Source organism: Ruegeria sp. CDSC025 (assembly GCF_059610805.1).
On record NZ_JBXWOJ010000012.1, the window covers coordinates 1 to 113318 of the forward strand.

Annotated in this window: 111 protein-coding genes, 2 pseudogenes and 1 riboswitch (1 of these 114 running past the window's edge); of the genes and pseudogenes, 72 read left to right on the plus strand and 41 right to left on the minus strand. The window is 57.3% G+C overall.

The features are described from left to right. Together AC2FH8_RS15640 and AC2FH8_RS15645 are read right to left on the minus strand one after the other, a co-directional pair. A pseudogene (locus AC2FH8_RS15640) lies at positions 1–211 on the minus strand (hypothetical protein); the annotation flags it as partial. Positions 212–265: 54 nt separating this feature from the next. Continuing rightward, complete coding sequence (locus tag AC2FH8_RS15645) at positions 266–979, minus strand: uroporphyrinogen-III synthase (protein WP_496690182.1); 714 nt, start codon at positions 977–979, stop codon at positions 266–268. Positions 980–1076: 97 nt separating this feature from the next. On the opposite strand from AC2FH8_RS15645, the gene tsaD reads away from it, so the two are divergent. The 4 genes from tsaD to AC2FH8_RS15665 are packed head-to-tail and all read left to right on the plus strand — an operon-like array spanning position 1077 to position 3826. Further along, a complete protein-coding gene (tsaD, locus tag AC2FH8_RS15650) occupies positions 1077–2174 on the plus strand; it encodes a tRNA (adenosine(37)-N6)-threonylcarbamoyltransferase complex transferase subunit TsaD (RefSeq protein WP_496690183.1) in 1098 nt (365 codons plus the stop codon). Further along, positions 2171–3133, plus strand: coding sequence for an NAD(P)H-dependent glycerol-3-phosphate dehydrogenase (locus tag AC2FH8_RS15655; RefSeq protein WP_496690184.1), 963 nt, complete (start codon positions 2171–2173; stop codon positions 3131–3133). The genes tsaD and AC2FH8_RS15655 overlap by 4 nt, the downstream gene beginning before the upstream one ends. 1 nt (position 3134) lies before the next feature. Beyond that, positions 3135–3404, plus strand: a complete 270-nt coding sequence (locus AC2FH8_RS15660; RefSeq protein ID WP_142637484.1) for a YciI family protein — start codon at positions 3135–3137, stop codon at positions 3402–3404. Then, on the plus strand, positions 3404–3826 hold the full coding sequence (locus AC2FH8_RS15665; protein WP_496690185.1) for an EVE domain-containing protein: 423 nt from the start codon (positions 3404–3406) through the stop codon (positions 3824–3826). Before AC2FH8_RS15660 ends, AC2FH8_RS15665 begins: the two co-directional genes overlap by 1 nt. Before the next feature lie 204 nt (positions 3827–4030). Here the strand turns inward: AC2FH8_RS15665 and AC2FH8_RS15670 are convergent, their stop codons facing one another. The 4 genes from AC2FH8_RS15670 to AC2FH8_RS15685 all read right to left on the minus strand — a co-directional run bounded on the left by AC2FH8_RS15670 (position 4031) and on the right by AC2FH8_RS15685 (position 7214). After that, positions 4031–4372, minus strand: coding sequence for a DUF2853 family protein (locus AC2FH8_RS15670; RefSeq protein WP_281973371.1), 342 nt, complete (start codon positions 4370–4372; stop codon positions 4031–4033). 271 nt (positions 4373–4643) lie between these two features. Beyond that, entirely contained in the window at positions 4644–5393 is a 750-nt protein-coding gene (locus tag AC2FH8_RS15675) for an extensin-like domain-containing protein (RefSeq protein WP_282022138.1), read from the minus strand. Positions 5394–5406: 13 nt separating this feature from the next. Beyond that, positions 5407–6795 carry an adenosylhomocysteinase gene (gene ahcY, locus AC2FH8_RS15680; RefSeq protein ID WP_496690240.1) on the minus strand — a complete coding sequence of 463 codons (1389 nt, stop codon included), beginning with the start codon at positions 6793–6795 and terminating at the stop codon, positions 5407–5409. A 101-nt stretch (positions 6796–6896) separates the two neighbouring features. Continuing rightward, entirely contained in the window at positions 6897–7214 is a 318-nt protein-coding gene (locus AC2FH8_RS15685) for a hypothetical protein (RefSeq protein ID WP_496690186.1), read from the minus strand. A gap of 204 nt (positions 7215–7418) precedes the next feature. Here AC2FH8_RS15685 and AC2FH8_RS15690 point away from each other — a divergent pair, with 204 nt between their 5' ends. Next, positions 7419–8018 (plus strand): HD domain-containing protein, encoded by a 600-nt coding sequence (locus AC2FH8_RS15690; RefSeq protein ID WP_271950659.1) that lies wholly within the window; start codon positions 7419–7421, stop codon positions 8016–8018. A gap of 6 nt (positions 8019–8024) precedes the next feature. Here AC2FH8_RS15690 and AC2FH8_RS15695 read toward each other — a convergent pair whose 3' ends face one another. The 3 genes from AC2FH8_RS15695 to AC2FH8_RS15705 all read right to left on the minus strand — a co-directional run bounded on the left by AC2FH8_RS15695 (position 8025) and on the right by AC2FH8_RS15705 (position 10720). Next, positions 8025–9263, minus strand: coding sequence for a CapA family protein (locus tag AC2FH8_RS15695; RefSeq protein ID WP_496690187.1), 1239 nt, complete (start codon positions 9261–9263; stop codon positions 8025–8027). A 195-nt stretch (positions 9264–9458) separates the two neighbouring features. Further along, the gene (locus AC2FH8_RS15700; RefSeq protein WP_142637470.1) at positions 9459–10013 is read right to left on the minus strand and encodes an ActR/PrrA/RegA family redox response regulator transcription factor; all 555 of its coding nucleotides are present in this window, start codon (positions 10011–10013) and stop codon (positions 9459–9461) included. 86 nt (positions 10014–10099) lie between these two features. Continuing rightward, the gene (locus tag AC2FH8_RS15705; protein ID WP_142637468.1) at positions 10100–10720 is read right to left on the minus strand and encodes an SCO family protein; all 621 of its coding nucleotides are present in this window, start codon (positions 10718–10720) and stop codon (positions 10100–10102) included. A gap of 92 nt (positions 10721–10812) precedes the next feature. On the opposite strand from AC2FH8_RS15705, the gene regB reads away from it, so the two are divergent. From regB to trxA, 8 genes are all read left to right on the plus strand, one after another. Next, complete coding sequence (regB, locus tag AC2FH8_RS15710; RefSeq protein ID WP_496690188.1) at positions 10813–12207, plus strand: sensor histidine kinase RegB; 1395 nt, start codon at positions 10813–10815, stop codon at positions 12205–12207. Between the two features lie 63 nt (positions 12208–12270). Continuing rightward, complete coding sequence (locus AC2FH8_RS15715) at positions 12271–13776, plus strand: PAS-domain containing protein (RefSeq protein WP_496690189.1); 1506 nt, start codon at positions 12271–12273, stop codon at positions 13774–13776. Positions 13777–13817: 41 nt separating this feature from the next. Continuing rightward, on the plus strand, positions 13818–14291 hold the full coding sequence (gene tsaE / locus AC2FH8_RS15720; RefSeq protein WP_496690190.1) for a tRNA (adenosine(37)-N6)-threonylcarbamoyltransferase complex ATPase subunit type 1 TsaE: 474 nt from the start codon (positions 13818–13820) through the stop codon (positions 14289–14291). Then, positions 14288–15292 carry an aminoglycoside phosphotransferase family protein gene (locus AC2FH8_RS15725; RefSeq protein ID WP_496690191.1) on the plus strand — a complete coding sequence of 335 codons (1005 nt, stop codon included), beginning with the start codon at positions 14288–14290 and terminating at the stop codon, positions 15290–15292. The genes tsaE and AC2FH8_RS15725 overlap by 4 nt, the downstream gene beginning before the upstream one ends. Further along, complete coding sequence (locus AC2FH8_RS15730) at positions 15289–15975, plus strand: nucleotidyltransferase family protein (protein ID WP_496690192.1); 687 nt, start codon at positions 15289–15291, stop codon at positions 15973–15975. Before AC2FH8_RS15725 ends, AC2FH8_RS15730 begins: the two co-directional genes overlap by 4 nt. Beyond that, a complete protein-coding gene (gene addB / locus AC2FH8_RS15735) occupies positions 15968–18895 on the plus strand; it encodes a double-strand break repair protein AddB (RefSeq protein ID WP_496690241.1) in 2928 nt (975 codons plus the stop codon). Before AC2FH8_RS15730 ends, addB begins: the two co-directional genes overlap by 8 nt. After that, entirely contained in the window at positions 18892–22251 is a 3360-nt protein-coding gene (addA, locus tag AC2FH8_RS15740) for a double-strand break repair helicase AddA (RefSeq protein WP_496690193.1), read from the plus strand. The genes addB and addA overlap by 4 nt, the downstream gene beginning before the upstream one ends. Positions 22252–22311: 60 nt before the next feature. After that, on the plus strand, positions 22312–22632 hold the full coding sequence (gene trxA / locus AC2FH8_RS15745; RefSeq protein ID WP_142637451.1) for a thioredoxin: 321 nt from the start codon (positions 22312–22314) through the stop codon (positions 22630–22632). 166 nt (positions 22633–22798) lie between these two features. Here the strand turns inward: trxA and AC2FH8_RS15750 are convergent, their stop codons facing one another. Further along, positions 22799–22993: a DUF1127 domain-containing protein gene (locus AC2FH8_RS15750; RefSeq protein ID WP_142637449.1), complete on the minus strand. Its 195-nt coding sequence runs from the start codon at positions 22991–22993 to the stop codon at positions 22799–22801. 198 nt (positions 22994–23191) lie between these two features. Here AC2FH8_RS15750 and hslV point away from each other — a divergent pair, with 198 nt between their 5' ends. Beyond that, positions 23192–23743, plus strand: a complete 552-nt coding sequence (gene hslV, locus AC2FH8_RS15755) for an ATP-dependent protease subunit HslV (RefSeq protein WP_142637447.1) — start codon at positions 23192–23194, stop codon at positions 23741–23743. Between the two features lie 14 nt (positions 23744–23757). On the opposite strand, the gene AC2FH8_RS15760 is transcribed toward hslV, so the two are convergent. Next, the gene (locus tag AC2FH8_RS15760) at positions 23758–24999 is read right to left on the minus strand and encodes an MFS transporter (protein ID WP_496690194.1); all 1242 of its coding nucleotides are present in this window, start codon (positions 24997–24999) and stop codon (positions 23758–23760) included. Between the two features lie 180 nt (positions 25000–25179). Here AC2FH8_RS15760 and hslU point away from each other — a divergent pair, with 180 nt between their 5' ends. The 3 genes from hslU to AC2FH8_RS15775 all read left to right on the plus strand — a co-directional run bounded on the left by hslU (position 25180) and on the right by AC2FH8_RS15775 (position 28896). Beyond that, complete coding sequence (hslU, locus tag AC2FH8_RS15765; protein ID WP_142637444.1) at positions 25180–26487, plus strand: ATP-dependent protease ATPase subunit HslU; 1308 nt, start codon at positions 25180–25182, stop codon at positions 26485–26487. Positions 26488–26584: 97 nt separating this feature from the next. After that, positions 26585–27679, plus strand: a complete 1095-nt coding sequence (locus tag AC2FH8_RS15770; protein WP_142637442.1) for an alpha/beta hydrolase — start codon at positions 26585–26587, stop codon at positions 27677–27679. After that, entirely contained in the window at positions 27679–28896 is a 1218-nt protein-coding gene (locus AC2FH8_RS15775) for an MFS transporter (RefSeq protein ID WP_496690195.1), read from the plus strand. Before AC2FH8_RS15770 ends, AC2FH8_RS15775 begins: the two co-directional genes overlap by 1 nt. On the opposite strand, the gene AC2FH8_RS15780 is transcribed toward AC2FH8_RS15775, so the two are convergent. The 3 genes from AC2FH8_RS15780 to AC2FH8_RS15790 are packed head-to-tail and all read right to left on the minus strand — an operon-like array spanning position 28893 to position 31170. Continuing rightward, positions 28893–29480, minus strand: a complete 588-nt coding sequence (locus tag AC2FH8_RS15780) for a Smr/MutS family protein (RefSeq protein WP_496690196.1) — start codon at positions 29478–29480, stop codon at positions 28893–28895. The two genes, AC2FH8_RS15775 and AC2FH8_RS15780, sit on opposite strands and share 4 nt — an antisense overlap. Further along, entirely contained in the window at positions 29480–30514 is a 1035-nt protein-coding gene (mltA, locus tag AC2FH8_RS15785) for a murein transglycosylase A (protein ID WP_496690197.1), read from the minus strand. The genes AC2FH8_RS15780 and mltA overlap by 1 nt, the downstream gene beginning before the upstream one ends. After that, entirely contained in the window at positions 30511–31170 is a 660-nt protein-coding gene (locus AC2FH8_RS15790; RefSeq protein ID WP_142637434.1) for a Tim44/TimA family putative adaptor protein, read from the minus strand. The genes mltA and AC2FH8_RS15790 overlap by 4 nt, the downstream gene beginning before the upstream one ends. A 108-nt stretch (positions 31171–31278) precedes the next feature. Here AC2FH8_RS15790 and AC2FH8_RS15795 point away from each other — a divergent pair, with 108 nt between their 5' ends. Together AC2FH8_RS15795 and secB are read left to right on the plus strand one after the other, a co-directional pair. After that, positions 31279–31779 (plus strand): FxsA family protein, encoded by a 501-nt coding sequence (locus AC2FH8_RS15795; protein WP_496690198.1) that lies wholly within the window; start codon positions 31279–31281, stop codon positions 31777–31779. A 54-nt stretch (positions 31780–31833) separates the two neighbouring features. Continuing rightward, positions 31834–32331, plus strand: coding sequence for a protein-export chaperone SecB (gene secB, locus AC2FH8_RS15800; RefSeq protein ID WP_142637430.1), 498 nt, complete (start codon positions 31834–31836; stop codon positions 32329–32331). Between the two features lie 26 nt (positions 32332–32357). On the opposite strand, the gene dnaQ is transcribed toward secB, so the two are convergent. Genes dnaQ through AC2FH8_RS15820 form a run of 4 tightly spaced genes read right to left on the minus strand, consistent with a single transcriptional unit; the run spans position 32358 to position 35092 of the window. Then, entirely contained in the window at positions 32358–33080 is a 723-nt protein-coding gene (dnaQ, locus tag AC2FH8_RS15805; RefSeq protein ID WP_271950625.1) for a DNA polymerase III subunit epsilon, read from the minus strand. After that, positions 33073–33666, minus strand: coding sequence for a dephospho-CoA kinase (gene coaE / locus AC2FH8_RS15810; protein ID WP_496690199.1), 594 nt, complete (start codon positions 33664–33666; stop codon positions 33073–33075). The genes dnaQ and coaE overlap by 8 nt, the downstream gene beginning before the upstream one ends. Further along, positions 33663–34496 (minus strand): shikimate dehydrogenase, encoded by an 834-nt coding sequence (locus AC2FH8_RS15815; protein WP_496690200.1) that lies wholly within the window; start codon positions 34494–34496, stop codon positions 33663–33665. Before AC2FH8_RS15815 ends, coaE begins: the two co-directional genes overlap by 4 nt. Further along, positions 34493–35092, minus strand: a complete 600-nt coding sequence (locus AC2FH8_RS15820; RefSeq protein WP_142637605.1) for a Maf family protein — start codon at positions 35090–35092, stop codon at positions 34493–34495. Before AC2FH8_RS15820 ends, AC2FH8_RS15815 begins: the two co-directional genes overlap by 4 nt. Positions 35093–35496: 404 nt before the next feature. Between AC2FH8_RS15820 and AC2FH8_RS15825 the strand changes: the two genes are divergently transcribed. From AC2FH8_RS15825 to AC2FH8_RS15855, 7 genes are all read left to right on the plus strand, one after another. Next, positions 35497–35946: a CopD family protein gene (locus tag AC2FH8_RS15825; protein ID WP_496690201.1), complete on the plus strand. Its 450-nt coding sequence runs from the start codon at positions 35497–35499 to the stop codon at positions 35944–35946. A 124-nt stretch (positions 35947–36070) separates the two neighbouring features. Next, positions 36071–37342 (plus strand): transcription termination factor Rho, encoded by a 1272-nt coding sequence (rho, locus tag AC2FH8_RS15830; RefSeq protein WP_142637421.1) that lies wholly within the window; start codon positions 36071–36073, stop codon positions 37340–37342. A gap of 31 nt (positions 37343–37373) precedes the next feature. Then, a complete protein-coding gene (gene mnmE / locus AC2FH8_RS15835; RefSeq protein ID WP_496690202.1) occupies positions 37374–38660 on the plus strand; it encodes a tRNA uridine-5-carboxymethylaminomethyl(34) synthesis GTPase MnmE in 1287 nt (428 codons plus the stop codon). Positions 38661–38672: 12 nt separating this feature from the next. Further along, positions 38673–40541: a tRNA uridine-5-carboxymethylaminomethyl(34) synthesis enzyme MnmG gene (mnmG, locus tag AC2FH8_RS15840; protein ID WP_496690203.1), complete on the plus strand. Its 1869-nt coding sequence runs from the start codon at positions 38673–38675 to the stop codon at positions 40539–40541. Then, positions 40538–41152, plus strand: coding sequence for a 16S rRNA (guanine(527)-N(7))-methyltransferase RsmG (gene rsmG, locus AC2FH8_RS15845; protein ID WP_142637416.1), 615 nt, complete (start codon positions 40538–40540; stop codon positions 41150–41152). Before mnmG ends, rsmG begins: the two co-directional genes overlap by 4 nt. Continuing rightward, entirely contained in the window at positions 41145–41948 is an 804-nt protein-coding gene (locus tag AC2FH8_RS15850) for a ParA family protein (protein WP_142637414.1), read from the plus strand. Before rsmG ends, AC2FH8_RS15850 begins: the two co-directional genes overlap by 8 nt. 19 nt (positions 41949–41967) lie before the next feature. Beyond that, positions 41968–42864: a ParB/RepB/Spo0J family partition protein gene (locus AC2FH8_RS15855; RefSeq protein ID WP_142637412.1), complete on the plus strand. Its 897-nt coding sequence runs from the start codon at positions 41968–41970 to the stop codon at positions 42862–42864. Here the strand turns inward: AC2FH8_RS15855 and AC2FH8_RS15860 are convergent. The 4 genes from AC2FH8_RS15860 to rph are packed head-to-tail and all read right to left on the minus strand — an operon-like array spanning position 42854 to position 45679. Next, on the minus strand, positions 42854–43207 hold the full coding sequence (locus tag AC2FH8_RS15860; protein WP_142637410.1) for a YbaN family protein: 354 nt from the start codon (positions 43205–43207) through the stop codon (positions 42854–42856). The genes AC2FH8_RS15855 and AC2FH8_RS15860 overlap by 11 nt on opposite strands. Positions 43208–43210: 3 nt before the next feature. Next, positions 43211–44365 carry a radical SAM family heme chaperone HemW gene (gene hemW / locus AC2FH8_RS15865; RefSeq protein WP_496690204.1) on the minus strand — a complete coding sequence of 385 codons (1155 nt, stop codon included), beginning with the start codon at positions 44363–44365 and terminating at the stop codon, positions 43211–43213. Further along, the gene (gene rdgB / locus AC2FH8_RS15870; RefSeq protein WP_496690205.1) at positions 44355–44969 is read right to left on the minus strand and encodes an RdgB/HAM1 family non-canonical purine NTP pyrophosphatase; all 615 of its coding nucleotides are present in this window, start codon (positions 44967–44969) and stop codon (positions 44355–44357) included. The genes hemW and rdgB overlap by 11 nt, the downstream gene beginning before the upstream one ends. Next, entirely contained in the window at positions 44966–45679 is a 714-nt protein-coding gene (gene rph / locus AC2FH8_RS15875; RefSeq protein ID WP_496690206.1) for a ribonuclease PH, read from the minus strand. The genes rdgB and rph overlap by 4 nt, the downstream gene beginning before the upstream one ends. A gap of 112 nt (positions 45680–45791) precedes the next feature. Here rph and hrcA point away from each other — a divergent pair, with 112 nt between their 5' ends. Both hrcA and AC2FH8_RS15885 read left to right on the plus strand, forming a co-directional pair. After that, the gene (gene hrcA / locus AC2FH8_RS15880; RefSeq protein WP_496690208.1) at positions 45792–46856 is read left to right on the plus strand and encodes a heat-inducible transcriptional repressor HrcA; all 1065 of its coding nucleotides are present in this window, start codon (positions 45792–45794) and stop codon (positions 46854–46856) included. Positions 46857–46866: 10 nt separating this feature from the next. Next, the gene (locus AC2FH8_RS15885) at positions 46867–47430 is read left to right on the plus strand and encodes a nucleotide exchange factor GrpE (protein ID WP_142637400.1); all 564 of its coding nucleotides are present in this window, start codon (positions 46867–46869) and stop codon (positions 47428–47430) included. Between the two features lie 32 nt (positions 47431–47462). Here the strand turns inward: AC2FH8_RS15885 and mutS are convergent, their stop codons facing one another. Continuing rightward, a complete protein-coding gene (mutS, locus tag AC2FH8_RS15890; protein ID WP_496690242.1) occupies positions 47463–50075 on the minus strand; it encodes a DNA mismatch repair protein MutS in 2613 nt (870 codons plus the stop codon). A gap of 160 nt (positions 50076–50235) precedes the next feature. Between mutS and AC2FH8_RS15895 the strand changes: the two genes are divergently transcribed. Together AC2FH8_RS15895 and AC2FH8_RS15900 are read left to right on the plus strand one after the other, a co-directional pair. Continuing rightward, complete coding sequence (locus AC2FH8_RS15895) at positions 50236–52491, plus strand: NADP-dependent malic enzyme (RefSeq protein ID WP_496690210.1); 2256 nt, start codon at positions 50236–50238, stop codon at positions 52489–52491. 3 nt (positions 52492–52494) lie between these two features. Next, positions 52495–53364, plus strand: a complete 870-nt coding sequence (locus AC2FH8_RS15900; protein WP_496690211.1) for a ribokinase — start codon at positions 52495–52497, stop codon at positions 53362–53364. Here the strand turns inward: AC2FH8_RS15900 and msrA are convergent. The 3 genes from msrA to AC2FH8_RS15915 form a co-directional block, all read right to left on the minus strand. Then, positions 53361–54032 (minus strand): peptide-methionine (S)-S-oxide reductase MsrA, encoded by a 672-nt coding sequence (gene msrA / locus AC2FH8_RS15905; protein WP_496690212.1) that lies wholly within the window; start codon positions 54030–54032, stop codon positions 53361–53363. The genes AC2FH8_RS15900 and msrA overlap by 4 nt on opposite strands. Positions 54033–54128: 96 nt before the next feature. Then, on the minus strand, positions 54129–54410 hold the full coding sequence (locus AC2FH8_RS15910; protein WP_142637392.1) for an SCP2 sterol-binding domain-containing protein: 282 nt from the start codon (positions 54408–54410) through the stop codon (positions 54129–54131). 147 nt (positions 54411–54557) lie between these two features. Then, complete coding sequence (locus AC2FH8_RS15915; RefSeq protein WP_142637390.1) at positions 54558–55784, minus strand: argininosuccinate synthase; 1227 nt, start codon at positions 55782–55784, stop codon at positions 54558–54560. Positions 55785–55961: 177 nt separating this feature from the next. On the opposite strand from AC2FH8_RS15915, the gene AC2FH8_RS15920 reads away from it, so the two are divergent. Together AC2FH8_RS15920 and ilvA are read left to right on the plus strand one after the other, a co-directional pair. Then, the gene (locus tag AC2FH8_RS15920; RefSeq protein ID WP_281973390.1) at positions 55962–56687 is read left to right on the plus strand and encodes a hypothetical protein; all 726 of its coding nucleotides are present in this window, start codon (positions 55962–55964) and stop codon (positions 56685–56687) included. Between the two features lie 57 nt (positions 56688–56744). Next, on the plus strand, positions 56745–57971 hold the full coding sequence (gene ilvA / locus AC2FH8_RS15925) for a threonine ammonia-lyase IlvA (RefSeq protein ID WP_496690213.1): 1227 nt from the start codon (positions 56745–56747) through the stop codon (positions 57969–57971). A gap of 125 nt (positions 57972–58096) precedes the next feature. Here the strand turns inward: ilvA and AC2FH8_RS15930 are convergent, their stop codons facing one another. Beyond that, positions 58097–58426: an Hpt domain-containing protein gene (locus AC2FH8_RS15930; protein ID WP_496690214.1), complete on the minus strand. Its 330-nt coding sequence runs from the start codon at positions 58424–58426 to the stop codon at positions 58097–58099. A gap of 150 nt (positions 58427–58576) precedes the next feature. On the opposite strand from AC2FH8_RS15930, the gene AC2FH8_RS15935 reads away from it, so the two are divergent. After that, positions 58577–59848, plus strand: coding sequence for a PP2C family protein-serine/threonine phosphatase (locus tag AC2FH8_RS15935; RefSeq protein ID WP_496690215.1), 1272 nt, complete (start codon positions 58577–58579; stop codon positions 59846–59848). Here the strand turns inward: AC2FH8_RS15935 and AC2FH8_RS15940 are convergent. After that, a complete protein-coding gene (locus tag AC2FH8_RS15940; RefSeq protein WP_271950593.1) occupies positions 59845–60288 on the minus strand; it encodes an NUDIX hydrolase in 444 nt (147 codons plus the stop codon). The two genes, AC2FH8_RS15935 and AC2FH8_RS15940, sit on opposite strands and share 4 nt — an antisense overlap. A 76-nt stretch (positions 60289–60364) precedes the next feature. Between AC2FH8_RS15940 and hslO the strand changes: the two genes are divergently transcribed. The 8 genes from hslO (at position 60365) to AC2FH8_RS15980 (ending at position 69591) form a co-directional block, all read left to right on the plus strand. Continuing rightward, positions 60365–61342, plus strand: a complete 978-nt coding sequence (hslO, locus tag AC2FH8_RS15945; protein ID WP_142637378.1) for an Hsp33 family molecular chaperone HslO — start codon at positions 60365–60367, stop codon at positions 61340–61342. Beyond that, positions 61326–61931 carry a CoA pyrophosphatase gene (locus AC2FH8_RS15950; protein WP_496690243.1) on the plus strand — a complete coding sequence of 202 codons (606 nt, stop codon included), beginning with the start codon at positions 61326–61328 and terminating at the stop codon, positions 61929–61931. The genes hslO and AC2FH8_RS15950 overlap by 17 nt, the downstream gene beginning before the upstream one ends. Next, the gene (locus tag AC2FH8_RS15955) at positions 61931–63082 is read left to right on the plus strand and encodes a CCA tRNA nucleotidyltransferase (RefSeq protein WP_496690244.1); all 1152 of its coding nucleotides are present in this window, start codon (positions 61931–61933) and stop codon (positions 63080–63082) included. The genes AC2FH8_RS15950 and AC2FH8_RS15955 overlap by 1 nt, the downstream gene beginning before the upstream one ends. Positions 63083–63272: 190 nt before the next feature. Beyond that, complete coding sequence (locus AC2FH8_RS15960) at positions 63273–65111, plus strand: ABC transporter ATP-binding protein (RefSeq protein ID WP_496690216.1); 1839 nt, start codon at positions 63273–63275, stop codon at positions 65109–65111. Beyond that, positions 65108–66940 carry an ABC transporter ATP-binding protein gene (locus AC2FH8_RS15965; protein WP_496690217.1) on the plus strand — a complete coding sequence of 611 codons (1833 nt, stop codon included), beginning with the start codon at positions 65108–65110 and terminating at the stop codon, positions 66938–66940. Before AC2FH8_RS15960 ends, AC2FH8_RS15965 begins: the two co-directional genes overlap by 4 nt. A gap of 38 nt (positions 66941–66978) precedes the next feature. Next, complete coding sequence (locus AC2FH8_RS15970; RefSeq protein ID WP_496690218.1) at positions 66979–68208, plus strand: class I SAM-dependent RNA methyltransferase; 1230 nt, start codon at positions 66979–66981, stop codon at positions 68206–68208. Between the two features lie 20 nt (positions 68209–68228). Continuing rightward, the gene (locus tag AC2FH8_RS15975) at positions 68229–69014 is read left to right on the plus strand and encodes an ion transporter (protein WP_271950705.1); all 786 of its coding nucleotides are present in this window, start codon (positions 68229–68231) and stop codon (positions 69012–69014) included. Between the two features lie 58 nt (positions 69015–69072). After that, positions 69073–69591 (plus strand): L,D-transpeptidase family protein, encoded by a 519-nt coding sequence (locus AC2FH8_RS15980; RefSeq protein ID WP_142637369.1) that lies wholly within the window; start codon positions 69073–69075, stop codon positions 69589–69591. On the opposite strand, the gene AC2FH8_RS15985 is transcribed toward AC2FH8_RS15980, so the two are convergent. From AC2FH8_RS15985 to cysQ, 7 genes are all read right to left on the minus strand, one after another. Further along, entirely contained in the window at positions 69575–71020 is a 1446-nt protein-coding gene (locus AC2FH8_RS15985; RefSeq protein WP_496690219.1) for a nodulation protein NodH, read from the minus strand. The genes AC2FH8_RS15980 and AC2FH8_RS15985 overlap by 17 nt on opposite strands. Positions 71021–71026: 6 nt before the next feature. Next, positions 71027–72727 carry a DUF5927 domain-containing protein gene (locus AC2FH8_RS15990; protein WP_496690220.1) on the minus strand — a complete coding sequence of 567 codons (1701 nt, stop codon included), beginning with the start codon at positions 72725–72727 and terminating at the stop codon, positions 71027–71029. Then, the gene (locus AC2FH8_RS15995) at positions 72724–73710 is read right to left on the minus strand and encodes a glycosyltransferase family 2 protein (protein ID WP_496690221.1); all 987 of its coding nucleotides are present in this window, start codon (positions 73708–73710) and stop codon (positions 72724–72726) included. The genes AC2FH8_RS15990 and AC2FH8_RS15995 overlap by 4 nt, the downstream gene beginning before the upstream one ends. Before the next feature lie 146 nt (positions 73711–73856). Continuing rightward, on the minus strand, positions 73857–74951 hold the full coding sequence (locus tag AC2FH8_RS16000; protein WP_496690222.1) for a glycosyltransferase family 2 protein: 1095 nt from the start codon (positions 74949–74951) through the stop codon (positions 73857–73859). After that, a complete protein-coding gene (galE, locus tag AC2FH8_RS16005; protein ID WP_496690223.1) occupies positions 74911–75894 on the minus strand; it encodes a UDP-glucose 4-epimerase GalE in 984 nt (327 codons plus the stop codon). Before galE ends, AC2FH8_RS16000 begins: the two co-directional genes overlap by 41 nt. Positions 75895–75942: 48 nt before the next feature. Then, positions 75943–76743 (minus strand): 3-deoxy-manno-octulosonate cytidylyltransferase family protein, encoded by an 801-nt coding sequence (locus tag AC2FH8_RS16010; protein ID WP_281973403.1) that lies wholly within the window; start codon positions 76741–76743, stop codon positions 75943–75945. Next, positions 76743–77540 carry a 3'(2'),5'-bisphosphate nucleotidase CysQ gene (gene cysQ / locus AC2FH8_RS16015; protein ID WP_281995827.1) on the minus strand — a complete coding sequence of 266 codons (798 nt, stop codon included), beginning with the start codon at positions 77538–77540 and terminating at the stop codon, positions 76743–76745. The genes AC2FH8_RS16010 and cysQ overlap by 1 nt, the downstream gene beginning before the upstream one ends. A gap of 122 nt (positions 77541–77662) precedes the next feature. Here cysQ and AC2FH8_RS16020 point away from each other — a divergent pair, with 122 nt between their 5' ends. Next, complete coding sequence (locus tag AC2FH8_RS16020) at positions 77663–78484, plus strand: ABC transporter permease (RefSeq protein ID WP_142637353.1); 822 nt, start codon at positions 77663–77665, stop codon at positions 78482–78484. On the opposite strand, the gene AC2FH8_RS16025 is transcribed toward AC2FH8_RS16020, so the two are convergent. Next, the gene (locus AC2FH8_RS16025; protein ID WP_281995828.1) at positions 78481–79083 is read right to left on the minus strand and encodes an alpha-ketoglutarate-dependent dioxygenase AlkB family protein; all 603 of its coding nucleotides are present in this window, start codon (positions 79081–79083) and stop codon (positions 78481–78483) included. The two genes, AC2FH8_RS16020 and AC2FH8_RS16025, sit on opposite strands and share 4 nt — an antisense overlap. Before the next feature lie 211 nt (positions 79084–79294). On the opposite strand from AC2FH8_RS16025, the gene dnaK reads away from it, so the two are divergent. The 13 genes from dnaK to radC all read left to right on the plus strand — a co-directional run bounded on the left by dnaK (position 79295) and on the right by radC (position 90895). Further along, positions 79295–81202: a molecular chaperone DnaK gene (gene dnaK / locus AC2FH8_RS16030; protein ID WP_271950564.1), complete on the plus strand. Its 1908-nt coding sequence runs from the start codon at positions 79295–79297 to the stop codon at positions 81200–81202. Between the two features lie 74 nt (positions 81203–81276). Beyond that, positions 81277–82425: a molecular chaperone DnaJ gene (gene dnaJ / locus AC2FH8_RS16035; protein WP_142637347.1), complete on the plus strand. Its 1149-nt coding sequence runs from the start codon at positions 81277–81279 to the stop codon at positions 82423–82425. Positions 82426–82590: 165 nt separating this feature from the next. Next, a riboswitch (TPP riboswitch) is annotated at positions 82591–82697 on the plus strand. A 47-nt stretch (positions 82698–82744) separates the two neighbouring features. Next, on the plus strand, positions 82745–83548 hold the full coding sequence (gene thiD / locus AC2FH8_RS16040) for a bifunctional hydroxymethylpyrimidine kinase/phosphomethylpyrimidine kinase (protein WP_281995829.1): 804 nt from the start codon (positions 82745–82747) through the stop codon (positions 83546–83548). Beyond that, the gene (locus tag AC2FH8_RS16045) at positions 83545–84522 is read left to right on the plus strand and encodes an FAD-dependent oxidoreductase (protein WP_281995830.1); all 978 of its coding nucleotides are present in this window, start codon (positions 83545–83547) and stop codon (positions 84520–84522) included. The genes thiD and AC2FH8_RS16045 overlap by 4 nt, the downstream gene beginning before the upstream one ends. Then, positions 84506–84700, plus strand: coding sequence for a sulfur carrier protein ThiS (gene thiS / locus AC2FH8_RS16050; RefSeq protein WP_142637341.1), 195 nt, complete (start codon positions 84506–84508; stop codon positions 84698–84700). The genes AC2FH8_RS16045 and thiS overlap by 17 nt, the downstream gene beginning before the upstream one ends. Positions 84701–84702: 2 nt before the next feature. Further along, positions 84703–85467, plus strand: a complete 765-nt coding sequence (locus AC2FH8_RS16055; protein WP_142637339.1) for a thiazole synthase — start codon at positions 84703–84705, stop codon at positions 85465–85467. After that, positions 85464–86060, plus strand: a complete 597-nt coding sequence (locus tag AC2FH8_RS16060) for a thiamine phosphate synthase (RefSeq protein WP_496690224.1) — start codon at positions 85464–85466, stop codon at positions 86058–86060. The genes AC2FH8_RS16055 and AC2FH8_RS16060 overlap by 4 nt, the downstream gene beginning before the upstream one ends. Further along, positions 86057–87022 carry a ThiF family adenylyltransferase gene (locus AC2FH8_RS16065; RefSeq protein ID WP_496690225.1) on the plus strand — a complete coding sequence of 322 codons (966 nt, stop codon included), beginning with the start codon at positions 86057–86059 and terminating at the stop codon, positions 87020–87022. The genes AC2FH8_RS16060 and AC2FH8_RS16065 overlap by 4 nt, the downstream gene beginning before the upstream one ends. 19 nt (positions 87023–87041) lie before the next feature. Next, entirely contained in the window at positions 87042–87977 is a 936-nt protein-coding gene (locus AC2FH8_RS16070; protein WP_496690226.1) for an ABC transporter substrate-binding protein, read from the plus strand. Further along, complete coding sequence (gene tenA / locus AC2FH8_RS16075) at positions 87974–88648, plus strand: thiaminase II (RefSeq protein ID WP_496690227.1); 675 nt, start codon at positions 87974–87976, stop codon at positions 88646–88648. The genes AC2FH8_RS16070 and tenA overlap by 4 nt, the downstream gene beginning before the upstream one ends. Then, positions 88645–89373 carry an ABC transporter ATP-binding protein gene (locus AC2FH8_RS16080; protein WP_281995836.1) on the plus strand — a complete coding sequence of 243 codons (729 nt, stop codon included), beginning with the start codon at positions 88645–88647 and terminating at the stop codon, positions 89371–89373. Before tenA ends, AC2FH8_RS16080 begins: the two co-directional genes overlap by 4 nt. After that, the gene (locus AC2FH8_RS16085) at positions 89370–90104 is read left to right on the plus strand and encodes an ABC transporter permease (protein WP_271950546.1); all 735 of its coding nucleotides are present in this window, start codon (positions 89370–89372) and stop codon (positions 90102–90104) included. The genes AC2FH8_RS16080 and AC2FH8_RS16085 overlap by 4 nt, the downstream gene beginning before the upstream one ends. A 35-nt stretch (positions 90105–90139) precedes the next feature. Further along, complete coding sequence (gene radC, locus AC2FH8_RS16090; protein ID WP_271950544.1) at positions 90140–90895, plus strand: RadC family protein; 756 nt, start codon at positions 90140–90142, stop codon at positions 90893–90895. A gap of 3 nt (positions 90896–90898) precedes the next feature. Here the strand turns inward: radC and AC2FH8_RS16095 are convergent, their stop codons facing one another. From AC2FH8_RS16095 to secA, 3 genes are all read right to left on the minus strand, one after another. Continuing rightward, positions 90899–92455 carry a phosphate ABC transporter substrate-binding/OmpA family protein gene (locus AC2FH8_RS16095; protein ID WP_496690228.1) on the minus strand — a complete coding sequence of 519 codons (1557 nt, stop codon included), beginning with the start codon at positions 92453–92455 and terminating at the stop codon, positions 90899–90901. A 25-nt stretch (positions 92456–92480) separates the two neighbouring features. Then, positions 92481–93407 carry a hypothetical protein gene (locus AC2FH8_RS16100; protein ID WP_142637323.1) on the minus strand — a complete coding sequence of 309 codons (927 nt, stop codon included), beginning with the start codon at positions 93405–93407 and terminating at the stop codon, positions 92481–92483. A gap of 100 nt (positions 93408–93507) precedes the next feature. Beyond that, complete coding sequence (gene secA, locus AC2FH8_RS16105) at positions 93508–96225, minus strand: preprotein translocase subunit SecA (RefSeq protein WP_496690229.1); 2718 nt, start codon at positions 96223–96225, stop codon at positions 93508–93510. 176 nt (positions 96226–96401) lie between these two features. Here secA and AC2FH8_RS16110 point away from each other — a divergent pair, with 176 nt between their 5' ends. The 6 genes from AC2FH8_RS16110 (at position 96402) to AC2FH8_RS16135 (ending at position 100353) form a co-directional block, all read left to right on the plus strand. Further along, positions 96402–97250: a peptidylprolyl isomerase gene (locus AC2FH8_RS16110; protein ID WP_142637319.1), complete on the plus strand. Its 849-nt coding sequence runs from the start codon at positions 96402–96404 to the stop codon at positions 97248–97250. A gap of 4 nt (positions 97251–97254) precedes the next feature. Next, on the plus strand, positions 97255–98481 hold the full coding sequence (gene argJ / locus AC2FH8_RS16115; RefSeq protein ID WP_496690230.1) for a bifunctional glutamate N-acetyltransferase/amino-acid acetyltransferase ArgJ: 1227 nt from the start codon (positions 97255–97257) through the stop codon (positions 98479–98481). Continuing rightward, the gene (locus tag AC2FH8_RS16120; RefSeq protein ID WP_142637315.1) at positions 98478–98876 is read left to right on the plus strand and encodes a (deoxy)nucleoside triphosphate pyrophosphohydrolase; all 399 of its coding nucleotides are present in this window, start codon (positions 98478–98480) and stop codon (positions 98874–98876) included. The genes argJ and AC2FH8_RS16120 overlap by 4 nt, the downstream gene beginning before the upstream one ends. Positions 98877–99164: 288 nt before the next feature. After that, positions 99165–99611, plus strand: a complete 447-nt coding sequence (locus AC2FH8_RS16125) for an Arm DNA-binding domain-containing protein (protein WP_496690231.1) — start codon at positions 99165–99167, stop codon at positions 99609–99611. 224 nt (positions 99612–99835) lie between these two features. After that, a complete protein-coding gene (locus tag AC2FH8_RS16130; protein ID WP_496690232.1) occupies positions 99836–100087 on the plus strand; it encodes a hypothetical protein in 252 nt (83 codons plus the stop codon). 8 nt (positions 100088–100095) lie between these two features. Continuing rightward, positions 100096–100353, plus strand: a complete 258-nt coding sequence (locus AC2FH8_RS16135; protein WP_496690233.1) for a hypothetical protein — start codon at positions 100096–100098, stop codon at positions 100351–100353. A 196-nt stretch (positions 100354–100549) separates the two neighbouring features. Here the strand turns inward: AC2FH8_RS16135 and AC2FH8_RS16140 are convergent, their stop codons facing one another. Further along, positions 100550–101086: an Lrp/AsnC family transcriptional regulator gene (locus AC2FH8_RS16140; RefSeq protein ID WP_282027507.1), complete on the minus strand. Its 537-nt coding sequence runs from the start codon at positions 101084–101086 to the stop codon at positions 100550–100552. A 434-nt stretch (positions 101087–101520) separates the two neighbouring features. On the opposite strand from AC2FH8_RS16140, the gene AC2FH8_RS16145 reads away from it, so the two are divergent. The 5 genes from AC2FH8_RS16145 (at position 101521) to AC2FH8_RS16165 (ending at position 106035) form a co-directional block, all read left to right on the plus strand. Beyond that, positions 101521–102612 (plus strand): aromatic ring-hydroxylating oxygenase subunit alpha, encoded by a 1092-nt coding sequence (locus AC2FH8_RS16145; RefSeq protein ID WP_142637313.1) that lies wholly within the window; start codon positions 101521–101523, stop codon positions 102610–102612. A gap of 19 nt (positions 102613–102631) precedes the next feature. Further along, on the plus strand, positions 102632–103066 hold the full coding sequence (gloA, locus tag AC2FH8_RS16150; RefSeq protein WP_085823161.1) for a lactoylglutathione lyase: 435 nt from the start codon (positions 102632–102634) through the stop codon (positions 103064–103066). Positions 103067–103070: 4 nt separating this feature from the next. Continuing rightward, on the plus strand, positions 103071–103469 hold the full coding sequence (locus AC2FH8_RS16155; RefSeq protein WP_496690234.1) for an AraC family ligand binding domain-containing protein: 399 nt from the start codon (positions 103071–103073) through the stop codon (positions 103467–103469). Positions 103470–103572: 103 nt separating this feature from the next. Next, the gene (locus AC2FH8_RS16160) at positions 103573–105012 is read left to right on the plus strand and encodes a glutamine synthetase family protein (protein ID WP_496690235.1); all 1440 of its coding nucleotides are present in this window, start codon (positions 103573–103575) and stop codon (positions 105010–105012) included. A gap of 9 nt (positions 105013–105021) precedes the next feature. Further along, complete coding sequence (locus AC2FH8_RS16165) at positions 105022–106035, plus strand: alpha/beta fold hydrolase (RefSeq protein WP_496690236.1); 1014 nt, start codon at positions 105022–105024, stop codon at positions 106033–106035. Positions 106036–106649: 614 nt separating this feature from the next. Here AC2FH8_RS16165 and AC2FH8_RS16170 read toward each other — a convergent pair. Further along, complete coding sequence (locus AC2FH8_RS16170; RefSeq protein WP_142640345.1) at positions 106650–107660, minus strand: LacI family DNA-binding transcriptional regulator; 1011 nt, start codon at positions 107658–107660, stop codon at positions 106650–106652. Between the two features lie 211 nt (positions 107661–107871). Here AC2FH8_RS16170 and AC2FH8_RS16175 point away from each other — a divergent pair, with 211 nt between their 5' ends. From AC2FH8_RS16175 to AC2FH8_RS16200, 6 genes and pseudogenes are all read left to right on the plus strand, one after another. Beyond that, a complete protein-coding gene (locus tag AC2FH8_RS16175) occupies positions 107872–109140 on the plus strand; it encodes an ABC transporter substrate-binding protein (RefSeq protein ID WP_496690237.1) in 1269 nt (422 codons plus the stop codon). Between the two features lie 77 nt (positions 109141–109217). Next, positions 109218–110063: a carbohydrate ABC transporter permease gene (locus AC2FH8_RS16180; protein ID WP_142640343.1), complete on the plus strand. Its 846-nt coding sequence runs from the start codon at positions 109218–109220 to the stop codon at positions 110061–110063. Beyond that, complete coding sequence (locus AC2FH8_RS16185; RefSeq protein ID WP_221929508.1) at positions 110060–110896, plus strand: carbohydrate ABC transporter permease; 837 nt, start codon at positions 110060–110062, stop codon at positions 110894–110896. Before AC2FH8_RS16180 ends, AC2FH8_RS16185 begins: the two co-directional genes overlap by 4 nt. A 23-nt stretch (positions 110897–110919) precedes the next feature. Continuing rightward, the gene (locus AC2FH8_RS16190) at positions 110920–111960 is read left to right on the plus strand and encodes an ABC transporter ATP-binding protein (protein WP_281996149.1); all 1041 of its coding nucleotides are present in this window, start codon (positions 110920–110922) and stop codon (positions 111958–111960) included. Positions 111961–111972: 12 nt separating this feature from the next. Beyond that, on the plus strand, positions 111973–113250 hold the full coding sequence (locus tag AC2FH8_RS16195) for an MGH1-like glycoside hydrolase domain-containing protein (RefSeq protein ID WP_142640341.1): 1278 nt from the start codon (positions 111973–111975) through the stop codon (positions 113248–113250). Next, a pseudogene (locus tag AC2FH8_RS16200) lies at positions 113247–113318 on the plus strand (D-lyxose/D-mannose family sugar isomerase); it runs 614 nt beyond the window's last position. The gene AC2FH8_RS16195 and the pseudogene AC2FH8_RS16200 overlap by 4 nt, the downstream one beginning before the upstream one ends.

Below are 113318 nucleotides of genomic sequence, written 5' to 3' on the forward strand. Positions count from 1 at the left end.
CTTCGGCTTCGGCTTCGGCTTCGGCTTCGGCTTCGGCTTCGGCTTCGGCTTCGGCTTCGGCTTCGGCTTCGGCTTCGGCTTCGAAAGGCGTTTCGTCTACGGGGTCAGCATCGTCAACAGGTGCCTCATCCGGGGTCTGGACAATGTCCTCGACTGCGTCAGCCTTGGGGTCATCTTCCGGCTTTTGATCGGTTTTCTTCTTACCAGCCACCGCAATGTTCCCCTTTTCGAATCCAAAACAACCTGAACAACTAACCAGACTAAGTTAATCTGTGGCCTCGCCGCCCTCAACCCGCATCGCATGTTTCACAAGCTTTTTAACGGCTTTCCGCATTTTCTTCGGTGTCGGCTCTTTGGCAATCTTCAGGCGGACATAATCCAAGGAATAAAGGGGTTCAGCCGAGGCCTCGCTGATTGCAGCCAGCCAAAGTGGTGCCGAACCCACCCAGATGTCGGCAAATTGTCGCGCTGTTCTGGGTGAAAATATGGGGACAATCACCGGTTCATTGCCCTCAGCAAGGGCGCCTGCCCGATCTGTGAGCGGTAACAGGTGCTGTTTATAGACAGGCTGTTCACGCACAGCCAGACCGGATTCGGTCAACCGTTCAGCAATGTTACCCCGGCTGTGTTCCCCCCGAAGATGAAGCAGCGGGCTTTGGGGCCGGTGCTTTAGCAGGTTTGCAATCAGCTCTTCGGCGGTAGCACCCACCATCCGGGCATCCCAGCCCGCGCCTTTGGCCGTTCCGGTGGTAACAGGACCGACACAAAAGGCCGGCATCTTTCGAGATACATCTAAAGACGTCGCCGCATTAACGGCGTTGGCCGAAGTAAAGATCAGCCCCTTTGCTTCATCCGCATGCACTTGCACCGCCAAAGGTTTGATTTCCAGAATCGGCGAATGGATAACCTCTACCCGGCTTCTGATGCGGGTTGGCAACTGCGCGACGAACCTTTCAGACGCAGCGCGCGGGCGGGTCATCAACAAATACAACAGTTGGCGCCTTCGGCCTTGGGATTGTTTGCATCCGCGCAGGGTGATACCCCGCTTGGCAACCAAGGTGTAACGGATCAGGCCAATGGTGCAAACACTTACTGTCCTCGGGTTGGAAAGCAGCTGTGATGACACGGCCGCCGCAGTCGTGCGCCAATCCGATGATACAGCCGCCGAGGTGCTGTCCTCGGTTGTCTATGGCCAGACCGAATTGCACAGCGCATTTGGTGGCGTGGTGCCTGAGATTGCCGCCCGCGCCCATGCTGAAAAGCTGGATATCTGTGTGATGCAAGCGTTAGAGGCCGCAGGTTTGGGCCTTGCCGACATGGACGCTATTGCCGTAACCGCCGGTCCCGGCCTGATTGGGGGGGTTATGTCAGGCGTCATGTGCGCCAAAGGGATCAGTGCCGCCACGGGCCTGCCATTGATCGGAGTCAACCATCTGGCCGGTCACGCGCTGACGCCACGCCTGACGGACGGGATCGCGTTTCCCTACCTGATGCTGCTGGTTTCGGGCGGGCACTGCCAATATCTGATTGCCCATGGGCCCGAGCAGTTCACCCGTCTCGGCGGCACCATCGACGATGCCCCGGGAGAGGCCTTTGACAAGACAGCCCGCCTGCTGGGCCTACCGCAACCCGGTGGCCCCTCGGTCGAGGTCGAAGCCCGCACGGGCGATCCCAAGCGGTTCCGGTTTCCGCGGCCACTGCTGGACCGTCCGGGCTGCGATTTGTCCTTTTCCGGGCTCAAGACCGCGCTGATGCGAATGCGCGACCAGATCGTGGCTGAAAAAGGTGGCCTGACGCGACAGGACCGCGCCGATCTTTGCGCCGGGTTCCAACGGGCCATCGTGGACACTTTGGCCGAGAAAACCCGCCGCGCAATCGACCTTTACCTATTGGAAGGCCCTGCGGAGGCGGTTGTGTCTGTTGCGGGCGGCGTTGCGGCAAATACGGCCATTCGTACCGTGTTAGAGTCTATCTGCGTCGAAAAAGGTGCCCGATTTACCGCCCCTCCGTTAGCCCTGTGCACCGACAATGCCGCCATGATCGCCTATGCCGGAATTGAACGTTTCCGCACTGGTGCCCGCGATGATCTGACCCTGACCGCGCGTCCGCGTTGGCCTCTGGATGAAACCAGCCCGGCCATGTTGGGCAGCGGCAAAAAAGGAGCCAAAGCATGAGCGTGTCGGTTCTGGGGTCCGGAGCGTTTGGAACAGCTCTGGCGATTTCGCTGGCCGGGAAAGGCCCCGTCACGCTATGGGCTCGGGATCCGGAACAGGCCCAGATGATGCAGAACCATCGCGTAAACAGCGCGCGCCTGCCGAATGCACCTTTGCCCAAGGCGATTACGGTTACTTCGGACGCTGATCTGGCGGCAGAAAGCGAAATCATCCTCCTGTCCGTGCCGATGCAGAAATTGCGGAGCGCGTTGTGTGCGCATTCCGCTACCCTCAGAGATAAAACGCTGGTCGCCTGCTGCAAAGGGATAGAGCTGACCTCGGGCCTTGGGCCGGTTTCCGTTATCCGTGAAACCGTCCCAGAGGCGCGCGCTGCGCTGTTGACCGGGCCAAGCTTTGCGAACGACATCGCGCGCGGCCTTCCCACCGCATTGACCCTCGCTTGTGCGGATGATGCGATTGGCCGTGACCTGCAGCATGAATTGAGCACCACAAATCTGCGCCTCTATCGCACCGCGGATACTATCGGCGCCGAACTTGGTGGGGCCTTGAAAAACGTCATGGCCATCGGGTGCGGGGCCTGCATTGGCGAAGGCATGGGCGAAAGCGCCCGTGCCGCCCTTATGACGCGGGGCTTTGCCGAGATGCAGCGCTTTGCGCTGATGCGCGGGGCCCGCCCTGAAACATTGATGGGCCTGTCGGGTATGGGTGATCTGGTACTGACCTGCTATTCCGAACTGTCCCGGAACTATCGATTTGGCCTGTCGCTTGGGCGCCAGGATGCTTTTGACACAAACACAACCGTCGAAGGTGTTGCCACGGCCAAGGCTTTGGCCAAAATTGCCAAGGCCGAAGACCTGGACATGCCCATAAGCACAATCGTTTCAGAAATAAGCACCGGAAAATGCAGCGTTGGTGAAGCCATGCGCTGGCTGCTGAACCGACCCCTGAAGGAGGAATAACATGCTGATCGCCCTTATCGCCAAGGATAAACCCGACGCGCTGCAAACCCGGCTGGATAACCGTTCCGCCCATCTGGCCTATATCGAAGAAACCGGTGTTGTTGCCCAGGCCGGACCCCTTCTGGAAGGCGATGCGATGATCGGATCACTGATCATCCTCGAGGTCGAGGATATGACGGCGGCGCAAAACTGGGCCGACAATGATCCCTATGCCAATGCAGGACTGTTCCAGTCAGTTGATCTGATCGTCTGGAAAAAGGTGGTCGGCTGATGGCTTATTGGCTGTTCAAATCCGAACCCTCGACCTGGAGTTGGGACCAGCAAGTCGCCAAGGGCGCAGAGGGCGAAGAATGGGATGGGGTGCGCAACTATCAGGCACGCAATTTCATGCGGCAGATGGCCGTGAGCGACCGTGGTTTTTTCTATCATTCGCAAAAAGACAAGGCGATTGTCGGCATTGTTGAGGTTTGCGCCGAAGCCCATCCAGACAGCACCACCGAGGATGAGCGTTGGGAATGTGTGGATATCAAAGCCGTGCGCCCGTTCACCATCCCGGTCACGCTGGATCAGATCAAAGTGGATGAACGTCTGGATGAGATGGTTCTGGTCAAGAATTCCCGCCTGTCCGTACAACCGGTCAGCGATGCCGAGTGGCAGGTGATCTGCGATCTGGGGCAAACGAAGTCGGATTGATTAAAGGGAAGGTCCTGACAGATGCAGAACCTTCCCTACCCCGCGTGCTCCCGACTCACCACACGCGTATAGAATTTCGGTTCTGACCGTCCTGATCACAAACTGACACTAGCCCATTTGGCCGGCTTGGCACAAACAACAAGTACCTAAAATTGGAAACGCCCGCCACAGATCGGGCGGGCGCTGATTGGTCGAAACCCGGATTTAGCTATAGACCGACTCTTTGCCGAAATGCTTGGTCAGCATATAGTAAACGACAGCACGATACTTGTTGCGCTCGGACATGCCATAGGTTTCCAGCGCCTTGTTGATCGCTTCCATCAGCTCGGGGCCGTCGGAAAGGCCCAGTTTCTTGACCAGGAAGTTGTTTTTGACGGTCTCAAGCTCACCTGACTGAGTGGCTGCCACGGTCGACGCGTCGGCGTCATAAATCGCCGGACCACATCCGATTGTGACCTTGGTCAAAAGGTCCATGTCGGCGTCCATCCCGCATTTGTTTTTCAGATCATCTGCGTATTTGGCGATCAGTTCGTCGCGTTTTCCCATGAATAATTCTCCCGTTGAGCAGCTTTGGCTGCGATTTTCAATGCGCCTATGAACAGGTGTCGGAAGGTTAGTCAGTTGTTCTGTTTACACAAAGGGAAAATTTCAGGTCATTCCCCGTAAGCGAAATTATGGCAGCACAGATAGACTCCGCGTACCACAATGCCTGATTCTGGCCTTCTGTAAGGGTCAGGTGGTTTGGATTCAGGGCGTAGCGGGAAAATGTTGAAACCAGTGCAGCGTGCCGACATGGCACCTGCTAACCGACCGGTGGTTATCTGCAATATCCCCAACCCGGTCCCTGAAGATGGAAGTGGTTCGCATGCAGCCGGTTGTAGTTTGGCCCAAGTACCACCCGAAACCATTCGCATGCACCCCGGCCAATCCGGTGTAGAAAATCTGCTTCGGGTCCGGGTGTTGTCCAGTCCGACAGCAGGCTCAGGCTTCGCCCATCTGCCAACTCGACCCCGACAATATCGATGGCATCAGCGGTGGCATGACTGCTCCAACCGCTGTCCTTTCCCTGCGCGGTGCGCATTCGCCGGCAGTTATAGCTGCCCAGGTGGCGCAAGCTGCGCACCCTGCTGCCCAACATCTCGCGCGCGGCGGGTTGGACCACATGGTGTTCCCACATGGCCAATCGCAGAGCCGTGGCACAACGGGTCTCGACGCCATTGACGCTGGCCGTGGTTAAGCCCGAGAGAACCCCGCGCCCGGCTATTCCGCATTTCTCGTCGACAATCAGATCCTCGACCAGGGAAAAGCTTACCCCCGCCCCGGCCAATGCGGCCCTGCACTGCGTTTCATCGGCCAAAGCTCGTCGCATTTGCACAGGTGTGACCGGCGTGACCCGAGCCGTAATGGTCAGATCTCGCAAAGGGTTCCAGTGGTCCGGAACCGGTGATTGCGGGTGGGACAAAAGCCAGTAGCCACCCCCACCCATCAAAACCACCAAGGCGAGTGCTGAGAAAACGAAAGACGCCGCCAGATGCAATATCCGACGGCGTCCAGAAGGTTTGGTCATGCCTGACCCGCAATCAATAGCGGTAATGTTCAGGCTTATAGGGGCCTTCCGGATTCACACCGATATACGATGCCTGTTCGCTGTCCATCTGCGTCAGCTTCACGCCGATACGGTCCAGATGCAGGCGTGCAACCTTCTCGTCCAGATGTTTAGGCAGGATGTAGACCTTGTTTTCGTACTGATCGCCTTTGGTGAACAGCTCAATCTGGGCCAACACCTGATTGGTGAACGAAGCCGACATCACAAAAGACGGATGACCGGTGGCGTTGCCCAGGTTCAACAGGCGGCCTTCGGACAGCAGGATCAGACGATTGCCCGAAGGCATCTCGATCATGTCCACCTGTTCCTTGATGTTGGTCCATTTGTGGTTCTTCAGGCTAGCCACCTGAATCTCGTTGTCAAAGTGACCAATGTTGCCGACGATGGCCATGTCCTTCATCGCGCGCATATGCTCGATGCGGATCACGTCCTTGTTGCCGGTCGTGGTGATGAAGATATCCGCACTGTCAACTTCGTCTTCCAGCAGCGTAACCTCGAACCCGTCCATCGCGGCCTGCAGGGCGCAGATCGGATCGACCTCGGTGACCTTCACGCGGGCACCAGCACCACGCAAGCTGGCGGCCGAGCCTTTGCCCACGTCACCATAGCCACAGACCACGGCAACTTTACCAGCCATCATAGTGTCGGTGGCGCGGCGGATACCGTCGACCAGCGATTCCTTACAGCCATATTTGTTGTCGAACTTCGACTTGGTGACACTGTCATTGACGTTGATCGCGGGGAAAGGCAGTTGGCCTTCCCTGACCAGCTGGTACAGACGGTTCACGCCGGTCGTGGTTTCCTCGGACACGCCTTGGATCTGGTCGCGCATTTTGGTGAACCAACCGGGGGACGCGGCCATACGTTTGGCGATCTGCGCCTTGATGGCCTCTTCCTCTTCCGAGCCCGGTACGGGGATAATGTCTTCGCCCGCTTCGGCGCGGGCGCCCAGCAGGATATACAGCGTCGCATCGCCGCCATCGTCCAGGATCATGTTGGGGCCGTCGGTGAACAGGAAGGATTTGTCCAGATAATCCCAATGCTCTTCCAGCGTCTGGCCCTTGATGGCGAACACCGGGATACCGGCTTGGGCAATCGCCGCCGCCGCGTGGTCCTGGGTTGAGAAGATGTTGCACGACGCCCAGCGCACATCCGCGCCCAGCGCCACAAGTGTTTCGATCAGAACGGCTGTCTGGATGGTCATGTGCAGCGACCCGACAATACGCGCGCCCTTCAGGGGCTTTGCGTTACCGTATTCCGCGCGCAGGGCCATCAGGCCCGGCATCTCGGTCTCTGCAATATCCAGTTCTTTGCGGCCAAACCCGGCCAGCGAAATGTCTTTGACGATATAGTCCCCGGCCATCAGGTGCTCCATTCCGGTATAATTCAATCCGGGTTGCCCTAGCATCCCTTTCGGGACGTGGCAACGCAGATGGCCGGAAACGGGGTTTTAAGCCGCCAAAATCAACTTGGTATGCCCTCTACCTTGATTTTGGGGATCGCTTGGAAAAAGTCGGTCCCAACGGCGACAATGCAACTGATGCCGTTCGGACGTGTCACCAAAACGGTATAGCTACCCGTTTCCTGAGAGGTCCAGACCTCCATCACCGATTGCGAGCCACGGGATTTTTGCAATCCACCAAAGGCCAGTTCCTCGGAATAATTGTCCTGTAGCGTTGAAATCAGTTGATCACGCAGTCCACAGCTTTGCTGGGCAAAGGCAGGCGGTGCAGTGGCAGCCATACCAAAGGCCAGAGCAATTCCTAACAAACGCTTGAACATAGCAAGCTCCTTTCGATACGAGTTACGTCCGAGAGGGGCACACCGGGAGGAGCATGCGCCCCCCTCGGTACAAATGTCGGTATCACCGCGCGCTTGTTCAAAGCACGATTGCTCAAGAAAAAGTTGGCAGCTGGTGATCTTGACAGGTACAGCTTACCACAAAAATGCGAATTTAATGTGTCCCACTTCACAAGGCATGGCAGAATGGCAACACAACCCCGCGCATGGCAAAGAATGCTGTCCGGGCGCAGGCTGGACCTGCTGGACCCGACACCGGTGGATATCGAGATTGAGGATATCGCGCATGGGCTGGCCTTTGTGGCCCGCTGGAACGGGCAGACACATGGCGATTTCGCCTATTCGGTGGCCGAGCATTCGCTGTTGGTCGAAGAGCTTTTTGGTCGTATTGCCCCCAAGGCACCGGTCAAATGGCGGCTGGCGGCCCTGTTACACGATGCGCCGGAATACGTGATCGGAGATATGATCTCTCCGGTCAAATCCGCTGTCGGTCCCGACTATGGCGCACTGGATGATCGGCTGGCTGCGGCGATCCACATCCGGTTTGGCCTGCCCGCTGCGGTGCCTAAAACGGTTAAACGGCAAATCAAAAAGGCCGACAAGATCAGCGCCTGGATGGAAGCCACCCAGATCGCGGGCTTTTCCGAGGCCGAGGCGACAAAATTCTTCGGCCGCCCGGACAGGGTTATTATGGAAGGGCTGCAGATCAAATTGCGGCCACCCGTTGAAGTAAGATGTGCCTATACGCATAGACATTCGGCATTGATGGCCGAGATTGGGCCCTGACCACTATCAGCCTTCTGATCGCGCCACCTTCTGAAAGACGTTACCGTCCATCTCATGGGCATGCCAACGCACTGGCGTCGCCTTCAGATTTGTTATTTCGGCCTTGCCCTCAGTCTTCTGTACTTCAATCTGCATAATCGTACTGCTGGCAATGTCTCTATCGGCGAAACCCCACAGCAGACTTCCTAGGGAATAGGCGATTGGCACCGTCCGATCTCCGGTCTGTGTGCGATACAGCTGAATTGGCTGAGGGACATGGGGGTGGTGGCAGACGATAAGATCAGCTCCGAATTCGGCCAAGTCCTGTGCGGCCTCTTGCTGCGCTCGGCGCGGGAACAGCTCGAACTCATGACCCCAATGAATAATCCCAATAACCAGATCACAGCCAGCCGCTTTTGCGTTCGAGATCTGTGTCTTTAGAAGGGTGGTGTCCGGCGCTTGATGTTTTGAAGTCAGCTTGGCGATATTGATGCTCTGCTTTTGACCTTCAGGAAGCGCGTGGCCGTTGGTACCAAAAGCGCAGGACGCAAATCCGAACTTTATCCCTTTTCGTTCGATCGTTTTGACGGCTGTGGCTTCTGCCAAACTCTCATTCACACCGATTTGCATGATATTTCTGTTACTTAAGACGTTCAAAGTCGTCTCAAGCCCCTCAACACCCATGTCGAGAATATGGTTGTTTGCAAGGTTCAAAACATCAATGAACCTTTCGTTATGGCTGGTCAAAGCATCGAACTGTTCTTCCGACGCACATTCGATCGGCGGGCCAGCGTCCCCGATCACTTCGTCAATCAAGGGCTGTGTCGTTACAGGTGACTCGTAGTTGGCGACCAAAATATCATCCTGAAACAAAAGATCTTCAATCTCAGCATATACTTGATCTTTTGCGACACTGGCCCTGTGGGTTCTTAGAATGTCCCCGGCAAAGCTCAGAGTGACCGAATTTGATGTGTCACTGATGTCAGCGGTTGAAAGTTGTACGGCCGTTTTAGTCATAAAGCCGGACTGATCCAGCTCCGCTTCAGGCTGCTGAATCGGGTTCTTACTTTTATAGACCCAGTACAGGTTGTCCAAAATGTTCATTTCGGAAAGCTCACCCGCAGCGCCCTTTCGTGGTCGCGCCCAAAACCCAAATCTCTCTGCTGCCCAGGTGACAACAGAGACAATGGCTTTAAGGGCAGGGTTGGAAATACGGAGGCTTTCGTATGGCGTATTAGGGAGCGGCGACACTTCGATACATCTCAACTATTTGTTCGGAAAATATAATTATTGAACTTAACGACAACACAAATTGGTTAACAGACACTAAATTAAAGTCTTCAGGGGTGGCGGTCCATCAGCCGCGACAAAGCATATGTTTGATAGCCGCCTGTCGAGACTCAATTCGGTTTTCCGGCTTCATGAGTTCTGGCCTGGTATGCGCAAGCTAAACTCACGATCTCATCGCGGGCTGCGCTTCGCCAAGATCCGTTGCAATGTCCGGCGGTGCATGTTCAGGCGTCGCGCGGTTTCACTGACGTTGCGATCACACAGCTCATAGACCCGCTGGATATGCTCCCAGCGCACGCGATCCGCGCTCATTGGGTTTTCCGGCGGCGGGGGCAGTTCGTCGCCCTTGGCCAGTAATGCGTTGGTGATGTCGGTGGCGTCGGCGGGCTTCGACAAATAGTCGGTGGCACCAATCTTGACTGCGGCCACAGCGGTGGCAATAGCGCCGTACCCGGTCAGAACCACAACCCGGCTGTCGGGGCGCTTTTCGCGCAGCACTTCGACCACATCCAGGCCGTTGCCATCCTCCAACCGCAGGTCAACAACCGCATATGCAGGTGGACGGGCTGTGGAAATGGCGCGGCCAGCGGCGACAGAGCCCGCGGTTTCAACCTCGAACCCGCGTTTTTCCATGGCCTTGGCCAGACGTCTCAGAAACGGTTCGTCATCATCCACCAATAACAGCGATTTATCCGGGCCGATGTCGAGGTCAGAGCTGTCCGCCATATTCTATTCTTTCCGCTAATTCACGCCGTTGGCTTAAACATGAGTAATAGCAGCGCCATTGCAAAGGTCAAACAGACCGTTGCGTTCTAGATCTTGTCCAGAAAGCAGCCCACCTTGTCAGCCATCTGCTCGGCTGTGTCATTGCGATCGAAAAATTCGATAAACCCGTCCTGGGGTGTGACCAGATAAGTAAAGGTCGAGTGATCAACCAGATAGTACTCATCACTTTTGTCATGGGCCTTATAATAGGTCTTATAGGCCTTGCTGGCGGCCTTGACCTGCTCGGGCGTGCCGGTCAGGGCGATGGTCTTACCACCAAGGTTAAAGGCGTAATCGGCCATAACTTCGGGTGTATCGCGATCCGGGTCGATCGAGATAAACAGCGGCGTCACCGATTGCCCGCGTTCGGCCAGAATATCCACCGCTTCGGCATTGCGGGACATGTCAAAGGGGCAAACATCCGGACAGAAGGTATAGCCGAAGTAGACCAGCGTAGGTTCGGTTATCACCTGTTTGTCGGTCACAGTCTCGCCCTTGCCGTTGATCAGTTCGAAGGGCCCGCCAATGGTGGCCGTGCCCCCTGCGATCTGGCTGGACCGGCACTGCGCGAATTTGTCGTCCGAGCCTGCGCCGCGCGTCAGCAGCCACATGGCCCCCAGACCTACGGCCAAAACAACTGTTGCAAGGATAGCGTATAGACGGACCATGGCATCTTACCTGACGATAGAGGAGTTGTTGATCGTTCCGGCCGGGACACCTATCAAGATGAACAGCCGATGCAACAGGACATAATGGACCAATGGCAGATTCCAACATCACTTTTTGGCCTGGTCAGGAACGCAGCTGGATTCGCCTGCGGACGCTGATCCTGCTGCGCTGGGTGGCTATCTTTGGCCAGATCACCGCAATCACCGTGGCGCAACAGACCTATGATGTGCAGTTGGATGTGACGCTGTGCTATCTGGCCATCGGCATTTCGGTCATGGGCAACTTGACGGCAATTCTTGTCTTTCCACGCAACAAACGCCTGTCCGAGTTCGAAAACTTTCTGATGGTGTTGTTCGATTTGTTGCAGCTGACCATCCTGCTGTACCTTACCGGAGGCCTCAATAATCCGTTCGCCTTGCTGTTGGTGGGTCCTGTGACGATCTCTGCCAATGTCATGAGCACCCGGTCAACGCTGATCATCGGTACGGTGGCCATCATTCTGACCACGCTGCTAGCCGAATTTCACCTTCCCCTGCACACGGATGGCGGTGTGGATCTTGAGATCCCCGGTATCCTTCTGTTCGGAAACTGGGCTGCCATCGTTATCGCGATCGTTTTCCTGGGGGCCTATTCCCACCGCGTAAGCTCTGAGGTGCAGTCGATGTCTCAAGCGCTGTCGGCCACGCATATGGCCCTCGCACGTGAACAGAAACTGACCGATCTTGGTGGAGTTGTCGCCGCCGCCGCGCACGAACTTGGAACACCTCTGGCAACAATCAAACTGACCAGTGCCGAACTGATCGAAGAGCTGGACGACCGCCCTGACCTGAAAGAAGACGCCGCCTTGATCCGCGAACAGGCCAATCGTTGCCGCGACATTCTGCGCGACATGGGGCGGGCTGGCAAAGACGACCTCCACCTGAGACAGGCCCCCCTGTCCACTGTCATCCATGAGGCCGCCGAGCCACATATCAACCGCGGCAAGCAGGTACACTTTGCCGAAGGTCCGGTCGGGGATGGCGATGTTCAACAGCCTTCGATCCTGCGTAAACCTGAGATCATCCACGGAATGCGCAACCTCATCCAGAATGCTGTGGATTTCGCGCGCAGCAACGTCTGGGTCGAAGCGGAATGGACAGCCGAAAGGATTACGATCAACATCATGGATGACGGCCGCGGGTATCCTTCGCAAATGATTGGCCGGATCGGGGATCCGTTCATGCGCCGACGGCGGGCAGAATCGGAAAAGCGGGCCCGGCCGGAATATGAAGGTATGGGCCTGGGCCTGTTCATCGCAAAAACCCTGCTGGAACGCAGCGGTGCGCATTTGGATTTCGCCAATGGCTCTGATCCATATCAGACCTTGTCGGACAATCCCGAACGTATAGGGGCCATCGTCCGGGTATCTTGGCCGCGAAAACTTGTGGATGCACAGACCGGCGACACCCCCGTTCCTTCAGGTGTAAATCAGCATATCCAAGTCTGAGTTAAGACCCCGTTAACCATTTCCACCCATAGCTATACCCGTGAATTCACCGCGGGAGAGCACATGGTCGACTGGATCATATTGGCCGTCATCAGTGTGGTGTCTGCCAGTCTGGCGGTTCAATGGCTTTTGCCCCGTCGTCAGCAGACAAGTGACAATTTCGGCCTGTCCGAGCCGGCCTCGTTGTTCAATGTCGTGTTTCTGTTCGACGGTGACCGCCTGATCAGCCACACAGACATCGCTCTGGAAGGGTTTGAGGCTGTGCGCGACTGGTCAGATCTGCGTCGGCTGCTGCAGCGAGATTTTCCGGGCTTTCCTGAAACCCCTGAACGCGTCAGGCACGAAGGGAATCTTATCATCCCCGCCATTGATTGTTCGGTCGAGCGGGACGTTTTGTGCGAATGGATCGACGGGGTCGTACGCGTACAGCTGCGGGAAAGCTCTGATTACCCCAGAACCGTATTGCGCGAGAATAGCGATCCGATCCGCCTGGCGATGGAACTGGCGCCCTACCCGGTCTGGCATCTGGATTATCAAAACAAGATCCGCTGGTGCAACGCCGCCTATGTCTCGCTTGTCCGCAAAGTGCGCGGTGGCGATACCGACCTGACTGCACCTCTTTTTCCCGGGCCCGAAAATGGCGCGCGTATCAGCGCCAAGACCCGTGTATTCATTTCGTCCGAAGACAGTGCAAACAAGCTTTGGTTTGACCTGACGATGGTGGACCACCCGGAAGGCAGCCTATGCTACGCTGTGGACATCAACGCCATCGTCGCCGCCGAGACAGCGCAGCGAAAATTCGTACAGACGATGACCAAAACCTTTGCACAGCTGTCCATCGGCTTGGCCATTTTTGACAGAAATCGCCAGCTTGCCCTGTTCAACCCCGCCTTGATTGACCTGACCACCCTGCCCCCGGATTTCCTGAGCTGCCGCCCCAACCTGTCCAGTTTCTTTGACCGCCTGCGCGATCAGCACATGATGCCGGAACCCAAGAACTATCGCAGCTGGCGTAATCAGATGAACGATCTGCTGGAGGCAGCAGAAGACGGAAATTACCAGGAAACATGGTCGCTGCCATCCGGCTCGGTCTATTCCGTCAGCGGCCGCCCGCACCCGGATGGTGCGGTGGCCTTTCTGTTCGAAGATATCACGGCCGAGATCACGTTGACCCGCCGCTTTCGGGCGGAAATGGATTTGATGCAATCCATCCTGGATAAGCTGGCCGACGCGGTTGCCGTTTTCGGTGATGACGGTACCTTGGCCTTCACCAATTATGCCTATCAGAAATTATGGGGTGAAGCCGATGGTGCCGGATTTGAACCCGACACGGTTCTGGACGTGACCCGCAACTGGCAGAAACATTGCACGGCCACTCCAATTTTGGGTGAAATCCGGGATTTCGTGGAAATGCGGGACAGCCGGGCTGAGTGGTCAGCCAGAATCCAAATGCGTAACGGAACCGATCTGAACTGCACCATCTGCCCATTGCAAAACGGGGCCACCATCATTCGCTTTGCCACCAACGAAGCAATTCCGCAGCGCGAGATACAGCAAATCAGCGCCTGAACCGGGTTGCAGCCAATCCTGCGTGGGGCCATTGTGGCGCCATGACGTTACCACCCCTCAGGATCACCCTGAATTCGCCCGAAGATACGACAAATTTTGCCAGTCGGCTGGGCGCGATTCTGCATCCGGGCGACATCCTGCTGCTGCAGGGTGAGATCGGAACCGGTAAGACCCATTTCGCGCGCAGTCTGATCCAATCGCTGATGACCCGGCCCGAGGATGTGCCCTCGCCCACATTCACGCTGGTTCAGGTCTATGACACCCGTAAAGGTGAGATCTGGCACTGCGATCTATACCGGCTGAGCGCGGTGGAGGAAGTCGAAGAGCTTGGGCTGGCCGAAGCGATGGAGCAAGCGATCTGCCTGATTGAGTGGCCCGAGAAACTGGGCCCGCTGACACCCGGTTCTGCCCTGACGATGACATTTGAAACAGACCCGGACATGCTGGATATGCGCCACATCACCCTCACATGGACCGACGAAAAATGGGCTCAAAAACTGGAGGTCAGCGAATGACAAACCGCGCCGTCCTTGCCGAAGCTCTGATTTCACACACGCCGTGGTCCAAGGCCCGCCGAGAGCCTTTGGCGGGGGATGCCTCGAACCGCCGGTACGAGCGCCTGACCGACCCGGTCACGGGCAAGTCCGCTGTTCTGATGGATTCGCCCCCGGGGCAGGCGGAACCGGTCGAAGCCTTCGTACGGATGGCCCGGCATTTACAATCTATCGGGCTAAGCGCCCCACAGATCTACGCCGAAGACACGCAATATGGGTTTCTTCTTCTGGAAGACCTTGGCGATGACCTGTTCGCGCGGGTTCTGGTCAAACATCCCGATATGGAGCGGGAATTATACGAGGCGGCAACAGATGTCCTGATCAAGTTGCGCGAGGCCCCGACCCTGTCGCTGCAATCTTACGGCCCGGCACTGATGACCGAACTGGCGGCCCTATCCTTCACCAAATACGCCCAAGGGGTTCTTGGCGAATATGACCGGGATGCACAGGATCGGTTCGAACACCGATTTGCTGATATCCTGCATCAAGAAACATCCGGCACCAAAGTTGTTGTCCAAAGGGATTACCACGCGGAAAACCTGATCTGGCTCCCTGACCGCCAAGGGGTTGAGCGCGTTGGATTGCTGGATTTTCAGACCGCCATGCTGGGCCATCCTGCCTATGATCTTGTGTCTTTGCTTCAGGATGTGCGCCGCAAAGTGACGCCGGGTACGGAAATGCGGATGGTCAGCCACTATATCTCGGCTACGGGTGTCAACGATCATGATTTCCGCAGTGCCTATGCCGTGCTCGGGGCCCAGCGAAATCTGCGGATTCTTGGTGTGTTTACCCGGCTTGCGACCGAGTATGGCAAACCCCATTACATCGATTTGATCCCCGCTGCGTGGGGCCATCTGATGCGGGATCTGGATCACCCGGCGCTGGTGAATGTTGCCGACCTGCTGCGCGCGGCTCTGCCCGCGCCGACACCCGAAAACCTGAACAGGCTCAGAAAGAGATGACCCAGCCCCCCAATGCCGTCATGCTGTTCGCAGCCGGGTTCGGCACCCGCATGGGCACCCTGACCCTGAACCGCCCCAAGCCGCTGATCGAGGTAGCCGGGCGCCCGCTGATCGACCACGCGCTTGATTTGGTTGACGCGCTTGGGCCGGTTCGCAAAGTGGCCAACCTGCACTATCTGCCGGATCAGCTTGAGGCGCATTTGACGCCGAAAGACGTACATGTTTCACACGAACAGCCCGACATTCTGGATACTGGTGGCGGCTTACGGGCAGCTTTGCCTTTATTAGGGTCTGAATCAGTGTTCACGATGAATTCAGACGCCATTTGGTCCGGCCCGAACCCGCTGACAATACTGCGCGCCGCCTGGAACCCTGATTTGATGGACGCATTGCTAATGTGCATCCCGACCGCGCAGGCGATTGGTCATGCCGGCGCCGGAGACTTTACTGCTGATGAAGCGGGCCGGATTACCCGCGGCCCCGGATTGATCTACGGAGGCGCGCAGATCATGAAGACGGAAGGGCTGGTCGAAATTCCAGACAAGGTGTTTTCGCTGAACCTGCTTTGGGATCGGATGCAAAAGAAAGACCGGCTGTTTGCCCTAACCTATCCCGGCCGCTGGTGCGATGTTGGCCATCCGGAAGGGATCGCCCTTGCTGAAGGTCTGTTGGCGGATGTTTGACCCCTCACCCCTGCCCCGCGTCTTTGCCGTACCTCCGGGTGTGGATTTTCCAAAGACGCTGGTCCGGGGGTTGAGAAATCGCTGTGCCGCTCTTCCGCCCGAGGCTTTGGCCCGAGTGGAGCTGGTTGTTAACACGCGGCGTATGGCTCGCAGGGTGCGTGAGCTATTCGACCAGGGCCCTGCCTGTTTGTTGCCGCGCCTTTCACTGGTGACTGATCTGGGTGAAAGCGTGAATCTGGCGCAGATACCACCCGCAATACCGCCCCTGCGACGGCGGCTGGAATTGACGCAGCTGGTCTCGAAGCTGCTGGATCAACAACCGGATCTGGCGGCGCGCTCGTCTTTGTTTGACCTGTCAGACAGTCTGGCCGCATTGATAGATGAGATGCAGGGCGAAGGCGTTTCACCCGAAGCGATCCGGCGGCTGGATGTCACCGACATGTCCGGGCATTGGGCCCGCGCGCAGGCGTTTATCGGGATTGCGGATCAGTTCATCGACACAGAAGACGACATCCTGGACACGCAGGCCCGGCAGCGCCGCGTGGTCGAGAACCTAATCAAACATTGGCGAGTGGATCCACCTCAGCACCCGGTCATTCTTGCCGGCTCGACGGGGTCACGGGGAACGACACTGATGCTGATGCAAGCCGTTGCCTGCCTGCCGCAGGGCGCTTTGATCCTGCCGGGTTTTGACTTTGACCAGCCCGATCAGGTCTGGGCTCAGCTGGATGCGGCGTTAACCTCTGAGGATCACCCGCAATACCGGTTCCGAAAACTCATGAACCAGCTTGGGCAGAGCCCGGATCAAATCACAGCCTGGACCCAGGACAATCCACCCTCACCCGCCCGTAACAGGCTGATATCGCTTGCGTTACGCCCTGCCCCTATCACGGATGCGTGGATGTCCGAAGGCCCGCAACTGACCGATCTGCATGGTGCAACCAAGGACCTGACCCTGGTCGAGGCGCAGTCCCCTCGGGCCGAGGCCTTGGCCATAGCGCTCCGCTTGCGAGAGGCGGCTGAAACCGGCCAGACCGCCGCTCTGATCACCCCCGACCGCATGCTGACCCGTCAGGTCAGCGCTGCGCTGGACCGGTGGGACATCCTGCCCGATGACAGTGCTGGCCTGCCGCTGCAACTGTCCCCGCCCGGACGGTTCCTGCGCCATGTCGCGGCCCTGTTCGCGCGTCGATTGGACGGCGAAGCGCTGTTGACCCTGCTGAAACATCCGCTCTGCCATGACGGGGGCGAGCGTGGCTCTCATCTGTTGCACGCCCGCGATCTGGAACTGGACCTGCGCCGCCACGGGCCGCCATTTCCGGATGCCGCCAGCCTGACGGCATTTGCCATCCGCAAAGAGATGCCCGAAGGTTGGGTCCATTGGTTGGTGCAGCATTTCTGCGACCAGCAAATTGCTGATGAGTTGCCACTGGCGGATTGGGTTGATCGCCTCTGCGGGTTGGCTCAGGCCATTGCCGCCGGTCACACTGACGATCCCGGTACTTTGTGGGACAAGAACGCCGGTCAAAAGGCCCTGGCGGTTGTGACCGAGCTGCGAAATGAGGCTCAGCATGGCGGCACCATGACCGCCCATGACTTTGCCGATCTGCTGGGTGCTTTGCTGGCCGGAGAAGAGGTCCGCGACCGCGACGCGCCACACCCCCGGATCATGATCTGGGGCACGCTCGAGGCCCGGGTGCAGGGCGCCGATTTGCTAATCCTTGGCGGTTTGAACGAGGGCAGCTGGCCCGAGGCGCCCGCGCCTGATCCCTGGTTGAACAGGCAGATGCGCGATAAGGCCGGGCTGTTACTGCCAGAGCGGCGCATTGGCCTGTCGGCACATGACTTTCAGCAGGCTATCGGCGCGCCCGAGGTCTGGCTGACCCGGTCGACCCGGTCCGACGATGCCGAAACCGTTCCTTCCCGCTGGTTGAATCGGTTAACCAACCTGTTGAGTGGCCTGGCAGAACAGGGTGGCCAAACCGCCCTGGCAGAAATGCGCGGCCGAGGGCGGCAATATCTGGGGTGGTCCGAACAACTAGAATACGCTCCAGAAATCAAGGCGGCACCGCGCCCATCTCCGCGCCCTCCGGTCGGGTCGCGCCCGCGCCGCCTGAGCGTCACAGAGATCAAGCGCCTGATCCGTGATCCTTATGCGATCTACGCCAAACATGTGCTGCGGTTGAAACCACTGGACCCTTTGGTTCAGGCCCCGGATGCGCTGCTGCGCGGGATCGTGATCCACGAGATTTTGGAGCAATTCGTCAAGGACAGCGTGCTGGACACGGCCTTGCTGACGCGCGAAAGCTTTTTGAAACGCGCCGAAAGCCTGCTGGTCCAGCATGTCCCATGGCCCACAGCGCGCAAATTATGGCTCGCGCGGCTGGAACGGATTGCGGATGATTTCCTGCGGGCCGAGACCACCAGGCGCAGCGATGGTGGGCCTGTGGCTTTTGAGGCCGCGATGAAGCTGGCGCTCAGTCCGCTGGATTTCACCATAGTCGGGCGCGCCGACCGGATTGACCTGAACAGCCGCGGAGCGCTGCGGCTGGTCGATTATAAAACCGGTGCGCCTCCGACCGAAAGTCAGCAGGCCAAGTTTGACAAACAGTTGCTGATCGAAGCCGCAATAGCCGAGCAGGGCGGGATCGAAGGGTTTGACCCGCTGCCTGTGGCCGAAGCAATTTTTATCGGCATGGGCGGCACCTATAAAGAGGTGCCCGCGCCTCTGACCAAAGAGCCGGTCGACAAGGTCCTGGCTGAGCTGAAACAGCTGCTTTCCTCTTATTTAGAGCCTGATCAAGGCTTCACCTCGCGCCGCATGCTGCACAAGGATACCGATATCGGGGACTATGATCATCTGGCACGTTTCGGAGAGTGGGACCGAACCAGCAACAGCGCCCCCGAGGACCTAAAATGAGCGCCCGCAACGACGCAACCGAACGACAGGTGCAGGCCGCACGACCCGATGCCTCGACTTGGCTGGCGGCCAATGCAGGATCTGGCAAAACGCGGGTTCTGACCGACCGGGTGGCACGGCTGTTGCTGGACGGGGTGCAGCCGCAACACATCCTGTGCCTGACCTACACCAAGGCCGCCGCCAGCGAGATGCAAAACCGGTTGTTCAAACGCCTCGGTGAGTGGGCCATGCTGGGGGATGCTCCACTTTTGGCCCAGCTGACCGATTTGGGTGTTCAGGGTGCGATTGACCCGGACCGTCTGGCACAGGCCCGCACATTGTTTGCCCGCGCGATCGAAACGCCCGGCGGACTGAAGATTCAGACCATCCACTCTTTCTGCGCCTCGCTGCTGCGCCGTTTCCCACTTGAGGCCGGGGTCAGCCCGCAATTCACCGAGATGGAAGATCGGGCCGCCGCCTTGTTGCGCGAAGAAATCGTTGAGGATTTTGCCCAAGGGCCGATGGCCAATCTGATCGGCGATGTCGCCCGTTTTGTGACTGACACAGGGTTCGACAAACTGACCGCCGCCATCACGCAAAAGCGCAACCTGTTTGCGCAGACGGCCGATTGGTCGCAGGTTTTGCAGCAATTCAATCTGCCCGCCGGCTTTGACGAACAGCTCTTGCTGGGTCAGGTGTTTTTGGGGGGTGAGGTCGATCTTATTCGCAGCGTCCTGCCCGCACTGACCGAAAGCGGCGGGAACAACGCCAAGGCAGCCACCAGGCTTGCGGCCTTCACCCGCGCCGAAATCGGTGCGCTGCCGGTGCTTGAAGATGTATTTCTGACCGGAAAGGCGGCCAAGGACCCATTTATCGCCAAGATTAACGCTTTCCCGACCAAACCCCTGCGCGAAGGTGTTCTGGCGGGTCAGATGCCACAGCTAGAGGCGTTGATGCTGCGCATCGAAGCCGCGCGTGAACAGCGGCTTGCACTGGTTGCAGCCCGCAAAACGCTGGCACTTCACCGGTTCGCAATGGCCTTTCTGCCGGAATATGAACGGCGCAAGCAACTGCGCGGCTGGCTGGACTTTGACGACCTTATCCTGCGCGCCCGAAACGTACTGAACGACCCGGCGGTAGCGTCTTGGGTATTGTACCGACTGGACGGCGGGATTGACCACATTCTTGTGGATGAGGCCCAGGATACCAGCCCGGACCAATGGGACGTCGTCGAAAAGTTGGCGCAGGAATTCACCAGCGGGGAGGGGGCCCGGTCCGGGATTGAGCGCACTATTTTCGTGGTGGGTGACAAGAAACAATCGATCTATTCCTTCCAGGGGGCCGACCCTCAAGCCTTTGATCGGATGCAGGCCGAATTTGGGCGGAAACTGGAAGAATCAGGCTCTAAACTGTGGGATTCTACGCTGGAGTACTCGTTCCGCTCCTCCAGCGCCATTCTGTCGCTGGTGGATATTCTGTTCGAAAACCGTGCCGAGGCCGGGTTTCACAAAGAAAGCCAGCACCGCGCCTTCAAGTCCGATCTGCCAGGGCGCGTCGACCTGTGGCCGGTGGTCGAAAAAGTCAAAGACGAGGAAGATACCGAATGGACCGACCCGGTGGACCGCCCTGGTGCGCGCCACCATACCGTTGTTCTGGCCGAGCAGGTTGCACAGTCGATCAGGGATATGATCGAACAGGGGGAAACCATCCCCGAAGATGGCGAGGTACCGGGCAGTTTCGTCCGGCGAAAGGTACAGCCGGGGGATTTTCTGATCCTCGTCCAGCGCCGCTCGGACCTGTTTGCTGAGATCATCCGCGCCTGCAAGGCTGCCGAACTGCCGATTGCAGGGGCTGACCGGTTGAAGGTCGGAGCCGAGCTTGCGGTCAAGGACCTGGCGGCTCTGCTGAGCTTTTTGGCCACGCCCGAGGACAGCTTGTCGCTGGCCACGGTACTGAAATCTCCTCTGTTTGGATGGTCAGAACAGCAGCTTTTTGATCTGGCGCATCGGCGGCAAGAACAATTCCTGTGGGCGGCGCTGCGCAATCGGGCCGATGAGTTTCCCGATACGCTGACAATTCTGAACGACCTACGCGGTCAGATCGACTTTCTGCGCCCATATGACCTGATCGAGCGGATTCTGACCCGTCATCACGGGAGGCGCCTGCTGCTGGGTCGGCTGGGCCCCGAGGCCGAAGACGGCATCAACGCGCTGTTGTCACAGGCGCTGGCCTATGAACGCACCGACATTCCAAGCCTGACAGGTTTTTTAGTCTGGATGCAGACGGACGATCTGGAGATCAAACGGCAGATGAGCGGTGTCGGCAACATGATCCGCGTGATGACCGTGCACGGATCGAAAGGGTTGGAAGCCCCCATCGTGATCCTGCCGGATACCGGCAGACGGCAAGCCCCGCGCGATGCCGAGATCATGGTGACGGATGCTAAGCCACTATGGAAAGTACCGGCAGACGCGTCCCCGGCGCTGATCGCGCAGGCGCGAGCCGAAGCGCGCGAACGGGAAGAGAATGAACGGTTGCGCCTGTTATACGTGGCGCTGACCCGTGCAGAGAAGTGGCTAATCGTTGGTGCGGCAGGGGATGTCGGCAAGGACGGAACCAGCTGGTATCAACTGGTGCAGGCGGCTATGGCGCGGGCAGGGGCAACAGCTCTGCCCAACAGTGAGATCCTGCGCTTGTCGCACGGAGATTGGCATGGTCCGGAATTTATCGAACACACAGGTGCCGTTCGTGCCCACAGCGAATTGCCGCCGACCTTCCTGAATTCCGCCCCCGCCATTGATGCGGCGCCGGAAACCCTCAGCCCGTCTGATCTGGGCGGGGCCAAGGCCTTGCCCGGGGACATGGGCCAGGATGAAGAGGCCGCCAAGCTGCGCGGCACCCGCCTGCACCTGCTGCTGGAGCATTTGCCGCGGGTCCTTCCTGAGAACTGGCCGCAGCTTTGCGCGCGGGTTCTTCCCGATATGCGTGAGGCCGAGCGGCAAGGATTGCTGGCCGAGGCGCAAAATGTGTTGACGGCGGATCACCTGAAGGCCGTGTTCGCCCCCGATACCTTGGCCGAAGTCCCGGTAACGGCCGATCTGGGCGGGCGGCGTATCCATGGTGTCATTGATCGGGTGATCGTCACCAAAACGGACGTCCAGGTAGTTGATTTTAAATCGAATATGACAGTTCCAGACAATGCAGCAACCTGCCCCGAAGGACTGCTGCGACAGATGGGTGCCTATGCTGATTCATTGTCGCAGATCTATCCGGACCACGAAGTCAGAACCGCAATTCTGTGGACCCGAACAGCCCAGCTGATGTGGCTGCCACACGATCTGGTGAAAGCTGCGCTAACCCGTGCGCTGACGCCTTGACCTTGGCATACCCGACACCTAGTTTCAGTGACCAAGCATTCCCCATTCAGGAGACAGAATATGTCGACCGTAGCTGTTACCGACGATACTTTTGACGCCGAAGTCAAGAATTCCGAAATCCCCGTAGTTGTCGATTTCTGGGCCGAATGGTGTGGCCCCTGTAAACAGATCGGACCCGCTCTGGAAGAGTTGGCGGCTGAATATGGCGACAAGGTCAAGATCGCCAAAGTCGATGTAGACAGCAACCCGAACTCTGCCGCCGCCATGGGCGTACGTGGCATCCCGGCGCTGTTCATCTTCAAGGATGGTCAGGTCGTTTCGAACCGCGCAGGCGCCGCACCGAAAGCCGCGCTGCAAAGCTGGATCGAAGAAGCGCTCTGATCCGGTTCGGGAAACAACGTTTGAAGGCGCCTCATTCGGGGCGCCTTTTTTCGTATCTGGGGCAAAGCGCTTCCGCCTGAATTGTCTGACTGGAAAAAGCTGCGCAGAAAAAGAAAAAGCCGCCCAGACCCGGGCGGCTTATCTTGAATTCACGAATTCTCGTGGATCAGAGGGTGGTGATATCCGCGCGGCACAGGCCGATATCGTCCAGCTGTTCATCACTGAGAGCCGACAGGGCATTGCGGGTTTTGCGGGATTCATTCCAATCGGCGGCTTTTTCAAAAGCGCCAAAAAACGCGTCCACTACATGCAGGATGGTAGCTGCTCCGAGCGGCGCATGGATATTTGCGGTAGTTGCCATTTGCGCATTCCTTATAAACAGAAACAGCCGACCCGTTGTCGGTTGTGAGCCTCATGTAGGATTTTCAACTGAGTCCCACAATTGCTGGTTTTACAGCCCCGATTTGCGTTTTTTGCATATCTTATAAGCAAGTTGTGAACTGTTGCGCTGCGGATGAGACCGGCCCATATAGAACAACAGGCGAAAACGGAGGCCCCCATGGCAGACAGCGACTTTCCCGGTTGGCACGGCACAACCATTATTGGCGTCAAAAAAGGCGGGCAGGTGGTCATTGCCGGAGACGGGCAAGTCAGCTTGGGCCAGACCGTGATCAAAGGGACCGCGCGCAAGGTACGCCGCCTGTCACCCGGCGGGTTCGAGGTTGTCGCAGGCTTCGCCGGATCAACCGCCGATGCCTTTACCCTGCTGGAACGTCTGGAAACCAAGCTTGAGGCCACACCCGGCCAACTGGCCCGCGCCTCGGTCGAGCTGGCCAAGGACTGGCGCACCGACAAATACCTGCAAAAGCTTGAGGCGATGCTGATCGTCACTGATGGCAAGGATCTGCTGGTGATCACCGGGGCAGGGGATGTGCTGGAGCCGGAACACAACGTGGCTGCCATCGGATCGGGTGGCAATTTTGCCCTGGCAGCGGCGCGCGCGATGATGGATGGCGACAAACCGGCGGAACAAGTCGCCCGCGAAGCCATGGCCATCGCCGCCGATATCTGCGTCTATACCAATGGCAATCTCACGGTTGAGACGATCTAAGACGCAGAACTGTCTCAGGCCAACAGCTCTCGGATCTCTTTGCCTTTCCACCGCTTATGCATCCCGACCAGCCCCAACAGGGCGGTCAGGATCACGATGTAATAGGGCAGGCGGATGTCGATACTCATCAACCCGCCGCCGATCAGGGACATGACGCCCCCGGCCAAACAGAAGACAGCCGTGGTCACCCCCATGACCCAGCCTTGATCGGTGTCGCTGACACTGGAGGAAAACAGGCCCAGCAGTGTCGGGTATGAGACGCCAAAGAAGAAATAGAAGAAAAAGACCGGGACATAGCTCAGCACACCGCTGGGGCTGAAGGCGAAACCTAGGCCGCTGATCACCATCACAACCAGTGAGACATAGATGATCTGGTGTTTGCTGAACCGTTCCTGCGCAGGTTTGACCAGGAAGGTGCTGGAAAAGGCCAGCGCAACCCCAATGACGACCATGGCCATGCTGCCGCCGATGACCCCGTATCCAAATGCGCTGGTCAAGAAGTTGTCGACAAACACATAGAAGGTCACATTGGCGATCATAAACAGGCCATAGACCGGCATGATTTTCAGAACCATCGGATGTTCGCGCACCGCTATCAGGCTGTCGGTGATATCGCGGGGTCGAAAGACAAAGGGCTCACGCTCGGTCCGGGTATCCTTGAAATACGCGGCGACAAGGAAAATGGCGATCAACACCAGAACAAAGGCGCCGTAGAATGGCGTTTTCAGCGTCGCCGCGCTGCCCAGCAGGGCCGAGTCCGACAGGACCGCGCCAATAATGGGACCGCCAACCAGGCCAAAGCTGACACCTGTCACGATATAGCCCATGTTGCGGTCGCGGTCGGCGGCATCGGTGCTGCCGTCAATCATTGCCGCCTGCGCGATCGGCTGGTTGCCAGCTGTAAACCCGGTGATCGACCGGCCGACAATCAACAGCAGCAGGCTGTTGAGATACAGCGCGGCGATGGTCAGCGCATAACCTATCAATGCCCCTCCCAGACACACTAACAGCGCGTTCTTGCGACCAATGGAATCTGAAACCTTAGAGACATAGACCACGCCCAGAAACCAGGACAGAAAGAAACAGCCAATCACCAAGCCGTAGTAGAAATGCCGGGTGCCCATGGCCGTGTTTTCAGGCAGGAACCCCGATTTCGTCTCCATGATCAGTGAGTTGATGATCGGAAAGACCAACCCTTGCCCGATCAGGTCGACAAACACGACAAACAGCAGGGTGATCTTGGCAATCTTGGTCATTTCCGCGCTCCGGGCCCTCAACGCTTTGAAATCACTGTACCAGAGGCCGGGCGCTTTACCTATGGAAAGCATTTGCAAACCGGGTGGGGCATTGCTAACCAACGCTGCCGCCGTTGTTTTCGCCGTTGCGGTGATTACCTAGACCGCAGCCAACTTATGCCGACCGAAAGGACTGCCCCCGTGACCGACCTGACCCCGCGCGAGATTGTCTCGGAACTGGATCGCTTTATCATCGGGCAGAAGGATGCCAAGCGCGCGGTCGCCGTGGCGCTGCGTAATCGCTGGCGGCGCAAGCAACTGGCTGATGACATCCGGGATGAGGTTTATCCCAAGAATATCCTGATGATCGGCCCCACCGGCGTTGGCAAGACTGAGATCAGCCGGCGTCTGGCCAAGTTGGCCCGCGCACCCTTCATCAAGGTCGAGGCCACCAAATTCACCGAGGTTGGATATGTTGGCCGCGATGTGGAACAGATCGTGCGTGATCTGGCCGATGCCGCGATCCTGCAGACCCGTGAATTCATGCGTGAGGACGTCAAAGCCAAGGCCCATCAGGCCGCCGAAGACCGGGTGATTACTGCCATTGCCGGGGAAGACGCGCGTGAGGGCACCCGCGAGATGTTCCGCAAAAAGCTCAAATCCGGAGAGCTGGACGACACAGTGATCGAGCTGGAACTGACGGATACCTCAAGCCAGATGCCGATGTTCGATATCCCTGGCCAACCCGGCAGTCAGATGGGGATGATGAATCTGGGCGATATTTTCGGCAAGGCGTTTGGCGGGCGCACCGTCAAGAAACGCCTGACCGTCGCCGAAAGCTATGACATGCTGATCGGAGAAGAGGCCGACAAACTGTTGGATGACGAAACCGTAAACCGCGCGGCGCTGGAATCGGTTGAACAGAACGGCATCGTGTTTCTGGACGAGATCGACAAGGTTTGCGCCCGTTCGGACGCACGCGGCGGTGATGTCAGCCGAGAGGGGGTGCAGCGTGACCTGTTGCCTCTGATCGAAGGCACAACCGTCTCCACCAAGCATGGGCCGGTCAAAACCGACCACATTCTTTTCATTGCCTCAGGCGCGTTTCATATTGCCAAACCGTCCGACCTGTTGCCGGAACTGCAGGGGCGCCTGCCGATCCGTGTCGAGCTTCGCGCACTGACCGAAGAGGATTTCGTCCGCATCCTGACCGAGACAGACAACGCGCTGACCCGCCAGTACACTGCCTTGATGGGCACCGAGGATGTCACGGTCAGCTTTACTGAGGACGGCATCGCAGCCCTGGCGAAAATCGCAGCGGATGTGAACCAAAGTGTCGAGAATATCGGCGCACGTCGACTTTACACCGTGATGGAGCGCGTATTCGAGGAATTGTCTTTCACAGCCCCCGATCAGGCCGGTTTGGAAATCACCGTGAATGCACAGTTCGTTGACGACAATCTTGGTGAGCTGACAAAGTCTACGGACCTCAGCCGTTACGTTCTGTAATATCTCCAGCCGGTTTTTGCCGGTCCGCGTCATTGACCCCGCTGGACCTGGGATCAGAATAGAGTAGCGTGTGCGCAAATTCCTTAGGGGGCGACAGGTGCTGCGCTATATTATTTTTGTCCTGACTGCGGCAACGCTTGCCGCATGTGTCGACCGGACCGTATCTCAAACCGTGCCCTCGGCACTGGACATTGGCACGCCCAAAACCATTTACGCAGCAACCACCCGCGCGCGCGAAGCGGACGGATCCTATGGGTACCGCCGCAGCGATCAGCTGCAATTTCTCGAGATGACGGTCTCGATTCCACCCAATCACACACCCGGGACATTGGATTTTTCCTATGCCGACCCGGACCCGGAAAATCAGTTCGTGATGGCTGATGAAGACGAGCTTGCCGGACCCCAGGGCCTTGCCTCGCGACTAAGAGGTGTGGACGAGGTTTCGATCTTTATCCACGGCTATAACACGACCCAGTCGGAAACAGTGTTCCGCGCCGCGCAGTTGGAACATGATCTGGAAATACCGGGTGAAACCATGGTCTATTCCTGGCCAAGCCAGGCAACGGGTTATGGCTATGCCTATGACATCGACAGCATGCTGTTCGCCCGTGATGGTCTGGAACAAACTGTTCGCCAGCTGAAATCAATGGGGGTCGATCGGGTTATCCTTGTGGCGCATTCCATGGGCACCGCCCTGACGATGGAGATGATGCGGCAGGCCGAGCTGCGCGAACCGGGCTGGTCGCATCGGAATATCGAAGGGGTTGTTCTGATCGCACCGGATCTGGATGTCGATCTGTTCCGGTCGCAGATGGACAGCATCAAAACGCTGCCTGACCCGTTCATTGTGATGATCTCACGCAAAGACAGGCTGCTGAGTATATCCGCACGCCTGCGCGGTACCGCCAAAAGCGAACGTCTGGGAAATATCAGCTCGGCCGATGCGCTGTCCGAATATAAGATCAGTATTCTGGATACGACCGCCTTCAACAGCGATGCCGGGTCGTCTCATTTCGTGGCTGCAACCTCTCCGGCGCTTTTGGCGATTATCAATTCCGCCCGCCGGGTCAGCAGTACCTTTGGCAGGCAACGCGGGATTGACGTGATCGCCCCCGCCGAGGTCCGCAACCCGACCGGGGCGACCGAGATTGAGCTGACCGAGACCGGGCAGGCCAAGGTCAGCTCTCCGTAATGTCCTTTCACCTGGGGCATTATCTGAAAGCAAATGCCTCATGGCTTGGCGCCGGAGTTCTGCTGACTTTTCTGTCCTGTTTTGGGCAAACGTTCTTCATCTCGATCTTTTCCGGCGAAATTCGTGCGGCGTTCGGGCTGAGCCATGGGGCCTGGGGTGGGATCTATTCGCTGGGTACAACCGCATCCGCCATCATCATGATCTGGGCGGGCGGGCTTACGGATATCTTCCGGGTGCGTGTGCTCGGCCCCGCTGTCCTGGCTGGGCTAGCCGTGGCGGCGCTAGCGATGGCGTTGAACCGCTGGCTGATCCTGCTACCGCTGGTGATCTTCCTGTTGCGCCTGTTCGGGCAGGGGATGAGCACCCATCTTGCCTTGGTCGCGATGGCGCGTTGGTTTACCACAACGCGCGGCAAGGCCTTGTCGATCGCCTCGGTCGGATTTGCGGTTGGTGAAGCGCTTTTACCCGTAATCTTTGTCGCTGCGATGGTGTTTTTGGATTGGCGCCTGCTCTGGATCATCTCGGCAGGTATTTGTGTGACCGGCATTCCGATTCTGCTGCGCTTGCTTCGGCAAGAGCGCACACCGCAAAGTCTGGCCAGCGAGTACTCGGCGGCAGGTATGCAGGGGCGGCACTGGACACGCACCGACGCTTTGCTGAACCCGTTGTTCTGGTTCATGGCCCCCGCCTTGCTGGGTCCTTCTGCCTTTATAACCGCCTTCTTCTTTCATCAGGTCCATCTGGCCGAGGTCAAAGGCTGGCAACATATCGAGTTGGTGGCGCTGTTTCCCGTCTACACAGGTGTTTCCCTGATCTCGATGTTTGTCGCGGGATGGGCGCTGGATAAATGGGGAACCGCCCGAATGATGCCCTTTTATCAGGTGCCAATAGCTATCGGCTTCATGTTGGCGGCTGCAAGCACCTCGATTGGGGGTGCGGTTGCTGCATTGGTCTTTCTGGGGCTGACCGTCGGCGCAAACAGCACCTTGCCCAGCGCGTTCTGGGCAGAATTCTATGGAACCCGTCATATTGGCGCGATCAAGGCCATGGCCACGGCGGTCATGGTCCTTGGGTCGGCGATTGGCCCCGGACTGACCGGCGTTTTGATTGATCAGGGGGTTCCGCTGGACACGCAGTTCCTGTGGATCGGCGTCTTCTTTTTGCTGGTATGTCTGCTGACCTGGATTGGCATCAGCCGCGCCGCACGCACGCTTTAGCGACTGCGGCGCAGATAGACGTAATAGGCCCCGTCACCACCATGGCTGATATGCGCAGGCGTCACCTGCATCACAGCCTGTGCCAAGGGCGGCAGTGACAGCCATTGCGGTACCTGATTGCGCAAGACGCCGCGCGGAGTGGGGATGGGGCCGGGCTCATCCCGGTCCTTGCCTTTGCCGGTCACCACCAGAACCAGACGCTTGCCCGAAGCCTGCGCCGTCAGCACAAAGCGCACCAGCGCCGGATAGGCCGTGTCCATCCGCAAGCCATGCAGGTCCAACTTGCCCTCGGGCCGGAGCTTGCCACGTTTCATCCGGGCAAAAGCCTTGCTGTCCATTTGCACCGGGTTGGCGCGTAACCCTTCGGTAACGGATGGTTTCAACACATGCCGCACACCCCTGCCAGCCGCGTTCTGCCCGACTTCAAACGCCTCTATCCGGGGCTTAAAGATCTTTGTCGGTTTCGGCTTGGGCAATGAGGTGGGTTGCACCGACTGCGGCAGTTCGGGATGCAGGCGATCTGCCTGTTTGGTCACCTTGCGCCACAGATCCATTTCGTCAGGGGTCAATTTGCGGCGCGACATCAGAACTCGTCCGGTAAAAGAGCATATGCGCGCTGAATCGGCAGCAGAACCACCATGCGACCCGGATCTTTCAGGCGCCCCGCTGCAGCCCCAGCGGCATCGCCGGTTCCAAAGAAAATATCAGCCCGTTGCGCGCCCTTGATGGCCGACCCGGTATCCTGAGCGATCATCAGCCTGCGCAAAGGATCCTTGCCGTCCTTTTCGACCCAGACTGGAGCACCCAGCGGTGTGTATGCCGGATCGGCGGCAATGCTGCGCATGGTAGTGACCGAACGGTTCATCGCACCCAGAGGGCCAAATTCCGGTGCAACACGATTCACCTCGCGGAAGAACACATAAGACGGGTTGTGAAACAGCAATTCGGTACCCGCCTCGGGATTCTTGCGGACCCAGGATTTGATCATCTGCGCACTGACCTGATGCGCACCCAGGGCACCGCGCCGGATCAGTTCGGACCCGATCGAACGATAAGGATGCCCATTGGCGCCCCCATAACCGACCCGCAGCGCCCTCCCATCGGGCAACCGGATACGGCCTGAGCCCTGAATCTGCAGAAAGAACAGCTCGACTGGGTCGTCCACCCAGGCGATTTCAAGACCGCGGCCCTGCATGACATCACCGGTCAGCAGATCGCGACGGGATAACCATTTTTCGGCTCCGCGCGCCTCAGGAGGCATTTTATAGATCGGGTATCTATACCGCTCCGATCTGGTTTTGGACCCGTCCAGTTCGGGTTCAAAATAGCCTGTGAACAGGCCATCCTTCCCATCTTCGACCAGAACGGGACGGAAGAACAGCTCAAAAAATGACCGGGCCGCATCGGGCTTATAGGTGCGTGCCACGCCGCACAATGCCTGCCAGTCCGGATCATCCAGATCACCGCACGTGTTCAGAAAAACCGAAAGGGCCGCCCCGTGATCATCGGCGGCCCAACCATTCAGGTCATCATAGGACAGTATGGATCGTGTCACCTCGGCGCTGGCAGAGGTGGTCATGACAGCCACCAGGAAAAGCGACCGAAACGCTGCAATCATGCGTCCGTGGCAACAAGCAGCCAGTTCGGATCGTCCGAGCCCATAACGCGGGCAAAGGTCCAGCTGTCCTTTTGACGTTTAACCGTGTTTGGGTTGCCCTCGATGATATCGCCACCACGATCCCGCACGGCCGAAGTCAGCTCACCAACAAATTTCATGGTGATTTCGGCCTGGTTGGTATCCTTGTCAAAGCTCACATCTGCCAGTGTGGTTTCGCGCACACCGATAAATTCGGCCTCGATGGTCAGCCCCTGATCCTCGCGCGCGGCAACGACCGAAACAAAGGTTTCAAACACCTCTTCCGACAGGAAGGGCTGGATTTCATCCAGATTGCCCTTTTCGAACCCCATGACGATCATCTCATAAGCGCCGCGAGAGCCCTGAACAAATTCACCCACCGAAAAGCCCGGCTCGATCCGTTTCATAGCGGATAGGGTCTGCGCCTGTTCGCTGTCCTCGGGCACGTGATCGGTAATGTCGTGATCTGGCCCACCCTCAATCACCTCAAAATCACGGCGCGACTTATTGGCTTCGGACTGTTGTTGAAGCGGGGGTTTCTCAAAACCCTCACGTGTACCCAGTACGCTTTTCAGGCGCAGGATCAGGAAAACGGCAATTCCGGCCAGGACCAGCAACTGGATCATTGGTTCGTTCATTTCATCCTCTTGGTCAGACCGCGACTTTGTATACACGGCCTCTTGCCACTATGTAGGTGACAGTTCGGGACAAGTCTACCGCCCGACCTGCAGTAAAGGATAATGCAAATGTACCTGTTCCTGGCTTTTTTACTTGTTCCGATCATCGAAATCGGCCTGTTCATTCAGGTTGGTGGGCTAATCGGACTGTGGCCAACCCTTGCGATCGTGGTTCTAACGGCCGTTCTGGGTACCGCTTTGGTGCGGACACAAGGTCGCATGGCGTTGGAAAACCTGCAACGATCCTTTGCAGAGCTTGACGACCCGACCGAACCTTTGGCCCATGGCGCGATGATCTTGCTGTCTGGTGTCTTGCTGCTGACACCGGGGTTTTTCACCGATGCCGTTGGATTTGCGCTGTTAATCCCTGGCGTCCGGGTCTCTGTATTCCGTTATCTCCGCTCGAAGGTCACAATCACGCAGTTTCAGATGGGCGGCGGGACGCAGTTCAGGACCGAGCCCCAAGCATCGACCCAGGGCGATGTGATCGACGGTGAATACACCGAGGTTCGCCCCCGTCAGAACCCGTCAAAGCCATCGAAATGGGTCGAAGGGCCGCACCAGCATTGAGGTGCCTCGCCCAACTTGCTAAGCAGTGGCGAATTTCAGTTTCGGAGTAGACCCATGGCCGAAGACGGCGCCCAAGAAAACACCGCGGCCCAGACCGCACCCCAGATCCAGATGCGCGTTCTGGGACAATTCATTCGCGATATGTCCTTTGAAAACGTGATGGCGCAAAAAGGCGTGTCTGGCGATGTCCAGCCCGAGATCGCGGTTCAGGTCAATCTGGACGCCAAAAAGCGCCCGGCTGAGCATCAATACGAGGTGTCGATCAAGCTGAACCTCAAATCCAAAGCCAAGGGCATGGAAGACATCCTGTTCCTGTGCGAGCTGGATTATTGCGGCCTGTTCCATGTGGAAGGTGTTGCCGAAGACCAGCTGCATCCGTTCCTGATGATCGAATGCCCGCGGATGCTGTTCCCGTTCCTGCGACGCATCGTCAGCGACATCACGCGCGACGGTGGGTATCCGCCGGTGAACCTGGACAACATCGATTTTGTCAGCCTGTACCGGAATGAATTGATGCGCCGTCAGGCCGAGACGCAAAAAACACAGGCCTGATCAGCCTTACCCGCGCCGGAGTGACCTCAGGCGCGGGACCAAAGGGCGTTTTCGCCCAGTTTATCAATAAATTTCTCATGCGCCGCGCGCTCGTCTTGGGTGATCCGGGACGGCAAGGCATCTTTGCGCGGCGATGGCCGCCACTCTTCTGCTCCGCCAACCGAAGAAGACGCAGAGGTCGACAGCCCGAAATCTGGCTGACGTCCGCCGATCAGCTCAAGATAGACCTCAGCCAGAATTTCAGAGTCGAGCAACGCCCCGTGCAAGACCCGGTTCGAGTTGTCTATGTTGAACCGCCGGCACAATGCATCCAGCGAGGCGGGCGAGCCCGGAAACCGTTTGCGCGCAATCGCCAGCGTGTCCAGTGCCTGATCCATCGGGATCGGCGGCAGTCCCATCCAGCCCAGCTCGGCATTCAGAAACTTCATGTCGAATGACGCGTTGTGGATCACCAGTTTCGAATCCGCGACAAAATCCCGAAACCCCTGACCAACCTTGGCAAAAACCGGCTTGTCCTTAAGCGTGACCTGACCTTTTTCCACCGGGCGGGGTGGTTCCAGCAGGTCGGGGCCAATGCCGTGCACGCCAAACGCCTCTTCGGGCATGAACCGTTGAGGGTTGATATAGACGTGATAGGTTTCGCCCGTGGCGACGTGATTCCAAAGCTCAACCGCACCGATTTCCACAATCCGGTCGCCGCTTTCAGGATCAAAGCCTGTGGTTTCTGTATCGAGTACGATCTCACGCATCTGTCAGCCCTGCCCGTATCTGTCTCACCACATCCTGCACTTGCGCGCGGGCGTGGTCCAGACTGTCCGTGACGATCACAAAATCAGACCGCGCGCATTTTTCGTCATTCGGCATCTGCTTGGCTTTGATCTGCTCGAATTGCGCCTCGGTCATGGTACCGCGCGCCATCACGCGGCGTTTCTGCTCGTCAGCTGGGACCGAGACACAGGCGACCGCATCCATCGCCGCATCTCCATCGGTTTCAAATAGCAGGGGAATATCGAAAACCAGAATATCTGCGGTGGCTTGTTCCCGGAACGCCGCTCGATCCGCCGCCACCAGCGGGTGAACAATGGCCTCAATCGCTTTCAGCGCCGCCGGGTCTGCTGAAATGAATCGTTTCAATACTTCCCGGCTAACCGCGCCGTCGATAATGGCCTCAGGAAACGCCCTATGCATCGGCTTGATCGCTGTCCCGCCACGCGCGTATAGCCGATGCACGGCGGCATCTGCGTCCCACAACGCACAGCCTTCGTCGACGAACATGCTGGCAGTTGTGCTTTTTCCCATGCCGATAGAACCGGTCAGGCCAAGTGCAAAGCTCATCCCAGCACCGCAGCACGCAAATCAGAAGTGACTTCAGGGCGCACCCCAAACCAGCTTTCAAATCCAGGTACGGCCTGATGCAGCAACATGCCAAGGCCATCTACGGGTGTGCATCCCGCCTGTTCTGCTGTTTCCAGCAAGCGTGTCTTAAGTGGCGCATAGACCAGATCGGTGACAATGGCACCGGGCTGTAACCCGTCCAGAGGCACCCGCAGCTCGGGCTGGCCGTGCATCCCAAGCGAACTTGTGTTGACCACAAGTTCCGCATCTTCAACCACGTTGCCCGCTTTCAACCAATCCACCACCGTTATGGTCGTGCCAAACTCTTCCTTCAGGCGATCTGCACGTGAGCGCGTCCGATTGGTTAACAAAATCTCGGGCACACCGGCATCGACCAACGCTTGAAGAACCGCACGCGCGGCGCCTCCGGCACCAAAGACAACCGCGGGGCCATCCGCTGGAATCCAATCTGGGGCGCCGCTGCGCAGGTTCTGCATGAACCCGTACCCATCGGTGTTATCCGCATGGATCGAACCGTCGGGCTGAAACACAAGCGTATTAGCAGCCCCGATCTGCCTGGCCCGGTCCGAAGCCGTATCCGCCAGATCCAAGGCCACCTCTTTATGGGGCACTGTGATGTTGGCCCCGACAAATCCGGCTTTGGGCAAGGTTCGTAGAACAGCCTCAAGATCATCCGGTGCGACGTCCATGGGGATATAGTGACCGGCCAGGCCATAAGTTTTCAGCCAATGGCCATGCAGTATTGGGGATTTCGAATGGGAAATCGGATGCCCGATCACACCCGCCAGCGGGATCTGCTTACCACTCATTGATCAATCACCCCTTTGACCGCAAGAAAATTCAACAGCTCCAATAGGGGCATACCCAAAACGTTAAAATAGTCACCGTCAATGGTTGCGAACAGCCGCACGCCTTCTTCCTCAAGCTTATAGGCCCCGACAGCGTGGCGGATGCTGTCCCAGTTGCGCGCAACATAGTCGCGTAGATAGGCGTCCGAACTCATCCTCATCCGCAGGCGCACCTGACCTACATGTCGCCAGATCGGCTCGCCATTCTGATAGATGACGGCTGCGGATAACAGCATATGCCGCTTGCCCCGCATCGCTTTGAGCTGCGCCAGCGCATCCTCGGGCGATTGCGGTTTGGACAAAAGCTGACCTTCGAAATCCAGCACCTGATCACATCCCAGAACCATCGGCCCCGGCACCTTGTCGCTGACCTTGCGGGCTTTCATCTCTGCCAGAGTATCGGCAATATCACGTGGAGATGCCTCTTCGGCCAGCAAAGCCCGTTTGGCGGTCTCTTCGTCCACGCGTGCAGTTTGAACGGTAAACCGCACGCCCGCATTCTCTAGCAACTGCGCGCGAATGGATGACCCCGAGGCCAATATGATGGGGACAGAAATGTGGAAAACCCCCTGAGCAAATGGTTGATCGTTCAAGGATGGTTTGTATGGTTTTCCTGTTGACACGCAAGCCCGGTGTTTTCGCGGAAAACTTCTATGAGTCGCCCGAACCCTGTCCAGTCTGGACAAGGATAACTTTGAACATCGGGACAAGCGGGATATCCCAGCTTATTCATCAAGTTATCCCCTGAATTCTACGTCCTATATAATCATAACATATTGTTTTATTGTTGTTTTTTATGAAATCAACAGTATTACCCAGTTCTCAGGTGAAACTATCCACCTGGGGAAAACAGATGGGTAAATAAGTAATCCACGGAATTTGATCTCCCTACAAAACCATCATCCTTTCTCTTTTCCTATTTTTTTTATAGGGAGAGATCCAAACCACGCCCGGAGCTGGAATGACTGATCTTCTTTTCACCATCTACCCTTGGGTGAAGTCCCTGCACATCATGGCCGTGATCTCTTGGATGGCCGGTTTGTTCTATCTGCCTAGATTGTACGTCTATCACGTAGAAAAAGCCCAAGGCGTTGACGGGGCGCAGGAGATCTTCTTTGAAATGGAAGAAAAGCTGCTGCGGGTGATCATGCGCCCGGCGATGTACATGGCCTGGACCTGCGGCCTGATCATGGTATTCACTCCAGGCATAGTCGGCTGGGATTTTGCCTGGCCCTGGGTCAAAGGCGCAGCAGTGATTGCGATGACTTGGTTCCACTACTGGCTGATGGTACGTCGAAAGGACTTCTTAGAGGGCCGAAATACGCTCACTGGGCGGCAGTATCGCATGATGAACGAGGTGCCTACCATTTTGATGGTTATCATCGTTCTGGCGGTCGTTCTGAAGTTCTGAGCAGCTATTTGACTCTTTGTAGGTAAGCGCTTATTTATCGCGTAACACGCCCGTCCGGGCGGCGTATCTTCCGTATTGAAATTCCAGTTCGAGCCGCATCCATGCGGCCAAGGTTCTCATCATCATGTCTAATGAATCCCTCAATCTGGCCGATCTGAAAGCCAAAAGCCCCAAAGACCTTTTGGCGATGGCCGAAGAGCTTGAGATCGAAAACGCCTCGACCATGCGAAAAGGCGAGATGATGTTCCAGATTCTGCGCGAACGCGCAGATGAAGGCTGGACCGTGGGCGGCGATGGTGTACTTGAAGTTCTGCAAGATGGGTTCGGGTTCCTGCGTTCGCCCGAGGCGAACTATTTGCCCGGTCCTGATGATATCTATGTCTCGCCAGAAATGATCCGCCAGCATTCGTTGCGCACCGGTGATACGGTCGAAGGTGATATCAAGGCGCCGGACGAGAACGAACGGTATTTCGCACTGATCAAGGTCACCAAAATCAATTTCGAAGATCCCGAGAAAGCCAGGCATAAAGTTGCTTTCGACAACCTGACACCGCTTTATCCGGATGAGCGCCTGAAGATGGAGGTCGAAGACCCAACCATCAAGGACAAGTCCGCCCGTGTCATCGATCTGGTTTCGCCGATCGGTAAAGGTCAGCGGTCGTTGATTGTGGCACCGCCACGGACCGGTAAGACGGTGATCCTGCAGAATATTGCGAACTCGATCGAAAAGAACCACCCTGAGTGCTATCTGATCGTCCTACTGATCGACGAGCGGCCGGAAGAGGTGACCGACATGCAGCGTTCGGTGAAGGGCGAGGTCGTGTCGTCGACCTTTGACGAACCCGCCACCCGCCACGTTGCCGTATCTGAGATGGTTATCGAAAAAGCCAAGCGTTTGGTCGAGCATAAACGAGATGTTGTTATTCTTCTCGACTCGATCACAAGACTTGGTAGGGCATTTAACACCGTGGTTCCATCCTCGGGTAAGGTTCTGACCGGCGGTGTGGATGCAAACGCTCTGCAACGACCTAAGCGATTCTTTGGTGCGGCACGGAATATCGAAGAAGGCGGCTCGCTGACCATCATCGCCACTGCGCTGATTGATACCGGCAGCCGGATGGACGAAGTCATCTTCGAAGAATTCAAAGGCACCGGTAACTCGGAAATTGTTCTGGATCGTAAGATCGCGGATAAGCGCGTGTTCCCGGCTATCGACATCCTCAAATCCGGTACGCGGAAAGAGGATTTGCTGGTCGATAAGGGTGATCTGGCCAAGACCTTTGTTCTGCGCCGTATCCTGAACCCGATGGGCACTACCGATGCGATCGAGTTCCTGTTGTCCAAGTTGAAACAGACCAAGACAAATGGCGAGTTCTTCGATTCGATGAACACCTGACACAGGTCCTGGACGCAAGCGAGGCGGTCGAATGGATACGATATTCGCCTTGGCCAGCGCGCAAGGCAAGGCAGGGGTGGCGGTCATCCGTCTCTCGGGCCCCTTGGCGCATCCTGCCGCGGCTGCTCTTTCCGGTGCTGCTTTGCCCTCCCGCGGGATGCGGGTGCGCAGCCTGTATGGCAAAGACGGATCGCGCCTGGATGATGGGGTAGTTCTGACCTTCCAGGCCCCGGCCAGCTTTACTGGCGAAGACGTGGCAGAGCTACAGATTCACGGCAGTACAGCGGCGGTCAACGCCGTCATGCGCTGCCTTGCGGACATGGACGGTTTGCGCCTGGCCGATCCCGGGGAATTCACCCGCCGTGCCTTGGAAAACGGCAAAATGGATTTGACACAGGTCGAGGGCCTTGCCGATCTGATCGACGCTGAGACAGAAGCTCAACGCAAGCAAGCACAGATCATTCTGGCCGGAGAGCTTGGGAATTTGGCTGAACGCTGGCGGCGCGATTTGATTCGCGCCGCATCGCTGCTTGAGGCAGTGATTGATTTTGCCGATGAAGAGGTGCCAACCGATGTTACCCCTGAAGTGCGCCAGTTGATCACAGATGTCATTGCAGATCTACAACGTGAAGCTGAAGGGGTTCGTATTGCGGAACGCATTCGAACCGGGTTCGAGGTTGCGATTGTTGGCTTGCCAAATGCTGGAAAGTCGACATTGCTGAATGCTCTGGCCGGTCGCGAAGCAGCGATCACGTCGGAATATGCCGGCACCACGCGCGATGTGATTGAAGTTCGAATGGACCTTGAGGGACTTCCCGTTACTTTGTTGGATACAGCGGGCTTGCGGGAAACCGACGATCACGTCGAAAGCCTGGGAATTGAGCGGGCCAAAAAGCGCGCCGAGGCCGCCGATCTGCGCGTATTTCTGACTGATGATCCAAAAGAGCTGGGCGTTCAGCTGTTGGAGGGAGATATTCAGGTTCTTCCGAAATCCGATCTGAGAAACAGTTCTGATGAAGGAATCTCAGGGAAAACCGGGCAGGGTGTGGATCGGTTGATTTCCAACATATCGCGTGTTTTAGGTGATCGTACTACTACCCATGGTATCGCTACGCGTGAAAGGCATCGTATAGCGCTGATCACAGCGCGCGATGCACTTAGTGCTGCAATCGCTGTTCTGGAATCAGGTCCCGACCTGTATGATATCGCAGCCGAGGAACTGAGAACCGCGATCCGCGCTTTGGAAGCTCTGGTTGGCAGAATTGGTGTAGAAGACTTGTTGGATGAAATATTCTCAAGCTTCTGCCTGGGAAAGTAAGGAGTGTTTCACGTGAAACATTCGGATTTTGACGTCGTCGTTATCGGAGCGGGCCACGCCGGAACAGAAGCGGCCCATGCGGCCGCCCGGATGGGTGCGACTACCGCCCTTGTGACTCTGTCGGCCACTGATATCGGCGTAATGTCCTGTAACCCCGCTATTGGGGGCCTCGGCAAAGGGCATCTTGTTCGCGAAATTGACGCGTTGGACGGGGTGATGGGGCGCGTCGCAGACCAGGCGGGAATTCAGTTTCGTTTGCTGAATCGCCGTAAAGGCCCCGCAGTTCAGGGGCCCAGAACGCAGGCAGACCGGGCTTTGTACCGAGCTGCGATGCAGCGAGAAACCACGGCACAGCCGAACCTCAGCGTCGTAGTCGGCGAGGTGACAGATTTCCTGGTGAATGGACCTGCTGTTACCGGAATTCGATTGGCGGATGAGTCTGAAATACGGGCCGGCGCTGTGATCCTGACGTCTGGGACATTTTTGAGAGGCGTTATTCACATTGGTGACGTATCGCGCCCTGGCGGGCGTATGGGGGACCGTCCCTCGGTAAAGCTGGCCGAGCGTTTGGATCGCCTTAACCTGCCGCTAGGACGCTTGAAAACAGGGACACCGCCCCGGCTGGATGGTCGGACGATTGATTGGTCAGGTCTCGAACGTCAGGACGGCGATGATGAACCTACGCTGTTCTCATTCCTTTCGATGGGGGTGGTGGCACCGCAGATTTCTTGCGGGATTACGCATACCAATGCCAGAACACATGAGATCATTGAAAAGAATCTTTCCAGATCGGCGATGTATGGGGGACATATTGACGGTATAGGCCCCAGATATTGCCCTTCGATCGAAGATAAGATTGTGCGGTTTGCGGATAAGGAATCTCATCAGATTTTCCTCGAGCCAGAAGGTGTGAATGATCACACAATCTATCCGAATGGAATTTCTACCTCACTGCCACAGGATGTTCAGGTCGATTATGTCAGATCCATTAAGGGGCTGGAAAAGGCAGAGATCCTCCAACCTGGCTACGCCATCGAATATGACTACGTAGATCCTCGCGTTCTGACATCATCACTGTCGTTGCCTGAGGCGCCAGGACTATATCTTGCGGGTCAGATTAACGGCACCACAGGATATGAGGAAGCTGCAGCTCAGGGAATGGTGGCTGGCCTCAATGCTGCCCTTCAGGTCTCGGGTCGGGATCCAATCCATTTCACGCGTTCCGACAGTTATATTGGCGTCATGGTCGATGACCTGACTACTCGCGGAGTGGCGGAACCTTATCGGATGTTTACCTCACGGGCAGAGTTTAGATTGTCTTTGCGCGCCGATAATGCCGACCAACGACTGACACCTATTGGCATACGCCTAGGTTGCGTAAGCGAGACGCGCCGCAAGCACTTCTCTGAAAAAATGGAGAAGTTGGAGGCTGCAAAAAAGAAGCTCACAGATCATACCTATACTCCGAAAGAAGTGCGAGAAGCTGGTATCAAGGTCAATCAGGATGGCAATCGCCGCGATGGTATGGCGATTTTGGCCTTTCCTGATGTGAGCTTTGAGGACCTTGTTCCCTTGATTCCTGAGTTGCAGGACGTTGATTCAGGCATTCGGCAGCAAGTGGAACGCGATGCGCTGTATGCGAACTATATCGAGCGGCAAAGACGTGATGTCGAAGCGATGAAACGCGATGAAGCCTATGAGATTCCGCGTGATTTTGACTTCTTCGCATTGGATGGGCTGTCGTCAGAGATGAAGCAGAAGTTGTCCAACGCCCGTCCCGAGAACGTAGCGCAGGCAAGCCGGATAGAGGGTGTGACGCCGGCAGCGCTGACTTTGGTGTTGGCCAAGCTTCGCCGAGATCAGAGGGTGCGCAAAGCATGAAGGAAGAGCTGTTTGACGGTCTGAATGTTTCACGTGAAACATTTGATCGACTGGCAACATATGTTGCCCTTGTCGAGCGCTGGAACCCGAAAATCAACCTCGTATCGCGCAAAAGCTTGTCCGAAATCTGGACACGGCACATTTTGGATTCCGTTCAGGTTTTTCGATGTGCCGAGAACTTTTCGCATTGGGTTGATATTGGAAGTGGTGGCGGGTTTCCTGGTATGGTCTGTGCAATCATGGCGATTGAAGAAGCGCCAGACGCAAAATTTACCTTTGTTGAAAGCGATCAGCGAAAATCTGCGTTTTTACGCAATGTATCCCGGGAATGTGGCGCAAACTGTAAAGTGGTGGCGAAACGCATTGAAGCGGTGGACCCCCTGAATGCAGATGTTTTGTCTGCCCGCGCCTTGGCAGATCTCGGGGTATTATTATCTTTTTGTGACAGACATTTAGGCGATTCTGGCGTCGCTTTGTTGCCGAAAGGTGTAAGCTGGAAAAAAGAGGTACAGGATGCGCAGGAAGAATGGAATTTCACCTGTGATCCGATTACAAGTTTAACAGAACCCCAAGCCGTCATCCTCAAGGTCAAAGGAGTATCACGTGGTTGATCTATCTCGTCCCTCAGGCCCCCGGATCATAGCGGTAGCCAACCAGAAGGGCGGGGTTGGGAAGACGACAACAGCCATAAACTTGGCAGCAGGCCTGGCCGAGGCCGGATGCAGGGTTTTAGTGGTTGATCTGGATCCACAGGGAAATGCTTCAACCGGTTTAGGCGTCGAGGATCGAGATTGGACAACTTATGATCTGATTCTGGATGATGCGCCTTTGGATGCGGTCGTTCAGGACTCGGAGATTGAAGGTATTCTCGTTGTCCCCGCTACGGTAGATCTCAGTTCCGCCGATATCGAACTGATTTCGAACGAAAAACGCAGCTATTTACTGCATGACGCGTTACGCCAGACTGCTATTGATAAGTACGATCTGGATTTCGTCCTGATTGACTGTCCGCCCTCGCTGAATCTTCTGACGGTAAACGCGATGGTCGCAGCGCATTCCGTACTGGTGCCATTGCAAAGCGAGTTCTTCGCATTAGAGGGTTTGTCTCAGCTCATGCTGACCATTCGCGAGGTGCGACAGACTGCGAATCCAGACCTCAGAATCGAAGGTGTTGTGCTGACTATGTATGACAACCGCAACAACTTGTCCCGTCAGGTCGAAAAAGACGCACGTGACAATCTGGGTGAGATGGTATTTAAAACCAAAATACCCAGAAATGTGCGGGTCAGTGAGGCTCCGTCATACGCGTTGCCGGTTTTGCAATATGACTCGGGGTCTCTGGGCGCGATGGCCTATCGGCATTTGGCCCGGGAAGTCATGCATAAGAACAATAAAACCGCAGTCTGAGCGGTACTAGGAGGACCCTGTGACAGCCAGAAAATCAAAACCAAGAGGGTTGGGTCGCGGGCTTTCGGCGTTGATGGCAGATGTCACACAAGAGCCCCAGGGACGCGTGCCAACTGATTCACGGCGGCCGGACCTGACGATTCCAATCGAAAAGCTTCACGCAAACCCAAATCAGCCGCGCCGTACCTTTGCCCGGGAACATCTGGATGAGCTTGCCGCTTCGGTCAAAGAGAAGGGGATCATTCAGCCTCTGATCGTCCGAGAAATTGCCGAAGGCGATTATGAAATCGTCGCGGGTGAACGCCGCTGGCGCGCGGCGCAAATGGCGCAGTTGCATGATATCCCCGTTATCGTTCGCGATTTTGATGACACTGAGGTTCTGGAAGTCGCCATTATCGAAAACATTCAGCGCGCGGATTTGAATGCGGTGGAAGAGGCGGCCGGCTATAAGCAGCTGATGGACCGCTTTGGTCATACGCAAGAAAAGCTGGCTGAAGCATTGGGCAAAAGCCGCAGTCATATTGCCAATTTGCTGCGCCTGTTGTCCCTGCCAATGGATGTACAAACCCTTGTAATAGAAGGAAAATTATCGGCTGGCCATGCACGGACGCTGATCACGGCCGAGAATGCCTCGGATCTTGCAAAGCAAATTGTCAAAGACGGGCTGTCGGTGCGGGCAACGGAAGCGCTGGTGAAGAAGCAACAGCAGGGGGATGCGGCCCGACCGGCACCAAGGTCTCGGGATCTGAATGCGGGTAAAGATGCGGATACCCGGGCGCTGGAAAAGGATCTTTCCGCGATTCTGGCGATGAAAGTGGCGATCAATCACAAAGCGGGCTCGGAAACGGGGCAGGTGGTCCTGACCTATGAGAACCTGGATCAACTGGATGATCTTTGTTCCAAGCTCAGCCGCTAGGGCGGGTCCAGATAAAGAACATCACGCCGCCTAGTACAATCGCCTGGATGATCAGGACATGAGACGGCGCAGACATCATGACCGATAGTCCAAATACGGCGGTGACCGACAGGGTGGCCGCCTTTTTTGCGGCCGGACGAATCGCGCCTGAACTCTGCCAATCGACGATCATTGGGCCAAACAGTCGGTGCGTTATCAGCCAGCTATGCAGCCGTGAAGACGAGCGGGCAAAGAAGAAGGCGGCGAGTAGCAGAAATGGAACCGTTGGTAGTAGGGGAAGCACCACCCCAACAGCGGCCAGCCCGACGCATAACAATCCAAGCCCTGCCCACAGATATTGCATGGTCTACCCCAAAAGTTCGCGGATCACCGCGTTCAAGACGGCCCGCCCGTCGGTTGTGGCCATCAGTCTACCATCCAGCATTTGAACCATGCCGATATCCTGAAGATGGCCCAATGGGTCTTGTGGTAAGGGGTGGCCTGATATTCCCATATATCTATCTATATCTAGCCCGCCGGTAACCCTAAGGCCCATCATAAGGTATTCACTTGCCTGATCTTCACGCGACAATGCGGCGCGTTCTTTCTCTCCGCTACCACAGGAAGCCGCGTCCAACCACCGCTGCGGATTCAGATAGGTTTCAGTCGCGTATTTCTGGCCATTCTGGGTGATCCGTCCATGGGCGCCGGGGCCAATGCCGACATAGTCACCATAGCGCCAATAGATCAGATTGTGCTGTGATTCCGCGCCGGGGCGGGCGTGGTTCGATACCTCATAGGCGGGCAAACCATGAGCCTCGCAGATCTTTTGCGTGGCCAGATACATATCGGCGGCGCTATCATCCAAGGGCAGGCCGCGCAGCTTGCCCACGGCATAGCGATCACCAAAGGCGGTTCCGTCTTCTATGGTCAGTTGGTACAGCGACAGGTGATCGACCGCCATCGACAGGGCTTCGGTCAACTCTGCGCGCCAGGCATCAAGGGTTTGATGTTGCCGCGCATAGATCAGGTCAAAGCTGACCCGTTCAAAACAATGACGGGCTATGTCATAAGCAGCCCGCGCTTCGGCCACGCTGTGAATGCGGCCCAACCGGCGCAGATCGTCATCATTCAGCGCCTGAACCCCCATTGAGATACGGTTGACGCCTGCTTCCCGGTAGGCTGCGAACCGTCCCGCCTCGACCGAGCTGGGATTGGCTTCAAGTGTGATTTCCATGTCATTGGCGGGGTGCCAAAGGGCGCGGGCGGTATCAATCACTGCGGCGACGGTTTCGGGATCCATCAGAGACGGGGTGCCGCCGCCAAAGAAGATGGTGTTCAGGACACGGTTGGGGGTTTCGGAAGCGCTACGGCGCAGCTCGACCAGATATGCATCAAGCCATTGTTTTTGATCTATATTTTTTGAAACATGGCTGTTGAAATCGCAATAGGGGCATTTGGCCTCGCAAAAGGGCCAATGCACATACAGGCCAAAGCCCCCATTGCGCCAATCATCCGCCAAAACAGCCTTTCACGAACATCTCAACCGCGCGACCGCGATGGCTGATCTTGTTCTTTTCCCAGCGATCCATCTCGGCAAAGGTAATGTCATGACCCTCGGGCACAAACATTGGATCATAACCAAAGCCGTCCGTACCGCGAATGGGCCAGACCAAGTGACCGGGGGCGATGCCTTCGAACACCTCATCATGCCCGTCGGGCCAGGCCAAAACCAACGTGCAGCGAAATTGTGCGGTGCGGGGATGGGCGGCGTTCTTCGCCTCAAGCTCCTCATGTGCGCGTGTCATCGCCATCAGGAAATCGCGGCCATTGCCGGTTTCTGCCCAATCGGCGGTATATACGCCCGGCGCGCCATCCAGCGCGTCGACGGTGATCCCGGAATCGTCCGACAGGGCAGGAAGGCCGGTGGCTTTGGCGGCGGCATGGGCCTTGATCCGGGCATTGCCGACGAATGTATCCTCGGTCTCTTCCGGTTCAGGCAGGTCCATGTCAGCGGCGCCGATAACAGTGACGCCAAAGGGTTCAAGCAGATGTGCCATCTCCTCAAGCTTGCCTTTGTTATGCGTGGCCACCAGCAACCTATCGCCGTCGAACTTGCGGGTCATGCGGTGGCGGCCTTTTGCGCAGCAGCCAGTTCACTAACGCCCTGTTCAGCCAGATCCATTAGTTGATCCATCTGAACGCGGCTAAAGACCGAGCCCTCCGCGCTCATTTGAACTTCGATCAATTTGCCGGACCCGGTCATGATAAAGTTGCCGTCCACGCCGGCTTCGCTGTCTTCGGGGTAATCCAGATCCAGCACCGGTTGACCGGCGTAAATACCGCAGGACACAGCTGCAACCGGGTCAACCAGCGGGTCCGAGATCACGTCACCCGTTTTCATTAGCTTGTTGACCGCAAGACGCAGCGCAACCCAACCGCCTGTGATCGAGGCACATCGGGTGCCACCATCGGCCTGGATCACATCGCAGTCGACGGTGATCTGGCGTTCACCCAAGGCAACTCGATCGACACCTGCACGCAGGGCTCGGCCGATCAAACGCTGGATTTCCACGGTACGACCAGCCTGCTTACCGCTGGCAGCCTCGCGCCGCATCCGTGTATTGGTCGCACGGGGCAGCATGCCGTATTCAGCGGTAACCCAGCCCAGGCCCGAACCCTTGATGAACGGTGGCACGCGATCTTCGATCGTGGCAGTGCACAACACATGGGTATCGCCCATCTTAATCAGGCAGGAACCTTCGGCATGTTTGGTAAATCCCGTTTCGATTGAAACGGCGCGCATTTCGTTTAGATCACGTCCTGAGGGTCGCATGGGAATTCCTTTGTTTGCTGGTTTGGGGATACCGCCCCGCAGCGTCAGGATGCAACCCTGATTGACCTTTCGCCTACCTGCTATTTAATGGCCATCCAGCAGAGGATTGCCGATGAGTGACGCAAGCAAAATTCTGAACGAGATGAATGACCGGTCGCGCGAGGTGTTTCGGCTGATTGTCGAAAGCTATCTGGATAGCGGTGAGCCTGTCGGCAGCCGTACCCTGACGCGCACTTTGTCGGAAAAAGTCAGTGCGGCGACGGTTCGCAATGTGATGCAGGATCTTGAGTTTCTGGGCCTGCTCGACAGCCCTCATGTCAGTGCGGGGCGGATTCCGACGCAACACGGGTTACGGATGTTCGTGGACGGATTGCTGGAGGTCGGTGATCTGGGCGCGGATGACCGGCAGAAGCTGGACGACACACTGGGCGCTAACTCGGGGGATGTCGGCGGGATGCTTGATCGTGTCGGCGCGGCCTTGTCACACGTGACACAAGGGGCCTCGCTGGTTTTGACGCCGAAACACGAAGCGGAAATCAAACATATCGAATTTGTGTCGCTTGGGCATGACAGGGCCCTGGTGGTTTTGGTCTTTTCCGACGGTCAGGTGGAAAACCGGCTGTTCAAGCCGCCACCCGGGCAAACGCCCAGCTCGATGCGGGAAGCGGCGAATTTTCTGAACGCGCTGATCGAGGGCCGCACCATCAGCGAGGTTCGCCGTCAGATGCTGACCCAGATCGATGTGCGGAAACAGGAAATTGACGTGCTGGCCCGTGAAATGGTCGACAGCGGCATGGCCGCATGGGACGGGGATGATGGCGACTCGGCTCGTTTGATCGTCCGAGGGCGGGCGAATCTGCTGGGTGAACGTGGCGAAGCAGATGAGTTGGAGCGCATTCGCACCCTGTTTGACGACCTCGAACGCAAGCGCGACATCGCCGAATTTCTGGAATTGACCGAAGAAGGCGAAGGTGTGCGCATTTTTATCGGGTCTGAGAACAAACTTTTCTCACTTTCGGGTTCCTCTTTGGTGGTGTCTCCATATATGAACGCTGATCGTAAGATAATCGGTGCGGTTGGGGTCATCGGGCCCACACGTCTGAATTATGGACGGATCGTGCCGATCGTGGATTATACGGCGCAACTGGTCGGCAAACTGATATCCGACCGGAGCTAGAGGGTAAGAGATGGCAGAGCCCAAGAACGAAGATTTTCTGGACGATATCGCAACGGCCGAGGCCGAAGAGCTGGCAGATGAATTTGCTGAGATCAGCGAAGAAGCGCTGGAGCTGGATGAGCTGCGCGCCGAGCGCGACGACTACAAAGACAAATTCATGCGTGCATTGGCCGATGCGGAAAACGCGCGCAAGCGCGGCGACAAGGCACGGCGCGATGCCGAACAGTATGGCGGCTCGAAACTGGCCCGTGACATGCTGCCGGTCTATGACAATATGAAACGCGCGCTTGAGGCCGCAACCGACGAGCAGAAAGAGGTCGCAGGCGCTTTGCTGGAAGGTGTTGAACTGACCATGCGCGCGCTGAAGGACGTGTTTCAGAAACACGGGATTCAGGTGATCACGCCAGAAGTTGGCGATCGGTTTGACCCCAATGTGCATGAGGCGATGTTCGAGGCCCCCGTGCCCGGAACACGCGCCGGTGACATCATCCAGGTATCTGCAGAAGGCTTTATGCTGTACGACCGGCTCTTGCGCCCCGCGCAGGTGGGTGTGTCGTCCACGCCGGCAAGCTAAGCGCTTAAGATATCATTCAATTATTGAGGCGGTCAGGATCTGGCCGCCTCTTTCAATTTATAGATCAGGTCCAATGCCTCGCGCGGGCTTAGCTCATCCGGCAAGATCTCACCCAACATATCCGCAACGGGTGAAGCTTTTGGGGGAGGCGGTGGCGGCGGGGCAGCCGAGAACAGCGGCAGATCGTCGATCAAAGCCTTTTGCTTGCCGCCTTCGCGTTCGGTTTTCTCCAGCTGGTCCAGCACAACGCGGGCACGTTCGACAACGGATGCCGGCAGGCCAGCCAGTTGCGCCACCTGGACACCATAGGACCGGTCTGCGGCGCCTTTGTGAACCTCGTGCAAAAAGATCACTTCGCCCTCCCATTCCTTGACCGCAACGGTGGCGTTGTCGACACCTTCCAGATTTCCGGCCAGCGCGGTCAGCTCGTGATAATGCGTTGCAAACAGCGCGCGACATTTATTGGCGGCGTGCAGATGTTCGAGCGTGGCCCAGGCGATGGAAAGCCCGTCATAGGTGGCCGTCCCGCGTCCGATTTCATCCAGAATGACCAGCGCATGATCGTCGGCTTGATTGAGGATGGCGGCGGTTTCGACCATTTCAACCATAAAGGTCGACCGACCCCTGGCCAGATCGTCAGATGCCCCGACACGGCTGAACAGCTGGCTGACTACACCGATATAGGCTTGTTCGGCTGGAACATAGCTGCCCATCTGTGCAAGCAGGGCGATCAGCGCATTCTGCCGCAGGAAGGTTGATTTACCCGCCATGTTGGGGCCGGTCAGCAACCAGATTGCAGCACCATCTTCGGCGCTGAGATCACAATCATTGGCGATAAACGCGTCACCGCTTTGTTGGCGCAGCGCATGTTCAACAACCGGATGCCGCCCGCCCTGAATATCAAAGGCACGAGAGGCATCGACCTGCGGGCGACACCAGTTCTCGCCCCGTGCCAGATCGGCCAGCGCAGTGGTTAGGTCCAGTTCTGCCAGCCCGCGCGCGGCTTGGTTCAGTTGCGCAGCACGGGTAAGAATCTCATCAGAAAGCCTTTGATAGAGCCGCTTTTCGATCTCCAAAGCATGATTTCCGGCGTTCAGGATACGGGTTTCGATCTCGGACAGTTCTACTGTCGTGAACCGCACCTGATTGGCCGTGGTTTGCCGGTGGATATAGGTTTCGGAGAACGGCGGGTTCAACATCTTTTCGGCATGTGTGGCCGTGGTTTCGATGAAATAGCCCAGCACGTTGTTATGCTTGATCTTCAGCGAGGTGATGCCGGTGTGCTGGGAATATTTCTGCTGAAACCCGGCGATGACCGAGCGGCCTTCGTCCCGCAGGGTGCGCGCCTCATCCAGTTCCACATCATAGCCGGGGGCAATGAAGCCGCCGTCGCGCGCCATCAGAGGCGGCTCGGCCACAAGCGCCTCATCCAGCAGGGTCAGCAGATCATCAAACCCTGTCAGGTTTTGCACCGCAGTGGCCAGCAATACCGGCAGATCTCCGGCATTGCACAGTTCGGCTATGGTTGCAGCCTGCGCCAGCCCGTTGCGGATGGCGGCCAGATCGCGAGGACCGCCGCGTTCCAGCGACAGGCGCGACAAGGCGCGGTCCAAATCGGGGGTTTTGCGCAAGGCATCGCGCAGATCTTGGGCGATCAGGCTGTCATCGGCTGCAAAACTTACCGCATCCAACCGCCCGTGGATCACATCCAGATTGCGCGAGGGGCTGGACAGGCGCTGTTCCAACAACCGCGCGCCGCCCGGCGTGACTGTACGGTCAACCACCGACAAAAGCGATCCGGCGCGCCCGCCAGACAGCGACCGGGTCAGCTCCAGATTGCGGCGCGTTGCGGCGTCGATCTGCACCACGCGGTCCTCGGATTCTTTCAGCGGCGTTTGCAGCAGGGGCAATTTGCCTTTTTGCGTGATCTCCAAATAGTCAATCAATGCGCCCATAGCGGACACTTCGGCCCGGCCAAAATTTCCAAACGCGTCCAGCGCGCCCACGTGAAACAAAGCGCAGATGCGCTTTTCAGCCGCCGTGCTGTCGAAACTGGCGCGGCCAATGGGCGTCAGCGAGATGCCCAGATCGCGGGCAGGTTCGTGCAGGACCTGTTCGGCCCCGTCCGCCACGATCAGCTCCGACGGGGCCAGTCGGGCCAGTTCAGGGCTTAGGCGCACAGAGGTCAAAGGCATCACGTGAAACGCCCCGGTTGAGATATCGACCCAGGCAAGCGCCGCTTCATCCCTCACCTCGGCATAACAGGCCAGAAAGTTGTGGCGGCGCGCCTCTAGCAGCGCGTCCTCGGTCAGTGTTCCGGGTGTCACCAGTCGGACAACACCGCGCTTTACAACTGATTTAGAGCCTCTCTTCTTTGCCTCAACCGGGCTTTCCATCTGTTCGCAAACGGCCACGCGAAAGCCTTTTCGGATCAGCGTCAGCAGGTACCCTTCGGCGGCATGGACCGGCACACCGCACATCGGAATGTCGGCGTCGTTGTGCTTGCCGCGTTTGGTCAGGGCGATGTCCAGCGCCTCGGCGGCGTTGACGGCATCCTCGAAAAACATCTCGTAGAAATCGCCCATCCGGTAAAACAGAAGGGCGTCGGCATGGGCCTCTTTGATTTCGAGATATTGCGCCATCATCGGCGTGACTGTGGACAAGGTTGATCCCTTTTGACGGCGTTCGGTCGCGACCTTACAAATCCGCCATCTGGTGCGAAAGGCAAAAGTATTCTCGTTGAGGCGCGCGCGTGCCTGCGCTATGAGGCAGAAGCCCCGAAGTTGCAGAGAAACGACGTATCAAATGCCCAAAGCGAAGATCACCAACGAAGAGGCGCTGGCCTTTCACCTGGACCCAACTCCTGGCAAGTGGGAGGTACAAGCCACCGTTCCCATGACGACGCAGCGCGACCTGTCGCTGGCCTACAGCCCCGGCGTGGCTGTTCCATGTGAAGCAATCGCGGAAAATCCAGAAACGGCCTATGACTATACCAACAAGGGAAATCTGGTCGCCGTGATTTCGAATGGGACGGCGGTTTTGGGTCTTGGTAATCTGGGCGCGCTGGGCTCAAAACCGGTGATGGAGGGCAAGTCAGTCCTGTTCAAGCGTTTCGCTGACGTAAACTCGATCGATATCGAGCTGGACACCGAAGACCCGGATGAGTTCTGCCTCGCCGTGCGACTGATGGGGCCAACCTTTGGCGGCATCAATCTGGAAGACATCAAGGCGCCCGAGTGTTTCATCATCGAACAGCGCCTGAAGGAAGAAATGGATATCCCCGTCTTCCACGATGATCAGCATGGCACGGCGGTGATCTGTGCGGCGGGCCTGCTGAATGCGCTGCGTATCTCGGGCAAGAAGATCGAAGATGTGAAGATTGTTCTGAACGGTGCCGGGGCTGCTGGGATAGCGTGTATCGAACTGCTCAAGTCCATGGGCGCGCGGCATGAAAACTGCATCGTGTGTGACACCAAAGGCGTGATCTATCAGGGCCGGACCGAGGGCATGAACCAGTGGAAATCGGCCCATGCGATCACCACGGATCTGCGTACGCTGGAAGACGCCATGAAAGGCGCAGACGTCTTTCTGGGCGTGTCGGTCAAAGGGGCTGTGACGCAAGATATGGTCGCCAGCATGGCCGATAACCCGGTGATTTTTGCCATGGCAAACCCCGACCCCGAGATCACACCGGAAGAGGCGCATGAGGTGCGCGTTGATGCCATCGTCGCCACAGGGCGCAGCGATTATCCGAACCAGGTCAACAACGTGTTGGGCTTTCCCTACCTGTTCCGCGGTGCGCTGGATATCCACGCCCGCGCCATCAATGACGAGATGAAAATTGCCTGTGCCCACGCCCTGGCCAACCTCGCGCGCGAGGATGTCCCGGATGAGGTCGCGATGGCCTATGGTAAGTCGCTGACCTTTGGGCGCGATTATATTATCCCGACACCTTTCGATCCGCGCCTGATTCACCGCATTCCGCCCGCCGTTGCGCGGGCCGGGATGGATACCGGCGCGGCGCGGCGTCCGATCATCGACATGGACGCGTATGAGCTGAGCCTGAAATCCCGCATGGATCCGACCGCCAGCATTCTGCGCGGCCTGAACGCGCGGGCCCGTCAGGCGCAAAGCCGAATGATCTTTGCCGAGGGCGACGATCCGCGTGTGCTGCGGGCTGCGGTGATGTATCAACGCTCGGGCTTTGGTAAAGCGCTGGTCGTAGGCCGCCCGGATGACGTCAAGCAAAAGCTGGAAGAGGCCGGGCTGGGCGATGCTGTGCGTGAGCTGGAGGTCGTGAATGCCGCCAACACTGCGCATCTCGATACCTATTCTGATTTTTTGTACGATCGCCTGCAGCGTAAAGGCTTTGATCGAAAGGATATTCATCGACTTGCCGCGCGCGACCGGCACGTGTTTTCATCGCTGATGCTGGCGCATGGGCATGGCGACGGTTTGGTCTCGGGCGCGACGCGTAAATCGGCGCATGTGCTGGATCGGATCAACCATGTGTTCGATGCAGATGCGGCCCGTGGCGCGGCCGGTGTGACGGCGCTGTTGCACAAGGGGCGGATCGTGCTGATCGGCGACACTCTAGTCCATGAATGGCCGGACGAAAACGATCTGGCCAATATCGCCGAGCGTTCAGCAGCCGTTGCCCGCCATATGGGGCTGGAACCGCGCGTTGCCTTTGTCAGCTTTTCGACGTTTGGCTACCCGGTGTCGGAGCGGGCCGAAAAGATGCACCGCGCTCCTGCCGTTCTGGATCAGCGTGGCGTAGATTTCGAATACGAAGGTGAAATGACGGTGGACGTGGCGCTGAATGTCGACCAGCAGGCAAACTATCCGTTCCAGCGCCTGACCGGACCGGCGAATATCCTGATTGTCCCAGCACGGCATTCGGCCTCGATCTCGACCAAGTTGATGCAGGAAATGGGTGGGGCCACGGTGATCGGCCCGATCTTGTCGGGCATCGACAAGCCGATTCAGATCTGTTCGACCATATCGACGGCCAATGACATTCTGAACATGGCCATTCTGGCCTCCTGCGATATTGGTTAAGCCATGACAATCTGGAATCTAGGCTCGATCAACGCAGACATGATTTATGATGTGCCACACCTGCCGGGCGCGGGTGAGACGCTTTCGGCCAACCGTTTGGATCGGTTTCTGGGCGGCAAGGGCGCGAATATGTCCGTCGCCGGCGCGCGGGCCGGTGCGCGGGTGGCGCATATTGGGGCCATAGGGCCCGACGGGCGCTGGGCGCGTGACAGGCTGACCGAATATGGCGTCGATACCCGGTGGATTGCCGAAGTTTCAGATCCTACCGGGCACGCTATTATCGCCGTAGACGCCGAGGGTGAAAACAACATCATCCTGTTTCAAGGCGCAAATCATGCAATTACGTCAGATCAACTGGGCCAGGCACTGTCATCGGCGGATCAGGGTGATCTGATTGTGACGCAAAACGAAACCAACTTGCAGGTCGAAGCCGCAAAAATGGGCCGCGAAATGGGGCTGACTGTCTGTTACGCGGCGGCCCCTTTTCAAGCCGATGCAGTGCGGGCGGTTCTTCCGTATCTGGATTTCCTGATCCTAAATGAGGTCGAGGCCGAGCAGCTGCGGCAGGCAACCGGGCAGGGCCTGTCCGAGTTGGGGATAGAGCATGTCATTGTGACCCTCGGATCAAAGGGCGCGCGATATCATCATAAGGGGACGACCTCGGATTTTTTGGCTCACAAGGTTCAGGCGGTGGACACAACTGGTGCGGGCGATACGTTCACAGGTTACGTTCTGGCAGGAATGGATCGTGGCATGCCGATGGAGCAGGCAATATTGCAGGCAAACCGGGCTGCCGCGTTGATGGTGACACGGCATGGTACGGCGGATGTCATTCCTGATCTGAAAGAAGTGCGCGAAGCGCGCTTTGATTAAGACCCGGCAAAGGGCGCGTCACTGCCCCACAGCTGTTTGACGCGGGCGTCGCGACCGCAGGCTTTGCGATAGGCCTTATAGGCGTTGTGCTGGCGTTTGGGACCAAACCGCGTAAAGACCAGTTTTTCGCCCTTATAGTAATCCTGATGATAGGCTTCGGCCGGGTAAAACCGGTCCTGTTGCAGGATCGGGGTAACAATCGTTTGACGCAGGACGTTCTGCGCTTTGGATTTTGCAGCCTCGGCCAACGCCTTTTCGCCTGTATTAGAGACGAAAATCGCTGTGCGGTAACTCTCTCCCCGATCGCAGAACTGTCCGCCCGCATCCGTAGGGTCGACCGAGCGAAAAAACAGGTTCAGCAGGGTTTCACGGGAAACACGGGCCGGATCAAAGGTGATCTGAACAGCCTCATAATGGCCGGTGCCGCCTTTGGTTACCTCGCCATAGGTCGGGTCCGCCGTTGCGCCGCCGGTATAGCCCGAGACCGCATGAATCACCCCTGGCACGGATTCGAAATCGGATTCAACGCACCAGAAACATCCCCCGGCCACAGTCAGCGTTTCGGTCCCGGCAGCGGGTGCAGGGGCGGCGCGCAGCATTGCGACGATGAGGATCAACGCGAATAAAAGCCATGGCTTGACTGCATCAAGATATGTGGTTCGGATCATGGTGGGTCTCCTTCCATGATCAGACTGCCTTGGGAAAACTTCAGGCGCAACGCGCTGACATCTGTTCTCACGCGCTGGTGAGACGAGTTTATCGCCTCAGCCCAGCAACTGCCCCAGTTTCATCGCCACACCCATATTGCCTGAGATCTTGAGCTTGCCCATGGCAATACCGGTCATCGGGTTCAGCTTGCCGGTCAGCAGCTTGGTTAGGTTCTCTTGTGAGATACGAATGGTGCAATCAGTGTCCCGATCCTGCGTCGTCGCCTGATTGTCGGCCAGAACAATCACACCGGCATCACCGCAATCGAATTTCAACGACCCATCGAAGTTTTTGCCATTCAGACCGCTCTGAATACCTTCTGCGATATCCTGCAACATGCCCCCTCCTTTCAGTGTTGTGACTTGGGTAAAGACATATCCTGCGGTGGAGCAAGAGTGACCTGACGGGAGGTGGCAAAAATGGGCGCATAAAAAACCCGGCATCCTGAGGGGCTGCCGGGTCTTCAGGTCAAAATCTCAGCTGTCTTACTTTGACAGCCGTTTGTCGCGTGCTGCCAGCAGTTTCAGGCGTAGGGCGTTCAGTTGGATGAATCCCGCAGCGTCTTTCTGATCGTAGGCACCAGCATCCTCTTCGAAGGTCACGTGCGCCTCGGAATACAGCGAGTGTTCCGACCAGCGGCCCACGGTCGATGCCAGACCTTTGTACAGCTTCACGCGCACGGTGCCGGTGACATGATCCTGAGATTTGTCGATCGCGGCCTGCAGCATCTCGCGCTCGGGCGAGTACCAGAAGCCGTTATAGATCAGCTCTGCATATTGAGGCATCAGCTGGTCTTTCAGATGCATCGCGCCCCGATCCATGGTGATGGACTCGATGCCACGGTGTGCTTCCAACAGGATAGTGCCGCCCGGTGTTTCATAGATGCCGCGCGATTTCATGCCAACAAAGCGACCTTCGACCAGATCGAGACGCCCAATGCCGTGCTTGCCGCCATATTCGTTCAGCTTGGTCAAGATGGTCGCGGGGCTCATCGCCTCGCCGTTGATGCTGACCGCGTCACCTTTTTCGAACCCGATCTCGATGAATTCAGGTTTATTCGGCGCGTCCTCGGGGTGGACCGTGCGCTGATAGACGTAATCGGGCGCCATATCGGCGGGGTCTTCCAGAACCTTGCCCTCGGATGAGGTGTGCAGCAGGTTGGCATCAACCGAGAACGGCGCCTCGCCCCGCTTGTCCTTGGCGATCGGAATCTGGTTCGCCTCGGCAAATTCCAGCAGCTTGGTCCGGCTGGACAAGTCCCATTCGCGCCAGGGGGCGATGACCTTGATGTCGGGGTTCAGCGCGTAAGCCGCGAGTTCGAACCGCACCTGATCGTTGCCCTTGCCGGTCGCGCCATGAGATACGGCATCCGCTCCGGTCGCCTCGGCAATCTCGACCAGACGTTTCGAGATCAACGGGCGCGCAATCGATGTGCCCAGCAGGTACAGGCCCTCATACTGCGCATTCGCGCGGAACATCGGAAAGACGAAATCGCGGACGAATTCCTCGCGGATGTCCTCAATATAGATGTTTTCGGGCTTGATCCCCAGCAGCTCGGCCTTCTTGCGGGCGGGCTCCAACTCCTCGCCCTGACCCAGATCGGCGGTGAAGGTTACGACCTCACAACCATACTCGGTCTGCAACCATTTCAGGATGATCGAGGTATCAAGGCCACCGGAATAGGCCAGAACAACTTTCTTGGGCGCGGACATCTGACTTCCCTTTATGCGTAGAACGACTGGCCCCTAGCGGGTTTTGAACGCGGGGGCAAGTTATCTGCGTTGACGCAGGTCGGGATTTGGGGTGAAACAGAAGGAAAGAAAACAAGGATTGGTTGAAGGGATAGATTTCAGATGTTGGGTTGGCAGATTTTTGCACATTCGGTGCGGATGGTTATTGGGAATCTCAAACAGGTTTTGCAGATTACGTTCGGGCCATCTTTGGTTGCGACAGCGGTGATTGTCGCACTGTTTTTTGTATTGGACGTTCCGCTGGATCAACTCAATACAACCACCGGAGAGTTGCCTGCAGGCGTTTCGAGCGGATCGGCGATTGGCTTCCTGGTGGGCTTTATGGTCGTGATATTTGTGACGATGTTCTGGATTGTGGTGTCGTGGCACCGCTTTGTCCTGCTTGAGGAATATCCAAGAGGTATTTTCCCAACCTTCCGGTTCGATAGAATTCTGGCCTATTTCGGGCGGGTTCTTCTGTTGGGTATCCTGATGGCCATCGCGTTCCTGCCGGCGGGCGCGGTACTTTCAGCGCTGGGCGGTGGAGCATTGTCAGTTGTGTTTGTCATTGTCCTTGTCGTCTTCCTCATCATCGGCTTCTACCGTTTGTCCATAATCCTGCCTGCAGCAGCGATTGGGCAACCGTTGACACTTGGGCAAGCTTGGAACAACACCGCCGGTGCGGGTGGTGCGATCATCGTTCTTTTGCTTGTAAGCTTTGTGTTCCAGGTCGTGGTCCAGTTGGTCTTTACAGCGCTCGCTTTCATCCCGGTTCTGGGTGTTTTGCTCTCACTGTTCTTTGGGGTTCTGGTTTTGCCGCTGATCAATGTCAGTATCTTGACCACCATGTACGGCGTGTTCGTTGAAAAGCGCCAGCTGACCTGAACTCGTACACATATGTATTCCTTGCTCTTTCAGCGATGATGGGGCAGGGAAACCGGCATGAGTGATTTCATGACCCGCGCCCGCGCTGCCGAACAGGCGATGCGCTCTGTGTTTCCGGTGACGCCTCTGCAGCGCAATGCCCATCTGTCTGATCGTTTCGGGGCCGATATCTGGCTGAAACGTGAGGACCTCAGCCCGGTGCGGTCCTACAAGATCCGCGGTGCGTTCAACGCCATGCGCAAACAGCAGGGGCAGAACCTGTTTGTCTGCGCCAGCGCGGGAAATCATGCGCAGGGCGTGGCCTTTATGTGCAAGCACATGGATGTGAAGGGTGTGATCTTCATGCCCGTGACGACGCCGCAGCAGAAAATCCAGAAAACTCGTATCTTCGGCGGCGACAATATCGAGATTCATCTGACCGGCGACTATTTCGATGACACGTTGGCCGCCGCGCAGGCGTGGTGCACCGAACAGGGCGGCCATTTTCTGTCGCCCTTTGACGATGTTGATGTGATCGAGGGGCAAGCCTCGCTCGCGGTTGAGATCGAAACGCAGTTGGGTGGGTTGCCGGACCACATCCTTTTGCCAGTAGGCGGTGGCGGCATGTCTGCGGGCGTGGCTACGTGGTTTGGCGATCGGACCCATTGCCTGTTTGTGGAACCCAAAGGCGGTGCCTGTCTGCACGCGGCAATGGCAGCAGGACATCCGGTGGCATTGGATCAGGTGGACAATTTCGTTGACGGTGCTGCGGTTGGTCGGATCGGTGAAAAACCGTTCGAATTGCTGAAATCCCGTCATCTGTCGGATGCTCTGGTCCTGTCCGAAGACCGAATCTGCACAACCATGATCGAGATGCTGAATGTCGAGGGCATCGTTCTGGAACCCGCCGGGGCCCTCGCGATTGAGGCGCTGAGCGATATTCAGAGTTTTATCCGAGGGAAAACCGTTGTCTGCGTAACCTCTGGCGGCAACTTCGATTTCGAACGTCTGCCCGAGGTCAAGGAACGCGCGCAGCGCTATCTGGGGGTGAAGAAATACTTCATCCTGCGCCTGCCACAGCGCCCTGGCGCATTGAAAGAGTTCCTGAACATCCTTGGCCCCGAGGATGACATTGCGCGGTTTGAATACATGAAGAAATCGGCACGTAACTTCGGCTCGGTTCTGATTGGTATCGAAACCCGCAAGCCCGAAAACTTTGCCCGTCTGTTCGCGCATCTGGATGAAGCCGGGTTCACTTTTACGGATATCACCGAGGACGAGACCCTCGCCCAGTTTGTGATCTGAGCAAATGACCAGACTGCAACGTTGTCCGTCGCGGCGATGGATCAGCTGTGCCTGAAACAGACAATATACAGGGCCGGGTTGTCACCCATCGCTAGTGTACCTGCTTGCTGCCTGTACGGCGCCGCTCAGAGCTCGTTCATTCCTGCCTGAAACTCCGTTGCAGAGGTCTGAAATGTGCCGACTATTTCGGCGATATCGACGGTTGCGGCCTGTCCCTGTGCCGAATGGCGCTCACCATCCTGGCAGAGCCTGGCCAATGTCCTGAATCCCAGACTAAGCGCGCTGCCCTTCAAGGAGTGTAGATTCTGTTCGAAGTCAGACCGATCATCATCGACCTGCAAATGCTCCAGGCCTTGTTGCACCTCATCGAGAAAGATTTCCACTACCTCGTCAAACTCGTCGGCGCCGACCTCGTCCCGCAGCTGTCTGACCCTGGACCAGTCGATCATGGCCATCCTTTCCTTAAAGATAACGACCCGATTATCACTACAGGCCGTTGGTAAATCCGTGGTTAAGATGGATGCATTTACGACCTTCACAGGATGTTAAACAGCCGTGCGCTAGGGTCGTCCCATTCCGCATTATGTGGCAGAGCTGAGGGTCAGGTGGCAGAGGTCAGTCAGGCAGAAACAAAGGCAGAGCTGGATTTTGGTGCGATTCGCAAGGTGCTGGTCGTTGATGACAGTCGTCTGCAACGTCGCATCCTTGTGGCCTCGCTGAAGAAATGGGGCTTTGAGGTGCTCGAGGCCGATAGCGGAGAGGCCGCCATCGAAATCTGTGCTGCCATGTCCCCCGATCTGGTCCTGAGCGACTGGGTCATGCCGGGGATGAGCGGGCTGGAATTCTGTCAGGCATTTCGGGCGCTGGAGAATGACGAATACAGCTATTTCATCCTTCTGACTTCAAAAAGCGAAAAGCAGGAGGTTGCGCGCGGACTGGATGCCGGGGCGGATGATTTTCTGATCAAACCTCTTGAGGCCGATGAATTGCGGGCGCGCATATCTGCGGGCGCACGGATATTGGATATGCAGCGTGAGCTGTCTGATAAGAACCGAATGATCGAGACCGCGCTTGAAGAACTGAAAGTGGTCCATGATGCGATCGACAAAGACCTGATTCAGGCGCGTAAGATACAGGAATCTTTGGTCCCCGAACTCACGCGTGATTTCGGTAGGTCGCGTATCAGCATGTTGCTGAAACCTTGTGGGCATATCGGTGGCGATCTGGTGGGAATGTTTTCACCGGGGGTCAACCGAGTGGGGTTTTACAGCATCGATGTGTCCGGCCACGGCATCACCTCGGCGATGATGACAGCACGGCTGGGCGGGTATCTGTCCAGCAAACATTTCGATCAGAACGTGGCGATGGAAAAGCGGTTCGATAAATTTTACGCATTGCTACCACCTGATCAGGTGGCAGAGATGCTCAATTCCCGCCTTATGGCTGATGCTGGCGTCGAAGAGTATTTTACCATGGTCTATGCCATTATCGACCTGCGAAACGGACATCTCAAGATGGTGCAGGCAGGGCATCCGCATCCGCTGTTGTTGCGACAGGATGGTGGGACCGAGTATCTGGGGCAAGGTGGCTTGCCCATCGGACTGTTGCCGGATGTCACGTTTCAGCGAACCGATACCTACATGAAGCCCGGTGACAAGCTGTTGCTATATTCAGACGGGTTCACGGAATGCCGGATGGCGGATGGATCCCTGCTGGAAGAAGAGGGGCTGTGCAGAATGGTGACGGATTGTGCCACCGATCTCAGCGGGCCCGAATTTCTGGACGATATGTTCTGGCGGCTGACACAGGCCATGGATCCGGACCAGGGTATGGATGATGACGTATCTGCGGTTTTCTTTGAATACAGCGGGCCTTAAAGCCCCATCAGGTGTCCCGAAGCGAAATGTCGGTCGCCGCTGTTGCCCAGCATCTGCGCGGCATCCGCACTGTCCAGCCAAAGGGCTTCGTGGAATGGCTCTGAAGGTGGACCTATGCGGCGCACAGGGCGGGCTCGATATATCAAACAGACCTTTTCGGCCCACAGGTCGTATTCGGGCATGTATGTGAAACGGCGAAAGGCGCCGACCCGCCGCGGGCTGGCAATCAACCAGCCGGTTTCTTCAAAGACTTCGCGATGCAGGGCGGTGATGGGCGATTCGCCCGGGTCAATACCGCCACCCGGCAACTGCAGATCAGGGCCGGGCTCGGTCTGGCAGGTCAGCAACAGATGTCGTCCTCGAGGCAACAATGCGTATACACCCACACGTCGTGTGTATTTGCGCCCCGCTTGTGGGGTTTCACCGAACCGTCTGATCATGTATGGCCCCTTACAACCCGAAATCTTCGACCTATATGCTGGCGGTATGCCAATCTGTGGCGTTTAAGGAAACCCCATGTCTCTTGGAACAAAAATCGCGTGGGACGACACCGTCCTGCCCTTTCAACTTGATATACCGGATATGCGCGGACGTGTGGCGCGGCTGGACGGAGTGTTGGACGGCATTCTGAAACAGCACGACTATCCCGAAAAGGTCGAGGCTTTGGTGGCCGAGATGGCCTTGCTGACTGCTCTGATCGGCCAGACCGTCTCGCTGCGCTGGAAGCTGTCGCTTCAGGTTCAGTCCAAAGGTGCCGTTCGGATGATCGCAACCGATTACTACGCTCCGCAGGCCGAGGGCGAACTGGCCCGCATCCGCGCCTATGCCAGTTTTGACCCGGACCGCCTGACCGATTCCACACCGTTTGATCAGGTGGGTGAAGGCTATTTCGCCATCATGATTGACCAGGGCGAGGGCACGCAGCCTTACCAGGGGATCACACCGCTGGCTGGCGGCTCTCTCAGCGCATGCGCTGAGGCGTATTTCGCACAGTCCGAACAGTTGCCGACGCGGTTTTCACTGAGTTTCGGCAAATCAACTGAACCTGGCGTCGGTGAGCACTGGCGCGCAGGCGGCATCATGCTGCAGCACATGCCCAAAGCGTCACCATTTGTAGCCAATGCAGAGGGTGACGGTCAGATTCTGTCGGCGGATGATCTGGTTGACGGTGAGGAAGGTGAAAATTGGGGGCGCGTCAATATCCTTCTGGATACTGTTGATGACCTTGAACTGATCGGTCCTTCGATTGCGCCAACCGACCTGTTGATCCGGCTGTTTCACGAAGAACAGCCACGTGTTTATGATGCGCAATCGGTTCAATTCGGCTGCACCTGCTCGGAAGAGCGCGTGCGCCAAAGCCTGTCGATCTATTCGGCGCGCGACATCGAAAAGATGACAACTCCCGAAGGCCAGGTCACCGCCGATTGTCAGTTCTGTGGTGCCCATTATGTATTGGACCCCGTCACCGTTGGCTTCGATGCCGGTGAAGCCTGATCCAACAGAACAGCTGCGGGCGGCCCTGAGCCGCCCCGGCAACGGGTCCAGTGATTTCGATCTGAACCCTGATGCGGTTTTGCCAGCGGGGCGCAAGCTGCGTCCAGCCGGGGTTCTGGTTCCGATTCTTGTGACGAATGAGGCCCCGCGCCTGCTTTTGACCAAGCGCTCATCGGCGCTGAAACACCATCCCGGCCAGATCGCCTTTCCCGGCGGAAAACAGGATGAGACTGATCCGGATGTAACCGCAACCGCCCTGCGGGAAGCACAGGAAGAGATTGGCCTTTCCTCGGATATGCCTGAAATTCTCGGGCATTTGCCTACCCATGAAACCGTGACGTCTTTTGTCGTAACCCCGGTCGTCGCGATCCTACGAGACGGGTTCGACCCAATTCCTGAGCCGGGTGAAGTTGACGAAGTTTTTTCAGTCCCACTTGCGCATGTTCTAAACCCTGCGAATTATATCGTTGAGTCGCGTCGCTGGCGGGGCCAGCGGCGGTATTATTTCACCGTGCCCTATGGCCCTTATTACATCTGGGGGGCTACGGCCCGGATGTTGCGGGGCTTGGCTGCGCGGGTGAGTGAATGATGAAGCTATCAGAAAGCTGGGTTACAAATCCGGCAACCCAGACAGTCTGCGCCGTTTTGATCGATGCCGGTTTTCAGGCGCTTTTCGTCGGCGGTTGCGTCCGCAACGCGCTTTTGGGGGCGCCGGTCTCGGATCTGGATATTGCCACGGACGCTCCGCCCCAGCAGGTGCTGGATTTGACGCGGGCGGCGGGGTTGAAGGCCATCCCAACTGGGATCGAGCATGGCACGATAACCGTTGTCAGCCAAAGCATCCCGCATGAGATCACGACCTTCCGGCGAGATGTCGAAACCGATGGCCGCCGAGCTGTTGTGGCGTTCTCGGACAATGTTGATGAAGATGCCAGGCGGCGCGATTTCACCATGAACGCGCTGTATGCCGGCCCGGATGGGACGCTTTTGGACCCGCTGAATGGATTGTCCGATCTAAAGGCCCGAAAGGTTCGGTTCATAGGCAACGCCCAGCATCGCATCCGCGAAGACTATCTGCGGTCTCTGCGCTATTTTCGGTTTCACGCCTGGTATGGGGATGCCGAAGCCGGGTTTGATCCCGAAGCGCTGTCGGCCATTTCAACCAATCTGGACGGATTGGCAGGCCTGTCGCGCGAACGGGTTGGGGCCGAGTTTATGAAATTGCTGACCGCGCCTGACCCTGCGCCTTCGGTCGCTGCCATGCGCAGCACGGGCGTTCTGGCACAGATATTGCCGGGAGTTGAGGATCGATCACTTGCCCCGCTGATCGCCTTGGAACAGCAGGCTGGGGCAAAGCCCGAGCCGGTCCGGCGACTTTCCTCCATCGCCACGCCTGAGATTGCCCAGACCCTGCGTCTGAGCAAGGCCCAGATGCAACGCCTGACACGGATGCGGGATGAGGCCGCGGGAACCGCGGGCACTGCCGAGCTTGGGTTCCGTTATGGCGAAGAGGACGGCCTGCACGAAGTTCTGCTGCGTTGTGCTTTGTTGGAACAGCCCTGGTCCGAGGATAAGCGGCAAGCGCTCCGGGACGGGGCAGCAGCGGATTTTCCCGTGCGGGCCGCTGACCTGATCCCTGACTTTACCGGCCCGGCGCTGGGCAAGAAACTGGCCGAGCTTGAGGCGCGCTGGATCGCCTCGGGTTTCACCCTGACGCGCTCCGAGTTGCTGGTCGAGTAAATTGAAGTCTCAAAAGGGGATGACAAGCCGGATCGTTTGTGTTTTCTTGCGCCTGTAACATGAATGGAGGGATGCGAATGTATTACGGGATCTGGTTCGGCTAAAGCCATAACACTTGACCCGTAGGGGTGGTGTTCTGGCGCCATCTTTTTTCGCATGACTTGTTATCTGCTCAATCGGAGCACTCTCTATGTTTCGCTATTTCGAAAATCTCGTCGACCCTTTTGTCGAGTACGAAGAAACCGACACGCCGCCGACACGGCTGTGGCCGTTTATGTTGAACTATTCCCGCCCTTTTATGCGGGTGTTCTTCTGGGCCGGATTGATTTCGGTCGTGGTGGCCGCGGTTGAGGTCGGTCTGATCTATTATATGGGTCGCGTTGTTGACTTGCTGTCCGCCCCGCCGGACGAAGTTTGGCAGACCCATAGTACGGAACTGATCCTGGTGGCGCTTTTTGTGCTGCTGCTGCGACCCATGCTGCATGTCGTTGACGTGCTGTTGCTGAACAACACGATCCTGCCGAATTTTGGCACTTTGATCCGTTGGCGCGCGCATAAGCACGTGTTGCGGCAATCGGTGGGCTGGTTCGAGAATGATTTTGCAGGCCGCATTGCCAACCGGATCATGCAGACGCCGCCCGCTGCGGGTGAGGCCGTGTTTCAGGTGTTTGATGCGATTTCCTTCTCGCTGGCATACCTGATCGGCGCAGCCATTTTGTTGATGACGGCTGATGCCCGGCTGCTGTTGCCGTTGTTGATCTGGCTCGTGCTGTATGGGTTTCTGGTGCATTGGACGGTGCAGCGGGTGGGGCCGGCTTCGAAGGCGGCCTCAGACGCGCGCTCGGCCGTAACGGGCCGGGTTGTGGACAGCTATACCAATATCCATTCCGTAAAGATGTTTGCCCATGGGGCACAGGAACTGGATTATGCGCGCGAAGCGATCGAGGAAACCCGCCGTACCTTTCAGGCTGAGATGCGGATTTTCACCATCATGGATGCGGTTCTGGTTGCATTGAACGGGTTGCTGATCGTTGGTGTGGTTGGCTGGGCGATTGCGCTGTGGATGCATGGCAGTGCTACGGTCGGTGTGGTCGCGGCGGCCACAGCCCTGACCCTGCGCCTGAACGCGATGACCGGATGGATCATGTGGGCGCTGACCAGTTTTTTCCGCCAGCTTGGTGTCGTTGCCGAAGGTATGGAGACGATCGCTCAGCCGATCGACCTGCTGGATGCGCCGCAGGCTAAACCCCTGCATCTGTCCAACGGCAAGATCGAGATTCGTAACCTGTCGCATCATTACGGTCGCAATACCGGCGGGCTGGACCATATCAACCTGACCATCGAGCCGGGCGAAAAGATCGGTCTGATCGGACGGTCGGGGGCTGGGAAATCGACCCTAGTTAAGCTCCTACTTCGGTTCTACGATGTGGAGCAGGGGGCCATTTTGATCGACGATCAGGACATTGCCCGGGTCACTCAGGACAGCTTGCGCATCCATATCGGTATGGTGCAACAGGACAGCGCGTTGCTGCACCGCTCGGTGCGCGACAATATCCTCTATGGCCGCCCCGAGGCTTCCGAAGAGCAGATGATTGCCGCGGCCAAACAGGCCGAGGCGCATGAGTTCATCCTTGACCTGCAGGACCCGAAGGGGCGTACCGGCTATGATGCGCATGTGGGCGAGCGGGGCGTGAAGTTGTCAGGTGGTCAGCGGCAGCGGGTGACGCTGGCGCGGGTGATCCTGAAGGACGCGCCGATCCTGTTGCTGGATGAGGCGACCTCGGCGCTGGATTCCGAGGTCGAAGCGTCGATTCAGGAAACGCTCTATGGCATGATGCAGGGCAAATCCGTGATCGCGATTGCCCACCGCCTCAGCACCATTGCCCAAATGGATCGCATCCTGGTGATGGATGGAGGCCGGATCGTCGAGCAGGGCACCCATTCCGAATTGCTGTCACACGGCGGGCTTTACGCCCAGTTCTGGGCACGGCAATCTGGAGGCTTCCTGAACACGGAGGCAGCTGAGTGAAACTTGCCGATCTCATAGATCCGTTCAAACCCACCGAAACGCCCCCGCCGCAAAGGCTGGGGGCGTTCATTCGCTGGTGCCTGTCCGGAGCTTGGCCGATGATCCTTGTCGCCTCCGTGTTTTCGGCCTCTGCCGGGGCGATGGAGGCCGGAACCGCCTGGATGCTGGGTCTGGTGATCGACATGGCAAACGAAAGCGGGCCGGATGGGGTTCTGACGGCGGGCAATCTTTGGATAATTGGAGGGGTCGCCGCATTTTTCATGCTGCTGCGACCGGCGCTGTTTGGTCTTTCGGCCTTTTCCAACAACTATATTGTCATGCCCAATATCCCGCCCCTGGTTCTGGCCAAGCTGAACCGGTGGACTTTGGGTCAGTCTGTGAGCTATTTCGACGACGATTTTGCCGGGCGGATCGCTCAGAAACAGATGCAAACTTCGAACGCGATGGCCTCGGTCGTGTCCGAGACGATAAGCGCAATGGTATTTGCGCTGGCGTCTCTGGCAGGGACTTTGCTTTTGTTAGGATCTATTCATCTGCTGGTCATGCTGCCCTTCGCCGCCTGGTTGGCGGTGTATTTCCTGCTGATCCGCTGGTATTTGCCACGCATCCGGGCACGCTCAGCGGCGCGGGCCGGGGCGCGGGCGATGGTGTCGGGGCAGGTGGTCGACACGATCACCAATATCAAAACCGTCAAGCTGTTCGCCCATTCCGAGTTCGAGGATCAGGCGGCCCGAAACTCGATGGTCGATCTGCGCCACAAGATGCTGGCCTTTGGCAAGCTCTCCGCCAGTTTTAGGTTCATACTGATGGTTCTGGCCGGGGTGTTGCCCGTGCTGCTGCTGGGGGTGACCTTGCTGCTGTGGCGGTCCGGGATGGCCAGCGCTGGTGATATCGTTGCGGCGGGCGCGATGTCCGTGCGAATTTCGCAGATGACAGGCTGGGTCAGTTTCACGCTGATGGGGCTTTATGCCAATGTCGGCGAGATCGAGAATGGCATGAAGACGCTAGCCAAGCGTGACCGGGTCGAGGATGCGGCAGGGGCAGCTAGGCTGAGCGTGCCAGAAGGTCAGATCGAGTTTAACCATGTCAGCTTTGCTTATGGCGGTGACATCGGCGGCGTGACCGACGTGCACATGACCGTACATCCTGGCGAAAAGCTGGGTATCGTCGGGGCATCGGGTGCGGGGAAATCTACGCTCGTTTCGCTTCTACTCAGGCTCTATGAAGGGGAAAACGGCGCAATTCGGATTGATGGGCAGGATGTGTCACAGGTGACGCAGGACAGTCTGCGCAGTCAAATCGGAATGGTCACGCAGGAAACTGCGATGTTCAACCGCTCGGCGCGCGAGAATATCCTATATGGCCGCCCTGATGCCTTGGAAGACGATATGATCGCCGCGGCGCAAAAGGCCGAGGCGCATGAATTTATCCTTGGCCTGCGGGATGCCCATGGTCGCAAGGGCTATGATGCGCATCTGGGCGAGCGCGGCGTCAAACTGAGCGGCGGTCAGCGGCAGCGGATTGCGCTTGCACGCGCCATCCTGAAAAACGCGCCGATTCTGGTGCTGGATGAGGCGACCTCGGCCTTGGATTCCGAGGTCGAAGCCTCGATCCAGACCGCGTTGCATCGGGTGATGCAGGGCAAAACGGTATTGGCGATTGCACATCGGCTGTCGACGCTAAGCGAGATGGACCGGATTGTCGTTCTGGATCAAGGGCAGATCGTTGAAATGGGAAGCCATGACGACTTGCTGGAGCAGGGCGGGCTTTATGCCCGGTTCTGGGATCGCCAATCGGGCGGGTTTATTCAGGCCGCCGCCGCCGAATAAGGGTTTTGTTGTGGGTAAAGCCCAGCTATCAGGCCCTCATGACGCAGCATTACAGCATTTTACGCCTTGGTCATCAGGGCGACGGCATCGCCGCTGGACCGATCTACGCCCCCCGCACCTTGCCGGGGGAGGTGGTCAGCGGGATATTGGTTGGTCAAGTGCTGAGCGACATTCGGGTCGAGACCCCCTCGGACCAGCGGGTCAAAGCACCGTGCCGGCACTACAAAGCCTGCGGCGGATGTCAGCTACAGCATGCCGCGGATAATTTCGTTGCTGATTGGAAGGTTGAGGTCGTGCGCAACGCGCTGGCCGCGCAGGGGCTCGATGCCCCGATGCGGCCGATCCATACCTCGCCGGAACGATCACGGCGACGGGCTACGATTGCGGTTCGACGGACCAAAAAAGGCACTATGGCCGGGTTTCATGGCCGTGCCTCAGACACGATTACCGAAATCTCTAATTGTCATCTGCTTGATCCGGCCCTGATTGCAGCCGTCCCCGTGGCCGAGGCGCTTGCCGTTTTGGGTGGTAGCCGCAAAGGGGCGCTGGCGGTCACGCTGACCCTTTCTGATGGCGGTTTGGATGTCGCCGTCAAAGGCGGCAAACCGCTGGACGGTCCATTGGAACTGGCCCTGGCACAGGCGACCGAGGCACATGGGCTTGCGCGGCTCAGCTGGGATGGCGAGGTGATCGCTTCGCGTAACGCCCCGATTCAGCGATTTGGCGTGGCGGCTGTCGTGCCGCCTCCAGGGGCATTCCTGCAGGCCACGAAGGACGGAGAACAGGCTCTATTACAGGCAGTTCTGCAGGCAACCAAGGGCGCCAAGCGGGTTGTGGACCTGTTTGCGGGTTGCGGGACATTCTCATTGCCACTGGCCGAGGACGCCGAAGTACACGCGGTTGAGGGTGAGGCCCTGATGACCACCGCTCTGGATCAAGGCTGGCGTCGCGCGCAAGGTCTGAAACGGGTCACGACCGAGGCGCGCGACCTGTACCGCCGCCCATTGATGCCTGATGAGCTGAAGAACTTTGACGCGGTTGTCCTGGACCCGCCCCGCGCCGGGGCCGAGGCGCAGGTGGCCGAGCTGGCGCAAGCGCTGCCCCCGGTCATCGCCTATGTCTCATGCAACCCCGTGACCTTTGCGCGGGATGCAAAAAACCTGATTAACGCAGGCTATACCCTTGAATGGGTACAGGTGGTGGACCAATTTCGATGGTCGTCACACACGGAACTTGCCGCGCGGTTTGCACTGAACCCCGCATCATGACCAAACAGGAGAGTTTCAGAATGGGGCTTGCCCAGCGCCTGCATGATATCACTGAAAACCCGACCTTCGGTCGGTTCATCACAGGTGTCATCATCTTCAACGCCATCCTGCTCGGCATGGAAACCTCACCGACGCTGATGGAGGCCGCGGGTCCCTTGATCGTGGTGTTGGACAGCCTTTGCCTAACGATTTTCGTGGCCGAGATTGCGATGAAACTGGTCGCCACAGGGCGCCGGTTCTTTACCAATGGTTGGAACCTGTTTGACTTCATCGTTGTTGGCATCGCTCTGATCCCAAGCGCCGGCGGTCTGTCGGTGCTGCGGGCGCTGCGGATCCTACGGGTGTTGCGGGTAATTTCAGTCGCGCCACGGCTGCGTCGGGTGGTCGAGGGTTTCATCTCAGCTTTGCCGGGTATGGCCAGCGTTTTCCTGCTGATGGCGATTCTGTTTTACATCGGCGCGGTAATCTCGACCAAGCTGTTCTCGGGCACATTCCCGGACTGGTTTGGCGATTTGGGCCTGTCGGCCTATACGTTGTTCCAGATCATGACGCTGGAAAGCTGGTCCATGGGCATCGTGCGCCCGGTGATGGAGGTTTATCCCTATGCGTGGATATTCTTTGTGCCATTCATCATGGTTACGACATTTGCAGTGGTGAACCTGTTGGTTGGTCTGATTGTGAATTCAATGCAGGATGCCCATCACGCCGAGGATGAGGTGAAAACCGATGCCTATCGTGATGAGGTGCTGGAAAGGCTGGAATCCATCGAACGCCGCTTGCTTGAGCAGTCGAACAGCAAAAAGTGATTTCAGTTTTCTGGATTTCTGGCATAATCACAAAAAAAAGCAGAAGCAGGCATTAAACATGGATCGTCGAGCATTTGGAATGGGTGCTGTGGCTACGCTGGGTCTTTCGGCCTGCGCCTCGGCCAACCCCAGATTTTTGGCCTATGATGGCCCCGAGGTGACCTCTATGGTCATCAACAAAAGCGCGCGGAAGCTTTATCTTCTGCACAATGAACATGTCCTCAAGGAATATAAGGTCGATCTTGGCTTTGCCCCCAATGGCACCAAAACAAAACGCGGCGACGGCCGCACGCCAGAGGGCACCTATCTGATCGACCGGCGCAATCCCAAAAGCCGCTATCACCTGTCGCTGGGGATTTCCTATCCGGATTCGAAGGATATCGCAGAGGCCAAGGCTGCGGGCGTTGATCCGGGCGGTGACATTTTCATCCACGGCGAGCCGAAAACCCGGTCCGAGAAAAAGCGTGCCAAGAAGCAATCGGATTGGACGGCAGGGTGCATCGCTGTCAAGAATGAAGAGATCGAAGAGATCTATGCGATGGTGAATCGCGGCACAGTGATTACGCTGCGCCCGTAGCCGGCTTCCAGACGTCAAACCCGAATTGCATATAGTCGCGCTGGTAGGTTTCGGCCGCCAGCGCCTCAAGTTTGGTGTCATAGATATCGCTCAGTGAAAACGGGATATCTGGTCTGGTATTGCCGGGCGCGGGCGGGCTGTCATGACCCAGCCGCCGCGCCAGATCCGGCAGGGCAGTTGCAATTTCTTCCTCGCGCAGGATTAGATCCGGCAGGGCAAAACCGACTACGCCCTCCAACACCTGCGCCTGACTGCACCAAACGCCGTCAACGCGCACAGGGGTTTGTCCCGCCAGGTTTTGCCGCAGGAAGGTCAGAAAAGCCGAGAATGCCTCATAATGCTGCTCGATGGGGTAGTTTTCAGCGCGTAACTGTCCGGGGATCGGAAGCTTGAACCGGTTGCGCAGCATATTGCGGATTTTCAGATAGGCGCCGGGCTCGGTGCTGAGGATATAGGAACAAAAGGCCGAATGTGCGCGTACCAGCGGGTGCCGCACCACGGTGAATTTGCGATGCCCCGGATGATCCTGTAACCACTGGCGGGTCTTTTTGCGGTTTTGATCAGTGATCAGGTCATCCGCACTGATTGAATCAAGCGCAGCCATCCATTGCTTCACAACCCCTTCGATGCCGCTCCGCACGGGCAGATACATTAACGGGGTTTTCGGCGTGGCGACATAGGTCGCAACGGCCGCGCCACGCCGGGGTTCAAAATTCGGAGTTCTGTGCAGGCTGAAACTGTCGATGCGCGACAAGGCCTGTTCGGTCTCATCAGGGTTTGTCACCTTGGACAAGGCCGGCTCAGGGTTCTGGGGTTTGAGCGTGTCGTCGATCGTGGTCAACCGACCCGATACCCCAAGCCAGGCCGCCAGGCCGTTCAGGCTGTCGAGCCGGTTCAGATCGTCGTAAGCGATGAAAAAGGCGGTTTGCCCGCTGGCCTGAAGATGATGCAGCAAAGTCAGTTGAAAGGCCTGTTGCTGGTCCAGATAGGTTTCGAACTCACGAGGGTTGAAGGCGATCTGCTCGGTGCGCCGCCGCTTGACGTTTTTCAGCTGCCATTGCTTTGTCTCGCGCGCGATCTTCAACGAGATATAGCTGTCCAGAGGGTTGCGCGTCAGAATGATCTTGGCGCAACTCGGGTCATCCAAAACAGGCTCTAACACACGCGGATCGTGGCCCTGGAAAAAGCGAAACCCGTTCATTTCACCCTCAGCTGATCGGATGGCGTTCAGCAGGGTTTTAGGGTCATTGTCGCGTTCTTCGAGAGTGACGCCCAGCAGGCTGTCCCCCTTTAGCCTGCCAATGAAATGAGGATTGAAGGCCTCACCATGGCTGGAGACGCCTTCCAATGCGTTCAGATTTGCCTCAAGCAGGTTCGATCCGGTCCGCATGGCGGCAAGTATTACGAAATAGTCGAATTTGGATGACATGAAACGCTATTGCACCAGATATGGTTTTCGATAAGGCCTGAGTTGCCGGCCAAAAATGTCATCGGCTGGAAAATCTCCCATAAGATAAGGGTGCATACCCTGGTTCTTCAGGTTTTGCAGGAACTTCCCGAACCCAGACAGGTCGACCATCGTAGGGGCTTGGGTCAGGTGGCTGGGGTTCTGGCATCCGGTTTCTTCCAGAATGGATTGCAGAGGCTCCATCGGAGATTCCACAAACTCGGCCAGCGACCAGGTGCGCACTTTGGCCTTGGTCCAGACCGAAGTTAAAACCTCAAGCTGTTTGGTCTCGATTTGTTGCAGGCGGGCGGCTTCGTTTCGGATATCCGCGAAATTTCCATTCGAACGGAACAGGGGAATGGCCCAGGCGCCTGTGACAACGGAAATCTGCGCATTTCTGTCGCGCGCCAGAAACCAGTTGATGTCCTGCGTATCCGTGGGGCCAAATTGAAAGCACTGCTTCTCGCCCCGAGTATTCCAGATCAGGTTCGACAAAAACGCCGTAGGATTATAGTCCCGCAGGCTGGCACAATCGCTTAGTGCGCCGTTGACCAGAGGCGCCCCGCCGGCGAATTCCGCACGTTCGGGACCGAAGAGGTGACCGTGGACCTTTGTTCCGGTGGCTTCCGACAGCCAGGGCTCGAAATCTGCGAACAGTTCGGTAAACCCTTGGAATACCGAATAGGGGAACGACGTCAGTCCGTTTTCGCTGCCGTGGCGGGGAAAGCGGCTTTGCATATACAGGCCATCCCGGCCTCGAGTCCTGCGCTCGACCGCTTTCGAGAACAACCGGTCGATCTTGCCCGGGTTGGGTTCAGTAGGCTTCATCGCCTGTGCCTGGTTGGTCAGAAACGCCTGATAAAGCCGATTGGCCTGGGGCCAGATCTTGCGTGCTACAAAACAGTCCGACCGTCGCAATAACTGTAGATGATCGTCATAAAAGATATGCGGGCGACCTTGATAATCGAATTTGGACAGCGTCAGAGAGCGACTTTCGATATGTGTTGAATAAAGCCGGGTTAGGGTCTGAAAATAGCTTTCGTCGGGAATCCAGACGCGCCGGAAATAGCGGTCATATGTTTTGCGTTTGGGATCTTGCAGAATGGCCGACAGCGTTTGACGGGTCAGGCACCACCATTGACTGCCCATATGTGGCACCAGACCTTCGGGTATCGACCGTCGGATTCCGATGGTCCGCTGTAGCTTTACGTAAGCGTCGAACAATTTGCGCTGTTTACGCCACGAGAACGGAAATCTCAGCGTAAATCGTTCCTGATCCAGTCCGCCAATCGTCCAGCTTACATCAGCTGTTGTCGCGCTTTCGATAAAGTCGACACGGGGCCGTTCCGCTAGATATGTGACCAGCTCATCGACGGGCCGTAGCGGCAGGCAGGCGCCCGAGGCCAGAAAGATATGGTGTACATCGGGAAAGGCCTTCAGCATCAGTTCAGCCGCTGATTGCGAGGCTGCAACAATGCCCCAACCGCCCCAGTTGCAGGTGTGGCGCTCCGAGAACCGGATCAGAGGTTCGTCCGCACAGGAGGCTACAAAGTCATCAAAAACAGTGTCCGCAACCTTGCGGTCGACATGGATCACCACCGGGCAGCCGGATGCCGCCCAATGGCGCGCGACCTGTTGCGCCCTTGGAAGCGCGGCGTGCACCAGCATGATGACGCCAAGGCTGCTCATGCCCAGTTCCCTTTCGACATGAGGCCAAGAATCTCAAGCTGTCGCCAGTTTATATAAGCCTCGGACCAGTCGCACCAAAACACCGGACGGTCGTTCAGCCCTTCGGCATAGGCGCGATATTCGCCGGACCCGCGATAGTGTTGACGCCGCTCCATCTCTTCATGTGCCTTGTCGCCCAAGGTGTTGATCAGCTTGGCATGCAGCAACGCCCCGCTGGTTTTTTCGCCCCCCCAATCGTCATAGACCTGGTTCAGCCCGCGTGGCAGCAGCGAATGGGTCGAACTGACATAGACATACCGACGGTCCCACTTGACCAGCGGTATCTTGTTCAATGCAGGCGCCTTTTCCGGAGCCTGGCGGAAAAAGACACGGGCGCGCGGTCCACCCTGTATCCAGAGATTCCCGTATTCAGGGTTTTTGCTGATCACATAATTCCCGGCATCGAACCAACGGGCAATTTCGAAGGGGTCTTGCCCTTCACGATAGGGTTCGGCATCTACCGGGCCCTGCGGGTACATGTCGATCAGCATGGTGCCGAAACTGCGGACGGCACAGCCATCAAGCCAGTCGGTCAGGGCACGAATGGGCCGCGTGTCGCAGAACGGATAGATGAAGAACTCATCCGGATCGACCGTCAGAACCCAGTGCCCATCGGCGTATTTGCGCAGCAGATAGTTCGACCAATCAGTGCCATATGTGGCCCGCTTATAGCTGCCGTTGGACTGCCAGACCGATACGTCCGGCTGACTACTCAGAAACTCGCGGGTGCCGTCGTCGCTGTTGTTGTCCACAAACAAAAAACGATCAACGCCAAGTTTTCGGTAATATTCCAGAAAATAGGGCAGGCGGATTTTTTCGTTTCGCACCACGCTCATCAACAGGATGTCACCGGGTTGAATGGCGTTGGTTTTGTCGGAAACCGCTTCTAATTCGCGCCGTTTGCGAACGCAACGCAACAGGCGGCGCTTGCGCCGCAATCTCATTCGGTATGAATCCAACAGGCTCACGCGACTGCCCAACCTTTGTTTATACGCGAGCATACCCGGGGCCTGAACAAGCCAGAGTGGAGCCGGGCGAATGCCATTTTATGCCACTTTACCATCTAATGAAGCAACGCATTTAAAAGTAGTTAGTCCGAAACGTTGTTTTTCCAGTCAGTTTTGCCCATCAAGCCAAGCTCACACAGTTGGCGCCATTCGATATATTCCACCGATTGTGGATCCCACATGATCGGGCGGTTAATTATGCCATCATAATAGCTGTCGAACTCCGCCGGGTCGTGAAAATGCTGCGCTCGGGTTTTCTCGATTCTTGATTTGATGACCACCTCGGGCAGGAACTTTGTGTGCAGTAGCACGCCCGAAGGGCCGTGGCTCCCCGGTCCGTCATAGGTGGCGTTCAAATCTCGGGGCAGGGCGGAATGGCAGGAGTTCACGTAAGCATAGTGCCGCGACCAGCGTACCAGCGGTATTTTGTTTAAAGTTGGTGACCGCTCGGGCCGGTCAGCAAAAAACACGCGTTCCCGTGCACCGCCCTGAACCCAGAGATTGCCCAGCGGCGATTGCCGTTTGGCGCGCAACGGGCCTGGATCAAACCAGCCCAAAACTTCGGTCGGGTCGGTTCCGGGGTCATAGGGCTGTGTGCCGAGCTGATCTTTGGGGTACAGGTCCAACATCAAGGCTCCGAAAGCGTCGCGCCCCTGCACCTCTAGCTGTTGGGTCAAATCCTGCAGCGGATGGCTGTCCCATTCGGGATAGATAAGCAACTCATCCGCATCCACCATCAAAGTCCAATGGCCGTGACCAAATCGCATCTGTAGCCAGGTCAGCCAATCCAGCCCGTATCGTGAGGCGCGATAGCTGGCATCGGTTTGCCACAAGGATACATCCGGTTGATCTTTCAGATATGCGACCGAGCCATCATCGCTGCCGTTGTCCACGATCAGAAAATGATCAACGCCCAGCGTCCGGTAGTGATGGAAATACCAGGGCAGGCGCGTGATTTCATTTCGCAGGGTGGTAAAGACCAGTATCGCACCCGGGCGTATCTGGTCGGTTTGGTCGACCAGTTGGGTTAGCTGATGGCGGCTGCGAAAGGATCGCCACAACAGCCGCCTGCGTTTCAGGCGCAAGCGATAGCGTTGCACCCATCCGATTGGCGGCAGGGTATCGCTCACGCGGCCCTCATCTGTCGTAATGCCCGTTCTGATGCCAGCGCCAGGCATCGGCAATCATCGTCTCTAACACGGACCTTTTGGGGGACCAGCCCAGTTCTTGCCCGGCCCTGTCCGAGCCCGAAACCAGCTTGGTGCAATCTCCGGTGCGGCGCGGGCCGATGGTATAGGGCACCGCGCGATTGGTGACGGATTTCGACTGGTCGATCACTTCCATCACCGAAAAGCCAGAGCCCGTGCCCAGGTTGAAAACGCGGCTGTCCTTTCCCTGTTCCAGCCATCGCAGCCCCAGAACATGCGCGTCAACCAGATCGCAGACATGCACGTAATCGCGGATACAGGTGCCATCGGGCGTGTCATAGTCGGTTCCGAACACAGTCAGCCCGTCGCGCTTGCCGTCAATCGCATCCAACATCAGCGGAACCAGATGGGTCTCGGGGCGGTGGAATTCGCCTACTTCTCCGTCCGGATCGGCGCCAGCCACGTTGAAATAGCGAAAAATCACATGGTTCATCCCGTGAGCGGCCTGGAAATCACGCAGGATATCCTCGATCGCGCGTTTGGAGGCGCCGTAAGCGTTCAGCGGCTGCTGTGGCGTGTTCTCGTCCAGCACCACATTGTCATGTTCGCCATAGGTGGCGCAGGTCGATGAGAACACGAAATCCAGACATCCAGCCGCCACCGCGGCCTCGATCAGGGTCAGCGAACCAGTGACATTGTTCGACCAGTATCTTCCGGGTTCCGACATCGCCTCGCCCACCTGGCTGAGCGCTGCGAAATGCATCACGGCGGCGGGTTGATACTTGGCGAAAACCTCATCCAGGCGCGCCCGGTCCAGCAGATCACCCTGTGCGAACGGGCCAAATTTGACCGCGTCCTGCCAACCGGTGATCAGGTTGTCATAGGTGACAGGTGTGTACCCGGCACGAGACAGTGCCTTGCAGGCATGGGATCCGATATATCCGGCACCGCCGGTTACAAGGATATGTGTCATATCAGATCCCGTTATTCCGGTTTTTCAGGGTGCGACAGCCTGCGGCACTCAGTCCAGCCCCATCGCGGCCATCATCTCTTCAAGTTTGGGAACGTCCTGCGGATTGTTTAGTTCCCAGAACTGGCGGCCTTTGGATTCGACTTCAACACACAGAACCTTACGCCCGTTTTCCATGAAACGCAGCTGTTCCAGCCCTTCCAGTTGCTCTAATGGACCGACAGGCCAGGACGGATAAGCCGCCAGCGCGTCAGGGCGGTAGGCATAGACGCCGACATGGTGAAACACCGGCGTTTCCTCCCCGCCCGCATAAGCCTGTGAAGTAAAGGGCACGACCTCTTTCGAGAAATACATCGCGCCGTGATCAGCGGCGAAAACGGCGGTTGTTCCACCGACGCGCCCGTGTTTGCGGTCATTCAGCAGGCTGTTGAGCGCATCGCCGTCGCAGCGCAGAACCGGAGTGGCCACCCCAGCCTTGGGTGCGGCACGCAGACCGGTGATCAGATCTTCGACGAACCAATGCGGGGTCAGCGGTGCATCGCCCTGCAGGTTCACCACGATGTCATAGCTTGCGCCCAGCACATCATGCGCTTCGGCGCAGCGTTCGGTGCCATTGCCACAGGTTTCCGAGGTCATCACAACCTCGGCCCCGAACCCTTCGGCCACCTCGCGAATGCGGTCGTCATCGGTGGCAACCACAACGCGGTCCACGCCCGAGACCGAACTGGCCGCGCGCCATGACCGCTCGATCAGAGTCATTGCATTGCCACTGGCCCCGGTGAGCGGCACCAGGGGTTTGCCCGGATACCGGGTCGAGGCGTAGCGGGCGGGAATGGCGATCAGAACGGACATCAGGCCTCCTTCAGGTCTACACCCGGAGCGTAGGCGATAAAGAACGGGTTTGCATAGCCGTCCTTGCCATAGGTCAGCGGCGCATGATTGTCGAACCGGACAACTTTGCCGCCCGCACCTGTCAGCACGGCGTGACCTGCTGCCGTATCCCATTCCATCGTGCGGCCAACGCGGGGATAGATATCTGCCTCGCCCGTCGCAATCAGGCAGAACTTCAGCGACGAGCCCGCGCTTTTGCTGTCCTGCACTTGATATTTGTTGATGTAATCGTCGGTCGCCTGGTCACGATGTGACTTCGAGGCCACGACCAAAAGCGCGGAATTGTCTGGATCAGAGACCGAAATCGGAGCCACGGCGCCGGGTTGATCCTTGTCCAGCGCGCCGGTTTCCTCGACCGATTGCCCGTCGGCCAAAGTATAGAACATCCGGCCGCGGGCTGGCGCATAAACCACGCCGCGCGTTGGGGTGCCGTTTTCGACCAGCGCGATATTAACGGTGAAATCGCCACGCCGGTTGATGAACTCTTTGGTGCCATCCAGCGGATCAACGATCAGGAACGTATCGCCTTTTTCAGAATGCGAGGCGGCCTGTTCCTCGGTCACTAGCAGGATATTGGGGAACGCCGCGCGCAGACCGGCCGAGATCAGCGCATCGGCGGCCTCATCTGCTTCGGTCACGGGGCTGGCATCGGATTTGACCTTCACGTCAAACCCATCCGAGTTATAGATGTCCATGATCGTATCGCCCGCTTCCAGGGCCAGACGTCGGATGACGGGGATGAGGGCATCATAGGTCACAAAAAAGCTCCGTTCCTGTGATTTGTTGATCGAATAACCTGACGGCCTTATGCTGTGCTGGTTACGGAACGGCAAGAATTTCGTGCCAGATTGCAGGCAATAATACAGGAAAGACGCTTCGGGTGTTTTATTACAAGCGAAACCGGTCGCTTATAGGCGGTGCGTTTACGACGGCGGAACTGGTGTTTCACGCCGTGGTCCGGAATGTCCGATCTCAACACAGCAATGCTGTGCTTTCGGTGCTTATCAATATTTTCCAGGTTCTGGTGCTGGTGAGTGTGTTTTACGTGATCATGTCCCTTCTTGGCGCGCGCGTTGCCAAAATCCGGGGTGAGTTCATTCTGTATCTGCTGTCTGGGGTTTTCCTGTTTCTGACGCACATTAAAGCCGTCGGTTCGGTTTCCGGATTGGACACGGGTAATAACCCGATGATGCTGCATTCGCCGATGAACATGATGGTCGTGCTTATGGCTGCCGCTTTCGGGTCGCTGTATACTCAGGTTTTGACAATCGTCATCATCCTGTTTGTCTACAGCGTATCGGTTGCTCCGCTGGAAATTCAGGAGCCCGGTGGCGCCTTTGCCATGCTGATGCTGGCCTGGTTCACGGGCTGTGCGGTCGGCGTGGTGTTCATGGCGATCAAGCCCTGGTTTCCGACCACTGCCACGATCATGAGCACAATTTACCGGCGCCTGAATATGGTGTTCTCGGGAAAAATGTTCGTCGGCAATGCGCTGGGCGGGTTCATGTTGACCATGTTCGCCTGGAATCCGTTGTTTCACATTATCGACCAGTGTCGGGGTTTCGTTTTTCGGAATTACTATCCGCGCAATACCAACTGGGAATATCCTGTCTGGGTCGGGTTGGCTCTGTTGTTGATCGGCTTGCTTGGAATTTTCTTTACCCGCCAGCATGTGTCGCAAAGCTGGAGCGCACGCCGTTAACCCGCCACGCGCAAGGTCAGGTTGATCCGCCCGCCCTTTGGCAACAGTTTTGAAGACCCGAAACGAATGCGATCTACCCCGTGATAGGTTAGGCGCGCGGGTCCGCCCATCACAACAACATCGCCCGAGCCAAGCCAGATCGATTCCGTTTTGCCCCCTCGGGTCGTGTTGCCAATGCGGAACAACGCGTCGTCACCTAATGAGATCGAAAGGACCGGCCAGGAAAAATCGGCCTCGTCCTTATCCTGATGCAGGCCCATTCGCGCCCCTTCGCCATAGTAGTTGACCAAGCAACAGTCGGGGTCACGTTCGGAGCTGGCAAGATCGCGCCAGATATCCAGAATGCAGTCTGGAATGGCGGGCCATTCCATACCCTTTGGATGGTGCGGCTGGTACCTGTACCCGTTCTTGTCAGTGACCCAACCCAGCGCCCCGGCCGAGGTCATGCGAACAGACATTTCCTTGCCCGAAGGGGTGGTCGGGCGGAACAAAGGTGCTGATTTCAGAATCGGACGCAACAGCGTGATCAGCTGTGCCTGGGCAGCTCCGTCAAGGTAAGCTTTCCTGATTTCAAAACCGCGTAAAAGCAGCCGCGCCATTCTAGATTCCTCAATCCTTGCCAAAACCTTGCTAAAAAGGCTGCAGATTCCTGAAAACCTGCATTTGTGAATGCTTGCAGGCCCCTGTTCCCGTCCTTATATACGCCGGGACGCGCGATGGTGTAGGACCATTGCGCAAATCAGATCGGGGCCAGATGCCATAACGGGTCGGGCCTCGGGACATCGCCTTGAAGAGAAAGGGATTGAACATATGGGAAAAGTAATCGGGATTGACCTCGGCACCACCAACTCGTGCGTTGCCATCATGGACGGTTCGCAGCCGAAGGTCATCGAAAACGCCGAAGGGGCGCGGACCACGCCCTCGATCGTCGCCTTCACCGAAGATGAGCGACTGGTCGGTCAGCCTGCGAAACGCCAGGCGGTCACCAACCCCGACAACACGGTTTTTGGCGTCAAACGCCTGATCGGTCGTCGTGTGGATGATGCCGAAGTCGAAAAAGACAAGAAAATGGTACCATACGCCATCGTTGATGGCGGCAATGGCGACGCGTGGGTCGAAGCCCGCGGTGAAAAGTACTCCCCAAGCCAGATTTCGGCCTTCACTCTGGGCAAGATGAAGGAAACCGCTGAAAGCTACTTGGGTGAGGAAGTCACACAAGCCGTTATCACCGTTCCGGCCTATTTCAACGACGCACAGCGTCAGGCGACCAAAGATGCCGGTAAAATCGCCGGCCTGGAAGTGCTGCGGATCATCAACGAACCGACAGCTGCCGCTCTGGCCTATGGTCTGGACAAGGAAGAAACCCAAACCATCGCGGTTTATGACCTTGGTGGCGGTACCTTCGACGTAACCATTCTGGAAATCGACGACGGGTTGTTCGAGGTTAAATCGACCAATGGCGACACCTTCCTGGGTGGTGAAGACTTTGACATGCGCATCGTCAACTACCTGGCGGATGAGTTCAAAAAGGAACACGGTGTCGATCTGTCCCAGGACAAGATGGCGCTGCAGCGTCTGAAAGAAGCTGCGGAAAAAGCCAAGATCGAACTGTCCTCGACCTCACAAACCGAGATCAACCAGCCGTTCATCTCGATGGGCGCCAACGGCCAGCCGCTGCACATGGTCATGAAACTGACCCGTGCCAAGCTGGAATCGCTGGTTGGTGATCTGATCAAGAAGTCGATGAAGCCCTGCCAGGCTGCTCTGAAAGACGCAGGCCTGTCGGCTGGCGACGTGGATGAGGTTGTTCTGGTCGGTGGTATGACCCGGATGCCGAAAGTAATCGAAGAGGTCACTAAGTTCTTCGGTAAAGAGCCGCACAAAGGTGTGAATCCGGACGAAGTGGTTGCCATGGGCGCCGCCATTCAGGCAGGTGTTCTGCAGGGTGACGTCAAAGACGTTGTTCTGCTGGACGTGACACCGCTGTCGCTGGGTATCGAAACGCTGGGTGGCGTGTTCACCCGACTGATCGACCGCAACACCACGATCCCGACGAAAAAGTCTCAGGTCTTCTCGACCGCCGAAGACAACCAGAACGCCGTGACCATTCGCTGTTTCCAAGGGGAACGTGAAATGGCTGCGGACAACAAGATCCTGGGTCAGTTCAACCTCGAAGATATCCCGCCAGCACCGCGCGGCATGCCGCAGATCGAGGTGACTTTTGACATTGACGCCAACGGCATCGTCTCGGTTTCGGCCAAGGACAAAGGCACTGGCAAAGAGCAGAAGATTACCATCCAGGCATCGGGCGGCCTGTCCGACGAGGACATCGAAAAGATGGTCAAGGACGCCGAAGAGAACGCGGAGGCCGACAAAGAACGCCGCGAGCTGGTCGACGCAAAGAACCAGGCGGAAAGCCTGATCCACTCGACAGAAAAGTCGATGGAAGAACATGCCGACAAGGTTGATCCAACAACCATCGAAGCCATCGAGCTGGCGATTGCCGCGCTGAAAGACGAGCTGGAAACCGAGAATGCCGACAAGATCAAGTCGGGCATCCAGAACGTTACCGAAGCGGCCATGAAGCTGGGCGAAGCCATCTACAAAGCGCAAGCTGAAGACGGCGAAGATGAACCTGCCGCTGCGGATGCTGCACCTGGCGAGGATGACATCGTCGATGCCGAGTTCGAAGATCTGGACAACGACAAGCGTAGCTAACGGGTAACCGGGCCAATTCGGGCCGGTCCGGTCACCGGGCCGGCCCGATTACGTTGAGGCAGAAGGAAATACTGATGTCAAAACGCGACTATTACGATGTGCTCGGCGTATCCAAGGGTGCATCAGCGGACGAGATCAAGAAAGGCTTTCGTAAGAAAGCCAAAGAATTGCATCCCGACCGCAACAAGGACAATCCGGAGTCAGAGGCACAGTTCAAAGAAGCGAACGAGGCCTATGACGTCCTGAAAGATGCTGAACGCAAGGCGGCTTATGACAGGTTCGGTCATGCTGCATTCGAAAATGGCATGGGCGGCGGTGGCCGACCTGGCGCTGGCTTTGGTCAGGGCGACTTTTCCAGTGCATTCTCGGATGTGTTCGACGACCTGTTCGGCGATTTCATGGGCGGCCAACGGGGCGGGGGCGGTGGACGTCGTGCCGCACGCGGTTCGGATCTGCGCTATAACCTGCGCGTCTCGCTGGAAGAGGCGTATTCAGGTCAGCAGAAAACCATCAATGTCCCGGCAGCGGTTGCCTGTTCGTCCTGCGACGGATCTGGGGCTGAAGGCGGTGTTGAGCCCACCACCTGTCCGACCTGTTCGGGTATGGGCAAGGTGCGTGCGCAACAAGGCTTTTTCACAGTAGAACGCAGCTGTCCGACCTGTTCGGGCCTGGGTCAAATCGTCAAGAACCCCTGCAAATCCTGTCAGGGTGCGGGCCGTGTTGAAAAAGAACGCGCTTTGTCAGTTAACATTCCAGCCGGTGTCGAAACCGGCACGCGCATTCGTCTGGCCGGTGAAGGCGAGGCTGGAATGCGCGGTGGCCCTCCGGGTGATCTATACATCTTTGTAGAGGTCTCAGATCACAGGCTGTTCGAGCGTGACAGCGTGAACCTCTATTGCCGCGTGCCGGTCAGCATGGCCAAAGCCGCGCTTGGTGGTTCGATCGAAGTTCCGACCATCGACGGTGGCCGCGGGCGTGTGCAGATTCCAGCGGGCAGCCAATCGGGTCGCCAGATGCGACTGCGCGGCAAGGGCATGCCAGCCCTGCGCGGCGGCGGTGTTGGCGACATGTTCATCGAGCTGGCCGTGGAAACTCCGGTAAACCTCACCAGCCGCCAGAAAGAGCTGCTGCGCGAGTTCGACGACCTGGGTGAAGACAATCACCCGGAATCCAACAGCTTTTTCTCCTCCGTCAAATCCTTCTGGGACGGGATGAAGGGCTGAAGTCTTTTCCCAAAAAAGGGGGCGCTGCCCCCGCGACTCCCCCGAGGTATTTAGGGCCAGATGAAGCAGGTGATCCGCTCTTCATCGGGCTAAAAATACCTCGGAGCGCGAGGCAGAGCCTCGCAAATCTCCGCTTGATTATTGTCGCCGCTCCTGAGATGGTCCGCGCAACCGTTGGGGTGCCTTGTTCGCAAGGCTGAGAGGTGCAGCTGCATCAACCCATCGAACCTGATCCGGGCAATTCCGGCGGAGGGAACGGTCTTATGAATACAGACGTTTTCCATCCTCCGTTGTTGCCCCTAGAAGATGGAGCAACGACATGGCAGCTATTGCCTTGACCATTGCAGGGTCCGACAGCGGAGGCGGGGCCGGAATTCAGGCCGATCTCAAGGCGATGTCGGCGCTGGGCGTTTACGGGGCTAGCGTTGTTACGGCAGTGACTGCGCAGAACACCCGGGCCGTGACGGCGGTTCATGGCATTCCCCTTGATGTGATCCGCGCACAGATCGACGCGGTGCTGAGCGATCTGGATGTTGGGGCGATCAAGATCGGCATGCTGGCAACCCCCGAGATTATCGAGACCGTGGCAGATGCCTTGTCAGGCTATGCGGGACCCATTGTCTTGGACCCTGTCATGATCGCGAAATCCGGGGATGCTTTGCTGGCCGGTGACGCGATCCAGACCCTGACGGACCTTCTGATACCACGCGCGACCGTCCTGACACCCAATTTGCCCGAAGCTGGGCGGCTGCTTGAGCAGAACGAAGCGCAGTCTCCGGATGAAATGGTGGCTCAGGGGCTGGCCCTTTGCGCAAAGGGTGCCGCGTCGGTTTTGATGAAAGGCGGGCACGGTAAGGGCGAGATATGTCATGATCTGTTGGTTGACGGCTCGGGTTTGGTGGATGAATTCACGGCGCAGCGCCGGAATACAAAGAACACCCATGGGACCGGATGCACCTTGTCCTCGTCCATATCCGCCGGGCTGGCCAAAGGTCTGAGCTTGCGGGATTCCGTGGCAGAGGCACATGCTTATTTGCAAGGCGCTATCGCCCAGGCTGATGGGCTGTGCGTGGGCCGGGGCCATGGTCCGGTGCATCATTTCCATCGGGTCTGGCCAGCGTGAGGATCTGGTCTGTCATAGGGGCAGGCGTGGCCGGTTTGGCTGTTGCGTCCGAATTGGCCCATCGCGGCGCACGGGTGCAGGTCTTTGACCCCGCCGGCCTGCCGGGTCCGCATGGCTGTTCTTGGTGGGCCGGGGGAATGCTGGCCCCGTGGTGCGAGTTCGAAAATGCCGAAGAGCCGGTCTTGCGCCTGGGGCAGGGTGCTTTTGACTGGTGGGCGACCCGGACCAAGGTTCATCAGCGCGGTACTTTGGTCGTTTGCGGTGCGCGCGACTTGCCGGATTTGCGTCGGTTTGGTCGTCGAACGCAGGGGTATCATGAGGTAAATCAGCAGGAACTAGCCACATTAGAGCCTGATCTACATGGTTTCGGCAACGGTCTGTATTTCAAGGACGAAGCCCATATAGACCCACGCAAGGCGCTGCAGGATGTGTTCGACGATCTTATCGCGCGGGGCGTTGCCTTTCATCGCGAACCCGCCCCTGCTGGGTTGGAGAACGCGATTGACTGCCGTGGTCTTCAGGCGCGGGACGCCTTGTCTGATCTTCGGGGCGTAAAGGGTGAGATGCTGGTGATCCGCTGCCCTGATGTGACGCTGACCCGGCCCGTGCGCCTGTTGCATCCCCGGATGCCGCTTTACATCGTGCCGCGTGGCGATGGCATCTACATGCTGGGCGCGACGATGATTGAATCCGAGGATAAAACCCGCATCACCGCGCGCTCGATGTTGGAACTGCTCAGCGCGGCCTATGCGTTGAACCCCGCTTTTGGCGAGGCCGAGGTGCTAGAGATCGGCGTCGATCTGCGCCCGGCCTTTCCCGACAATCTGCCTCGGATCCGGCGTCGGGGCGGGACGATTTACGCCAACGGGCTGTACCGCCACGGGTACCTGCTGGCACCGGCGATGGCCCAAGGCGTTGCCGATCTGGCACTTGAACACAAACATTCGGAGATGGTCGATGAAGATCGTGCTTAATGGCGAGCCGCGCGAGGTGCGGGCCGAGACCTTATCGGAATTGCTGATGGAATGCGGCTACTCGGGCCGTGTCGCCACTGCGGTGAACGAAGATTTCGTGCCCTCGGGGCTGCGTGTTGCCCATGCTTTGGTTGAAGGGGATCGGATCGAAATCGTCGCGCCGATGCAGGGGGGCTGAGGATGAAATCCTTTTACGGAACCACATTGGCCAACCCGCTGATGCTGGGCACGGCGCAATATCCCAGCCCAGCTATTCTGGAGCAGGCCTTTCGCGAAAGCGGGGCGGGTGTTGCCACGGTCTCGCTTCGCCGTGAATCCGGGGCGGGGCAAGCATTCTGGCAGATGATCCGCGATCTGGGCGTGTTGGTGCTGCCCAACACCGCCGGATGCCACACGGTCAAAGAGGCGGTGACCACCGCCCATATGGCGCGTGAGGTCTTTGATACCAAGTGGATCAAGCTGGAACTGATCGGCCATACCGACAGCCTGCAGCCGGATGTGTTCCAGCTGGTCGAAGCCGCGCGCATTCTGACCAGCGACGGGTTTCAGGTCTTTCCCTATACGACCGACGATCTGATTGTTGGCGAACGGCTGCTTGCCGCCGGGTGTGAGGTGCTGATGCCATGGGGCGCGCCGATCGGGTCAGGGCGGGGGCTGAACAATGAATATGCCCTGCGGGCGATGCGGGCAGAGTTCCCGGATGTGCCCTTGGTGATTGACGCGGGCATCGGCCTGCCCAGCCACGCCGCCCACGCGATGGAGCTGGGTTATGACGCTGTACTGCTGAACACTGCTGTGGCCCGCGCCGGGGACCCCGTTTTGATGGCCCGCGCAATGGCCCGCGCGATCGAGGCCGGGCAACTGGCCCATCAGGCCGACCCGATTGAGGCGCGCGATATGGCGGAACCTTCGACCCCGGTTATCGGAAAGGCGTTTCTGTCATGACACTCGACCGGTTTTATCCGATCTTCGATCATTCGGACTGGCTGCGCCGGATGCTGCCGCTGGGCATCAAGTTGGTACAGCTGAGGGTCAAGGACCAGCCCATGGATGTGGTGCGTGACCAGATTGCCAAGTCGCGTGACCTGTGCCGCGCAAATGGGACAGTTCTGGTGGTCAATGACTATTGGCAGGCGGCCATCGACGCCGGCTGTGACTGGGTGCATTTGGGGCAAGAGGATCTGGACGAGGCCGATTTGATTGCCATCCGCAAGGCGGGTTTGAAACTGGGCGTGTCCACCCATGATGATGATGAGTTAGAGCGCGTGCTGGCCATGGACCCCGACTATGTGGCGCTTGGCCCGGTCTATCCCACCATCCTGAAAAAGATGAAATGGCAGCAGCAGGGTCTGCCCCGCGTCACAGAATGGAAAGCGCGCGTTGGTGATACTCCACTGGTTGGCATCGGCGGGATGAGCGTCGAGCGTGCACCGGGTGTCCTGCAGGCTGGGGCGGATATCGTCTCGGTCGTGACCGATATTACCCTGGATACCAACCCCGAGGCGCGTTTGAGTCAATGGATCGAGGTCACCAGATGAGCCGTTATGCCCGTCAGACGCTGTTGCCAGAGGTTGGGGCCGAAGGGCAGGCGCGCCTGTCCTCGGCCCGTGTTCTGGTGGTGGGTGCGGGCGGTTTGGCCGCCCCGGTCCTGCCGTTGCTGGCTGGGGCAGGGGTCGGGCAGATCACGATCCTGGATAGGGATCAGGTTGAGCTGTCCAACCTGCATCGGCAGACCTTGTTTTCTGAGACGGATTGCGGACACCCCAAGGCCGAGCGTGCGGCGGCACGGTGCAAGGCGATCAATGGGGACATAGACGTCAGCGGCAAAAAACAGGCTCTAACAGACGAAAATGCCAGTAACCTGGTCGCTCAGGCGGATGTGATCTTGGATTGCGCAGACAGCTATGCGGCTAGCTATATCCTGTCGGACACTTGCTTGGCGCAAGGCAAGCCGCTGATCAGCGCCTCGGTGCTTGGGCTGTCGGGCTATGTCGGAGGTTTCTGCGGCGGCGCGCCGTCTTTGCGGGCGCTGTTCCCGGATGCGCCGGACAGCGGGGCAAGCTGCGCCACCGCTGGTGTTCTGGGTTCGGTCGTCGGGACGGTCGGCGCGATGCAGGCACAGATGGCGTTGAACCTGATCCTTGGACTGACGCCCTCGGTGCTGGGTCAGATGGTTCAATACGATGGTCGGACACTCCGCAGCACGGCCTTCCGCTTTGACGATGCGCCCGAACCGAACAGCTGTTTCCGGTTTCTCTCGGCCGGGCAACTGACGAGAGATGACCAGATCATCGAGCTGCGCAGCCCCGAGGAATCCCCGCGCCCAGTACATCCTAATGCGCAACGGATATCGCCGGATGATCTGAATCAGATAGACCCTAATAAAGGCAAAAGGCTGGCATTGTGCTGTGCTACCGGATTGCGCGCCTGGCGTGCTGCCGAACGAATTCAACCGAATTGGCCGGGCGAGATTGTTCTTGTCGCAGCCTCAACCTCGTGAACAGAAGGAACCGCGAGATATGAAAAAACTGATCGCTGCAATCGCCCTGCTGGCTGCCGCGCCGGCCTGGGCCGAGGATAAGATGACCGTCTTGTTGGATTGGTTTGTGAACCCTGACCATGGTCCAATTATCGTCGCACAGGAAAACGGCTATTTCGCCGACCAGGAGCTTGAGGTTGAGATCATTCCGCCCGCGGACCCCTCCGCGCCGCCGCGTCTGGTGGCCGCTGGTCAGGCCGATCTGGCGGTGTCCTATCAGCCGCAGCTGCACCTGCAAATCCATGAGGGCTTGCCGCTGAAACGGGTCGGCACGCTGGTTGCCACCCCGCTGAACTGCCTGCTGGTGCTGGATGATGGCCCGATCAAGTCGCTGGCCGATCTGCGGGGCAAGAAAATCGGTTTCTCGGTCGCCGGTGTCGAAGAGGCGATCCTGACAACCCTTCTGGGGCAGCATGATATCGGTCTGGATGAGATTGAGATGGTCAATGTCAACTTCTCGCTGTCGCCGTCGCTGATGACCGGTCAGGTTGATGCGGTTATCGGGGCGTTTCGGAATTTTGAGCTGAACCAGATGGATATCGAAGGTGTCGCGGGTCGCTGTTTCTATATCGAAGAGGAAGGCATCCCACCCTATGACGAGCTGATCTATGTCGCCAATCCCGATACGATGGATGCCGACAAAATCGCCCGTTTCTTGGCGGCGACCGAGAAAGCGACCCAGTATATCGTCAACAACCCGGAAAAAAGCTGGGAAATCTTCGCGGCCACCTCGACCGAGCTGAAGGATGAGCTGAATGCCCGCGCCTGGGTCGACACGCTGCCCCGGTTCGCACTGCGTCCGGCGGCGTTTGATGCGGGTCGCTATGCGCGGTTCGAGGAGTTCCTGAAGAACAGCGGCATGATCGACAGCCTGAACCCGGTCAGCGACATTGCCATCGATGTGACCGCGCAATGAGCAATTACGGCAAAGCTTTCGCATTGATGCGGGATGCCGCGCAGGGGCCGTGGCGGGATTACACTCGCCACACCTTTGTGGAAGGGATGAAAGACGGAACTCTGCCGCGCGCGGCGTTCCTGCATTACCTGCGACAGGACTATGTGTTCCTGATCCATTTTTCCCGTGCTTGGGCACTGGCGGTTGTCAAATCCGAGACTCATTCGGAAATGCTGACCGCCGTAGCCACGGTAAATGCGCTGGTTGCCGAGGAAATGCAGCTGCATATCGGTATCTGTGAGGCGGCTGGGATCTCCCATGAGGAGCTGTTCGCAACCCCTGAACGCGCCGAAAACCTGGCCTATACGCGCTTTGTGCTTGAGGCCGGGTATAGCGGTGATTTGCTGGACCTGCTGGCGGCTCTGGCCCCTTGTGTGATGGGCTATGGTGAAATCGGCACGCGGTTGGCCTCTGAAGCTACATCCGAGGTCTATCGTGATTGGATCAATACCTATGCCAGCGACGACTACCAGGGCGCATGCAAAGCGGTTGGAGAACTGTTCGATCAGGCTCTAACACGGCGTATTGGTGAGGACTTTGCAGCCTCGCCGCGCTGGGATCGCCTGTGCCAGACCTTCCGCACGGCAACCGAGCTAGAAGTCAACTTCTGGCAAATGGGCCTGACCCCATGACCCCGGCGCCCGATCTGAGCATCAAAGGCACGGCCACGATTGACGGAGCGACCCTGTTCGCGCCGCTCACCCTGACCCTTGGGGCCGGGCAGTGGACTTGCCTGCTGGGCGGATCGGGCGTCGGTAAAACCACAATTCTACGTCTGATTGCCGGGCTTGATACAGGTGCCGTGTTCACCGGGCAGATCACCGCCGGCGATGGTGCTCCGATGCAGGACCGCGTGGCCTATATGGCGCAGGATGATCTGCTGCTGCCCTGGGCAACGGTCGCACAGAATGTCTCGTTAGGTGCGCGGCTTCGGGGCAAGTCGGTCGATCTGGAGCGGCGCAACCGTCTGATTCAGCGCATGCGATTGCAGGATCATATGACCAAGAAACCCGCCGAACTGTCGGGCGGCCAACGCCAACGCGTCGCTTTAGCCCGCACGCTCATGGAGGATCGCCCGATTGTTCTGCTGGATGAGCCGTTCTCGGCGCTGGATGCCCGCACTCGGGCCGATATGCAGGACTTGGCGGTCGAGGCGTTGCAGGGCCGGACCGTTTTGCTGGTGACACATGACCCGGGTGAGGCCGCCCGGCTGGGCCAGTCCATCATGGTGATGACACAGCAGGGCCTGACCCCCTGTGAGCCGCCGCATGCACCTGCCCCGCGCCATGTGGACGACCTTGAGACGCTTGAGACGCAAGGTGCGCTGTTGCGCTTGCTGCGCGAGGCGGTCGCATGAAATATCTCTCAGCCCTTGCAGCCACCGTGTTCGCGATTGCCATCTGGCAGGGGATTGTCTGGACGACCGGCTTGCCTAAGTTCATCCTGCCAAGCCCCGCCGTGGTGGCCGAGACCTGGTGGCAGAACCGTTGGTTGATCGCCGAACACACTTGGATCACTGCGGTTGAAGTGGTGATTGGACTGGCCTTCGGGACGGTTCTGGGTGTGGTTACGGCGCTGCAACTGGCCAATTCGCGGGCGGCGCGAGTTCTGGTGCAGCCGATGCTGGTGTTCACGCAGGCTCTGCCGGTTTTCGCGCTGGCCCCGTTGCTGACGCTTTGGCTGGGCTATGGTCTGTGGTCCAAGGTCGCGATGGCGGTGCTGATCATCTATTTCCCGATCACATCGTCTTTCTTCGATGGGCTGATGCGGACGCCGCAGGGCTATCTGGACCTTGCGCGCACGATGCAGGCCAGTCCGCGTGCAGTGCTGTGGTATATCCGCATTCCGGCGGCGATGCCCTCGCTGGCGTCGGGGATGAGGCTGGCCGCCGTCTATGCGCCGATCGGGGCGGTGATTGGTGAATGGGTCGGCTCGTCGCAAGGGTTGGGATATTTGATGCTGTTGGCCAATGGCCGTGCAAAGACCGATCTGATGTTCGCCGCGATGCTGACCTTGGGAGTGTTTTCCATCGTGTTGCATATGGTTGTCCGCCGCGCCACTGCCCGCATGGCAGGTGAGGTGCGTTAACCATCTGGAAACCGATTCTGCGTCAGGCTGAGAGCATGACACAGGACGCCTTTTCCGAAGCCCCAATGCTATTCGATACAGACGAAGCCCCCGCGCAGCCGCTGCCGACGGGTCGGTTACCCTCCTACATCAAAGATCATCGCAAGCGGCTGCGCGAACGGTTCCTGTCTGGCGGGTCCGCCGCCATGCCGGATTATGAGCTGTTGGAACTGGTCCTGTTCCGTTCAATCCCCCGGCAGGATGTGAAACCGCTGGCGCGTGCGCTGATGGAAACGTTCGGCGATTTCAATCGGGTGCTGACCGCGCCCGAGGAACGGCTGCGCCAAATCAAAGGCGTCGGGGATAGCGTGATCACCGATCTGAAAATCCTTGAGGCCTGCGCCCATCGCATGGCCCGCGCACGGGTGATGAGGCGACATGTGATTTCCGGATGGGACGCATTGCTGGACTATTGCCACACCACCATGGCCCATCGTGAGACCGAACAATTCCGTGTGTTCTATCTGGATCGCAAAAACGTGCTGATCGCTGATGAGGAACAGGCCAAGGGCACGGTGGATCATGTCCCTGTCTATCCGCGTGAGGTTGCCAAACGGGCGCTGGAGCTGAATGCCTCGGCGTTGATACTTGTGCATAACCATCCGTCAGGTGACCCGACCCCGTCGCAATCGGATATCGACATGACCAACCGAATTCAGGATGCCTGCCTGGCACTGGGCCTGACGCTGCATGACCATCTGATCATTGGAAAGTCGAACGAGCTGAGCTTTAGGTCCGAGGGTTATCTGTAGCTGCTATTGAACCCAGACCTCGACCCGGCGGTTGACCTTTCGGCCCCATTCCGTGTCGTCGCAGGCCATTGGCATGGCCTCGCCAAAGGCGTCGACCGTGATTTCGATGCTGTCCCCGATAGCGGTTTCAATCTCGGCCAATACGGCATTGCGAACGGTTTTTGCCCGCAACAATGCGATCCGCGCATTGGTTGACGCTGCCCCTTCGCCATCGCTGAAGCCGACAAACCTAAGCTTTCGGGCATCGAGGGTCCCGGATTCCAAAAGAAGGGCAAGATGTCGGATATTGGACCGTGACTGCGCATCCGGGCGCGAGGAACCGGGCTCGAACCGGAAGGACAGTGACAGGCGGGACATGGGTCTGAAAATCTCGACCAGCCGCTGAAGTTCCTCCAAACCAACTTCTGATCCGCCCGACGCGATAGCATTGGCAAGTCGATCCCCTTGCACCCCAAGACCCATAGTCTCGGGGGTTTGATCGACAAAGCCAGCTTCGCGTATTGCCATCTGCGCCTCGATTCCTTGGGTGTAGGCCAGGAATTGACGTGCAAAACGCGGCAATCGCCTGTCCGGCAGGTATAAAAACATAGGTGAGGTCAGCGGATAATCTTCGGTCTTGATTGACTGCCGAGTAGCCGCCAGCGCATGACCGCACCCGCCGGTCAAAGGCAGGGCACGCGCGGTGCTGGCTTCGGCTTGGCTTGCCACACCTATTGAAAAGGGATCCGCAGCAACGGTACGTACCAGATCAGTACTGCGGTCATGCCGAATGGCCGCCTCGGAAAGGGCTGTGCCGGAGGGTGCCAGAAGCCTGTCTTCGACATTCTGGGCCAGACCCGAACCGGCTTCCGGAAGGTGCAGTGAAATTGGCGCATCGGGTCCGCCCAACTCGGCCCAACTCGTAATCTCGCCCGAAAACACCCGGGTTAATTCCGCAAGCGAGATTTGCTGTAACGGGTTCGAGTTGGCAACGATTGGTACCAAAGCGTCAAGCGCGATGACGCGGGCCCGGCGGGTGCGGGTCAGATCGCCAAGGCCTACCGCTTGTGCGGCTTGCTCCTCTTCGGGTCGGATTTCGCGCAACGCCAGAACAATATCAGCCTGGTTTTCTGCCTGCGCCCTAAATCCGCGCTCAGTGTTCCCTGCGTCAAAGAAGAACCGACCCAGCGGTGCTGCCCTCCCGGGTTGGTGCAGTTCGTAAGAAAATGTGTTGGCGGTCAGCCTGTTTGGAGTCGCCGACAACCCTTGCTGCTGTGCGAAGCCAACAATCAGCGCTGGTAGAACCTTTTCCGCCATGACCGAAGATCCGGCAAATCGGATTTCAGCCACAAAATCGGTCAGGCTTGGGCAGGCAGGTCCGGTACAGGTCACACCGGACCCATCAACTGTCAGCGTGCCGAATTGTGTTGCCACACGATAGAACTCGCCGTCAAATCCCAGCAGGTCACCGGTGACTTCGACCTTGCCGTCATGCGATCTAAGCGAGATGTCTTGCGCCTGTGCGCCCGACGCGATTGTAACGGAAGCCAGTGCAGCCGCTGCCACACGAAAGAATGTCATAAGATGCCCGAGCCTGCCTGCGGATTTAGTTTGCGGCGATTGTCAGGTCTTGGAAGAGATTATTCAACACCAGAAACTCTCCGGTGCGGGAGCATTCAGGAAAACTCAGCGTCCTGTCTTTTGATCTCAACCGATCATCCCGCAATTCAAGCGACTGGATGTTCAGGTCGCGCCCGCAATTTTCCGAAGTCACCTCGGTTTCGACAGTGATTTCTATCGACCCGTTTTGGTTGGAAAGACCAGCAGGGAACGAATAGATTTCGATGTTTTTCATGTCCCCGGTTCCGGTATTGCCCAGACGCACTACCTGTCCGGCGCCTTCGGTCGGGGTCTCGGCCGAGACATGGCCATTGCCGCCATAGCTGGCCCCGAATTCCAGCGCATGAATTTGCAGGTCAGTTTCACCCTGCCATTGCAGTGCAATGCGTTCGTAATTGGCAATGTCAGCGATATGGGTGGTTGCGACTGTTCCATGCTGGTCTTCAAACGAGATCAGAAAGATCGCATATTCTGACAGGGCCGGGATTGTCATGTCCATGCGCCCTACTGCGTCGGTGCGCTGTGTGACTGTCAGACCGCTATGGTGAATTTCCACAGATTCATTACTGTGGCAGGGGGCGTTGACGACCAGCCGGGCGGCAGCACCGGGAACGGCAGTAGCGCGCGCACTGAGGGTGCAGTCAATGGGATTGACTGGTTCTGATCGACTGGATTCGATAAAACGGTTGTCGGACCCAGTCTCTTTGCTTGTTCCGTGAACCGGTGCAGATGAGGTCAGAACGACTTCGCTTAACCCGGGGATGATTGAAGCCTGATCTGTAACTGATGCCACATCAACAGAAGCCCGCTCCCCTCGCGGTTGCGCAGGGGTTCCGTTCTGCATGAGGTAGCCAATGGCCAATGCACAAGCAACGGTGCCGCCAGTGGTTACGTAGTTCTTAATTACAAACAAGACACCCTCCCCAGTTGAAGGAGCGATTCGCACCCTGCAGTTGAATCACGGCTAATATGTGGCCGTGAGGCGGACTCATTGTGTCTCGATTGTGGTGACGTTAGGTCAATCGGCCATGGCAATGCTTAAACTTCTTGCCTGAACCGCAGGGGCACTTGTCGTTGCGCGACGGGTTTCCCCAAGTTGCCGGGTCGTCTTCGACAAATCCAGGCCGCGCATCACCCGAGGCTTCGGCCTCGGCCACCGCTTCGGCGTGACCAGCGGCCTGATCTACCGCCTGCTGCGCCCGTGCCTGCTGCGCTTGCATCTGGGTCAGCATTTCGCGCTGTTCCTCTTCGGTCAGCGGTCGCACGCGGGACAGCTGCTGGGTCACGGTTTCGCGCAACGAATCCAGCATGGATTCGAACAGCTGGAAGCTTTCGTTCTTGTATTCGTTCAGCGGGTCGCGCTGGGCATAGCCGCGGAAGCCCACGACCGAGCGCAGATGTTCCAGCGTCAGCAGATGTTCGCGCCATTTGCTGTCGATCGTGTTCAGCAAGACCTGTTTTTCGATGTTGCGCATGTTCTCGGGGCCGAACGCGGCCACTTTTTGCGCCATCATTTCGTCAGCGGCGTTGATCAGCCGTTCGCGCACCTGCTCGTCATCTACGCCTTCCTCAGCGGCCCAATCCTGAACCGGGGCGTCAATGGTCAATTTTTCCTTGACCGCTGCGTGCAAACCCTCGGTATCCCACTGATCGGCATAGGATTTCGGCGGCATATATTCGTCGATCAGGTCGTCGATCACCTGTTCGCGCATGTCTGATACGATTTCGGAAAGGTCGTCGGCGGACATGATTTCGCGCCGTTGGCTGAATACCACCTTACGCTGGTCGTTCATCACATCGTCGAATTTCAGGACGTTCTTGCGCATGTCAAAGTTGCGACCTTCGACCTTGGATTGCGCCCGCTCCAGCGATTTATTCACCCAAGGGTGGACGATGGCCTCACCTTCTTTCATGCCCAGCGTGGTCAGAACCTTGTCCAACCGTTCCGAGCCGAAGATGCGCATTAGGTCGTCTTCGAGGCTGAGGTAAAACACGGTGCGGCCCGGATCACCCTGACGGCCGGACCGGCCCCGCAGCTGGTTGTCGATACGGCGGCTTTCGTGGCGTTCCGAGGCCATGACGTAAAGGCCACCTGCGGCCAGAACCTTTTCCTTTTCTTCGGCATGGCGCGCCTCTTCGGTGGCGCGCAACTGGGCCGGGTCGGCATCGGGGTTTTCTTCCAGCGCCTGCAGAACCTTCATTTCCACATTGCCGCCCAGCTGAATATCAGTACCGCGACCGGCCATGTTGGTGGCGATGGTTACTGCGCCATATCGGCCCGCATCGGCAACGATCTGCGCCTCTTGCTCGTGTTGGCGGGCATTCAGAACATTGTGCTGGATACCCTCTTTGGTGAGCATCTGGCTGAGCAATTCGGACTTTTCGATGGAAGTGGTGCCCAGAAGGACCGGTTGTCCGTTTTTCTGGGCTTCCTTTGTCTCGTCGATCATGGCGCCGTATTTTTCGGCTGCGGTACGAAAGACCTGATCGTCCTCATCCAGACGCGCGATCGGTTTGTTGGTTGGTACTTCGACAACGCCCAGACCGTAGATTTCGGTAAATTCCTCAGCCTCGGTCAGCGCGGTGCCGGTCATGCCGCCCAGCTTGTCATACAGGCGGAAATAGTTTTGGAACGTCACGCTGGCCAATGTTACGTTTTCGGGCTGGATCTGCACGTTTTCCTTGGCTTCGATGGCCTGATGAAGACCTTCCGACAGGCGACGACCTGGCATCATGCGACCGGTGAACTCATCAATCAGAACGACATTGCCGTCCCGCACGATGTAATCTTTGTCACGTGTAAACAGCTTATGCGCGCGCAAGCCCTGGTTCACGTGGTGAACGACCGTGGTGCTTTCAGGATCATACAGCGAATGGCCTTCTGGGATCAGGCCGTTGGCAATCAACTGTTGCTCCAGAAACTCGTTACCCTCATCCGTGAAGGTCACGTTCCGGGACTTTTCGTCCAGCGTGAAGTGATCTTCTCCCAATGACGGGATTAGCGCATCAATCGCGGTATACAGGTCCGACCGGTCCTCGGAGGGCCCGGAAATGACCAGCGGCGTCCGCGCCTCGTCAATCAGGATCGAGTCGACCTCATCCACGATCGCGAAATTGTGGTGTTTCTGGTAAATTTGATCCAGTTCCGCCTTCATATTATCGCGCAGGTAATCAAAACCCAGCTCATTGTTGGTGGCATAGGTCACGTCACAGGCATAAGCAGCCTTTTTCTCGGCATCGGGCTGCCCTGACCAGATGACACCGGTGGTCATGCCCACGGCGGCAAACACCTTGCCCATCCATTCCGAGTCGCGCTTAGCCAGGTATTCGTTCACCGTGACCACATGCACGCCCTTACCGGTCAGCGCGTTCAGATAGGCGGGGAGGGTCGCAACCAATGTCTTGCCTTCACCCGTTTTCATCTCGGAAATATTGCCCTGATGCAGGAAGGCGCCGCCCATCAACTGCACATCAAAGGCACGCAGGCCCAGCGCGCGTTTTGCCCCTTCGCGTACGTTGGCAAACGCCTCGGGCAGCAGATCATCCAGGCTTTCGCCTTCCAGCGCACGTTTGCGCAGCTCGGCGGTCTTTGCGATCAGGCCGTCATCCGACAGATTCTCGAACTCGGGTTCCAGCGCGTTGATCTGTTCGATCAGGGGGCGGGTCGCCTTGATCTTGCGGTCGTTCGGTGTTCCGAACACCTTTTTGGCGAGCGTTCCGAGTCCCAGCATGTTCACTCCAGCGGATCTGTTCTTGTCTTGGTTTTGACAGGCTTGCCCACCTTGCGCGCAACCCATAGATACGGGGGGTGAAAGGCGGCCCTGTCCAAGGCTTCAAAGCGATGTAAGCGGCAGGTTCCAGAGTGTCAACGCTGCGCCCTGCCGTGGCAAAGAAATAGGATGATTCCATGCCCAAAGGCCTCACTTTTCTGCCATCGCTGGCCCTTGCAACGGTGATGGCGCTGCCATTGGCCGCCGAAACCAAGCCCGATGCCAGCACGGTGGTCGCCCGCGTAAACGGCGAAGAAATCACTCTGGCGCATGTGATCGCAACGGTTGCGACACTGCCCCCCAACTACCAGCAGGTCGAAGATGATGTTCTGTATGATTTCATCATCGAGCAGCTGATTCAGCAGCAGTTGCTGGGCCAGGAGCAAGAAGGGCTGAGCAATCTGAACGCCTTGGCCATCGAGAACGAGACGCGGTCTTTGCTGGCGGTTCAGACCGTAAATGCCCTGATCGACGAAGTTGTAACGGCAGAAACCATTCAGACCGCCTATGATGCGCGCTTTGCCGAGTTTGAAGGCGAAGATGAGTTTAATGCCAGCCATATTCTGGTCGAGACCGAGGATGAGGCAAAAGACCTTAAGGCTCAGTTGGATGATGGCGCCGACTTTGCCGAGCTGGCCAAAGAAAAATCAACCGGTCCTTCCGGCCCGAATGGCGGGGTGCTGGGTTGGTTCGGCAAGGGGCAGATGGTTCCCGAGTTTGAAACCGCCGTTGTCGCGCTTGAGAAGGATCAGGTGTCGGACCCGGTGCAGACACAGTTCGGCTGGCACGTGATCATTCTGAATGACAAGCGCAAATCCGAAGCGCCCGCACTTGATGCGGTGCGCGACGAGCTGGCACAGGATCTGCAAAGTGAAGCTATTCAGGCCCGTATCGGCGAGTTGACCCAGGCTGCACAGATCGAACGTCCTGCGCTCGAAGATGTGACCCCGGGCATCGTGCGTCAGTTGGACCTGATTCAGGAGTAACCCCGTGGCCTCGATCACCAAAGTCTCTCCGCTGGCCCCGGCGGCGTTTCCCGAATTGCCCGCGATTGACGGTGTGCGCTTTGCGACCGTCGAAGCCGGCGTACGCTATCAAGGCCGCACTGATGTGATGCTGGCGGTCCTTGATCCAGGCACTTCAGTGGCTGGGGTCTTTACCCGCTCGGCCACACGCGCGGCACCCGTGCTGGATTGTCAGGACAAGATCGGCGGGCCAAGTGACGGGCCGGCGGCGATCCTTGTGAATTCGGGCAATGCCAATGCATTTACCGGGCATTATGGCCAAAGCTCGGTCGCCGAGGTGACGCAAGCAGTGTCCGAGACCACAGGCGTGCCGGTCGAACGGGTTTTTACCTCGTCAACTGGTGTGATCGGTGAACCCTTGCCGCATGGCCGCATCGTGGCGCAGCTTGAGGCCCTGAAATCCGGCCTCAGTCGCCACGCAATCGAAGATGCAGCGCGGGCCATCATGACCACGGATACCTTTCCGAAAGGAGCTTCGGCGCAGGTCGAGATTGATGGAAGAACAGTCTCTATTGCGGGGATTTCCAAGGGTTCTGGCATGATCGCGCCTGATATGGCGACGATGCTGGTTTATATCTTCACCGACGCCCAGGTCGAGCAATCCGCGTTGCAGCAGATGCTGGGTACGCAGACTGACCGCACTTTCAACTGCATCACTGTCGACAGCGACACTTCGACGTCGGACAGCCTGCTGCTGTGTGCTACTGGGGCTTCGGGGGTGGATGCGACAGACAATGCCGCCTTTGCTGAGGCTTTGGAAACCGTGATGCTGGACCTTGCCCAACAAGTGGTACGCGATGGCGAGGGCGCCACGAAATTCGTAGAAATTCGTGTGACCGGGGCTGTCACCGATGCCGACGCCAAGGTGCATGGATTGGCGATTGCCAATTCACCACTGATAAAAACCGCCATTGCGGGCGAAGACCCGAATTGGGGCCGCGTCGTCATGGCCATCGGAAAATCGGGTGCAGCTGCCGACCGTGACCTGCTGAGCATTTCTTTCGGAGACATCCTTGTGGCCGAAAAAGGCTGGGTCAGTCCCGATTACCGCGAGGAAGACGCCGCCGAATACATGAAAGCTCAGGACCTTGTAATCGGCGTCGATCTGGGGCTGGGCGCGGGTAAATCCACCGTTTGGACCTGCGACCTGACCCATGGCTATATCGAGATCAACGCGGATTACCGGTCGTGAAAACAGTTCTGGTTTCTGCGGTCGCCCTGATAGACATCGAGGGCCGGGTGCTGCTGGCGCAGCGCCCCGAAGGCAAATCCATGGCTGGACTTTGGGAGTTTCCCGGCGGCAAGATCGAACCCGGCGAAACGCCCGAGGTCGCCCTGATCCGCGAACTGTACGAAGAACTGGGCATCAACACATGGTCCTCCTGCCTTGCGCCGCTGACCTTCGCCAGCCACAGCTATGATGATTTTCACCTGCTGATGCCGCTGTTTGCCTGCCGCAAATGGGAAGGCATTCCACAATCGAAGGAAGGACAGGCGCTGAAATGGGTGCGTGCGAATGATCTGCGCAGTTACCCGATGCCTGCGGCAGATGTGCCGTTGATCCCGATTTTGCGGGATTGGCTTTAGGGTCCCGGTTCGATCTTGTCTGGACGCTGGAATTCAGCGCGCGATCTAAACATATTGCAGCGCTTAGGCGCAGGCAAGAAACGGAAAAGCGCACGAGTGCAATCGCTTGAAAAGTAGGGAGATGTTTGGAGTTTGGTGCCCCCACACGGCATTTAGACCTTGCACCACCATACCCCACGACATTCCACTTTCTTATAAAAACCAACACCCTAAGACTTTAGCTATTCCGTTATGTGTCAGGATATAGCAGGATACCGCAGACAATAAGGCGGATAGAAGGGTGGACGGATGGCGCGGCCTATCCATAAACTTTCGGCCGCAGCGGTGAAGGCAGCAGGCCCCGGTAAGCACAACGATGGTGCCGGATTGTGGTTACACAAGCGCCAAGATGGCGGCGGGCAATGGTTCCTCAGGATCACGGTACACGGTTGCAGGCGTGAAATGGGCCTTGGGTCCATTGCAGATGTATCGCTCAAAGAAGCAAGAGAACACGCGGAACAGTGGCGCGCCTTTGCCCGGAAGGGTCTTGATCCAATCAAAGAACGCGAAAAACAACGGCGTGAGGCTGAACGCAATTTACATTGTTTGGCGGATGTCGCATTGGACGCGTTCGAAAGTCGGAAGGCCGAACTCAAAGGCGACGGTAAAGCTGGGCGCTGGTTTTCTCCTCTAGAATTACATGTCTTACCCAAACTGGGTAGATCCCCGTCTCAGATATCGATCAGATCGACATAAGGGACGCTCTGAGGCCCATTTGGCACTCCAAAGGGGGGGGGAACTGCCCGGAAAGCCATTAATCGCCTCAGCATCGCTCTAAGGCACGCTGCGGCGCTAGGCTTGGACGTAGATTTGTAGGCTACCGAGAAAGCCAAAGCGCTTCTTGGTAAATCTAGGCATACGCCACAACACATGCTGCTATGCCGTGGATTGACGTTCCAGAATTCTACAGAGCCCTAGAAGTGCCCACGACAACCAATCTGGCCCTGCGGATGCTGATCCTGACGGCAGTCCGCTCAGGTCCGCTCCGCTTTATGAGATACGATCAAATTGAAGATGACATTTGGACAATCCCTGCGCATCAGATGAAGGGCCGGTTAGGCCAAACGGCGGATTTTCGCGTGCCTTTGTCCGGCGAAGCCCAGCGCGGGTTGACCTCACCAAACCCTTCTACCGTGATGGTTTTCTCTTCCCCGGCCTTCGCAAAGGAGTGATTTCGGATATGACGATGGGGCAACATATGCGCAAGGCAGGTTTGCCATATAGGCCTCATGGGTTCAGATCCAGCTTTCGGGATTGGGTGGCGGACCGAACCAATGCGCCAAGGGAAGTCGCAGAAACCAGCCTTGGCCATGTTGCAGGAAGTCAGGTCGAAAGGGCGTATCGCAGGACGGATTATCTGGAGCAACGTCGACTAATCATGAACGAATGGGCTCGTTATGTAACCGGCGAGGAAGAAAGCATCCATGATGATTTCTGAACCGTCCGCCCGAAGCCCAAGCGGTAACTCGCTGCAGGATCTGACATTCAAAGCGAAATATTAGACAACATCGTTCGCGCAGTTCGGAAGACGGATGGCTGTCGGGGTCGGCATTAAGATCGGCGCTGAACATCTCCCCAAAAACCCTGTTGAAACCCTTTCGCATTAGAAACGTCAGCGATCGGCTTCTTCCTCTTCACTCCTTCACATCCTGCTTTAGCAGAAACTGATTCTTGAAATTCTTCAGCCCCGGCATAACATCGGCATTGGCGATATCGTCACTCGCATGGATTTCATGCTCTAGAAATTCCTTCAATGCGTCACCGTCGTCACTGACCAGTTCAATGATCAGGTCGTAACGTCCCGCGACCCACAGGATGAAAACAACCCTTGGGTTCTTTTCAAGGCGCTTCGCCACCTGGCGTGGGGTCACGCCAGCGGCCACATTCAACCCGATCATCGCGTCGGTTGTGTATTCTGTGGCCACCGGATCCGACATCGCAACGATCCGCAACATGTTGTTGTCTCGCAGACCGCTCACCCTGTTGCGGATGGTTCCTTCGGACACATTCAACTGCTGTGCAATTTCCGAAAAAGCCATCCGACCATCTTGCTGCAACAGCCGGATGATCTGCTGGTTCAAGTCATCCTTTGGGGACCTAATGCTCTGTGCGGAGGCGCGCACGTTTGATTGCTTTTTGACTGCCATATACCCGATGCTCGATTGCTGCATTCGTAGCTGAGACTAGGTGAGGACATCGAAATTCGCAATTCTCTCTTAAGAATTCTGTGGCAGGAAGTGCAGAAAACGACATCTTTTGCCCTCGACACCGCAGCTTCCAAGGACCGTGACGCGGGCCTATTGCCAAATTTTCTGTAAAATCCCGCTGAAATTGCGGCTCTCGCAATCCACACGACCTGGTTATTCGAAATTCGCACTTCCATGCCGTTTTTTGACCAGATTATTTCTGATTCGTGCCCCAAAATCCCAGAATATTCGCGAAAATCGAAAGAATGTTAGGCGACTAATGCGATATTCGCAGTCGAAACTTCAGTTCCCGGCGCGGCGGGACAGAGTCCGCAAGTAGGAAGACCGCGAGAAACGGTAAAACCATGCGCCTGTCGTTGGACCGACGGGTGCAGGTGGCAGTGTCGAAGGGAGGACAAATGACAATTGCCGAGGATAGAACTCAGGCCATTGGAGGGCCTCAGCACGGGCTGACCGCCGGGGCGTATCGCAGCGAAGAGTTCTGGCAGCGGGAATGCCAGACTGTCCTGGCCAAGAACTGGGTGTTCATCGGGTTTGCCCATCAGATGGCTAACCCCGGTGATGCTCATCCGGTTACCTGCGCAGACTTACCACTGCTGGCGGTGCGCGGTCGTGACGGCGACATCCAGGTGTTTCACAATGTTTGCTTGCACCGGTGTATGACATTGGTCGACAAGCCTAAGAATGTCGGCAAGTTGATCCGCTGCCCCTATCATGCCTGGGCCTATGATCTGGATGGCCGCTTGCGGGCTGCGCCGCATTTTGCCGGAACCGGCAAGCAGGAGTTCGACGGCTTTGACATCAAAAATCATCGCCTCAAGCCTGTACGCACCCATGTCTGGCATGACTGGATCTTCGTCAATCTGGATGGGAACGCGCCTGATTTCGAAGACTATGCCGCGCCTTTGATTAGCCGGCTGGAGGGGATGGATTTCACCAGAGTGGAACCAATTGGCCTGCTCGACTTTGGTGAGATTAGCACCAACTGGAAGCTGATCATGGAGAACTTTATCGAGCCCTACCACGTTCAGTTTGTCCATGCCTCAACCACTGATCAACCATTGGAAAACCACTATACAATCACCGATGGCACCTGCATCGGCAGCGCGGTGGATCTGAACGAAGAGTTGGGCACATCCGGCAGTCTGGGGGTCAGCTCTCGCTATCTGACCCTGTACCCCAATTTCATTCTGGGCCGCTATTTTCCGGATCAGCTGGGCGTATATCTGAACGTGCCCATTGGTCCCGGAAAGATGCGCCAGTACCGAGCACTTTACACGACAGAAGGCCAGGAACTGAGCGCCGAGGAAGTACAAGCCCTCAGAAACCTTTGGTGGGATGTCCACAAGGAAGATCACGAGATGGTTGAACGCATGTTTGAGGGCCGCAAATCCCCGGTCGCCGAGGATGGGGGCCTGTTGTCGCCCGCTTGGGAGGACAGCGTCCGCGCCTTTCAGGATCTGATCGAGCGCGACGTGGCCGGTACTTAAGCAAGAAGGAACAATATCGATGAACAAGTCCATATCCAAAGGGTTTCGTCTGGCCCATACGATGATGCGGGTCACCGACATGGAGAAGTCACTGGATTTCTATTGCGGAATTCTGGGTATGGAAGTGCAGCGGCGCACGGACTACCCCGAAGGCAAATTCACCAATACCTTTATCGGCTATGGGCCCGAGGCCGAGTTTCCCACGCTGGAGCTGACCGCCAATTGGGATCAGGGCACGCCTTATGACAAAGGCGACGGCTGGGGTCACATCTGCATCGAAACGCCAGATGTTTATGCCGCGTGCGAACAGCTGGCTGCGGCCGGCGTAAACATCACCCGCCCACCGGGGCCAATGAAAAACGGCACAAGGGTCATCGCCTTTTGCGAGGACCCTGACGGTTACAAGGTCGAATTGAACGAATCCATACTGAAACACCTGGCACAGGAAGGCTGACCAAATGGGTGACACACCTCAACTTTTCAAATTCGATCTGGTTCAAAATCGCTACGACTCGATGGGCGACAGCGACACTTACATCAAACCGATGGTGACCAGCGAATTCAGCAAGTCCATGTGCGGCGGTATCAACGTCCTGAAAAACATCAAGGTGCCGTGGGATCTGACCTGCGACGAGATCATTTATTGCCTTGAGGGCACGTTCCGACTGGTTTGCGACGGCAAAAGCTATGTTTGCAATCGTGGTGATGTGCTGTTTGTCCCGAAGGACAACCACATCTCCTACGAGTCGGACGGCAAATGCGTGATCTTCTATGCCGCCTACCCTCACAACTGGAAACAGCTTGCCGGGATCACGCAGGTTCCGGGCATCGACCCTGACGATTTTGTCCCCGGCTGAACATCTTAACCGCTGAGCGACAGAACAACCGAAACCAGCACCAACACTGAGGGATCACCCTCGGTGAACCAAATCTGATTGCCATTCGATGGGAGAACGCCGAATGCCCAAGGACAATGCCAGCACCCGCATCTACTACGAGACTATCCATGACGCTGTCGAGCGTAACCGCCCGCGTATCGCAGAGGTACGGCAACGTCTGGAGGAGGCTGGCGTCAAATACGTGATGGCCGCCTGGATTGACCTGCACGGTATTCCAAAAACCAAACCCGTACCGATGAGTGATTTTGAACCGCTATGCCTCGGGAAAGGACCGCAATTTGCGGTGCATTCGATTTCTTACGTGCCCGAACTCAGCCCTGCCGACAGCGATCAGGTCGTGGTGCCGGATCTCGATGCCGTCTATGTCTGCCCGTGGGATACTTCGATGGCGATCATCTTCTCGGACCTCTACTGGGAAGATGCGCCCTATAATGTCTGCCCGCGTCAGGCCCTGAAACGTGCCATGCACGAGGCTGCGCAGGAAGGGTACACAGGTTATGCTGGGGTCGAGCCCGAATTCATTGTGATGAAATACGACGACGCCGGTCAGCCGGTGAAGGCGTTTGACGACGACCCTGCAAGCGGCCTTCGGCCCCGCCGTCAGGCGTTTGGCTATGACGTTGAATACTCGATCGACTCGATGGCGTTTCTGAAAGACATGATCGACATCATCGAGGGTCTGGGTTGGAACCTGCATGACGTGGTGGCCGAGGGTGCGTATTCGCAGTTCGAGCTGGATTTCCACTACACCAACATGCTGGAAATGTCTGATCGGCTGGCATTCCTGCGCATCACCCTGAAAGAAGTCGCAAAAAAGCACGGGATGTTCATCACTTTCATGCCGAAACCGACAGTGGGCGATTGGCGGTCTGGCGCGCATATCAACATGTCGATGCAGCATGAAAGCCGTCCGGGCGAGAACATTTTCGAAACGCCGGATGGCGATTGGAGTGACGAAAGCCGCTGGGCAGTTGGCGGACTGATGCAGCATGCAGAAGCAATCACCGCGATCACCTGTCCGACGGTGAATTCCTATAACGGTCTGGTGCCACGTGTTGGCGGCTTTGAAGGCGGCACGGTCACATGGGCCCCGACAAATATCACCTATGGCTTCAACAACCGATCCGCCCAGTTCCGCCTTCCGCAAAGCCGCCACTGCATCGAAAATCGCGCCTGTGACATGACAATGAATGTCTATCTCGCGATGGCGATGCACTTGAGCTGCGGAATAAAAGGCATCAAAAACAAGATCGATCCGGGCAAACCAACAGATTTTGATTTGTACTCAAAGACTGAATCCGAGCTTGCCGAGCTCGGTATACGCAGGCTTCCGCGAACTTTGTTCAACGCTATTGAGGCTCTGCGTCATGACGAGATGGCCGAACATGTGATGGGGCGCGTGATGCGCAACTCCTATATCGAGTACAAAAACGACGAATGGGAGCGCTATCACCAATCGGTCACTGATTGGGAAGTGCAAGAGTATCTGAGGCTGTACTGAAAGATGGTCGTGGATGAGTTTAGGACATTCGACCTTGGAGACTTCCCGCTTCTATCGGGTCAGGTTTTGCACGACGCCAAACTTGCCTATCAAACTTACGGCACGTTGTCGGCCACCCGCGACAATGTCATCGTCCTACCGACCTTCTACACGGGGACAAATACTCGGAACGAAGGGTTCTTCGGCCCCGGTCGCGCTATTGACCCAAGCCGCCACTTCATCGTCAGTCCAAATTTGTTCGGCAATGGCCGTTCGTCTTCGCCCTCGAATACGCCCTCCCCTCAAGACGGCCCGCGATTTCCGTTGGTGCAGATGTGGGATAATATCGCGGCGCAGCATCGGTTGATCCAAGATCACCTCGGCATCGAAAAGATCGCGCTGGTCGCCGGCTGGTCAATGGCGGGCTGTCAATCCTATCAATGGGCGGCGCAATACCCGGATATGGTACAAGCGATCTTGCCTTTCTGCGCCTCGGCCAAAACCTCAACGCATAATTTTGTCTTCCTCGAAGGGGTCAAGGCCGCCCTTTGCGCGGACCAGAATTGGAACGGCGGCAATTATGACAGCCCGCCCGAGGCCGGGCTCAAAGCCTTCGGTCGGGTTTACGCAGGCTGGGCTTTCTCTCAGACCTTTTACCGTGAGAGGCTTTATGAGCAGCTTGGATTCCAATCCATTGAAGAGCTGATGCAAGATTGGGAACAGGACCATGTACAGAGCTGGGATGCCAACAATCTACTGGCCAAGCTTGCCACCTGGCAGGCTGGCGACATCTCTGCCGGGCCACTTTACAATGGGGATTACAAACTGGCGCTGGGTGCCATCAAGGCGCGTGCCATCCTGATGCCCTGCACTCAGGACCTCTATTTCCCTCCTGAAGACAATGAAATTGAGGCCCACCACATGCCTAACGCCATCTTCCGTCCTTACGACTCGCCATGGGGTCATTGCGCCGCCAATCCTGGTAACGACAAAGGCTTTGCGGCACAGTTGGACGTTAATATCCGCGAGCTCTTAGAAGAATAAGACCTTGTAAATAAATGAGAGATTGTACTCATTCATTAGCGACTGGTACATTCCTTCAAGTGAAGGGCAGCAATTCGGCAACAGAACTGCAACCGCAGTGGATTAGCTATAGTTACGCTCTGGGTAATTCGTTCGATGTTGCCAAGTCCGCATTACTGCGCATAACAGACGTCGATGCCAGTCGCGGAATTCGAAACATTGGACTCACTGCTACCGTCGGATGCGGCGCAGAATGACTCGCCTAGCCAAGATAAACCCTGTCCTGTACGGCCCAAACCAGCCGTTTGCCTCACCACTCGACGCTGCAGCGCAGCCTGCGCATTGCTGCCGTTCGTGCACCTTGCAGCATTGTCGAACAGCGGGTGACGGCAAACCACAACATAGCCGTCAAATTCTCGGGATACTCTGCCACAGTTAGGATCTTTCTTTCGGCCAATAATCCTGAAGCAAACCTATGGCTGTGCGCCCTGCTTCCAGCACTCGGTCTGCCTCTTCTTCGGATTCCGTCAGACGAGCCAGGGTAATCGTGCCCATCAAGAGCGCCATCGCAGCTACTGGCTGTAAATCAATGAGTCTGGAGCCTAGTGATTTCGGTAGGAATTCAGGCCGTGTCTCTATATTTCTGGGGCTTCTCCGGATGTTCCCCGCACTTTCAGGACCGCAGAATACTCGAAATGACGGACTGGAAGTTCGGGTGTTCGCATTCGGTCCAGAAGGATCTCGGCCAATCGCTTGCCTAACATTTTCGGGTCGATCGCCATGGTTGTCAGGCCGGGCGTCGAGACGGCAGCATCCTCGATGTCATCGAAGCCTACTACCGAAAAATCATGTCCGGGTTTCAAACCTGACTGGATCAAGCCGAAGCAGGCACCAAGCGCTACAACATCTCCGTTACAAACAATGCCTGTCACCTCGGGGTGTTTGTGACGGAGCGCTGCGACAGCGTCAAATCCGGCGCGCTTGGTCTCCTCACATGGCCAGATTATTGGGCGCACGCCATCCAGTTTTTCACAAACGCTAAGGTAACCGGCGATGCGCTCCTCGCGCACCGACGTTTGCTCGGTGCCGCCAAAATAGGCGATGTACCTGTGTCCCAAATCAATCAAATGCTGTGTGGCTTGAGCAAGAGCCTCTGTGTTTAGAACACCAACGTGATCAAGGGACTGTGATACCTTGCGCATGAAAGTAACAGCGGGAACACCGTGGGTTTCCAGAAGCTCCATAGCGTCCTCGTTCGTGTCGAGCGCCGGCACCCAAATCAAACCACGGCGACCAAATCTGATGCAGGCTTCCAGGAGGCGGTCCTGACGCTGAAGGTCTCCTTGTGCATCGAGGACCGACACCATGAAACCTTCGGTTTCGAGCAAGTCGACAGCGCCGCTGACAACCTCTGCGTTAAACGGGTTGGCCAATTTGTTAATGATGAAACCGATTTCGCGATTGTCGCCCGATCGCATTGCGGCCGCCGCTTGATTTGGGACGTAGCGCAGACGCTTGGCTGCGCTCAGGACTTTCTGACGGGTCTTCTCTGAAATTCGACCAGTGTCACGCATAACCTGGCTGACGGTTGGAACCGACACACCCGCTTCTTTGGCAACGCTGGATAAGGTGGGTTTTTTCGTCATGGGTCACAGTCTTGGTATAACGTTTGCCTAAAGTCGCAAGCGGTTTTGCAAATGGCAAGCAGTTTATGACGAACGCTTGGGCGCAAGAGGCTTGACTCATGATACAACGATATATCATAGTAACTGCATTCTCCCTCGGACTGATCCAAGGTTGTCGGCGAGGGAGGGAGGTTGCCTGGTTTTGGACAACCTCAGACATAGGGAGGAAAACATGTCTATTCATTCGAAGCTGGCGGGAGCCGTGTCCGGTGTGGCCATGCTTGTTGGCGCTGTCACCGTGCAAGCTGAAACTCTGTTCTGGTCGACCCAGGCCCGGCCAGCCGAAGAAGCGCAGGCGATGCGGACCGAGGTTCTTGGTGGCTTCGATGGTGGAGTGGATTACCAGCCGAACGAAGACGGCCCTTGGCTGACGCGTTTGCAAGCTGAACTACAAGCGGGCTCGGGTAGCATTGACTTGCTGGGTTCTTTGCACGGCAACTTCTCGGCGATGAACCCTGATGACCTAATGGATCTCAGTGATCTTGGCGTCATGTCGGCCTCAGACACTTTCAATGATCTGGCCAAGCTGGGAACTGACGGCCTGCACTACATGCCTTGGATGCAAGCGAGCTACATCATGGCCGCCAATAAGGAAGCGCTGCAATACCTGCCTGAAGGTGCGGACATCAATGCGCTGACCTATGACCAGTTGATCGCATGGGCGGCGAATGTAGAAGAAGCAACTGGCCAGAAGAAATTCGGCTTTCCTGCAGGACCCAAGGGTCTAAAACACCGCTTCTTCCAAGGCTACCTCTACCCGTCCTACACTGATGGTGTCGTGCGGACATTTGCATCGCCCGAGGCTGTGACAGCATGGGAGAAGTTCAAAGAGCTGTGGAGCCATACAAACCCTGCATCGACCAACTTCTCGTTCATGCAGGAACAGCTGTTGAACGGCGATGCCTGGATCGTCTTCGACCACACCTCGCGCCTTGCACAGGCGTTTAATGAGCGTCCTGACGATTTTGTTGCCTTCCCGGCGCCTGCTGGTCCGACCGGCCGTGGCTTCATGCCTGTTCTGGCAGGTGTTGCCATCCCACGCACCGCGCCAGATGCAGAAGGTGCCAAAGCGTTGGTGACCTATTTGATGCAGCCCGAAACACAGATTGCGACCCTAAAGGCCACAAACTTCTTCCCTGTGGTTGAAGTCGAACTGCCAGACGATCTGCCGCCTTCGGTCAAAGCTGCCGGCGAAGCGGTTGCCACGATGAGCGGCTCACCAGATGCTAATCCTGGCCTGCTGCCTGCAGGTCTGGGTAGCATGGGTGGGGATTTCAATCGTGTTTACGTAGATGCGTTCGAGCGCATTGTTCTGGCTGGTCAGCCCATCGAGCGGGTTCTGGAAGATCAAAAGAAACAGCTGGAAAAGATCATGACTGAAACAGGCGCGCCTTGCTGGGCACCAGATGCACCATCGGAAGGTGCTTGCCCGGTCGAATAAGACCTTCCCTGACTGCCGGGCCGCCGAAGCTGTGGCCCGGCTCCCCCAGCAAAATCCCAATTTAAAGGAGTGGTCCGATGGAAGCGCGGCTTTTGCCCTATTTTCTGATCCTCCCGGTGACGCTATTTCTTTGCCTGTTTTTCCTCTATCCGTTTGCGCTGGTTGCGCAGCAGGCTTTTGGAACAGGGAACGGCTTTTCACTGGATAACTTTCGCGAGGTCGTGAGCTACTGGAAGTTCCCGATCTCGATGAAGAACACCTTTCTTCTGGCCGCGGCCGTGGTACCGATCCAGCTGGCGTTGTCACTTCTGATGGCCACGATGGTCACGAAAATGGAAAAGGGCCGTGATCTGGTTCTGTATATTTGGACCATTCCGCTGGGTATTTCTGATCTTGCCGCCGGTATCATCTGGCTGGCGATCTTCGAGCAGTCGGGTTTCCTGAACTCGATGATGGTCGGGCTTGGTGTCACTGACCAACCTGTAAGTTTGCTGAGTTATCAAACACCGTGGGTAGTGTTCCTGGCGATTATGCTTGCTGAGATTTGGCGCGCAACTGCGATCATGCTGGTGATCCTTGTGGCGGGCATCGGCCTGATCCCCAAGGAATACTACGAAGCTGCGGATGTGTTTGGCGCCTCGCGCTGGAAACAGTTCACGCGTATCACCCTGCCGCTATTGCGCCCGTCGCTGCAAACGGCCCTGGTCCTGCGCGTCATCCTGGCCTTCGAGGTCTTCGCCGTGGTTGCAGCTCTTGGGGGCACGATCTTCCCGGTGCTTATGGGCGAGATCTACGCCTATCAGTTTGACCTGCAAAATAGTGGGGCAGCAGCAGCGCTGGCGATCATCGTTCTGATTATCTCTATCGTCTTCACTCTGATCATCATGCGCGCTCTGCGCGTCCCGAAAGGAGCCACGATATGATGGCTGTAGCAGACGTCGTAGCCCCTGACACCCGCAAGGCGGGAAGGGGGCTTTACCGAGCAGGGGTGATCTTGCTGTGTGCCTGGGTGATTATACCGCTCTACCTGCTGTTCGTGAACACAATGTCCTCACCGGATACGGTGAACAGTTTCCCCAAGAGCTTCATCCCGGAGTTCAATATGGGATCCCTGGAATTCTTCATGGGGTTCCAGGGGATGCTGAGGGCGCTGTGGAACTCGGTTGTGGTGGCTTTGATGACGATGGTGATGTCCATCGCCATCGGAGCCCCCGCGGGCTACGCCCTATCGCGGTTCGACTTCCGTGGGAAAGAGCTGTTCCGGTTGCTGATCTTGCTGACACGGGCCTTTCCCTTGCCGCTTCTGGCACTGCCCTTGGCAGTTCTCTTCATCCGTACGGGCTTGGATGATACGGCTTTTGGTCTGGCGCTGGTTCACACAACGTTGGCGATCCCCTTCGCGGTGCTCATCACCTTTTCGCTTTTTTCAGGCATACCGCTTGAGCTGGAAGAGGCGGCTTGGACATTGGGCTGCACACGGCTGACTGCCTTTACCAAGGTGATCTTGCCCTTGGTACTTCCGGGGATCACGGCCTCGGCGATTTTCGCCTTTGTAATCTCGTGGAACGAAGTGTTCGCAGCCGCCGTGCTGACCATCGAAAACCGCACGTTGCCCGCATTCCTGTTGCAGACACTGGGCGAGGCCCCGTTGCACCTAAAATTTGCAGGCGGCTTCATCCTCGTGGTGCCTGCGCTGATTTTCATCTTCGCTGTGCGCAAATATCTCTTTGCCATGTGGGGCATCGCCAACCGCTGAGCGGTGGCTGAAAGGAAACTGTTATGGCTGAAATACAGATCAAAAACGTCGCCAAGAACTTTGGGTCCTACCAAGCTCTGCATGACATCAACCTTACCATCGCAGACCAGGAGTTCATGGTCCTTCTGGGGGCTTCGGGCTGTGGTAAATCTACGCTTTTGCGTATCATCGCCGGACTTGAGACAGCGACAACCGGCGAAGTCTGGATCGGTGGCCGCCGGGTGGATCACCTGTCGCCCAAAGATCGCGGCATCTCGATGGTATTCCAAAACTATGCGGTGTTTCCGCACCTAACTGTGTTCGAGAACATTGGCTTTGGGCTGCGGATGCAAAAACTGCCGGATGATGAGGTCAAGCGCCGGGTCGAACGCACCGCAGGTTTGATGCATATCGAGCAACTCCTAAAGCGCTATTCGGGCGAGTTGTCGGGCGGTCAGCGCCAGAGGGTTGCAGTTGCCCGTGCCTTGGCAATGGAGCCGGACGTGATCCTGATGGACGAACCGCTGTCGAACCTCGACGCGCTGTTGCGGATGGAAATGCGTGCTGAGCTGAAGGGTGTTCTGGCAGAAAGCAAGACCACTGCCATCTATGTGACCCACGATCAGGTCGAAGCCATGTCCATGGCTGACCGGATCAGCGTCATGCATCAGGGCAAGATTGTGCAGGCAGCCTCGCCCATCGAGGTGTATCGGGATCCAGCGGCCGAGTTTGTGGCCAGTTTCATCGGCAATCCGCCTATGAATTTCCTCCCCGCTGAAGCTGCGGGCTCTGGTCGCTGGACAGTTGCCGGGCAGAACTTTGACGGTCCTGCAAATGGCAAGGATCTGAAATGGGCCATTCGCCCGGAAGATTTGCGCATTGCAGATCAGGGGTTTGGAGCGCGAGCCAAGGTTGTTGAGCCTTTGGGCGCACATTTACTTGTGACTTGTGACGTGGACGGACACCAGTTCCGCGCAGTTCTGGACAGTGAGCTCAGCGTGAAACCTGGTGACGTACTTACGCTGGCACCGCAAGAGGGACGGGGGCGTTGGTTTGACTCCGAAACCACTCTGGCCGTCGCTTAAGGGAGAAACAGGATGAGCCAAGCTCTGATCGATCAGGCCCGAGGCGTCATGGAAGGAAATGATAGGGGCACCTACACCGTTCCTACCCATGGCCTCTATCCTTTCCAATGGAACTGGGACAGTGCTTTGTCCGCGCTTGGCTTTTCGCATTTCGACATGGATCGGGCTTGGGTCGAGGTCGAGACTCTTATGGCCCATCAGTGGGACGATGGTATGGTGCCACATATCATTTTCCACGAACCAGATGATGGATATTTCCCAGGTCCTAACGTCTGGCAAACAAGGCGAGATGTGCCCACGACTGGAATCACCCAGCCAGCGGTTGCGGGTTTTGCGTTGCGCAAGCTTTATGATCGAACTGAAGACAAAGCAGTCGCGCGCGAGCGTCTGGCCAAGCTCCTGCCCAAGGTCCATGCATGGCACAAATGGTTCTACCGCGACCGCGATCCCAAAAGCACGGGACTGGTCGCAATCATTCACCCGTGGGAGTCTGGCCGAGACAACTCTGTGGATTGGGATGAAGGGCTGGACGCCGTGCCGATCGAGGGTATCGCGCCATTTACGCGACGGGATACGACCCACGCCAACCCAGATCACCGCCCGTCGGACGAGCAATACAAGTGCTATATCTGGCTGGTCGAGTACTTCCGAGGGCTTGGATGGGATAATGCGAAGCTCCACGATGCCTCGCCATTTTGCCTCGTTGATCCAGGCTTTAACGGCATCCTGATACGGTCTTGCGACGATGTTGCGGATTTGGCCGAGTTCTTAGGCGATCCCTCGATGGCCTCTGAGGCCCGCGCGATGGCCACGAAGGGTCGTGCGGCACTGGAAAGCCTATGGAACCCGACGCTTGGGCAATACACGTGTTACAACCGCGCTGCTGGTCATCTGCAAGACACACCTTCGATTGGTGGGTTGCTCGCGGCAATTGCCGATGTCCCTCATGCGCGAGCTGATGCGCTCGCACGGCGGATCGCTTTGTTGGCTGAGCGATGCGGCTATCTGGTGCCCAGTCACGACCCAATAGATGGCGCTTTTGACAGCCTGCGCTATTGGCGCGGACCGACATGGTTAATCGTGAATTATTTGATTGCCGAAGGCCTAGGTCGGTCAGAGCAGGGGGCCATGGCGCAGCGTATCCTGGCTGACAGTTTGCGCCTCATCGAGAAAAGTGGCTTTGCAGAATACTATGACCCAAACAGCGGCGAGCCCTGTGGTGGTGGAGATTTTACCTGGACCGCTGCCATGGTGATCGAAATCCTCAAAAACCAAAAAGTGCCAGCATGAAGCGTTCGCGCATCAATGAGATCATGGCCCAAGCAGATGAGTTCATTTGCTCTCATGGCTTTGCTTTG

Excerpts from the sequence above, each read along its gene's own strand:
- AC2FH8_RS15645 (WP_496690182.1), bottom strand. The coding sequence starts at position 979 with ATGACCCGCCCGCGCGCTGCGTCTGAAAGGTTCGTCGCGCAGTTGCCA.
- tsaD (WP_496690183.1), top strand. The coding sequence starts at position 1,077 with ATGGTGCAAACACTTACTGTCCTCGGGTTGGAAAGCAGCTGTGATGAC.
- AC2FH8_RS15655 (WP_496690184.1), top strand. The coding sequence starts at position 2,171 with ATGAGCGTGTCGGTTCTGGGGTCCGGAGCGTTTGGAACAGCTCTGGCG.
- AC2FH8_RS15660 (WP_142637484.1), top strand. The coding sequence starts at position 3,135 with ATGCTGATCGCCCTTATCGCCAAGGATAAACCCGACGCGCTGCAAACC.
- AC2FH8_RS15665 (WP_496690185.1), top strand. The coding sequence starts at position 3,404 with ATGGCTTATTGGCTGTTCAAATCCGAACCCTCGACCTGGAGTTGGGAC.
- AC2FH8_RS15670 (WP_281973371.1), bottom strand. The coding sequence starts at position 4,372 with ATGGGAAAACGCGACGAACTGATCGCCAAATACGCAGATGATCTGAAA.
- AC2FH8_RS15675 (WP_282022138.1), bottom strand. The coding sequence starts at position 5,393 with ATGACCAAACCTTCTGGACGCCGTCGGATATTGCATCTGGCGGCGTCT.
- ahcY (WP_496690240.1), bottom strand. The coding sequence starts at position 6,795 with ATGGCCGGGGACTATATCGTCAAAGACATTTCGCTGGCCGGGTTTGGC.
- AC2FH8_RS15685 (WP_496690186.1), bottom strand. The coding sequence starts at position 7,214 with ATGTTCAAGCGTTTGTTAGGAATTGCTCTGGCCTTTGGTATGGCTGCC.
- AC2FH8_RS15690 (WP_271950659.1), top strand. The coding sequence starts at position 7,419 with ATGGCAACACAACCCCGCGCATGGCAAAGAATGCTGTCCGGGCGCAGG.
- AC2FH8_RS15700 (WP_142637470.1), bottom strand. The coding sequence starts at position 10,013 with ATGGCGGACAGCTCTGACCTCGACATCGGCCCGGATAAATCGCTGTTA.
- AC2FH8_RS15705 (WP_142637468.1), bottom strand. The coding sequence starts at position 10,720 with ATGGTCCGTCTATACGCTATCCTTGCAACAGTTGTTTTGGCCGTAGGT.
- regB (WP_496690188.1), top strand. The coding sequence starts at position 10,813 with ATGGCAGATTCCAACATCACTTTTTGGCCTGGTCAGGAACGCAGCTGG.
- AC2FH8_RS15715 (WP_496690189.1), top strand. The coding sequence starts at position 12,271 with ATGGTCGACTGGATCATATTGGCCGTCATCAGTGTGGTGTCTGCCAGT.
- tsaE (WP_496690190.1), top strand. The coding sequence starts at position 13,818 with ATGACGTTACCACCCCTCAGGATCACCCTGAATTCGCCCGAAGATACG.
- AC2FH8_RS15725 (WP_496690191.1), top strand. The coding sequence starts at position 14,288 with ATGACAAACCGCGCCGTCCTTGCCGAAGCTCTGATTTCACACACGCCG.
- AC2FH8_RS15730 (WP_496690192.1), top strand. The coding sequence starts at position 15,289 with ATGACCCAGCCCCCCAATGCCGTCATGCTGTTCGCAGCCGGGTTCGGC.
- addB (WP_496690241.1), top strand. The coding sequence starts at position 15,968 with ATGTTTGACCCCTCACCCCTGCCCCGCGTCTTTGCCGTACCTCCGGGT.
- addA (WP_496690193.1), top strand. The coding sequence starts at position 18,892 with ATGAGCGCCCGCAACGACGCAACCGAACGACAGGTGCAGGCCGCACGA.
- trxA (WP_142637451.1), top strand. The coding sequence starts at position 22,312 with ATGTCGACCGTAGCTGTTACCGACGATACTTTTGACGCCGAAGTCAAG.
- AC2FH8_RS15750 (WP_142637449.1), bottom strand. The coding sequence starts at position 22,993 with ATGGCAACTACCGCAAATATCCATGCGCCGCTCGGAGCAGCTACCATC.
- hslV (WP_142637447.1), top strand. The coding sequence starts at position 23,192 with ATGGCAGACAGCGACTTTCCCGGTTGGCACGGCACAACCATTATTGGC.
- AC2FH8_RS15760 (WP_496690194.1), bottom strand. The coding sequence starts at position 24,999 with ATGACCAAGATTGCCAAGATCACCCTGCTGTTTGTCGTGTTTGTCGAC.
- AC2FH8_RS15775 (WP_496690195.1), top strand. The coding sequence starts at position 27,679 with ATGTCCTTTCACCTGGGGCATTATCTGAAAGCAAATGCCTCATGGCTT.
- AC2FH8_RS15780 (WP_496690196.1), bottom strand. The coding sequence starts at position 29,480 with ATGTCGCGCCGCAAATTGACCCCTGACGAAATGGATCTGTGGCGCAAG.
- mltA (WP_496690197.1), bottom strand. The coding sequence starts at position 30,514 with ATGATTGCAGCGTTTCGGTCGCTTTTCCTGGTGGCTGTCATGACCACC.
- AC2FH8_RS15790 (WP_142637434.1), bottom strand. The coding sequence starts at position 31,170 with ATGAACGAACCAATGATCCAGTTGCTGGTCCTGGCCGGAATTGCCGTT.
- AC2FH8_RS15795 (WP_496690198.1), top strand. The coding sequence starts at position 31,279 with ATGTACCTGTTCCTGGCTTTTTTACTTGTTCCGATCATCGAAATCGGC.
- secB (WP_142637430.1), top strand. The coding sequence starts at position 31,834 with ATGGCCGAAGACGGCGCCCAAGAAAACACCGCGGCCCAGACCGCACCC.
- dnaQ (WP_271950625.1), bottom strand. The coding sequence starts at position 33,080 with ATGCGTGAGATCGTACTCGATACAGAAACCACAGGCTTTGATCCTGAA.
- coaE (WP_496690199.1), bottom strand. The coding sequence starts at position 33,666 with ATGAGCTTTGCACTTGGCCTGACCGGTTCTATCGGCATGGGAAAAAGC.
- AC2FH8_RS15815 (WP_496690200.1), bottom strand. The coding sequence starts at position 34,496 with ATGAGTGGTAAGCAGATCCCGCTGGCGGGTGTGATCGGGCATCCGATT.
- AC2FH8_RS15825 (WP_496690201.1), top strand. The coding sequence starts at position 35,497 with ATGACTGATCTTCTTTTCACCATCTACCCTTGGGTGAAGTCCCTGCAC.
- rho (WP_142637421.1), top strand. The coding sequence starts at position 36,071 with ATGTCTAATGAATCCCTCAATCTGGCCGATCTGAAAGCCAAAAGCCCC.
- mnmE (WP_496690202.1), top strand. The coding sequence starts at position 37,374 with ATGGATACGATATTCGCCTTGGCCAGCGCGCAAGGCAAGGCAGGGGTG.
- rsmG (WP_142637416.1), top strand. The coding sequence starts at position 40,538 with ATGAAGGAAGAGCTGTTTGACGGTCTGAATGTTTCACGTGAAACATTT.
- AC2FH8_RS15860 (WP_142637410.1), bottom strand. The coding sequence starts at position 43,207 with ATGCAATATCTGTGGGCAGGGCTTGGATTGTTATGCGTCGGGCTGGCC.
- rdgB (WP_496690205.1), bottom strand. The coding sequence starts at position 44,969 with ATGACCCGCAAGTTCGACGGCGATAGGTTGCTGGTGGCCACGCATAAC.
- rph (WP_496690206.1), bottom strand. The coding sequence starts at position 45,679 with ATGCGACCCTCAGGACGTGATCTAAACGAAATGCGCGCCGTTTCAATC.
- hrcA (WP_496690208.1), top strand. The coding sequence starts at position 45,792 with ATGAGTGACGCAAGCAAAATTCTGAACGAGATGAATGACCGGTCGCGC.
- AC2FH8_RS15885 (WP_142637400.1), top strand. The coding sequence starts at position 46,867 with ATGGCAGAGCCCAAGAACGAAGATTTTCTGGACGATATCGCAACGGCC.
- mutS (WP_496690242.1), bottom strand. The coding sequence starts at position 50,075 with ATGATGGCGCAATATCTCGAAATCAAAGAGGCCCATGCCGACGCCCTT.
- AC2FH8_RS15895 (WP_496690210.1), top strand. The coding sequence starts at position 50,236 with ATGCCCAAAGCGAAGATCACCAACGAAGAGGCGCTGGCCTTTCACCTG.
- AC2FH8_RS15900 (WP_496690211.1), top strand. The coding sequence starts at position 52,495 with ATGACAATCTGGAATCTAGGCTCGATCAACGCAGACATGATTTATGAT.
- msrA (WP_496690212.1), bottom strand. The coding sequence starts at position 54,032 with ATGATCCGAACCACATATCTTGATGCAGTCAAGCCATGGCTTTTATTC.
- AC2FH8_RS15910 (WP_142637392.1), bottom strand. The coding sequence starts at position 54,410 with ATGTTGCAGGATATCGCAGAAGGTATTCAGAGCGGTCTGAATGGCAAA.
- AC2FH8_RS15915 (WP_142637390.1), bottom strand. The coding sequence starts at position 55,784 with ATGTCCGCGCCCAAGAAAGTTGTTCTGGCCTATTCCGGTGGCCTTGAT.
- AC2FH8_RS15920 (WP_281973390.1), top strand. The coding sequence starts at position 55,962 with ATGGTTATTGGGAATCTCAAACAGGTTTTGCAGATTACGTTCGGGCCA.
- ilvA (WP_496690213.1), top strand. The coding sequence starts at position 56,745 with ATGAGTGATTTCATGACCCGCGCCCGCGCTGCCGAACAGGCGATGCGC.
- AC2FH8_RS15930 (WP_496690214.1), bottom strand. The coding sequence starts at position 58,426 with ATGGCCATGATCGACTGGTCCAGGGTCAGACAGCTGCGGGACGAGGTC.
- AC2FH8_RS15940 (WP_271950593.1), bottom strand. The coding sequence starts at position 60,288 with ATGATCAGACGGTTCGGTGAAACCCCACAAGCGGGGCGCAAATACACA.
- hslO (WP_142637378.1), top strand. The coding sequence starts at position 60,365 with ATGTCTCTTGGAACAAAAATCGCGTGGGACGACACCGTCCTGCCCTTT.
- AC2FH8_RS15950 (WP_496690243.1), top strand. The coding sequence starts at position 61,326 with ATGCCGGTGAAGCCTGATCCAACAGAACAGCTGCGGGCGGCCCTGAGC.
- AC2FH8_RS15955 (WP_496690244.1), top strand. The coding sequence starts at position 61,931 with ATGAAGCTATCAGAAAGCTGGGTTACAAATCCGGCAACCCAGACAGTC.
- AC2FH8_RS15960 (WP_496690216.1), top strand. The coding sequence starts at position 63,273 with ATGTTTCGCTATTTCGAAAATCTCGTCGACCCTTTTGTCGAGTACGAA.
- AC2FH8_RS15970 (WP_496690218.1), top strand. The coding sequence starts at position 66,979 with ATGACGCAGCATTACAGCATTTTACGCCTTGGTCATCAGGGCGACGGC.
- AC2FH8_RS15975 (WP_271950705.1), top strand. The coding sequence starts at position 68,229 with ATGGGGCTTGCCCAGCGCCTGCATGATATCACTGAAAACCCGACCTTC.
- AC2FH8_RS15980 (WP_142637369.1), top strand. The coding sequence starts at position 69,073 with ATGGATCGTCGAGCATTTGGAATGGGTGCTGTGGCTACGCTGGGTCTT.
- AC2FH8_RS15985 (WP_496690219.1), bottom strand. The coding sequence starts at position 71,020 with ATGTCATCCAAATTCGACTATTTCGTAATACTTGCCGCCATGCGGACC.
- AC2FH8_RS15990 (WP_496690220.1), bottom strand. The coding sequence starts at position 72,727 with ATGAGCAGCCTTGGCGTCATCATGCTGGTGCACGCCGCGCTTCCAAGG.
- AC2FH8_RS15995 (WP_496690221.1), bottom strand. The coding sequence starts at position 73,710 with ATGAGATTGCGGCGCAAGCGCCGCCTGTTGCGTTGCGTTCGCAAACGG.
- AC2FH8_RS16000 (WP_496690222.1), bottom strand. The coding sequence starts at position 74,951 with ATGCCTGGCGCTGGCATCAGAACGGGCATTACGACAGATGAGGGCCGC.
- galE (WP_496690223.1), bottom strand. The coding sequence starts at position 75,894 with ATGACACATATCCTTGTAACCGGCGGTGCCGGATATATCGGATCCCAT.
- AC2FH8_RS16010 (WP_281973403.1), bottom strand. The coding sequence starts at position 76,743 with ATGTCCGTTCTGATCGCCATTCCCGCCCGCTACGCCTCGACCCGGTAT.
- AC2FH8_RS16025 (WP_281995828.1), bottom strand. The coding sequence starts at position 79,083 with ATGGCGCGGCTGCTTTTACGCGGTTTTGAAATCAGGAAAGCTTACCTT.
- dnaK (WP_271950564.1), top strand. The coding sequence starts at position 79,295 with ATGGGAAAAGTAATCGGGATTGACCTCGGCACCACCAACTCGTGCGTT.
- dnaJ (WP_142637347.1), top strand. The coding sequence starts at position 81,277 with ATGTCAAAACGCGACTATTACGATGTGCTCGGCGTATCCAAGGGTGCA.
- thiD (WP_281995829.1), top strand. The coding sequence starts at position 82,745 with ATGGCAGCTATTGCCTTGACCATTGCAGGGTCCGACAGCGGAGGCGGG.
- thiS (WP_142637341.1), top strand. The coding sequence starts at position 84,506 with ATGAAGATCGTGCTTAATGGCGAGCCGCGCGAGGTGCGGGCCGAGACC.
- AC2FH8_RS16055 (WP_142637339.1), top strand. The coding sequence starts at position 84,703 with ATGAAATCCTTTTACGGAACCACATTGGCCAACCCGCTGATGCTGGGC.
- AC2FH8_RS16060 (WP_496690224.1), top strand. The coding sequence starts at position 85,464 with ATGACACTCGACCGGTTTTATCCGATCTTCGATCATTCGGACTGGCTG.
- AC2FH8_RS16065 (WP_496690225.1), top strand. The coding sequence starts at position 86,057 with ATGAGCCGTTATGCCCGTCAGACGCTGTTGCCAGAGGTTGGGGCCGAA.
- AC2FH8_RS16070 (WP_496690226.1), top strand. The coding sequence starts at position 87,042 with ATGAAAAAACTGATCGCTGCAATCGCCCTGCTGGCTGCCGCGCCGGCC.
- tenA (WP_496690227.1), top strand. The coding sequence starts at position 87,974 with ATGAGCAATTACGGCAAAGCTTTCGCATTGATGCGGGATGCCGCGCAG.
- AC2FH8_RS16080 (WP_281995836.1), top strand. The coding sequence starts at position 88,645 with ATGACCCCGGCGCCCGATCTGAGCATCAAAGGCACGGCCACGATTGAC.
- AC2FH8_RS16085 (WP_271950546.1), top strand. The coding sequence starts at position 89,370 with ATGAAATATCTCTCAGCCCTTGCAGCCACCGTGTTCGCGATTGCCATC.
- radC (WP_271950544.1), top strand. The coding sequence starts at position 90,140 with ATGACACAGGACGCCTTTTCCGAAGCCCCAATGCTATTCGATACAGAC.
- AC2FH8_RS16095 (WP_496690228.1), bottom strand. The coding sequence starts at position 92,455 with ATGACATTCTTTCGTGTGGCAGCGGCTGCACTGGCTTCCGTTACAATC.
- secA (WP_496690229.1), bottom strand. The coding sequence starts at position 96,225 with ATGCTGGGACTCGGAACGCTCGCCAAAAAGGTGTTCGGAACACCGAAC.
- AC2FH8_RS16110 (WP_142637319.1), top strand. The coding sequence starts at position 96,402 with ATGCCCAAAGGCCTCACTTTTCTGCCATCGCTGGCCCTTGCAACGGTG.
- AC2FH8_RS16125 (WP_496690231.1), top strand. The coding sequence starts at position 99,165 with ATGGCGCGGCCTATCCATAAACTTTCGGCCGCAGCGGTGAAGGCAGCA.
- AC2FH8_RS16135 (WP_496690233.1), top strand. The coding sequence starts at position 100,096 with ATGACGATGGGGCAACATATGCGCAAGGCAGGTTTGCCATATAGGCCT.
- AC2FH8_RS16140 (WP_282027507.1), bottom strand. The coding sequence starts at position 101,086 with ATGCAGCAATCGAGCATCGGGTATATGGCAGTCAAAAAGCAATCAAAC.
- AC2FH8_RS16145 (WP_142637313.1), top strand. The coding sequence starts at position 101,521 with ATGACAATTGCCGAGGATAGAACTCAGGCCATTGGAGGGCCTCAGCAC.
- gloA (WP_085823161.1), top strand. The coding sequence starts at position 102,632 with ATGAACAAGTCCATATCCAAAGGGTTTCGTCTGGCCCATACGATGATG.
- AC2FH8_RS16155 (WP_496690234.1), top strand. The coding sequence starts at position 103,071 with ATGGGTGACACACCTCAACTTTTCAAATTCGATCTGGTTCAAAATCGC.
- AC2FH8_RS16160 (WP_496690235.1), top strand. The coding sequence starts at position 103,573 with ATGCCCAAGGACAATGCCAGCACCCGCATCTACTACGAGACTATCCAT.
- AC2FH8_RS16170 (WP_142640345.1), bottom strand. The coding sequence starts at position 107,660 with ATGACGAAAAAACCCACCTTATCCAGCGTTGCCAAAGAAGCGGGTGTG.
- AC2FH8_RS16175 (WP_496690237.1), top strand. The coding sequence starts at position 107,872 with ATGTCTATTCATTCGAAGCTGGCGGGAGCCGTGTCCGGTGTGGCCATG.
- AC2FH8_RS16180 (WP_142640343.1), top strand. The coding sequence starts at position 109,218 with ATGGAAGCGCGGCTTTTGCCCTATTTTCTGATCCTCCCGGTGACGCTA.
- AC2FH8_RS16185 (WP_221929508.1), top strand. The coding sequence starts at position 110,060 with ATGATGGCTGTAGCAGACGTCGTAGCCCCTGACACCCGCAAGGCGGGA.
- AC2FH8_RS16190 (WP_281996149.1), top strand. The coding sequence starts at position 110,920 with ATGGCTGAAATACAGATCAAAAACGTCGCCAAGAACTTTGGGTCCTAC.
- AC2FH8_RS16195 (WP_142640341.1), top strand. The coding sequence starts at position 111,973 with ATGAGCCAAGCTCTGATCGATCAGGCCCGAGGCGTCATGGAAGGAAAT.